Here is a 112,623-nt window from a genome sequence, read left to right as displayed (position 1 = left end):
CGCCGCGCCCCGCGATCTCGCCTTCGCCAACTTGCGCTCGGGTCGTCCGCAGGCACTGGCCACGCCGGAGCAGGCCGTCGGCTTCCCCGGCAACGACGCCGAACGCCACTTCGCCGCGCAGCGCAGGGCCGGGCAGTTGCAGGGCTCGCCGGAGACGGTGCGTGCCCAGGCGGCGCAGCTGCTCGACGCCACCTCCCCCGACGAGCTCATGCTCAACACCCTCGTCTACGACCTCGACGCCCGCATCCGCTCACTCGACCTGACGAAGAAGGCGATCGACGGCTGAGCGGTCCTGCCCGCTCAGCGCAGCCGGAATCCCCTGGCGGCCAAGGACTCCCGCAGGCGGTGACGGCCGTTGAGGGAGGCCGCCGAGGCCAAGCGGGCCAGGGTGCGCTCGGTCCAGGAGAACGGTAGGCCCTGATCGGTGTAGATCTCGCCGATCCGCTGTTCGTACTCGGCGATCGGCTCGCGCTGGGCGGCCAGGTCGTAGGTCTCGTGGTGCAGCACCGCCGCCTGCGGTAGGCGCGGCTTGACCCGGGTGCCCTCCGCCGGGTCCGGGTGGCCGACAACCAGGCCGAAGACCGCGAAGACGTGATCGGGCAGTTTCAGCTCGGCCGCCACCGCTTCCGGATCATTGCGCAACGCGCCGATGTAGACCGTGCCCAAGCCGAGGGATTCAGCGGCCACCACCGCGTTCTGCGCGGCGAGCGCGGCGTCGACGAAGCCGACGTAGCTGGATTCGAGGTAGTCGGCGCCCTCCAGCGGGGCGCCGTGATCGTCGGCGAGCTGACGCAGCCGGGCGAAGTCGGCGGTCCACACCAGCAGCACCGGCGCCTGCTCGATATGTGCCTGACCACCCGCTATCGCGGCCAGCCTGGCCCGGCGCGCCGGATCACGCACCTCGATAACGCTCCACACCTGCAGATTCGACGAGGTCGCCGCGGATTGCGCGGCCGACGCCAACAGCCGAATCGTCTCCGGCGACACGGCGTCCGGAAGATAGCGGCGCACCGACTTGTGCGCGTGCAGTACCTCGAGCACCGGATTCCACTGGGCGGGAATCTCGGTGGCCTGGTCCGCGTAACGCTGCTGGACGGGGTGGGCGGGGCTCGGTGCGGTCTGCGTCATAGGAGACATCGTCGGACACCGCGCGGTCGGCGTCTGCGGTAACCCTCACCGTGAACCGAACCGCGGTCCGGGATCGCCCGGTCGATACAGTGGACGTGGGGAGCTCACCGACTGGTGGGACGAGAGAGTGCGTCATGGGCAAGGTGTTCGATCGGATCGACGACAAGCTGCGGGCATTCATCACCGAACAGCCGATGTTCTTCATCGGCACCGCGCCGTCGGTCGGCGGCCACGTCAATGTCTCCCCCAAGGGTTATCGCGACACCTTCGCCGTGATCGACGACCACACCGTCGCCTACCTCGATCTGTTCGGCAGCGGTTCGGAAACGATCGCCCACCTGCGCGACAACGGCCGGATCACCGTGATGTTCTGCTCGTTCACCCGTACCACCCGCATCCTCCGGCTCTTCGGCACCGGCCGGGTCGTTCGCCCCGACTCCGACGAATTCGACACGCTGCGTGAGCATTTCGGCACCGGACACCCGGGTATCCGTGCGGTGGTGACGATCTCGGTGGAACGCATCGCCGACTCGTGTGGCTGGTCGGTACCCAAACTCGACCTCGTCGAGGAGCGCTTCATCCTCGACGAGGCCCACACCCGCCGCACCGACGCCGATTTCGCCCGTCGCATCGCCGGTGACAACGCCACCAGCATCGACGGGCTGCCCGCGCTGGAGCCGGACCATCCGGTGCCGTCCAGCGTTCGCCGCTGAGGTCAGGTCGCCGGTACCGAGGTCACCGCGATCGCGGGTTCGGACAGACTGCCCAGGTAGAGGGTGCCGTTGCGTTCGGCCACCGCGGTGACCAGCGCGTAGTCGGCGCCGTCGCGCTGCAGGTCGTGCACGATGGTGCCGTCGAAATCGAGCGCGAGCACCCAGACCGATCGGACGGGCGCCGGCGTCAGCCGATCCGGCAGCGCGTCGACGATTCGCCGCACGATGCCGGGGAGCGGGAAGAGCTTGTCCAGCAACGGGTTACGTGGCGAGACGATGCCGACCCAGACCAGCCCGTCGCTGCCGATCAGCATGTTGTCCGGTGAGCCGGGCAGGTTCTCGGCGATGTAGTCCGTGGTACCGGCGCGCGGACCCGTCAGCCAGTAGCGCGTGATCCGGTAGGCGCCGGTCTCGGCGACCAGCACATTGGATCGGTCCGGCGAGAGCACCAGGCCATTGGCGAACTGGAGACCGTCGACGAGCACCTCCAGGTGTCCATCCGGATCGCGGCGCACCAGCTGTCCGCTGCCGGAATGTTCCAGAATGTCGGTCATCCACTCTTCGAACGGCCACCGCTGCGACGAGATCGTGAAGTAGATCGTGCCGTCGTCGTCGCGAATCACATTGCTGGGGAACGCGATCGGGACACCGTCGAGCTCACCGACGACGACTTCCAGGTCGGCGCCCGCCTCGGCCAGGCGAAGGATGCCTCGGCCCGCGACGCAGATCAGCAGTGAGCCGTCCGCATCGGCGTGCATGCCCAGTGGCCGACCTCCGGCGTCCGCGATCCGCTCGACCGCACCGCCCGCCGGATCGACCCGCCAGATCGCGCCGTCGTCGGTCCCGGTGACGAGGTGGCCGTCGGGCAGCACCACGACGTCCTCCGGCCCACTTCCCGGCAGCGGCAGCAGTCGGGTCGGCGGCATCGGCGGATCGCTGTGGGTCTGGCGCGCACGAGCGGTGGGGCGCGGCGGAGTCCAGCGGTGAGGGCGCATCTGCATTGCCCATTGCTATCACGACGAGGGCCGCCACGGGGCCGATGCGGGAACGGCCGCGACCAGGAGCCTGCGCCACGAGCCCACCGACGGCTAAAGTGCGGCGGTGAACACCGGATCCGCCAGCTCGCTGCTCGACCGTCTCCTCGCACCCCAGCCCGCGCCCGCCTGGTGGCTGGTGCTCGCCACCGCCGTGGTGGCGCTGATCCTGGTCGGGTATCGACCGCTGTGGCGGCTGACCAGAGCCGCGGTGACAGTGGCACACGAGGGCGGCCACGCGGTGATCGCGCTGCTCACCGGACGCAGGCTGCACGCGATCACCCTGCACACCGATACATCGGGGCTGACGGTATCGAGCGGCAAACCGAGTGGGCCCGGCATGATTCTCACCGCGGCGGCCGGGTATCCGGCCCCCGCGCTGCTCGGGCTCGGCTATGCGGCGCTGCTCGGGACCGGCCGGGTCACGGTGATGTTGTGGGCGACGCTGGTGATGCTGGCGGCGGTGCTGATCAAGGTGCGCAATATGTACGGGCTGCTCACGGTGGTGGTGCTCGGTGCGCTGGTGTTCGGGGTGTCCTGGTTCGGCAGCGATCTGCTGCAGGCCGCGTTCGCGTATCTGGCGGCGTGGTTCCTGCTTGCCGCCGCGGTACGGCCGGTCTTCGAACTGCAACGGAGTCGACGGCGCCAGCCCGGTCGCACGGATTCCGATGCGGACCAGCTGGCTCGGTTGACGCACCTGCCCGCGGTGCTGTGGGTGTTGTTCTTCACCGCGGTCTGCCTGGCGGCACTGGTCTTCGGCGCGATGCTGATGCTGGCGCCGGTCGAAGAACTGCATCCGCTGCTTCAGCGGTGAGTGGCGATCCAGGCATCGACGGCTTCGGAGACGAGCGCGCTCGGCGGCTGTAGCGCGTTGAGGGTGACGCCCACTTCGTCGGATTGCAGCGGTTCGAGGGTGTCGAGCTGGGAATCGAGCAGGATCGTCGGCATGAAATGGCCGAGTCGGCCGGTCATCCGGCGCAGCAGTTCCTCGCGGGTGGCTGCCAGGTGCACGAAGTAGGTCTGCGGCGCCTTCGCGCGCAGGCGGTCACGGTAGACCCGCCGCAACGCCGAGCAGGTCGCTACCCCACCGGTTTTCTGGTGTTCGGCGAGCCAGTCCGCGACGGTGTCGAGCCAGGGCAGCCGGTCCTCGTCGGTGAGCGGAATGCCCGCGGCCATCTTCTCGATATTGGCCTGCGGATGGAAGTCGTCACCTTCGGCGTACGGGACCTCGAGCCGGTCGGCGGTCAGCGCGCCGACCGTCGTCTTCCCGCATCCCGACACCCCCATCACCACGATGACAGGTTCGACCACAGCGACCTCCTCGTCGAAAAGAACTCCGCACAGCATGCCTGCGCATCCTGCTCGATCGAGGGTAGTGGGCGGCGATTCTCCAGCGTCGATCAGGGAATCGGACGGTCGGTGGGCAGGTTGACGAAACTCGGCGCCGCGGGGTCGAGGCGAACGTGCTGGGGCTCGAGGCCGCTGGCGTTCAGCATCGGCCGGAACGGTAGTGCCTTGGGCGCGTTGCCCGCGAAGACGTCGATGCGCAGCCGGTGTCCCGGTGCCAGTATCGCCTGAGTCGGGATGACGGCGACATCGATCGCGGTGGGTGTGCCGGGTACCACAGGAAGCAGCCGGTCGACGGTGAGCGGGTTGAAGGGCGCGGTGAAGTCGCCGTTGATCGAGCGTGCGCTGCGGCGCTCGTCGACGGCCCGCATCGACGAGGTGAGCTGGCCGGTGGTGAGCACGGTCGAGGTACCGTCGGGTGCCACGTCGTTGACGGTGACGTTCCAGAATCCGTCGGTGGCGTCGTGGATCGTGTTGAGCCGCACGTTGATCGGGCCCGAGATGACCGTCGGTTCGGTCAGTGGGGCGCTGGTGAAGGTGAGGCCGTTGCGTTCGGCGATGCGGGAGTCCTTCGCGCAGGTATCGAAGGCGGCCGTCATGCCCGCCGAGCCCTGCGCCGCGTCGCGCGAGCAGACCTGATTCAAACCTGGTGCCACGGTGAGCGTTTCGACACCGGCCGGTCCGGTGGCGCTCAGCGATCCATCGTGCAGACTGTCCTCGGTGCTGCCGCTGGGCGCGGCGGACAGGTAGACGCGGCGATGCGTGACGCCGGGCTGCGGGAACTCCTCCAACGTAACCCAGCTACCGCCTTGCTGTTTCACCGTGACGGGCCCGAATCCTTCGACGCCGCTGTCGATGTCCTTGAGCCATTTGTCGAACCAGGCCCGCTGCAGCACGTCGAGGCGCGGGGGTGCGCCGGGAACACCGGTGCCCGCACCGGGATTGGCGTGATAGGTGTCGCCGACGACGAGCTGCTTGCGTCCGGCGGGCAGCGGGATCTGCTCGTAGAGCTTGGTCGCGCTGTTGGCGAAGATGTCGTGCCAGCCGCCGTAGACAAAGGTCGGCACCGTGACGTTCTCGGGGTGGCCCATGATCGCCTCGCGGAAGTCCGAGGTGTCGTCGAGCGCGCCGTCGAGCGCGGGCGGCATGTTCGACAGCGACGGCGTGAGCAGCGACTGGGCGAGCAGGTCGAAATTGGTGGTCGGATCGGCGAGGCGGTCGTTGAACCAGGTCCAGTCGAAGCTGCCGTCGACCATGGAGGCCACGTCGGGAACGAGTTTGAGCTGGTTGACCGAGTTCAGCCACAGCGGCAGGAAGGTGGTGCCAACGCCGCCACCGGGGGCGACCACGTCACGCATGAGGTCGCTGCCCGGCTCGACCGGGAAGATCGCCTGCAACGCGGGCGGTGCGTTCTCGGCGGCACGCAACTGGTTGATGCCGGAGTACGAGCCGCCACTCATCCCGATGCGGCCGTTCGACCACGGCTGCGTGGCCGCCCAGTCGATCACCTCGCGGGTGTCGAGCTGTTCGCGCGTACCGAGGGTGTCCCATTTGCCCTGGGACATCCCGGTTCCGCGTACGTCGGCCACGACGACGGTGTAGCCGGCGCTGACGAGTTTGCGGTCGACGCCGAGCATGGTCTGGATCATGCCGCCGTCCAGTGCCTGCATGAGGTCACCGAAACCACTGATCGGGGTGGCGGACAGGTTCAGCCTGCGCACGATGTCGACGGCGGTGGACTGCAGGCCCGGAATCGCGGCAGCCTGTTCGATCAGCCCGGTCATGAGTTTCGAATAGGGGGTCAGGCTCACGATTGCCGGCAGCGGCTTCTGCTCGATCACGCCGGCGGCATCGGCGGGGCGGTAGACGTCGGCCTTGAGCACCACGCCGTCGCTCATCGTGATCTGGACGCCACGCTCCACCCGAACCTCGGGATAGGCGCCCGGCCCGTCGTGCAGGGCGGTCCACTTCGCGGCCGACGCGTCCGGTGGCTGACCACCGGCGGGACCACCGCCGCAGCCGAGCACGACGACCACCGCGACGATCGTCGCCAGCATCCGGACTAACCCATGTTCCGAGCCCTTACTCACCATGAATCGCTCCCGACCGGTTCGTCTCCAACGTTGACCAAGCCACCGCACGATCGGCGCGAAAACCATAACAGCGGTATCGAGCTGGTCAGGCGATCCTCGGCCCGCTCGGGCTGTCGCTGTGAACACGCGTTGTTCCAGTTCAGCGTGGTTCCGGGTTCCTTCTTCTTGTCGGTGACCGGTGGTTGACTTGCCTCGTGCCGGTGCGATTCGGGCCGGCCTTCATCCATCGCCGAGGAGGACGTTCGACATGCCGACACGCGACGAAGCTTGGCCGCAGGGAACTCCCTGCTGGATCGACTGTCAGGTGGACGACACCACCGCCGCCCGCGATTTCTACAGCACCCTGTTCGGCTGGGAGGTCCAGGACAGTCCCGCCGAGGCCGGTGGCTATCTCATGGCCACACTCGACGGCCGACCGGCGGCGGGCATCGGCCCGAAACCGCAGGGCATGGAAGCGATGCCGTCGGTGTGGACCACCTACTTCGCCGCGCAGCGCGCCGACGAGATCGCCGAACGCGTGAGCTCCTCGGGCGGGCAGGTGTTCATGCCACCGTTCGATGTGCTCGACGTGGGACGCATGTTCATCGCCGCCGACCCGGCAGGCGGGGTGTTCGGCGTGCGGGAAGCCAAGGCGCACAACGGTTCCGGCATATTCAATCAGAACGGCGCCTATTGCTGGAACGAACTGCACACCCCTGCCTACGATCAGGCGCACGAGTTCTACAACAAGGTGTTCGGCTGGCAGTACAACGAAATCGGTGACGGGGAGACCTTCACCTATTCCACCTTCGCACTGCCCGGTGAGAGCCGCGAGGTCGGCGGCATGATGGACGCCTCAGCGCTGAGCACCCCTCCGTACTGGCTCACCTGGATCCAGGTCGACGACGCCGACGGATCCCTGGCCAGGGCCACCGAGCTGGGCGCCTCGGTGATCATGGGCCCCGACGACAGCCCGTTCGGCCGGATGGGCATCCTGGCCGCGCCACAGGGCGAGGTGTTCGGCGTGATCGATCCGGCCAAGGCGGTCGGCGAGGTACCCACCGGGTCCTGACATCGTCACGGCGTGACGATGGCGAAGTTCGGGTCCGGCTTGTCGATCAGGCCGGGCAGCTTCGCCAGGGCGGTGACGTCGCCATCGATGGCGATGTCACCGCTCGTGACGCCCTTGCGCAGGTCGGCGCCGCCGACCAGGGTGGCGATCAGGGTCCGGCGGGTGAGGGTGATCGTCGCGTCGGGCGCGGGCAGCGCGTCACCGGGGAATCGGTCGTGGTGCACGAGCACGCCGTTGCGCAGTTCCACGCGGTGAACGCGGTTGTCCTCGTCGCTGATCCGCCAGTCCGTGCTCATCCGGGCATCCCAGGCTTTCGGACCGTCGATGCGCAACGACACCGCGTCGAACACCTGCTCCACGCTCAGCGCGGCGGCCATCGCCGCGGAGTTGGCCGTGGTCGGCGTGCCGAAGGAACCATGGCGCAGTTCGTGGGCACCGCTGAGATAGAAGTTGCGCCAGGTGGCGTTCTCCGCGCCGTAGGCGAGTTGTTCGAAGGCGCCGGCCTGCAAGTCTTTTGCCGTCTTGTTGGCCGGATCGGCGAAGATCACGTAGTTCACCAGCTGCACGACCCAGCGGAAGTCGGCGGCGTCGTAGGCCTTCTGCGCGGTCCGCAGTGCCGCGTCGGCACCGCCCATCGCCTCGACGTGGCGTCGGGCGTTCTCCACCGGCGGGTGTTCCCACAGGTGTGCCGGGTTGCCGTCGAACCAGCCCATGTACCGCTGGTACACCGCCTTGACGTTGTGGCTCACCGAGCCGTAGTACCCGTGCGTCGACCACGACGCGGTGAGCGCGGGTGGCATCCGCAGCATTTCGGCGATCTCGGCGCCGACGTACCCCTGGTTCAGCAGTCGCAGCGTCTGATCGTTGAGGTAGCCGTACATGTCGCGCTGTAGCGACAGGAACTCCACGATCCGATCGGTACCCCAGACCGGCCAGTGGTGCGAGGAGAACACCAGATCGGACCGGCGCGCGTAGCGGTTGATCGAATCGGTGAGATATTTCGACCAGACATGCGGGTCGCGGACCAGCGCGCCGCGCAGGGTGACGATGTTGTGCATGGTGTGGGTGGCGTTCTCGGCCATACACAGAATGCGCCGGTCGGGGAAGTAGAAGTTCATCTCCGAGGGCGCTTCGGTGCCCGGGGTCAGCTGGAAGACCATCCGCACACCGTCGACCGTCTCTTCCTGGTCGGTGTGGGTGATGTGCACGGTGGGCGGGATCAGGCTGATCGTGCCGACCGAAGTGGTCTGTCCCAGACCGGATCCCACCTGACCTTTCGGGCCGCGGGGCAAGGCGGCGCCGTACATGTAGGCGGCACGGCGGGCCATCGCCGTGCCCGTGTAGATGTTCTCGGCGACGGCGTGTTCCATGAACCCCGAGGGCGCGATCACCGGGCAGCGTCCGGCCGCGACGTCCTGCGGGGTGATGACGCCGTAGCTGCCGCCGAAGTGGTCGACATGGGAGTGCGAGTAGATGAGGCCGGTGACCGGCCGGTCACCGCGATGTTCGCGATAGAGCCTCAGGCCGGCGGCTGCGGTCTCCGCGGAAACCAGCGGATCGATGACGACCACGCCGGTCTCGCCTTCGATCAACGTCATGTTCGACAGGTCGAGACCACGGATCTGATAGAAGCCCGGCGCGATCTCGTAGAGGCCCTGCTTGACGGTGAGCTGGGACTGGCGCCACAGGCTCGGGTTCACCGACTGCGGACAGGACCCGGCGAGGAAGTCGTAGGAGTCGTTGTCCCACACCACTTTCCCTGACTGGTCGGTGACCCTGCCCGGTTCGAGGGAGGCGATCCAGCCGCGGTCGGCATCGGCGAAGTCGGCGGTGTCGCCGAAGGGCAGCGTGTCGGCCAGCGCGCGGTTGGCATCCAGGATGGCCTCGGTCGGCTCGGTCTGGGTGCTCGACGGGGTGACTCCGCTCGGTTGGTCACCACATCCGGTCATGGTCGCGCCGACCGCGACCGCGGCGGCAGCGCCGACTCCGACACCCAGCATCCCGCGCCGCGACAGCTCGCCGCGACCCGTGTGTGCACTGTTCACCGCTACTCCTTCGTTCCACGATCGTCCGACCCGGACAACTATTGCAGACTAACTGCAATACCTGTGTTACCTCTGAGCAATCGGAATTGTCGGCAGCGCGGCCAGCTGGATATCGAGCAGCAGCCGATCCTCGGGATCGGTCAGGTCGATGCCGAGCACGGTCTCCACCCGCCGCAGCCGGTAGCGCAGCGTGTTCGGATGCACGCGTAGCGCGGCCGCGGCGGCACGCACCTCACCGTGTGCCCGAAGAAACGCCTGCACCGATACGCGCAGGTCGGCGGCGTGAGTTCGGTCGTAGGCGTCGAGGGCGGCCAGGCGGGGATCGTGCAGGCGCGGGCGCTCGCGGATCAGCTCCATGATCTCGGCCAGCAGCACCGCCGTCCTGGCGTCGGCCAGCGTGGCGACCCGGCTGCCCGCGAGATCGGCGACCGGACTGTCCAGCACCCGGTCGACCTCGGCGCGCGCACCCGCGACCGCGGTGAGATCGGCGACCGGCGCCGCGATCGCGGCCCGCACGACCAGTTCGCGCGTCTGCTCGAGCTGGGTGACCAGCTTGCGCACCCACGAGCCGACGCTGCGTTCGGAGTGGTAGGCGGGCAGCAGGACATAGACCCGCGCACCGATCGACTCGGTGACCGAATCATCACGGAAAGCACTGGCGTGCAACCGGATCAAGCCACTCGACGCGGCCAGGCCCGCGGCGGGACCCACCGGCGCGAAGCCGATCACCGCGGCGGGACCGGTCGTCGGCAGGTTCAGCGCGGCGGCGACCGAGGGCACGTCTACGCCGTCACCGTGCGCGCCGAACAACCTGCGAACCAGCAACGCCTCGGTCGAGGGCGCGTCCAGCCGCCGCGCGATGATCCTGGCCGCCACCGCCGACGCGCCACGCAACACCTGCGCCGCGTCAGGGCGCAACTCTCCCGCGCCTTGCTGCAACCAGATGGTCCCGAGCATTCTCGATTGCGCGCCTTCCCCACGCCGGATCCCGACGACGAGCCTGCGGCGAATATCGAGCTCGGGATGTTCTGGCACGTCGACGACCTCGTCACCACGCCGCACCCGGTCGAACACACCCCATTCACGCAGGATCCGCAGGTAGTCGCTCGGGCCTTCCCGGCCGAGGATGGACTGGATGCGCAGCTGGTCGGCCGACGCGTCCGAGGCCGAGTAGGCCAGGACATGCGACTGGGGGTCTTCGATCGAGACCATGCCGCCGGTTTCCCTGGCCAGCACCTGGGCCAGTCCGAACAGGTCGGTGTCGGGGGCGAGCAGGTCGTGCTCGTCGGAGGCGGCGCGCTGACCGGGTGAGCGGGCCAGCATCCGGCGGATCAGCGAGAAGACCTGGTCCCAGCGCGCCTGCCGATGGACGTGCACCAGCGCGATTCCCGCGGCATGGGCGGCGGCGCGCACCGCGGGCGAGTCGTTGGCGCTCTTGGTCATCAGCACTCGCGGCCGCTGGGCGGGGTCGCGGTCGACGACCTCGCGCAACCAGCGCGCGGTCGCGGCGGCATCGACGCCGACGAGTAGATACACCTCGGGCAACGCACCCTCGTCATCGAGGTGTTCGGGCAGGTCGGCAGGCTCGGCCAACGCCACCGTCCGCACCGCGACCTCGTGGCCCGCGGGCGCGTCGACGAGGGTGGCGACCGTGTGGTCGAGAGCGGTCAGCAACTCGCGCAGCGTTGTGGCCCCGTCAGCCATCGAGCACCTCCATGTTGGTCGATCGGACAAACGATCGCGCCGATCTTCATCCGATCAGACGATTATGACTGCTTCCGATCGGTGTTGACTACGTCACATCCCGCCATCCCTCACGACGCAGGAGCCGCACTCATGGACGCCATCGCGACCACCCCACCACCGGTCAACGAACCCGTCGGCACCTTCGCTCCGGGCAGCCCGGAACGTAGTCGCCTACAGACCGCGCTCGCCGAGTTGTCCGCCTCCCCCACCGAGATCGCCCACGTGATCGGCGGCCGCCACCTGCCCGGCGACGGCCCGGCCTTCGACGTGGTCCAACCGCATCGCCACGCCGCCGTCCTCGGCACCCTGCGTGACGCGAGCACCACCGAAACCGCCGCCGCGGTCGAGGCCGCCTGTGCCGCGGCGCCCGCCTGGCAGGCGATGTCGTTCGACGATCGAGCCGCGATCTTCCTGCGCGCCGCCGACCTGCTCTCCGGGCCGTGGCGCGCGAAGATCGCGGCCGCGACGATGCTCGGGCAATCCAAGTCCGCCTATCAGGCCGAGATCGACGCGCCGTGCGAACTGATCGACTTCTGGCGGTTCAATGTCTCGTTCGCCCGCGAGATCCTCGCCGGGCAGCCGCTCTCCTCGCCGGGTGTGTGGAATCGGATGCAGTACCGCTCGCTCGAGGGGTTCGTCTACGCGGTGACGCCGTTCAACTTCAGCGCGATCGCGGGCAACCTGCCCACCGCGCCCGCGCTGATGGGCAACACCGTGGTGTGGAAGCCCGCCAGGAGCCAGTCCGTTGCGGCCTATCTGACGATGCGGCTGCTCGAAGCCGCCGGACTGCCGCCCGGAGTGATCAACCTGGTCAACGGGGCGGGCCCGGTGATCTCCGATGTCGTACTGGCCGACCCACGGCTGGCCGGCGTGCATTTCACCGGGTCGACGGCCACGTTCCAGCACCTGTGGCGCGAGGTGGCACAGCGCCTGGGCGGGTACCGCACGTATCCACGGCTGGTCGGCGAGACCGGCGGCAAGGACTTCGTGCTCGCGCACCCGTCGGCCGATCCGGCGGTGCTCACCACCGCGCTGGTGCGTGGCGCGTTCGACTACCAGGGCCAGAAGTGTTCGGCCGCCTCCCGCGCGTTCGTCCCGCGTTCGGTGTGGGCCGCGATGTCGGAGGACCTGATCGAACGGACATCGAACCTGCGCTACGGCGATGTCACCGACTTCACGAATTTCGGTGGGGCACTGATCGATCGACCCGCCTTCGACCGCAATATCGCCGCACTCGAGCGCGCCAAGGCGACACCGGGTCTGACCGTGGTGGCAGGCGGACACAGCGATGACAGCGTCGGCTGGTTCGTCGACCCGACCATCGTGGTCGGTGACGATCCGGCCGACGAGATCTTCCGCACCGAATACTTCGGCCCGATCCTGGCGGTGCACGTCTACGACGACAGCACCCCGACCGCCTTCGCCGACGCCATGGACCTCGTCGACAGCGGCAGCCCCTACGGCCTCACCGGCTCGGTGATCGCGCAGGACCGCACCGCGATCGCCGCCGCGACCGAGCGGCTCACCTTCGCCGCGGGCAACTTCTACATCAACGACAAACCGTCCGGAGCCGTCGTCGGCCAGCAGCCGTTCGGTGGCGGACGCGCGTCCGGCACCAACGACAAGGCGGGTTCGCCCCAGAACCTGCTGCGCTGGACCTCCGCGCGCACGATCAAGGAAACCTTCGTCCCGCCGACCGAGCACGGCTACCCCCACCAGGCACCGGAGGTCGGCTGATGTCTGCTCTGCTGCGTTCGACCATGCTCGCCGCCGCGCGCTCACCCCGGCTGGAACGCACCATCACCGGCCTGCCGGTCAGCCGGGCGGTGGTGGCCCGCTTCGTCGCGGGCACCACCACGGAGCAGGCGGTGCTCGCCACCGAAACCCTTTTGCGCTCAGGGCGTTTCGTCAGCCTCGACTATCTCGGTGAGGACACCACCGACCTGGCCAGCGCGGAGGCGACCGTCGCGCAATACCGGACCTTGATCGCCGCGCTCGGCGGACTCCCCCAGTCCGAGGTGGCCGCGGGAGCTGTTCGGCCACTGGAGGTTTCGGTGAAACTGTCCGCACTCGGACAGGCCCTGCCGCGCGACGGTCACGCCATCGCCCGCGAGCACGCCCGCCAGATCTGTGCCGCCGCCGAGGCCGCGGGGATCTGGGTCACCGTCGATGCCGAAGACCACACCACCACCGATTCGACGCTGTCGATCGTGCGCGAACTCCGCGCGGACTACCCGTGGCTGGGCACGGTGTTGCAGGCGTATCTGCGCCGCACCGAGGACGACTGCCGCGCGATGGCAGGTACGGGGTCGCGAATCAGGCTGTGCAAGGGCGCCTATGACGAACCGGAATCGGTCGCCTTCCGCGACAAGGCCGAGGTCGACGCGTCGTATATGCGGTGCCTCGGCGTACTCACCGCGGGCGCGGGCTATCCGATGATCGCCTCGCACGACCCGGCGGTGATCACCGCGGCCGGGGTCGGCATGCAGTCCGCGCAGCGCAAGACCGAGGAGTACGAATACCAGATGCTGTTCGGCATACGCGCCGACGAACAGCAGCGACTCGCCGCCGCGGGCAACCATGTCCGCGTGTATGTCCCCTACGGTGACCAGTGGTACGGGTACTTCATGCGCAGGCTGGCCGAAAGGCCCGCCAACCTCGGGTTCTTCCTGCGCGCACTGGTCGGCGCACGCGGAAGATAACCGGCTCGGCCGAACAATCATCGCCGCTGAACATTATTCACTCTCGACGCCCGCGATCGCGCGTGGCGGTGTACTCGGATGAGCCCACCGTGACGCGGCGGTGTGCGCCGATGGAAGGAAACGCGAATGTCTTTCGCAGAGCTGCGCACCCAGATGTTGCGCCGCAAACCCCTGATAGAGGTCGACGACGAGATCCCCAGTGACGAGCGCCTCGCCAAATCACTCGGGCTCTGGCAGCTCACCGCCATCGGCGTCGGCGGTATCATCGGCGCGGGCATCTTCACCCTGGCCGGCTCGGTCGCGCACTCGGTCACCGGTCCCGCGGTACTGATCTCGTTCCTGATCGCCGGTGTCGCCAGTGCCGCGGCAGCGCTGTGCTACGCCGAATTCGCGGGCATGGTCCCGAAAGCCGGTTCGGCCTACACCTACGGCTATGTCTCCCTCGGTGAGCTCGCGGGCTGGTTCATCGGCTGGGACCTGCTGCTCGAATACATCGCGGTGGCGGCGGTGGTCGCGATCGGTGTGTCCGGGTACTTCGGGTTCCTGCTCGATCAGGTCGGCCTGACCCTGCCGGAGTGGATGCTCGGCGCGCCCGATACCGGCGACGGCCGGGTGATCGACCTGTTCGCGGTGCTGTTCTGTCTCGGCACCGCGTGGGTCCTCTCCCGCGGTATCGGCAGCGTCGGCCGGTTCGAGACGGTCGCGGTCGGCATCAAGGTCGCGCTGGTCGTGCTCATCGTGGTGCTCGGGGTATTCCACATCGACAGCGCCAACTACGACCCGTATTTCCCGTTCGGCACGGGCGCGGTGTGGACGGGCGCGGCGACGGTGTTCTTCGCCGTTTTCGGTTATGACGCCATGAGCACCGCGGCCGAGGAATCCATCGACGGACGCAAGCACCTGCCCAAGGCGATCATCTACTCCCTTGCCATCGCGATGGTGCTCTACGTGCTGGCCACGCTCGTGCTCACCGGCATGCAGAAGTACACCGAGATCAGCCCCACCAGTGGGTTCTCCACCGCGTTCGAGTCGGTCGGGATGCCGGGCGTCGCCAATATCATCGCGGTCGGCGCGATCGTCGGCATCATCACGGTCGTGCTCACCTTCATGCTCGGCGTCACCCGGGTGTGGTTCGCGATGAGCCGCGACGGGCTGCTGCCCATCTGGTTCGCCAAGACCCACCCCACCCGCAAGGTGCCGACCAGGGTCACCTGGATCGTCGGCTTCGGCGCGGCGATCCTGGCCGGCGTGCTGCCGATCAACACCGTCGCCGAGCTCACCAATATCGGCATCCTGATGGCCTTCATCGTGGTGTGCATCTCGGTGATCGTGTTGCGGCGCACCAGGCCCGACGCCCCGCGCTCGTTCCGGCTGCCGCTGATGCCGGTGATCCCGCTGATCGGTATCGGCTTCTCGGCCTACCTGATCTGGTCGCTGCCGTGGGAGACCTGGGTGCGGTTCGCCGGTTGGCTTGCGGTCGGCCTGATCGTGTACTTCGCCTATTCGCGCAAGCACTCGCTGATGAACCGGGCCGCGCCGGAGCCGAGCAAGTAGGTCCTCGGCCGACTGTGCTGTGATGGGCCGATGAGATCGGAGCGGGACGCCGCGGCGGCGGGCGCGAGGCAGGCGCGCGCGCCGCGGCGGCGGGATCCGGCGAAAACGCGCGAAGCCATCATCGACGGGTTGCTCGCCGCCGTCACCGCGGGCGACTTCGCGCCGACCGCGCGCGAGATCGCCGCCAGAGCGGGCACCTCCGAACGCAGCGTGTTCGTGCACTTTCCGGACCGGGAAGCGTTGCTGGTGGCCGCGACCGAACGCCAGTCCGAAATGGTCGAGGCGTGCCTGGTGACCCCCGATCCGTCGCCTCCCGTGGCCGAGCGGATCACGATCGCGGTCCGGCAGAGCACCGCGATCTTCGCCCTCCAGCGCGTGCCCCGCCTGCCCGGTCTGCAGGAATCCCGGTCGATCGCCGCGGTCGACGCGCGGATGCGGCGCACCGACGAACGCATCCGCGCCGTCCTGGCCGCGCTGTTCGCGCCCGAACTGTCCCGACCCGACGGTACGCACGACGACGTGCTCCTCGATCTGATCGACGGCGCCCTCGGCTGGCCGATGCGCCACCATCTGCAGGATCGGCGCGGACTGCCGGGCGAGCAGGCGTCGGCGACGATCGAGCGGGCGGTGGGTGCGCTACTCGCTCAGCACTGACCCCGGCACGAGCACCCGCTTGAGGATCTTGCCGGTCTCCCCGCGCGGCAGCGCGGTCAGGAACGTGACGTCGCGCGGGACCGAGAATCGACTCAGCCGGTTGCGGATATAGGTCCGCACCATGTCCGAATCCAGTCCCGCCCCTTCGCGTTTCACCACGAACGCGGCCAGCCGCTGACCGAACTCCCGGTCGGGAACGCCGACGACGGCGACTTCGCTGATCTGCGGCAGGTGGGCGAGCGCCTCCTCGACCGGTCGCGGGAAGACGTTCTCACCACCGGAGATGATCATCTCGTCGTCGCGGCCCGCCACGAACAGCCGCCCCGCGGCGTCGAGGTAACCGAGGTCGCCGGTATCGAGCATGCCGTCGGCCTCCTCCGGCGGCGCGGCGTTGACGTAGCCGTCGAAGAGCATGTGGTTGGCGACGAAGATGTGCCCGGTGGCGCCGACCGGCACCGGACGCAGGTCGGGCCCGAGCACCGCGACGCGGGTGCCCAGCGGTGGGCGGCCCGCGGTCGTCGGCGATACCCGCAGGTCGTCGGGGGTGGCGACACTGGCCCACGACACCTCGGTCGAGCCGTACACGTTGTAGAGCAGGTCGCCGTAGCTGTCCAGGAATCGCAGCACGGTGGCCCCGGCCAGCGGCGCACCACAGCTCACCACGAACCGCAGGCTCGACAGGTCCAGGCCGGCCCGGACCTCGTCGGGCACCTCGAGCAGGCGTTCCACCATCGTCGGAACCACGATCAACGTGGTGATCCGGTGCTCGGCCACCGCGCGCAGGCAGTCCATCGCATCGAAACCGTCCGACAACACCACGGTCGCGCGCAATGCCGTGCTGAGCTGCAACCCGGCCAGACCCCAGGTGTGGAACAGCGGCGCGGGAATGAGCAGGACCTCCTCCACGCGCAGCGGGATCCGCGAGAGCAGCGCGGCGATCGTGCCGAAACCCTTGGCATGCGGGCGGCGCGCGCCCTTCGGCGAACCGCTGGTGCCGGAGGTGAGCACGATCAGTCGGCCGGGATGCGCGGGGACCGGGAAGTCGTTGTGCGCCTGGGCGATCAAGTCATCGACCGTCGTGCGATCCGGGTCCGGCGGACAGTCGTCGGTGGTGTAGCGCGGGACCTCGCTGTGCAGGTAGCGGATCAGCGTTTCCAGCGCACCGTCGACGAAGACCGCGCTCAGCCGGTGCCGCTGCACGATCTCCTCGATGCGACGCCCCGACAATCCCGCGTTGAGCAATGCCACGTCGACGCCGAGTTTACCCGCGGCGACCATGGTTTCGACCATGCCCGCGTGATTGCGCGCCAGCAGACCGATGGCGTCACCCTTGCGCAGACCGATCGAGTACATCGCCGCGGCCAGCGCGGTGGATCGGGAGTCGACCTCGGCGAAGGTGCGATGCCCGCGCGCATCGATCAACGCGAGCCGATCGGGTTCGTACGCCGCGCCCGCCGCGTAACCACCGGCCAGGTTGAAACCCCACTTCGACAGGGAGCGAAGCTGTCTCACGATCGACACCGGCTCGGGCCGCATCAGCCCGGTGGCCGCGATACTGCGCGCCACCCCGGCATTACGGCGCACCATCGAACGCTCGGCATTGACCACCACCGAGGAACGGGTGCCCGCGATCGCGTCGGCGGTACGGCGCAGCCCCGCCTTCACCCAGTCGGTGACCAGAGAGTTGGCGCCCTGCTCGATCAGCGGATGGACACGCGCGGCGGCGAACAGGGTGATATCGAGCCGGGTCCGCTCCTGATCGCCACGCAAGCGGATCGCGGCGAAGCTGCCGAGCACCGGGCTACGCAGTTCGAAACTCTCGTACCAACGGCCGATGACGAGGATGAACTCGTGGGTCCTGATCCCGCCGCTCGCCGAGCCGACCCGCACCTGCCAGTGGACAGCACCGTCGGGGCGTTCCACCGGTTCACAACTGCCGATGCCGGTGAACATCCGTGGGTAACTCTGGGGATCGAGCAGCACATCCCACAACGCTTGTCGCGCGATGGTGAAATCCGCGCTCACATCGATGACGTCGTTGACCAAGCTCCGTGCTCTACTTCCCGTCGGCCTGTTCGACCCAGCTGGTCGGCGGGCAAAAATGGGCGCTGCGGCCGTTACCACCTCGCGGGTCGCCACGCTACCCGGCCGCGGCGCCCCTTCATCAAGAATCAGACAAAACCGGTGGTTCGGGACCGTTTCGGCCGGATTTTGGTTTGTGGGCTACACCTGCCGACATCGCCGATGTGAAACTATCCAATCGCTTGCACGCGCCCCGAGGATGCCGAAGTATTGCTGGCAGTACCGACCCGATCTGCAGGAGTCGCCGTGACACACGGCGCGACGAGCGAAGAGGTGTGGACATGACAGCGAGCTTTCCGAGCTCTCGGGACCCATTCGACGACATCTTCCAGCGGTTTTTCGGTTCCGGAATGTCATCCAAACCACCGGTACAACGCATCGACCTGGGCAGGTTGATGACCGACAACGCGAAGTTGCTGGTCGGCACGGCCCGTGAGGCGGCCAGGGAATGGGGCAACCCCGAAATCACTCCCGAACACCTGCTCTACGCGGCCACCGAGGCAGAACCCGGACGCAGCATCGTGGCCGAGCTCAGCCTGGATCCCGACCAGGTCGCCGAGCAGATGCAGGACTACCTCGACACCGGCGAACCCAGTGCCGACGACCTCGCCGACATCACGCTCGGCCCCGCTGCCAAGGTCGCGCTGCGCGCGGCTCAGCGGCAGGCGGCCCAGTCGGGCAGCAGCTACATCGGCCCGGAACACATCCTGCTCGGCATCGCCTCGCTCCCGGACAGCGTCGCGGCGCAGGCGCTGGTCGCCGGGATCGCGGCCACCCAGAGCGGCGGTGTGCCCGCGCCGGGAACGCCGATGGCGACCGCGCCCTCGAAACGCAGGCAGCCGGAATCCGGCACACCCACCCTCGACGAATACGGTCGCGATCTCACCGCCGAAGCCCGCGAGGGCCTGATCGACCCGGTCGTCGGCCGCGCGGAGGAGATCGAGCAGACCATCGAGATCCTGTCGCGGCGGCGCAAGAACAACCCGGTGCTGATCGGTGATCCCGGGGTCGGTAAGACCGCCATCGTGGAGGGGCTGGCCCAGCGCATCGTCAACGGTGATGTGCCGGTGACCCTCGCCGACCGCCGCGTGATCGCGCTCGATGTCGGCTCGCTGGTGGCGGGCAGTAAGTACCGCGGCGAATTCGAGGAGCGGCTCACCAAGATCCTCGACGAGGTCCGCGCGCACAAAGACGAGCTGATCGTCTTCATCGACGAGTTGCACACCATCGTCGGCGCCGGTGGCGGCGGCGAGGGCTCGATGGACGCGGGCAATCTGCTCAAGCCCGCGCTGGCCCGCGGCGACCTGCACGTCGTCGGCGCGACCACCATCGACGAGTATCGCAAGCACATCGAGAAGGACGCGGCGCTGGAACGCCGGTTCCAGCCGGTGATGGTCTCGGAGCCCTCGGTGGCGGACACCATCGAGATCCTGCGCGGTCTGGCCGATGTGTACGAAGAACACCACCAGGTGCGCTACTCCGACGAATCGCTGGTCGCGGCCGCGCAGCTGTCGGATCGCTACATCACCGACCGGTTCATGCCCGACAAGGCGATCGACCTGATCGATCAGGCGGGTGCGCGGATCCGGCTGCGTTCGGGCACCCCCGATCCCGAGGTGAGGGCGCGGGACGAGGCGATCGCGCGGCTGTATCGCGAGAAGGACGCCGCGGTCGACAACGAGGACTACGAGAAGGCCAAGGCGATCAAGGCCGACATCGCTGCCGCCGAGGAGGAGCTCGAAGAGTCCGGTGCCACCTCTTCGGAGCCGATCGTCGACGTCGTCGACATCGCCGAGGTGATCTCCAAGCGCACCGGCATTCCGGTGGCCGATCTGACCGCCGAGGAGAAGCAGCGTCTGCTCCAGCTCGAAGACGTCCTGCACAAGCGGGTGATCGGGCAGAACGAGGCGATCGTGGCGGTCGCCGAGGCGGTGCGCAGGGCAAGGGCCGGGCTCAAGGATCCGAACCGGCCGATCGGGTCGTTCCTGTTCCTCGGCCCCACCGGTGTCGGTAAGACCGAGCTGGCCAAGGCCCTCGCGGAGGCGGTCTTCGGCGACGAGGACCGGCTGATCCGGTTCGACATGAGCGAGTTCCAGGAGAAGCACACGGTCTCGCGGCTGGTCGGCGCGCCGCCCGGATACGTCGGCTACGACGATGCCGCGCAGCTCACCGACAAGGTGCGGCGGCAGCCGTATTCGGTGATCCTGTTCGACGAGGTCGAGAAGGCGCACCCCGATGTGTTCAATGTGCTGCTGCAACTGCTCGACGACGGGCGCGTCACCGATTCCAAGGGCCGCACCGTCGATTTCAAGAACACGATCGTGATCATGACGTCCAATATCGGTTCGCACGTGATCCTCGACGCACCTCCCGGCGACCTCGATGCGATCGTGCCGCAGCTCGAAGAGCTACTGCGCCAGCACTTCCGGCCCGAGTTCCTCAACCGGATCGACGAACAGATCGTGTTCCATCGCCTCGACTCCGAGCAGCTGGAGCAGATCGTCGAACTGATCCTGGATCGCACCCGGCGCATGCTCGCCGCTCAGGACATCGAACTCGAGATCAGTCAGTCCGCGGTGGACTGGTTGGGCGAACGGGGCTTTCAGCCCGAGTTCGGTGCACGGCCGTTGCGTCGCACCGTGCAGAAGGAGCTCGACAACCGGGTCTCGCGGTTGCTGCTCGACGGCGGGTTGGAGCCGGGTGGCACGGTGAAGGTCGATACCGCCGACGACGATCTGGTCGTCACAGCGGAGCACCCGGTGGGCAAGCCCGAAACCAACGGGTCGGCACCGGCGCCGAAGAAGGCGCCGAAGAAGCCTGCCAAGAAAGCCGCGGGAATGATGGTTGCGGCCAAGACGCTCGCGTCTAAATCGCGGATATAACGGGGGGGCCGGTTTCGCGCGACCCGGGCCACCGCTTTGTCGCCTGGGTCAGCCGCCGGTGACCACGCAGGATTCCCCGAAGCGGAAGCCCCGGCCGACTGTCACATTCGAGCTACTGGCGATGCCGTCCTGGACGGCGGTGAGCGCGTGGGCACCGGTGTAGGACGGCACCCAGTTGAACATGGCGACGCCGTCGGTCGGGGCGACAACGGCCAGGAGCGCGCCGTTGTCGTAGAAGGCGACAGGAACGATGCCGATGCTGAGCCTGGCCAGCAACTGATGGGTGCATCCGGTGCCGTAGTCGGTTGCCGAGCCGACGCTGAGGTTGGGTTTCACGGTCAGCTGCGAAACACCGGCCGAGGCGGCGGGAGCGCCGAGGGTCGTGGCCAGCATTGCCGTCCCGACGGCCGCGACGGCGATGGCGAATTTCCTGTCACTCATATCTCACGTCCTTGTGCTGCGGGGCCGACCGAACGCGAGGCCGGCGAGTCGGTCTCATCCTCACCCCATCGCGGGACCGATGGTGGGAGAACACACGAACCGTTTCGCCGACCTCGGTGCGCCGACTACACCCGAGACCAGAGTGCGGGAGTGTTCGGCGGTGTCCAGTTCGGGTCGTGCACCGTGTGCGCCTGCCTGCAGCGATAGGTGGCGCCCTGGTAGGTGACCTTGTCGCCGATGGCATAGGTGGCACCCTGACGCCACGGCGATCCGGAGGGGGCAGCCGTGGTCGTCGGGTGCTCGTGCCCGGGGGTGGTTGTCACCGGCGGTTTCGGGGTCGTGGCAGGGGGTTTCGTGGTCGTCGCGGGCGGAGCGGTGGTGGTCGGCCGGGAAGTGGTCGGCTTCGGGGTGGTCGTAGCCCCAGGTGTGCCGCCTACCTCGAGATCGACGCAGCTGTAGAACGCCGCCGCGGTATCACCGATATTCCATACCGCCCGCAATTTCTGCCTGCCGGAATAGTTCGACAAATCGACGGTATGGGTCACTTCCATGGACGGCTGTTCGTTTCGGCCGTCGAACACGGCAACCCTGGTATTTCCGATGAAGTATTCCCAATTCAGCGTGCGATGGTTCGCGGTGTTCTTCCACGTGAAACTCGCACGGCCGGAGACTTTCTGCGGTACCCAGCCCAGGCTGTCGTCATCGAGCTCGGTATATTTGTTCGCACTACAGTTGGTGAGCCCCTTCGGACCCTCCACACTCTGCGGTTCGTATTTCACCGCACCGCAGGGCACGAGGCCACGGGCGCATTGTTCCTGCCTGCTCGCCGGTCCGTTGATCCAGCCGTGCGCGGTGGCACTCCCGGCGGGGACCAGCGCGGTGACGATCGGCGCCAATGCCATTACTCCGGCGAAGAACAGAATTCGACTTCTCACTATCAATACTCCTTGGAAACGCACGCGGAGGACGGCAGGGGCCGGCTTGCCGTCCGGGAAACATTTCGAGCGATGACACCGAACACTTCGATATCGAACTGTGACAGGGAGATTAGGGTGGCGAAGATCAACCGTCAACCGCCCTGGTAGCGAAAAATACTGCTACCGGCCGGTATTCGCGAACCGTTCCGCAGGTGTGCGAACTCAGCGAATGAAAACGTTTCAGACCAACCGGTTCCCACTCGGAGCAAATGGCGAGTTAATTGACCAGCTATCGCGGGTGCACAGATTTGCCAGCAGCTGACGATAGGTAGCCATGTTGGCAACAAGCCGCCTTACTGTTCGAGCGCGGACGCCGCCGGAGCGGGCCTGGCGAACATTGCGCGACTCCTCCGAAATCAGCTGGCGGCGCTCGGCGAATCAGCCGAGGAACGCGAGGATTCCGGCGGTGATGAGCTCGGCGTAGCGGGCCCGCCCCGCCGGGGTCTCGATGAGGGCGGCGTCGGTCGCCGAGCGCATGTTCCCGCATTCGACCAGGGCGCTCGGCCGTTCGGCCAGATTGAGTCCGGCCAGATCCGCCCGCGGATCCAGTCCCGCCGACCCCACATAGGTCGACGGCACCGCGCCACCGGAGACCATGGCATCGCGCAGCGCGGTGGCCAGTCGTGTCCCCGCCTCGGCCTGCACCGGGTTCAGCGGGGGTTCGGCATAGGCGATGTGGAATCCGTGCGCGCCCGCGCCGGTATTGCCGTCGGCGTGGATCGAGACCACCGCGTCGGCGCCCGACTGATTCGCGATGGCGGCGCGCTGGTCGACACACGGTCCGACGCCGGTGTCGTCGGAGCGCGTGAGGATCACCCGAATACCTTGTGCGGCGAGCGCGTCGCGCACCCGCAGGGTCACATCCCAGGTGAACTCGTGCTCGGTGTAGCCACTGTCGGCCGAGGTACCGGTGGTGTTGCAGGCCTTCGTCCCACCGCGCCCGTCGGGCACCTGCGCGTTGATCTGCGCGAGATGGGTGGCGTTTCCCCCGTTGTGACCGGGATCGAGGACAACGGTGCGGTTCGCGGCGGTGGAAGTCGGCGGCACGACACTCTCCGAGGAAACGGCCGTCGCGGTCGGCATCGTCGGGTTCGCATCCGTGGACGCGCATCCGGCGAACAACGCTGTCGTCGCGAGCAGGCAGGCGGGCAGGAACAGACGGGGGCGCACTCCGACACCGTGCCACACCCCGTCCAGGTGGGGACTCCGCCCGTGCCGTGTCACACCCCGCGCCGATCGCCGCCCGACCGTGCCCTCGGGCGGACGCGGCACCGTCCCAGGAGACTTCAGCACCGCGAGGACAGGCGTCGAACCGTACTCAGGAGCGGGTAATGCGCAGGGGAAGAGTCGCGTGGCGCCTGGCGAACAGGCTGGGTACCCATCGTGGCGTTTCCGCATCGATAAGGCTGAACCGCTCGGTGCGTTCGAGCAGCAGGGTGATCGCGGCGGTGCTTCCAGTCGGGCAAGGGCGGACCCGATGCAGAAGTGGGCGCCCGCGCCGAACGCCACGTTGGCACGTCCACGCGGCCGGTTCAGGTCGACGATGTCCGGATCCGGGTAGGCGGCCGGATCGCGGTTGGCGGCTCCCCACAGCAGCAGCAAGTGGCTCCCCGCGGGCAGGTCGACGCCGTCGAGCTGGGTATCGGCCACGACGTGGCGGTGGTGGCCGCGGAAGGGCGACTCGAGACGTAACGCCTCGTCGAGGAACGAGGGAACGAGCTCAGGGCGTTCGCGCAGCCGGGTCTGTAGTTCGAGGTCGGTGGCGAGTAGTCGCGCCGCCGAGGCGATCAGGCCCGCGGTCGACTCCCCGCCCGCGCCGATCAGCTGCACCACGATCAGCACCGCCTGCTGTTCGTCGATCGTGCCCGCCGCCATGGCCGCGACGAGGACCTCGAGCAGCGTGCGCGGCGAATCCTGATCGGCCACTCGCTCTTTCGCACGGCTGATCGCCAGGTAGGCGTAGTGGGCCAGCTCGGCCGCCGAGGTGATCAGCGCAGTCATCCGGCCGTCGGCGACGACACCGCCCAGCATCTCGGTGGAGTCGTAGGCCAGGCCGAGCAGGGTCGGCACATCGGCCCGCGGCAGGCCGACAAGTTCGGCGATCAGCGCCAGCGGCAATCGATCGGCGACCCCGGTGGCCCAGTCGATCCGATCGCCGTCGAGTTCCTCCGCCCACAGCTGTTCGGTGAGTGCGGTGACGACCGGGCCCAGCGTGCGAATCCGTTTGGCCAGCGCCGGTCCGACGATGCCGCGGTGCGCGGCATGGACATCGCCGTCGGCCGTGGCGATCACGTGGACGCCCTGCCCTGTCGCGTCGAGGTCGAAGGTCGTCGGCGCCGCACCGGGCTGGGCGACGAGCACGCCGGTCAGATGCGAGGAGAAATCCGCCGGGCGGCGGGTCGCCTCGGCGACCGCCGCCCACGAGGCGACGAGGAAGAAGTCGGTGCCGGGTACCCGGTAGACGGGCGCCTCCTCGCGCAGAGTGCGATACATCGGGTAGGGATCGTCGAGCACCGCCGCGTCGAACAGGTCGATCGCTCCGAGGTCCGTGGTCATGGCCGCCGCCTTTCCTGGTCAGGCTGTCGGCGCTCACCGTGCATCGCCGAGAAGCACGCGGTCAATGTCTGTCTCAGTGTGAGACGGCGTGGCGATGGTGTCGTCGTCGGAGCGACCCACACACTTCTTCGAAAACCCCCTCTGCCTAGCTGGATTCGACTAGACAGATTTCATCGAACGTCTCACCCTGAGACAGACCCTGCTGGAGGATTCGCCGATGACCGACCATGCGGACTGGTTGACCGGCGGTGACCGACGCACCATCGCGGTCGACCGCATCGAACGCGCCGCCCTCGCGCTGTTCCTCGAACGCGGCATCGACAACGTCACCGCCGAGGACATCGCCGCGGCCGCGGGCTGCTCGCGCGCGACGCTGTATCGCTACGTCGGCGGCAAACCACAACTGGTGCGCGCGGTGATGGTCAGGGCCGCCGGGTCCGTCGTCGCGCGCGTCGAGGCGGTCGTCGACTCGGTCCCGCCCGGCCGACGACCCATCGAAGCCATCCTGGCCGCTGTCGCCGCGATTCGCGCCGACCCGGTGCTGCGCCAGTGGCTGATCCGGCACCGCTCCCCCGATACCGACGAATTCCTCGCCGGCGCACCGGAACTCGGTCACATCGCGACCGCGCTGACCAGGATCGCCCCCGACGACGAGGCCGCGGGCTGGGTCGTGCGCGTCGTCTTGTCGTTGCTCACCTGGCCGCTGCCCGACGCCGCGGCGGAACGTCACCTGGTCGAACGATTCGTCGGGCCCACCCTCCGCGCGGGCTGACTCCCCCGTTCGGTCTGCGCGACCTCGACCTGTTGCGCGCGATTCAGCCGCGGTGGTGGCGAGTCTCGTAGGCAACGCGCTCGACTTCGGCCCTACGGCGTTCGGCCTCGTTCGCCAGCTCGGGATCGAAGCCATGGCTGACCAGGCGATGCCGCCGGTACACGTAGACCAGCGCCACGGTGAAGTAGACCAGCGGCAGGTACAGCAGCGCCAGCATCGACAGCCCGATCCACAGCGGGCCCGGCACCAGCAGGAACAGGCACAGCACGGGAAGCACGGGCAGCAGGAAGCGCATCAGGTATCGGCGGGTCGCGCCGGGGCCGGTGAGGTCGGCCAGCACCCAGTCCGCCATCGAGGGCGGCAGGGTGCCGCCGGTGATGTAGCGAAAGCGCTGCCAGAGATTCGGGGTCGAGGTGCTCATTACTTCTCCCTCACGTCGGATGCGCGTCGCGCGGCCGCGTTCACCCGGCCGAGGACATCGCGCAGTTCTTCCAGATCCGCCAGGCTCACACCGAGGCGTGCCACAACGGCGGGCGGGATCCGCTCGGCCTGCTCACGCAGGTCACGGCCCACCTCGGTGAGGTCGATGTGCAGCGTGCGCTCGTCGTGCGGATCGCGACGGCGGGTAATGAGACCGGCGGATTCGAGCCGCTTGAGCAGCGGTGACAACGTCGCGGAGTCGAGCTGGATCGCCTCGGCGACGGCCTTCACCGACATCGGCGCCTCACCCCACAGGGCGAGCATCACCAGGTACTGCGGATGGGTCAGGCCGAGCGGTTCGAGCAGCGGCCGGTAGACCGCCAGCACCGATCGATTGGCCACCGCCAGGGCGAAGCACACCTGCCGGTCGAGCTGCAACGGGTCTTCGAGCTCCTGCATCGTCCACCACCTTCCTTAGCCCACACACTATTACGCCACTAATAGTTAGTGCAATAACTATTAGCGGCATCACAGATGGACGGGAGGACGGTGCGGGTCAGTCCTCGTCGACGACCAGCGGCTCACCGGCGGCGGCGCGGCGCACCTTCTCGCGGCCGTTGTCCTCCTCGGTACGGCCCTGACGCCAGTAGCCCGTGAAGGTGATCGCGCGCTTGTCGACGCCACGGTCGCGGACGAGATTGCGCCGGGTGAGCTTCACCAACTCGGCCTCACCCGAGATCCACGCGTAGGGCGCGCCAGCGGGGAGCTCGGCGGCGCGGACCGCGTCGACCACCGCGTCGCCGTGCGGGCGATCGCCGCGATGCACCCACTCGATCCGCACGTCGCCGCGGGTCTCGAACCGCTGCTCGTCGGCCGGGCCGTCGACCTCGATGAACGCTCGCACCAGCGCACCCACGTCGAGGCGCTCGATGATCGCGCCGATCGCCGGAATCGCGGTCTCGTCACCGACGAGCAGCTGCCAGCCGGGATCGCCGGACGGGGCATAGAGCGCGTGCGGCGGGCAGAGCAGGCCGATCTCGTCGCCCGGCGCCGCGGTCGAAGCCCAGTCCGAGGCGGGGCCCGCGTGCTCGGCATGCAAGGCGAAGTCGATGTCGAGCTCGCCGAGTTCGGGCCGCTGCGCGCGGATCGTGTAGGTGCGCATCGGCGGGCGGACCTCGTCAGGCATCGCGAGATACCGCTGGTACCAACTCATTACGCTGTCGGAGTCGTCCAGCGGCGGCGGCACGACGGGACGCGGCTGACCCGGGAGCGGGAAGAAGAGCTTGGTGTACTGGTCGGGCCCGGTGTCGGCGAGGGCTGCCGGGTCCTGGCAGCCGAGGGTGATCCGCACCATGCGCCGCGTCAGCCGTACCGCGCGACGAACCACCAGCGGCGCGTAGACCATGGTCGGTCGGTTCACAATCCCAGTCGTCATTAGGCAAGGCTAACCTACAAGCAAGCCGGAATACATGCCCTAATCGACGGCGAGACCGGAGATGAGCTGCTCGACCACCGCTCGGATAGCGACGATATCCCCCGGGTCCTCGGAGTTCGCCAGGTATTGCGCCGCCTCGTCCAGCGCACCGACCACCACCAGCGCCAGCGGCCGCACCGGCTGCTTCCTGATCCGACCGGCGGCCATGGCACCGGCCATCGCGTTCTCCACCAGGCCGATGGTGTGCCGAAGTTCGATCTCGCGCCACCGGCTCCACCCGAGCACCGCGGGCGCGTCGAGCAGCGCGATCCGCCGCACCTCGGTCGCGGTCGAGGCCTGCAACCACGCCAGGCAGCCCACGATCAGGCTCGCGATCGGATCCTCGGCACGCGCCTCGGCAACGGCAGTGGCGATCACCTCGACCAGGCTGCGCTCGAGATCCTCGAACACCGCCTCGAACAGATCCCGCTTCTCGCTGAACTGGTGATAGAGCGCGCCGCGACTGACCCCGGCGGCCTCGGCCACCGCGATCGTGCTCACCGCGCCATAACCGAACCGCCCGAACAGCTCTCGCCCGGCACGGATCACCGCGGCACGTGTCGAGGCCGAGCGTTCGGCTTGGGTCCGGCGATCAGGGTTCATGGCGACGTCGAAGTCTAGGGCAGGACGACGGCCGCGGCGGATTCGAGGCCCTTCGCCCCTTGACCGGCCACACCCGATTCGGGAACATACAGTCATCCTGTTTGTATATTGGAAGGGCTTGGCGACCATGTCCGATGCCACCAAGGATCTGTTCGAGCGCTATCACGCCTGCTGGGCCGAGCGCGACCCCGACCGGATCGCCGCACTGCACACGCCCGATTCGGTCTTCCACCTGCACTCCGGGGGCGCACCCGCGCACGGGCGGGCCGAGATCCGCACCGCCGCGGCGGCGAACTTCGCCCTCGTCCCCGACCTGACCTTCACCCAGGTCGACCTGCGCGTCGGCGACGACTTCTGGGTGGTGCGATGGAAGCTGTCCGGTACCTCCGTCACCGGCCGCACCGTCGATGTCGATATCGCGGACATGGTGACTGTCGAGGACGGCGCGGTCAAGGAGAAGCACACCTACGTCGACGGCGTGGCCATGCAGGCCGCGCTGAGCGTGCCCTCCGAGATCGCCTGAGCCACAGCGCGTTCGCCGGTGTCATGGCATCGGCAGCGGCGGTGTCTTCGGGAATCTCACGGGCAACGCCGCGAGCGACCGATGGAACGGGCCCGGCCGCCACACCAGGTCCTCGACGGGCACGGCCAGGGCCAATTCCGGGAGGGCATCGAGCAATTGGTCGATGGCGTCCTGCACGATCAGGTACGCCACCGGCTTGGCCGGACAGCCGTGCGGACCCGCGCTCCAGGCCAGGTGCGCCCGGTTGTCGACGACGTCGCGCCCGGCGATCGCCGGATCGTTGTTGCACGCCGACATGCTGATGACGACCGGTTCGTGCGCGGGCAGCCAGGTGTTGTCGACCAGGATCGGCTGACGAGGGTAGGTCATGCAGAAGTTGGCCAGTGGCGGGTCGGTGAACAGCACCTCGTCGAGCGCATCGCGGGTGGACAGGCTGCCGCCGAGCACATTGCCCGCGAACCGGTCGTCGGTGAGCATCAGCCGCAACGTGTTGACCACCAGGTTCAGCATGGGCTCGATGCCCGCGCCGTAGAGCACCAGCAGCTGATGCACCATTTCCTCGTCGGACAGGGCGGCATGGTGCTGGAGCAGACGGGTCGCGACATCGTCACCGGGCTCGCGCTGACGCAGCCCCACCAGATCCGCCAATGCCGAGGCGAGCAGGTTGTTGCCCGCCTCGGCGTCGTCACCTTCGAAGATCTGCGCCATCCCGGTGGCGACCTGCTGCCCGATCTCGGGGGTGCACCCGAGCATCGAGTTCAGCGCCTGGAACACCAGCGGAAACGCGTACTGGCTCAACAGGTCCGCGGATCCGGTCACACAGAAGCTGTTGATCAGCGGGATAGCGAACTGCTCGACGGTGCTGTGCATCGCGTACAGATCGACCCCGGCGATCCCGGCGACATTGGCCTGCCGGTACCGGGTGTGCTCGGCGCCGGTCGTGCGCAGCGCGGCAGGCCGGAACTGCAGCATCGGCAGCACCGGGCAGTCCAGCGGGATGTCGCGTTCCCACATGCGTGGGTCGGCCGGGAAGTGCTCCGGGTCGTTGAGGATGCGCACGGCGGTGTGATAGCCGATCACCAGCGTGGCCCGGATGCCCGGCGACAACTCCACCGGCACCACGGAGCCGAACCGGCTCCGCATCCGTTGGTAGGCCGCCTGCGGATCGGCGGCGAACTCGGGTGCCCACATCGCCACCCGCTCGTCGGCGGCGATATCGACCGTCATGACGCTGTTGCTTCCTGTCTGCGAAAGAGGTATTCCGCCAACGTGATCAGTGCGCGCAGACCCTGGTCACGGCGACGTGCGTCGAGCGCGATCACCGGGGTCTCGGGGGCGAGGTCGAGTGCCTCGCGCACCTCCTCGAGCGGGTAGCGCCGGAAACCCTCGAATTCGTTCACCGCCACCGCGTACGGCACGCCACGCTGTTCCAGCGCCGAGAGCACGTCGTCGGCCTTCTCGATGCGCCGGGTGTCGACGAGCACCAGCGCACCGAGGGCACCGCGAGCCAGTTCCTCCCACAGCGGGGCGAACCGTTCCTGACCCGGCGTGCCGAACAGATACAGCGCCAGCTGGGGATTCAGGGTGATGCGGCCGAAATCCAGTGCGACAGTGGTGGATACCTTGGTGCCAAGCCCGGCCATGTCGTCGACGCCGATGCTGGCCTCGGTGATCGTTTCTTCGGTGCGCAGTGGCCTGATCTCGGACACTCCGCACACGAAGGTGGTTTTGCCGACACCGAAATTGCCTGCGACCAGGATCTTCACCGACCGTGTCACGGTTTCCGCGACGTAGTCGACCTCATCCCGCAATGGCGCGGAGGCCATGCAGCACCTCCTTGATCAGTGCGAGTTCCGGCTTCACCTGTGCCGGGGTGGGGCAGTGCAGGTGGCCGCTGTCGAGCAGATCGGACACGATGATCTTCACGACGGAGGCGGGCAGGTCGAGATAGGCCGACAGTTCGGCGATCGACAGCGCGCCGCGGCGGCTGGTGAGTGCCAGCAGGCGGCGCTCGTCGGGGCGGTGGTCGGGACGCGCGTCGTCGGCGGACCGGACCAGCGTCACCAGATCCAGGTCATGCGCGGCACGCACCCGCCCGCCGGTGCGCACATAGGACCGCACCAGGTCGGGATCGCGCCTGCCGCGGCTCAATTCCTCCCGCCTAGGCGGGGCGCGCTACCGATCTCGTGTCCGACGCGCGAAGCCAGTTCGTTCATCCGATGCGCCACCAGCGCGACATCGACATCGGCGGTGGTCGCGACGCCGAGCAGCGCGCCCGCTCCGGCGGCGGTGATCATGATCATGCCCTCGTCGTACTCGGTCATGTTCTGGCGCACCGTATTCGACGGGCCGCCACAGAATTCACCGAGCGCCTTACCGAGCGAGCGCAGGCCCGAGGCGGCCGCGGCGAACCGTTCGGCGTCGTCTTTGACCACGCCACGGGAGTGGGCGATGCGCAGTCCGTCTTCGGACAGCAGGACCGCGAAGCGGACGCCGGGGATCTCGAGATCCTCGAGCAGCCACGCCAATCGGTTGGTGCTATCGGCTACCGGTGTGCTCATCGGCTGTTCCTTCCGTGGTTCGCTCGGCCGCAGCGGCACGACCGCTGCGGGATCCGCTGCGCCAGGCAGCGGCGAGGTCGGGACGCGCCTGCCCCGACTCGATCGTTACCCCCGCCGAATCCGGGGCAACCGGTCTGCGGCGGCGCTTGGGCAGCCCGCCGCTGGTGATCTCGTGGACATCGGCACCGGGCGATTCGATCTCGGCGACCGGTACGGGAATGTGGGCGGGCGCGGCGAGTTCGGGCTCGGGCAGGCGCGGTGCGTCCCCGCTCACCAGCAGCGCCGACGGTACATACACCATGGCCCGCATGCCACCGAAGATATTGGGACCGTCGACGTGTACGGAGAATCCGTAGCGCCGGGCCAGCGCGGCGATGCCGGGGAAGCCGACCTTCGGTGCGGGACCGAGATCGTGGATATCGACCGGGCGTTCGCCGCTGAGCACCAGGCGCGCGTCCTCGAGCTGCTCGGGGCTCATGCGCATGCCCGCGTCGTCGATGATCACGGTGACGCCGTGATGGCCCTCCTGGAAACCGATCTCGACGAACGACGACGGCGGCGAGTAGCGCAGCGCGTTGTCGAGCAGGGTCGCCATGGTGTGCACGAGCGGTTCGACCGCGCGGCTGATCACGATCCGGTCGGACTGCGACGCCCGCACGCGCAGGAATTCCCTGACCCGCCCGGTGGCGCCGCCCGCCACATCGGTGAGCGACTGTTGTGGCCATCGACGACCGGGCAGACCGCCGGAGACGATCACATAGGACTGCGCCTGCCGGATCATCTGCTGCACGGTGTGGTCGATCCGGGTGAGCGTTTCGTAGATCGCGTCGTCGCGATGTTCGCGCAGCGCCGCACTGACGACCTGGCCGAGGTCGGTGCCGAGGCTCACCACCGAGGTGCCGAACGAGCGCACCGCGGCGCTGGTAGCCGCCCGCGACGACGCCGAGAGCTCACCGCGGGTCTGCTCCTGCGCGGCCTGAATATCGCTCACGCGGCGTTGCTCGACAAAGCGTTCGACCATCGCCCTGGTTTCCTCGGTGACCACACGCAGATCTTCGGCATGGCCCGTGGCGATCCACTGCAGCGCTTGGCCGAACTGCGAATCACCGAGTTCCACCGGCAGATCCACGACGACCGACGGGATCTCGTGTCGGCGCACGGCAGTGGTGATCGCGGGCAGTGTGGTCTGCGCCAGCTGCATCAAGGCGTTCTCGCAGGCGATGCGCTCACGGATGGCGGCATCGGCCCGCTGCCGCTGTCGGCGCTCGTTCCGCATGGCAAACACACTGACCGCGATCGCGAGCAGTAACAGCGGCGCACCGATGACAAGCAACAGCACCGCGATTCCTGAGTTCATCAGATCTTTCGTCGTCCTCGACCACACGGCACTGTTGCCGGTGGCCCTCGCCGGCCGGCCCGCCGAGGCATTCGCCTTCTACCGCGGGGTGATTTCGGATACCCGATTCACACGCCCCGCTTCCAGCGACTCGCACACATTAGCAGCACGCATAACGATCGCGACACGGATCATCCTGTCAGACATCATAATTCCCGCTCGAAACAGGCCACACTACTGGACGGCTGATCTATTCTGGTTCGCTATGTCTCGAGCCGCCGCTTGTGGAACCCCGGGTACCGGATAACATCCCCGGCGTGGCGAAACTGAAGCTCTCCGTCGATGTCCCCGTCCCGCCGGACCAGTCATGGGCGCACGCGTCCGACCTTCCGCACCTCGGCGATTGGCTGTCCATTCACGAGGCGTGGCGCGGCACGCTGCCCGAGGAACTGACGCCGGGCACCGTCCTCGTCGGCATCGCCAGCGTGAAGGGCTTCCGCAACAAGGTCACCTGGACCGTGCGCGCCGCCGAGCCGCCGCGCGAGCTCGCCCTCAGCGGCAAGGGCATGGGTGGCACCAAGTTCGGCCTCAGCCTGCGCGTCGAACCGAGCAGCATCGGTTCCAAGGTGATCCTCGACATCGAACTGGGCGGCGCACCGCTGTTCGGCCCCATCGGCTCGAGCATCGCCAAGGCGTTGCGCGGCGATATCGAACGCTCGCTCGAGACGTTCGTCAAGCTCTACGGTTGAGATCGCGTTTCCCGTGTAAACAGCGTTCCGCTGAGTGGTGCGCGAAAGCCCGGACGAAACATGGCGTCGGCGTCCGGGCTTTCGGGTGGCAGGGTCAGATCATCATCGAGGCTTCGGCATCGACCGGAGCCTTGGGTTTGCTGCGGGGTAGGAAGAACGCGGGGACCAGGGTCAGCGCTGCGAGGATCACGGTGACCCAGTAGGTGTTGCTGAACGCTTTCGCTGCCAGCTCGAGTCCCTGCTCGATGACCGACGGCGGAATCTGCGCGGCGAGGTCGGGCCTGGCGGTGGCTCCGATCGCGGCCTTGGCCTCCGGATGATCGTTGAGCTGGGCGGCCAGCACGACCGACATCGTCGCCGTGCCGATCGACGCCGCGGTCTGGTTGACGATGTTCATCAGGGTCGAACCGCGTGCGACCTGTGCGTGCGAGAGCGTCTGGATGGCGGCGGTCATCACCGGCATCATGGTGGCGCCCATACCGAGACCCATCACGAACAGCGCGCCACCGATCAGCAGGTACGAGGTGTCGGCGCCCAGTTGAGTGAACCCGGCGAGGCCGATGGTGATGAACGTGATGCCGAACATGACGATCTTGCCGGGGCCGATCTTGTCGACCAGGAATCCCGCGATCGGCATCGTCAGCATGGCGCCGATACCCTGTGGCGCCATGAGCAAGCCGGAATCGAACGCCGTTTCACCCCGTACCTGTTGCAGGTAGTTCGGCAGCAGGAAACCGGCGCCGAAGAACGCCGTCGCGAACAGCGACATGGTCAGCACGGAGTAGCGCAGCGACGGGTTGGAGAACAGCCGCAGGTCGATCAGCGGATGCTCGGTGCGCAGCGCGTGGAACACGAACGCCACCAACAGCGCAGCGCCGATGATCGCCGGAATCAGCACGCGCGCGGCCATGACGGTGCCCTTCTCCGGAATGGAGGAGACACCGAACAGGAACAGCGCCAGGCCCGGCGAGGCCAGCAGCATACCGACGAAGTCGAACGACTCCGACGGCTTGGGCTTGTCTGGAGCGAACACGACATAGGCCAGGATCAGCGCGATGATGCCGAGCGGCAGATTGATCAGGAAGATCCAGTGCCAGCTGAAGGCGTCGATGAGCCAGCCACCGAGGATGGGGCCACAGATCGGGCCGAGCAGCATGGGCACGCCGAGCACCGCCATCACGCGACCGATCCGCTGCGGGCCCGCGGCGTGGGTCATGATCGTCATACCCAGTGGCATCAGCATGCCGCCGCCGATGCCCTGGATGACGCGGAACGCCACCAGCGACTCGATACTCCACGCCATCGAACACAGCACCGACCCGATGATGAAGAAGGTCAGCGCCGCCATATAGAGGCGTTTGGTGCCGAAGCGGTCAGCGGCCCACCCCGTCATCGGGATGACCGAGGCCAGCGCCAAGGTGTAGCCGGTCATGGTCCAGGCGACGACCTCGACGGAGGCGTTGAAGTCCTGCATGAAGGTCGGGATCGCCACGGTGACGACGGTGATGTCGAGAATCGACATCACCGCACCGAGGACGACGACACCCGCCACCTTCAGCACGGCGGCATCCAACTTGTCGGGAGTGCGATCGGGCGCGGCAGCACCGATATCCGGAGGTTTCGTCACCGGTTAACCCAAGCACTTTTCGGTACCGAAGACCAGTGAAATCTACTGTTCGTAATCCCGGCGCCGTCGATACCGAGACCTCGCTGTCACACCCTCGTGATCGTCGCAGCCTCGCTCGCCACGAGCGCCGCCTCGGTCGCGGCACGCGAGGCGGGCAGCATCGGCAGTCGAACGGCCGCGCTGGAGATCTGGCCACGCTCGGCGAGTACCGCCTTGATGACGGTGGGGTTGGGCTCGGCGAACAGGGCCGCGGCGAGTGCGTCGAGGCTGTTACCGATCGCGCGGGCCCGGACGACGTCACCGGCGTGCCAGGCCTCGATGAGATCGGCGTATCCGCGTGGCGCGATGTTGGCCGCAGCCGGGATGGCGCCGTGCGCGCCGAGGGCGAGCAGGGCAGAGGCGAATCGGTCGTCGCCGCTGAGCACCGTCGCCGGAGTCTGTGCGGCCATCAATTCGACACTGGCCGCGTCGATTCCGCCTACGGCGTGTTTGAAGCCGGCGATATTCGGTGTGTTCGCGAGACGAATCAGCGTGCTCCCGCTCAGCGGGCGCCCTGTGCGGTGCGGCACGTCGTAGACCATCAGCGGAGCCGGGCTGATCGCCGCCAGCTGCGTGAAGTGCGCGATCACGCCTTCTTCGCTGGGGCGCACGTAGTACGGCACCACCGCCAGCACGGCCGCGACGGGCCGCGCGAGTTCGGCGATCGCCCGGACCGATTCGGCGGTGGCGTTGCCCCCCGCACCGGCGATCAGTGGTGCGCTGCGGTCGGCGCAGACGCTCGCACAGATGTCGAGGACTCGGGCGCGCTCGGCGCCGGTGAGCGCGGAGGGTTCCCCGGTGGTGCCGAGCGCGACGAGGCCGGTCGCGCCCCCGTCGAGGACGGCGTGCGCGTGGCGTTCGAGTGCGGCGGGATCGAGTGCCCCGTCAGCGGTGAACGGCGTGATCAGCGGGACGAAGAGGCCGTGTAGCGATGTCATGGCTCCATCATCGAGCCGGACCTATCATCAGGTCTAGTTCACATTCATAACGTCGACCGTAAGCTGAACTGATGCTCGATGTCCGCAAACTTCGCCTGCTCCGTGAACTCGCCCACCGGGGCACCATCGCCGCGGTCGCCGAGTCGCTCAGTTATACGCCCTCGGCGGTGTCCCAGCAGCTCACCGCCCTCGAACGCGAAGCGGGCGTCCCGCTGCTCGAACGCTCGGGCCGCCGCGTCACTCTCACCCCCGCCGCCCATCTCCTGGTCGGCCACACCGAGACCATCCTGGCGGCTCTCGAACACGCCGACGCCGAATTGTCCTGCACCCGTGACGAACTGGCGGGAACCCTGCGCATCGGCACCTTCCCGACCGCCGCGCGTACCCTGCTGTCCCCCGCCCTGGTCACCCTGAGCACCGACCATCCGCGCCTGGAACTCACCGTCACCGAAATCGACCCCGCCGACATCCCGAACGCCTTACGCGCGGGCACGTTGGACATCGCGCTCACCCACGACTACGACCTGGTCCCCGCCGACGCCGACGCGTCCTTGCAGACCGAACCCCTGCACACCGAAACCGTCTACCTCGCCACACGAAACCCCGTGCCCACCAAGGACTCACTGGCCGCGCACCGCCGATCCGCCTGGATCGCGGGAACTCCCGGCACCCTGTGCCACACCTTGACGATCCGAGCCTGTCAGGCAACAGGATTCACCCCCCACATCCGCCACCACGCCGACGACTTCGACACCGTTCTCACCCTCGTCGCCGCGGGCGCGGGCACCGCGATAGTCCCCGCCCTTGCCCTCTACGCACCTCCCGAACACATCACCCTCACTCCCCTGCCGATCCGCCGCCACACCCAGCTCGTCTACCGAAACGGCACCGGCCTACATCCCGCCATCCACGCCGCCCGCGTCGCCCTGCACGCCGCGGGATAGCGATACCCGACTCTCGCCGACCGGTGGGACAATCGAGGTGGTCGCGTGGAGACCGGACGAGCGGCATCGAGTAGTGGGAGAAACCCATGGCACGAGTCAAGACCGGAATTGTCGATCCAGGCCTTCATTCCCGCTATGCGCCGGATTTCACCCAGCGCACCGCGAAGTTCGTCGCCGCGACGACCGGTGCCGACTCTTTGTGGGTCATCGACCATTTGATCGGGCTGTTTCCCTCGTCGGTGTGGAAGCCGAGCCATGTCGGCGGCGCGCGGATCGCCCCCGCCGCGGACGCGTTCTACGAACCGTGGACCCTGCTCGGGCGCGCGGCGGCACGGAACCGGTGGAGTCGGCTGCGGCTCGGGGTGGGCGTCACCGACGCCGGTCGCAGGCATCCGGCGGTGACCGCACAGGCCGCCGCGACCTTGCATCTACTCAGCGGCGGCCGAGCTATTCTCGGGATCGGTCCGGGGGAACGCGAGAACAATGAGCCCTACGGTGTCGATTGGCAACGCCCGGTGGCGCGCTTCGAGGAAGCTGTCGCGACGATTCGGGCATTGTGGGAATCCAACGGTGAGCCGATCTCCCGGGATTCGGAATTCTTCCCTTTGCGCGACGCGGTTTTCGCGCTGCCGCCGCACCGCGGCACCCGACCGGAGCTCTGGATGGGGGCGCACGGGCCGCGCATGCTCAGGTTGACCGGTCGATTCGCCGACGCGTGGCTGCCTGCCTTTCCGAGCAGCCCGGCCGAATACCGCGACAAGCTCGACACGATCCAGACCGCGGCCTCCGATGCGGGGCGCGACCCGGCTGCGGTCAGAGCGGCCGGATGGCATTGGATCATTACCGCGAAGTCGCAGACGATCGTCGACGAGATCCTCGACTCGGCCGTGATCCGCGCCTACGCGCTCGCCGCGTCCGCGCAGGCCTGGGCACGCCACGGTGTCGAACATCCGTTGGGCCCCACGTTCTCCGGTGCACAGGACATTCTCCCGCAGACCATCGATGAAGCCACCGCGCTGGAGTACGGTCGTCGCGCACCCCGGTCGTTGATCAGGGATGTCTTCCAGGTCGGCACACCGGAAGAGGTGCTCGACCAGTTCGCCGAACGACGCGACCACGGCCTGACCTACGCCGTGATGGTCGACCTCGGCGCGTGCCATCCGAGACTGCGGACAGGACTGGGAACCGGGTCATCGTTCGCCAAGGTCGCGCGCGGAGTCCGCCGGTTGTGACACCGATCAAGGTATTTCAGGCGCTCTTGCCGCGCTGGCGGGTGCGGGTAGCCGACACCGGGTCGATGGTGGGCATGGACCATTGCGCCGACAGGGCAAGACTGGGTTCACGACCGGAAGCCACGTGGCGATAGGCGATTTCGGCCGCCGAGTCGGGGTCGTTGGCGGCGATGGCGGCGTAGAGGGCTTCGTGTTCGTCGCATTGGGTGCCCGGGTCGCGTTCCTTCGTCAGGTGGAACAGCCAGCGGACTCGGGATTCCAAGGGGCGCAATAACGATTGCAGCAGCGGATTGCCGGAGACCTCGACGATGACCGCGTGGAATCCGGCGTTCGCGGCGGCGATCGCGGCTTGGTCGCCACGGGCGGTTGCCTGTCGGGCCGCGGTCAGTTGTGCACGGAGGGCGGCGAGGTCGGCCGGCTCGGCGCGCTCGGCGGCGAGGCGGGCCGCGAGGACCTCGAGGCTCTCGCGAACATCGAAAAGGTCGCGCACATCGGTCACCGTGAACGGGGCGACGATCGCGCCCTGCCGCGGCACGATCACCACCAGACCTTCTCGTTCGAGCATCTGCAGGGCCTCGCGCAGCGGGATCCGCGAGATGGCCAATTCGGTGGCGAGGTCGCGTTCCACCAGCCGCTGACCGGGGCTCAAGCGCAGATCGATGATCCGGTCACGCAGCTCCTCGTAGGCCTGATCCCGCAGCGACTTCTTCGCCGGTTCGTCTGCCACCGCATCATCCTTCTGCTCCTGCACGCCCACAACGGTAGCCCGCTCGCGGCATGCGACCGTTTCTTACTTTTCCGTAATCCGCCTGTCATCTACGAGCCCCAGGCTGACACTTAACGGTATACCGCTAAGTGAGCGGTTCGTTCGAACAAGGAGTACCCCGTGCACAAGTCCACTCGGCGCGCGATCGCCTTCGGCTCGGCCGCCCTCGCCGCCGCTGCTCTCCTGTCGGCCTGCGGTTCCGCCGACACCTCGGCATCGGGGGGCAAGCTGAAGGTCGGTGTGTTCTTCCCCGGCTCGCTGTCGGACACCGGCTTCATGCAGTCGGGGTATCTCGGCTACCAGCGCATCGCCGACACGCTGGGCGACAAGGTGGAACTCAGCAAGGTCGAGCAGGTCGCCGCCAGCGACTACCAGCAGGCATTGGTCCGCTTCGCCTCCACCAACGACCTGGTGATCTCGCTCGGCGGCCAGACCGACGCCGATGTGCGCAAGGTGGCGCCGCAGTTCCCGAACGTGAAGTTCGTCGAGATCGGCGGCCCGGCCGACGCGAAGCCCCTGGCCAATCTCGCCTACTACGACCCGCAGCAGGCCGAAGCCGAATTCCTCAGCGGCGCGGTATCGGCGGCGGGCTCCAAGTCCGGTGCGGTGGCCTTCGTCGGTGGTGTCGAGCTGCCCGCGATCGTCAACGCCGCCAACGCTTTCAGCAACGGCGCCCGTTTCGCCAAATCTGACGTCAAGGTACTGACCCCGCAGTATGTCGGCGATTTCAACGATCCCGCCAAGGCCAAGCAGGCCGCACTGGCCGACTACGGCGCGGGCGCGGGCACGCTCGGCCAGATCGTGAACCTGGGTAAGGCGGGCATGGAGCAGGCCGCGACCCAGTCGGGCGCCACGATGGTCGGCGGCCCGATCCCCGGTGACTGCACCAACCCCGTGTACCTGGGCTATGTGCACACCGATATCGGCGCCGAGGTCGAGTTCGCGGTGAATGCCGCGCTCGACAACTCCTGGAAGGCCGAGAACGTGCGATTCGGTCTGACCTCGCCCAACGACGGCACCGATTTCGTGTTGTGCAGCAAGGATTCCGGAGTCGTCGACGCACTCGCGAAGGCGAAAACGGCCTTGTCCACCGGCGCGGTCAAGCCGTACTGAGCACCATGAGCACTCCCGCATTGACCCTGCACGGGGTCGGTAAGCGCTTCGGTGACGTGCAGGCGCTGCACGATGTGGACGTCACCGTCGAATCCGGCACTGTCCATTGCATTCTCGGCGAGAACGGCGCGGGCAAGTCGACGGTGTGCAATCTCGTGTTCGGTGGCTACCGTCCCGATTCCGGCCGAATGCTACTGGGCGGCAACCTTTTCCGGCCCGACTCCCCCGCCGCCGCGATGGCCTCCGGTGTGGCCATGGTGCACCAGCACTTCAGCCTGGTCACCACCATGACCGTCGCGGAGAACCTGCTGCTCACCCAGCACGGACTCCGGATGCGGCGCAAGGACCTGACCGACCGGCTCGACGAGATCGCCCGGCGCTACCGCCTGCGCATCGATCTCGACCAGCAGGTCGCCACGATGCCGGTCGGCGCACGGCAGAAGGTCGAGATCGTCAAGGCATTGCTGCGCGATCCGGCGCTGATCCTGCTCGACGAACCGACGGGAGTGCTCGATCCGTCCGAGATCGACGCACTGATCGACACCTGCCGCGCCATCGCCGCCGACGGCAAGGCGGTGGTCCTGGTGACGCACAAACTCGGCGAGGTGGCCCGGGTCGCCGACGCCGCGACCGTGCTGCGACGCGGCACGATCGCCGGTGGCGGACGAATGTCGAACACGAGCATCGCCGGGCTGCTCACCGCCATGGTGGGGCGCACCGCTGCCGACCTCGACCCAACGGTCGCCGCCACTCTCGGCATCGACGCCGCGTCGGCGGCACCGAAACCTGCAGCGAAAGAGACGATTTCGCTCGACACGACCCCCGTGCTCGCAGTGGACGGACTCAGCGCGCGACGTGCCGACGGCAGTACCGTACTCGACGAGGTGCGCCTGCTGGTGCGCCCCGGTGAGATCGTCGGCATCGCCGGCGTGGAGGGCAATGGCCAGAGCGAACTCGTCGCGGTCCTTGCGGGCAGCACCCCCGCGTCCGGCGGCACCGTCACCCTCGACGGCACCGACATCACCGCCGCGCGCCCCGCCACCCGCACCGAACTCGGACTCGGTGTCGTCCCGGAGGACCGCCATCGCGACGCGATGGTCGCCGACATGACCATCGCCGAGAACCTCTTCCTCGGCCGACTCGGCCGATTCCGGCGCTTCGGCCTGCTCGACAAACGAGCCATCGGCCGCGCGGCGCAGACCGAGCTCGACAGGTTCGATGTGCGAGCGGCGGGACCGTGGGTGCGGATGGGCTCGCTCTCGGGCGGCAACCAGCAGAAGGTGGTGCTGGCCCGCGAGCTGTCCGCCGCGAACCTGCGATGCCTCGTCGCCGCCCAGCCGACGCGCGGATTGGATATCGGCGCAGTCGATTTCGTGCTGACCCAGCTGCGCCGCGCGGCCGCCGACGGCTGCGGCGTGCTGGTGGTTTCGAGCGAGGTGCCCGAGCTGCTCGCCCTGTGTGACCGGGTGTTCGTCGCCTATCGAGGTGCACTCGCGGGACCGGTGGAAACCTCCGACCCCGCAGCGGCACAACAGATCAGCGAAATGATGATGGGAGTTTCGGCATGACCGCGGCGAACGAGAACCGCCCCGCGCGGCGATCGGCCATCGCGGCCGGACTCGGCCGGATCGACCTGCGGCAGTGGGTGCGTCAGCCGATCGTCGTCGCCGCCGCGGCCATGGTCGCCGCCGGTGTGATCGGTCTGATCCTGGCCGCCGTGGCGGGCGCCGCACCGGGCGCGACGATGACCGCGCTGTGGGAGGGGATGTTCGGCAGCGACTACGCCATCGGCGCCTCGCTCAATGTCGCGGCCACGCTGATGCTGGTCGCGGTCGGTTTCACCATCGCGCACCGCGCCGGGCTGGTCAATGTCGGTGGCGAGGGGCAGATCTGCGCCGGCGGCATCGCCGCCACCGCGATCGGCACCACACTGACCGGCGCTCCGACGGCGATCACCCTGCCCGCTGTCCTGATCGGCGCCGCGGCCGCGGGCTGGCTGTGGGCCGCGATCGCGGCGTATCTGCGGGTCCGGCGCGGCACCAGCGAGATCATCACCACGCTGCTGCTCAACTTCGTCGGCCTGGCGCTGGTCCTGCTCGTCGTGCACGAGCCCGCGCTGCTGCGTCAGCCGGTGACCTCCTCGGAGACGCTCCCACAATCCGAGCAGCTCACCGCGGCAGCGCATCTTCCGCTGCTCGGCATCGAACGCTCCCCCGCGACCATCGCCTTGTGGATCGCGGTGATCGCGGCACTCGGTACCGCGATCCTGGTGCGCCACACCGCGCTCGGCACCCGTCTGCGCGCAGTCGGGCTCAATCCCGACGCTGCCGCCCGGCTCGGGCTCCCCGTCCAGCGGTTGCGTTTCCTGAGCCTGTCGAGCGCGGGTGCTTTCGCCGGTGTGGCGGGCGGATTGCTGGTGGCGACAGCGCCTTTCGTGCTCGCCGAAGGATTCTCCTCCGGCTACGGCTTCTCCGGCCTTGTGGTCGGCCTGCTCGCCCGCGGCTCGTTGTCGGCGGTCGTCGCGGTCTCGCTGTTGCTCGGCTTCCTCGTTTCCGGCGGGATCAACCTGCAACTGGCGGCCAACGTGCCCGCCTCGACCATCGCCGTCGTGGAGTCGCTGATGATCGTGTTCATCGCAGGCGCCGCCATCTGGACCAGAAGCGTCCGCAAGTCCGAACCCGCTGCACCACAACCGGTTCCCTCAGTGGACACCGCCGATCTGGCAGGAGCGCCGCGATGAGCCTCGACACGGTCACCGACATCGCCACCAGCGGAATCGGTTTCACCCTGCCCATCCTGGTGGCCGCGAGCGGCGAGTTGGTGAGCGAGCGCGCGGGCGTGCTCAATCTGAGCCTCGAGGCGATGATGCTGACCGGCGCGTTCGCGGGTGTGCTCGGCGCCGTCACCACCGGTTCGCCGGTCCTCGGTGCCGCCACTGCGGTGATCGCCGCGCTGATCTTCGGTGCGCTGCAAGCGATCTGGAGTATCGGCTTGCGCGCCGACCAGATCGTCGTCGGCATCGCCAGTAACGCGCTTGCGCTCGGCGCCACCACCTACGGTGCGCGGCTCCTTCTTGCCGACGGCAAAGGGCACAGCGTGCCGGGCTTCGACCTGCTGCAAATCCCTCTGCTGCACCGCATCCCGGTCATCGGACCAGCCCTGTTCGGGCAGACCGCACTCGGCTATCTGTGCATCGCGGTCGTCGCCGTTCTGGCGTTCGTGTTCTCCCGCCGCACCAAGCTGGGCCTGGTCATCGACGCGATCGGTGAAGACGCTGTCGCCGCCGACCGCACCGGTCTGTCCGTGCGAACCGTCCGTTACGGCTGCGTGCTGCTGGCCGCGTTCGCCGCGGGCCTCGGCGGTGCGCAACTCGCGCTCTCGGAAGTGCATTCGTTCAGCGACAACATGACCGGCGGCATCGGCTATCTCGCCGTGGTCGCGGTGATCGCGGGCCGCTGGCGCGCGCTCGGGGTGATCTGGGCATCGGTGTTCTTCGGCATCGCCCAGGCGCTGCAGTTCGCGTTGCCCGCACTCGGTGTCGACGTGCCGTTCGCCCTGCTGGTGATGCTGCCCTACCTGATCGCGATCGTCGCCGTCAGCGGCCTGGTCGGTAACAGCCGCTCGCCGCGCGACCTCACCGTCGCCTTCGCCCGAACCTCTTGACCTGCCACTACTTTCGTAGGAGCCACCGTTGACTCTGATCCTGTCGCACTCCGATGTGACCGCCGTACTCGATCGCGGCGAGGTGCTCGCCGCCGTCGAGCGCGCGCACGCCGACCTGGCACTCGGCACCGCGTTCGTGCCCGCCCCACCGGCGATGACCCTTGGCGGCGCGGCCTTCGTGCCGATGGTCGCCGCCGCCGAATCCGCCGGGGCCGCCGCCGTGAAACTGCTCGCCGACCTGCCTGCCAACCGCGAGCGCGGACTGCCGGTCCAACGGTCGGTGATCGTGGTGACCTCGGCGGCCGACGGCGCGTGCGAGGCACTGATCGACGGCCGCCTCGTCACAGCCGTCCGCACCGCCGCCGCCAGCGCCGTGGCCACGAAACATCTTTCCCGACAGGCCAGTTCGGTACTCGGCGTGATCGGCGCCGGCAATCTGGCCGTCGAGCACACCCGCGCGATCGCGACAGTGCGTGAGCTCGAGACCGTGCTGGTCTGGTCGCGCACCGCGGCCACGGTCGACCGATTCCGCCGTGCGATAGCCGATCTCGGACTCGAGGTGCGCGCGCTCGACAGCCCGGAGGCAGTCACCCGCGCCGCCGATGTGCTGTGCACCCTGACTCCGTCACGCGAACCGATCGTGCGCGGCGCCTGGTTCGGTGACGGACTGCACGTCAACGCCGTCGGCGCACCGCCGCGTGCGGATCACCGCGAGGTGGACGGCGAAGCCATGCGCCGGTCCATGGTCGTCGTAGACTCGATCGGCACCACGCTCACCAAGTCCGGGGACACCCTGCTGGCCATCGCCGAAGGCGCGATCACCCAGGACGCGGTGGGCACCGAGCTGGGCGAGGTGATCGCGGGCCGGGCACCCGGCCGTCGCGGCGATCGCGACATCACCCTGTTCAACTCGGTGGGCATCGGCCTGCAAGACCTGGCCGCGGCCCGCCTGCTCATCGACAAGGCCCGCGCCAACGGCATCGGAACGGAAGTGGATCTCACCTCATGAGCGAGCTGACCGATATCGACATCACCCACCTGCGCCGTGCCATCGACCTCGCCGGGCACGCCACCGCGCTCGGCGACCGGCCGTTCGGCGCGGTCGCTGTCGGCGACGACGGTGCTGTCCTGGCCGAGGGCGTGAACGCGGTGAACACCACCGGCGATGTCACCACCCACGCCGAGCTGGTCGCGATCACCCTCGCGACCGCGGCGGGCCGCGCCGCGCATCTGCGTGGCGCCACCGTGTACGCCAGCGGCGAACCGTGCCCGATGTGTGCCGCCGCGATGGTGTGGGCCGGGGTCGGCCGCATCGTCTTCGCGGCGGCCGCAGCCGAATTCGGGCCGATCCTGCCCCCTGGGACCAGCTTCGCGCTTACCTGCGCCGAGGTCGTCGCGAGCTCGAACGTGCCGGTCGAGATCAGCGGACCGCACCTCGGCGAGGAAGCTCTCGCCGTGTTCCACGCGGCGGCGAAGAACTAGTCCCGGACACACCGAGGGCGCGGCGCCGTCTCGACGCCGCGCCCTCAGGTGTTCGGGTCACTTCACCGCGACGACCTCTTCGGGCTCGCCCAGTTCACGCTGTTCCTCGATCGCCTCGGGAGTGCCGGGCACCTGCGTGCCGCGCAGCGATACACCCTTTGTCTCGATGAGGAAGAACGACGCGATCAGACCGACCGCACACGCACCGAACATGTAGTACGCCGGAATCATGTTGTTTCCGGTCGCGCTGATGAGCGCCTCGTTGATCACCGGCGCGGTACCACCGAACATCGAGGTGGCGACGTTGTAGCCGATCGCCACACCGGCGAAACGAACGATCGTGGGGAACATCGCGGGGAACGTGGCCGAGATCGTCGCCAACTGTGGTGCGTAGAGCAGGCCGAGGATCGCGAAGCCGACGATCGCGCCGGTGAGCGACGACCCGATCAGGTGGTAGACCGGGATCACCGCGATCATCATCGCCGCGCACGAGAACATCCACATGGGTTTGCGCCCGATCCGGTCGGAGAGAGCACCCAGGAACGGCAAGGTGCACAGCATCGCGACCTGGCCGATCAGCGGCACCAGCAACGCATCGGATTCCTCCATGCCGAGAGTGGAACCGAGGTAGGTCGGGGTGTAGCTGAGCAACGAGTAGTTGACGACGTTCAGCGCGATCACCAGGCCGAACAGGGTCAGCACCGGACGCAGGTACTTCGTCACCAGATCGCGGTAGACGCCGGAGACTTCCTCGGTCTCGTCCTTGCGCTCGACCTCGCGGAACACCGGGGTGTCCTCCACCCGGCTGCGCAGGTACATGCCGATCAGGCCGAGCGGACCGGCGATCATGAACGGGATACGCCAGCCCCACGAATTCATCGACGCGTCGTCGAGCACATTCACCAGCAGCAGGGCGACCAGATTACCGAGGGTGAAACCGGCGAGCGTACCGACCTCGAGGAAACTGCCATAGAATCCGCGCTTGCGATCGGGCGCGTATTCGGCCATGAATGTCGCGGCACCACCGTATTCGCCACCGGCGGAAAGCCCCTGGATCATGCGCAGCAGGTACAGCAGAATCGGGGCGCCGATGCCGATCATGTCGAAGCTCGGGATAAGGCCGACGGCGAGTGTCGATCCGGCCATCAGAATAATCGTGGTGGCGAGCACCCGCTTTCGCCCGATGCGGTCGCCGAGCGGACCCCAGATCATCCCGCCCACCGGCCGGATCAGGAACGATACGGCGAAACCCAGGAGCGTGTAGACCATCCCGGACTCGCCGTCACCGGGGAACAACGACTTCGCGATATATGTCGCCAGATAGGCATAGACACCGTAGTCGAACCATTCGACCGCATTACCGATCGCCGACGCACCGATAGCCCGGTGCAGCACCGATTTCGATTCCCTTGCCATCCACAACACCCTCTCGTCGTCGCCTTTCACGAATACCCGGCCTCTTTACGGGCAAACGTTACGAGCGCGCGAAGACCCGTGTTTATGGCCGCTGACCTGCGAATATGAACATTCGTCCGCGCATTCGCTTCGCTGTCGACCGAACGGAATCCAGGTCAGGCGAGGGCGGCGAGTTTGTTTGCGAGGACGGCCTTTTCGCGTTCGTTGCCGCACCGCCGGATGGCGTCGGTGAGCTCCGCGCGAGCTTCGGTGGTGCGGCCGAGCCGGGTGAGCAATTCGCCGCGCACGCTGGGCAGCAGGTGCGAGGCGGACAGGGCGCCGGATGCGGCGATCTCGTCGACGATCGGCAGGGCCGCGGCGGGCCCGTCGGCCATCGACACCGCCACCGCACGGTTGAGGTCGACCACCGGCGAGGGCGCGAGCCTGCCCAGCGCCTCGTACAGCACCACCACCCGTTCCCAATCGGTCCGCTCCACCGAGGGTGCCACCGCATGACATTCGGCGATCGCGGCCTGCAGACCGTAGGCGCCGAGTCCACGCCCGACCTCACCGGCTTTCACCAGAGCGGCACGGCCGCGCCGGATCGCCGAACGGTCCCAGCGGCTGCGATCCTGCTGTTCGAGCAATACCGGCGCACCGTCGGGACCGGTGCGGGCGGGAAACCGCGCCGCGGTCAGTTCCAGCAGCGCGAGCAGGCCGTAGACCTCAGGTTCGGCGGGCATCAGCCGTGACAGCACGCGCGCCAGCCGCTGCGCTTCCCCCGCGAGATCGAAGCGGATCAGGTCGTCGCCGGTGCTGGCCGACGATCCCTCGGTGAAGATCAGGTAGATGACGCCGAGCACCGAACCGAGTCTGCCCCGGCGCTCGGCGGCGGGCGGCACCTCGAAGGCGACCTCGGCCGCGCCGAGCGTCTTCTTCGCCCTGGTGATCCTGGCCTGCACGGTTGCGGTGGGCACCAGGCACGCCTTGGCGATCTCGTCGCTGGTCAGACCGCCGACGACGCGCAGCGTCATGGCCAACCGCGCCTCCCGCGAGAGCACCGGGTGACACGAGATGAACATCAGCGCCAGCACGTCGTCGTCGATCTGATCGGGATCCCACAGCACGTCCTGCGCCGCCCGCACGGGGTCGCCGCCGGTGAGCGCATCGCCCTCGCCGAGGTCGGCGGCGAGGGCGGTGTAGCGGTCATCGAGGGCGGCGCGGCGCCGGAACGCGTCGATCGCCCGGCGTCTGCCGACGGTGAGCAACCACCCGGCCGGCTGACGTGGCACGCCTTCGCGCGGCCACGTCACCAGCGCCTCGGCCAGGGCCTCCTGGGCGAGGTCCTCGGCCATCGCGAAGTCGCGGGTGTAGCGCGCGAGCGCGCCGACGATGCGGGCCGATTCGATCCGCCAGACGGCGGCGACGGCCTCGCGGCCGGTGTGGTCGCTCATCGTGATTCAGATCTGGCCGGTGGCCTCACGCCACGCGCGCTCCTTCACGACCCAGACATTGTCCTGCGGGAATTCATCGATGCTCGGGACTCGTCGGATCTCGGTCTTGGTGCCCGGCACGACGACCGGCATGCGCTTGGCCCACTCGATCGCCTCCTCCTTGGAGGCCACGTTGAGAATGTAGAACCCGCCGAACAGTTCCTTCGTCTCCCCGTAGGGCCCGTCGGTGACGACCGGAGTCTCCGACGAGTAGTCGACGACGACGCTCTGGGCCGCGTCGTCGAGCCCCTCGGCGGCGACCAGCACCCCGGCGCTGATCAACTCGTCGTTGAACTTGCCCATGGTCTCGAGCATCTCGTTGAAGTCGATGTCGGCCGCCGCGGCCCAGGCTTCGTCGGTGGCGCGCATGATCAGCATGTACTTCATGGTTTCTTCTCCTCGGATCGGTGTGGACCCGCCTGCCGGGCCCTGCCTTCATCCCTAGGTCGAACGGGCACCGCTGCGGATCGACACCCGGCCGAAATTTCTTTTCGCGAGTGTTCTGGCAGCCTACGACGAGTGGCGTGCGCGCGCCGGTGACGGACACGAATGCCCGATTCGGGTCTTCGAGATCGTCCGGCGTGATACAGATCGAAGAGGTTTGTCATGCGGGCAGACACAACAGAAGGAGTCACTCGTGAGCGCAGTTCTCGTCGAGCAACGCGAGCATGTGCTCGTGATCGTGCTGAATCGGCCCGAGGCCATGAACTCGGTCAACGCCGAAGTGAGCACGGGGGTCGGCGAGGCGCTCGAGCGAGCAGAGGCCGACCCGCAGATCCGCGCGGTGGTTCTCACCGGAGCAGGCGAGCGGGCGTTCTGCGCGGGCGCGGATCTGAAGGCGCTGAGTCGCGGTGAGTCGATTCTCGCCCCGGGACATGAGGATTGGAACCTGGCCGGGTATGTCCGGCACCCGATCAGCAAGCCGACCATCGCGGCGGTGAACGGTTTCGCGCTCGGCGGTGGCACCGAACTCGTCCTGGCCAGCGATCTCGCCGTCGCCGCCGAGACGGCCACCTTCGGGCTGCCCGAGGTGGCCCGCGGCCTGTTCGCCGCGGCCGGTGGCGCGTTCCGCCTGCCCGAGCAGCTGCCACGCAAGGTCGCGATGGAGATGATCCTCACCGGTGAGCCGATCACCGCGGCCCGCGCGCTGGAACTGGGCCTGATCAACCGTGTAGTCCCCGCCGCCGAGGTCCTCGACGCCGCACTGGCACTGGCAGGCCGGATCGCCGAGAACGCGCCGCTGGCGGTGCAGGCGAGCAAGCGGGTGGCGCTGGGCATGATCGACGGCAAGCTCGCCGACGACGACGCCTGGGACCAGACCAACCGCGAGATCATGGCGGTCGCCATGACCGAGGACATGCGGGAAGGCGCCATCGCTTTCGCTCAGAAGCGCAAGCCGAAGTGGCAGGCGCGCTGACACGATGCGGATCCTGATCCTCGGCGCCTCCGGTTTCGTCGGCAGCGCACTGCACGCGCAGTTCGCCGAGAATCATGAGGTCGTCGGGACCAGCCGGGGCGGGCGCGGACTCGCCCCGGTGGATCTCGCCGACACCGGCGCGGTGCGGGCACTCGTCGGGCATGGGTTCGACATGGTGGTCCATACCGCCGGTGTCGTGGATCTCGGTGCCGCGCAACGTGATCCCGCCGCGGCCTACGCGGCGAACGTCGCGCCGATGGTGCCGCTGCTCGATGCCGTCGGCGCTACGGGCGCGAAACTCGTCTACCTGTCGACCGACAATGTCTTCGACGGCACGGCCGAGAACTACGACGAAAGCGCAACGCGCACACCGATCAACGTCTACGGCGAAACCAAGGTCGCTGCCGAGGATCTGGTCCTCGAACACGACCGTCACCTGGTTGTCCGCCTCCCGCTCGTCTATGGACGCAGCCCACTGTCGAACAAATTCCTGGCCCGCTTCGCCGCACCCGAGATCCAGGCACGCACCGATATCGTCTGCAATCCGCTGTATCTGCCGAGCCTGGCACCCGCGCTCGAGCAGCTCGCCGACGAATCGGGCGTCGTGCACATAGCGGGCGCGGAAACACTCAGTCGCTACCAACTCATGACCCGTGTCCGCGACCACCTCGGCACACCGGCGCGCATCGTGGCGACCGATCGCTTCTCCACCGCCCAGGACTGCCCGCGACCATTGCGCCTGGTCATGCGCAGTAATAGGCACAGCCTCAGCGGCCCCGACGTGGACACCGCCCTCGCCGATCTCCGCTGATCCCCGGTCAGGTGTTGACGCTCCACCAAGAGTGAGTGTACAGTCACTCACATGACCAAGCGCGGTGCCACCCTCTCCACCTCGGACATCCGGCGGGACGCAGTTGTCGACGCCGCGATCATCGAGTTCGCCAAGACCGGCTACCACGGCACCCCGATCAACACGGTCGCCGCGCGTGCCGACATCTCCCCCGCCTACGTCTTCAAACTCTTCCCCGGCAAGGTCGCCCTGTTCGTGGCCGCGCTCGATCACTGCTTCGACCTCGTCGAACGCGCGATGTCGACGGGCGCGGCCAATTCCACCGCCGAGGATCCGGCCGGAATCCTGCACGACATGGGCGGCGCCTACGCCGAACTCATCGCCGACAAGAGTCTGCTGATGCTGCAAGTGCACGCCCAGTCCGCCACCGACATCCCGGAAATCGCCGACGCGCTGCGCCGGGGCCTGGCCAAGGTCACCACGTTCGCGCAGCGCCGCTCCGGTGGCACCCCCGCGCAGATCCAGTACTTCATCGCCTACGGCCAGCTCTGCCACCTCGTCACCACCCTCGGGCTCGACGGCAACGACAGCGCCTGGGCCACCGCCCTGACCACCGGAATGCGCCACCCGAAGGCCCGCTGACCCTCTCGCTCCAGCCTTGTCAGGTTGGAGCTTTCTTTTCCACCAAGAGTGATTGACCAGTCACACACCATGGAAGGCACCCTGATGAACACCACCACAGCCACCGAAATCGTCCTGCCCGGGCGAGTGGACCCCAGCGGCCTGCTCGTCACCCAACGCGAACTGCCCGCACCGGGTCCCGGTCGCGCGCTGGTCCGCGTCGACGCCTCCGGGGTGTCCTTCGCCGAGCAGCAGATGCGCCGCGGCAAGTACTACGACCAGCCGCCGTTCCCCTTCGTGCCCGGCTACGACCTGGTCGGCACGGTGATCGCGGCCGACGACGCGACGCTGATCGGGCAGCGGGTCGCCGCGTTGACCAAGACCGGCGGCTGGAGCAGCCACGTCGACCTAGACGCCGCCGACCTCATCCCGGTACCGGACTCCGTGACGGCCGCCGACGCGGAAACCTTTGTCGTGAACGGCATTACCGCGTGGCAGATGCTGCATCGGGTCGCCGGTGTCCGGCCGGGCGCGACAATCCTCGTCCACGGCGCCAACGGCGGTGTCGGGTCGACATTGGTCCAATTGGCCCGTGCCGCAGGCATTCACGTGATCGGCACCGCGTCCGCTCGCCATGCCGACGCGGTCGCCGCACTTGGCGCCACCTGGATCGACTACCGCGGCGATGTGCCCCAACAGGTTCGGGCGATCGCGCCGCACGGTGTCGACGCTGTGTTCGACCACGTCGGCGGGCCCGGCATCGCCGACTCGTTCGGCCTGCTCGCCGACGGCGGCACGCTCGTTTCCTACGGAACGGCGGCCACCAAGAACGACGAGGGCGACTCCCGGCTGCCCGTCCTGAAACTGCTCGCCCGCCTGCTGTGGTGGAACACGCTGCCCAACAAGCGAAGTGCGCACTTCTACAACCTGTGGGCGGGCAAGCGCAACCTCACCCGCTTCCGCGCTCGTATCGCCGAGGATCTCGCCCAGGTCTTCGCGCTCGCCGCCGCGGGCACCCTGACCGCCCAGGTCGCGGCCCGTATCCCCCTCACCGATGCCGCCCGGGCGATGGAGCTCGCCGAATCCGGCACCGTCACCGGCAAAGTCGTCCTCGTCAGCGCCTGACCCGCTCACACACTGGAGATCGATCATGTACGTTGCCCAGCCCGTCCGCACCGTCCTCGACAATCGGCCGATCTATCTGAGCTTCGGGCTCGCGTGGCTCGTCGGCCATGGCGCCTTCGCCCTCAGCCACGGCACGAACCCACTACTCGACCTGCCAGGTTTCGTGCCGGGCGCACTCCTCGGCGTCGGCCTGCTGGCGGCGATGATCGTGACAACCGTTGTGTCCATCAGAGCCCAGCGGGGCGCGACGGGACACGAAGCGGTCGTGGGTAATCTGCTCGGCGCCTCGTGGCTGATCGGTTTCGCGGCACTGTTCTTCCTGATCACCGCGCTCGGTTCGACGCTGAGTCCGGACATCGCCGCGACACTGTGGCCGACCGGGTCCGGGCTGATCGTCGGACTGCTCTACCTGGCGGGCGGTGCCGCCTACCGCGACGTTCTGCAGTACACGCTCGGCGCATGGCTTGCCGTAAGTTCCACGGCCGCACTGTTTCTCGACGGCGCGTATCTGTACTGGGCGCTGGCGCTGGCCGGTGGCGGCAGCTATCTACTCGCCGCCGCGATCGAGCCGCGCAGGATCGCCGCGGCGAGCTGAACGATCCCGCGGGTGCCCGTCCGGTATTTCCGGGCGGGCACGCTCGGCGTTCAACTCCCCTGCTGCGCGCCGATCGCGGATCCCATCCACCGGCGCAGGTAGCGGCGCAGTTCGTCGTCGGAGCGTGCCGGGTTGCCCGGCGACAGGAAGAACGACTGCATCGTGCGCAGGCAGTATTCGACGAGTTCACGTAGGGCGGGCTCGTCGTAGCCGTAGGCAGCCCAGTCGACATCGAAGCGACGGATCATGGTCATGCCGAAGGCTTGGGCCTCGTCGGAGGTGAGGCTGTCGGCGTGGGCGGTGGAATACGAACTCGACAGCAGAATGCCCAGATGGGGGGTGCGACGGACATCGGTGAGGGTGAAGACGACGGCCTCGGTCATCGCCTCGACGGGGTCACCGAGGCCACTGACCTGGCGGGTGAGGCGGTCGAGGAATTCGTCGACCGAGGCGATGGCCGCGGCGGTCATGAGCGCGTCGGCGCTGGGGAAATACCGGTAGACCGTCTGGCGGATGACGCCGAGCGATTCCGCCACGTCGGCGATGCTGATCTCCGCACCGGTCCGGCCGATGAGTTCGACTGCGGCAGCGACGATCCGGCGGGTCGCCTCCGCATCATCCCCCGGCGGACTACCGCCCCACCCACGTCTACGCGCCACCGGGTGGACGCTAGCACAACCCCAGGTCAGGGCGAATTCCGCGAAAGTGATCATACACGCGACCACCTATTCGTATGATTGCTTCATCAACCGAGTGGCCGACAACGAGGTAGCCCCACCGTGACCGAACTTCACGTCCGCAAAATGGATTTCGCGTTCTCCGACTACGACGTGCCGTTTCTGTGGAACCCACAGAACCCGGCGTTCTCGTCGATGGCCAATGCCGTCTCTTTCCTGGCGATCGGCTTCGAGAAGATGATCGTGCAGCTGATCACGCAGGCGAAACCGCAGATCACCGACCCCGAGGTGGCCTCGGAGGCCGATGCGTTCATGCGTCAGGAGGGCCAGCATTCCACCGCCCACCGCCAGCATGTGAAGGCGCTGATCCGCCGCTACCCGGGGCTGCAGCAGACCCTGGACGCGGTGATCGGCGAGTTCGACAAGCTCACCGCCGAGACCCCGGTGAAGTACCGCCTCGCCTACACCGCCGACCTCGAGGCAACCTTCACGCCGGTGTTCAAGCTGATGCTCGACAACGACAAGAATCTGTTCGCCCCCGGCGACGACCGCGTCGCCTCCCTGTTCATCTGGCATTTCGTCGAGGAAGTCGAGCATCGCAGCTCGGCGCTGATCATCTTCAACTCGGTGGTCGACAGTGAGCTGTACCGGATGCGGGTGGCGGCGTCGATCTTCCGGCACGTGCTGCAGGTGATCCGGGTGGCGTGCGAGGGCTTCAACGAGCATGTGCCGCTGGAGGATCGGCAGGTCGACGCGCTGTCGATGTTCGCCAACTACCGCAGGGGCCAGACGCTGCGCCGGTGGCTGCCGTTCCTGCAGCCCGCCGACAACGGGACGATGCCGCGCGCGTTCGACGATCTCGGGCTGCGCGAACAGCTCGTCGCCCTTGGCGGCATCATCCGCAGTCAGATGCCGCGGCACAATCCGGAGCACGAGAAGCTGCCCGCGCTCGCCGACGAATGGTTCCGCCGCTACGACGAGGGCTACGACGTAACCCGCTGGTACACCGCCGATTCCGTCAGCTCGTAGAAGGTAACCCCGATGGCCGACCACTGCTCAACCACTTTCGCCGAACTCGCCACCGAACTCGGCTTCTCCTGCGAGGAAGCGGGCGGACTCGTCGAGTTCCGCAGCCCGTTCGCCCTGGAGAACTGGACCCTGCCGGTCCTCGAACTCACCATCGTCGTCGGCGCGATTCTCGCGCTCTGGTACGCGATCGTGCGCCTGCGCCGCCACGGCGACCCCACCAACCTGGTGCTGTGGTTCGGCGCCACCGCCTACCTGTTCGTCATCGAACCGCCGCTCTACTTCCCGGCCGCGTTCGGCATCGAAGAACACGTCGACACGATGTTCGCGCACAATGTGTTCACCGTCGACTTCCTCTGGGGCCGACTGCCCATCTACATCATCGCGATCTATCCGCTGATGGCGACGATGGCGTTCGGCATCGTCCGGATGCTCGGCATCTTCCGGCGATACGGCGTGTTGATCGGCGCCACCTGCGTGGGCTTCGTGCACCACGCCTTCTACGAGATCTTCGACCATCTCGGACCGCAGCTGCGCTGGTGGGAATGGTCGGTGGACAACCCGATCAACCAGCCGATGTTCGATTCGGTCCCGATGGGCAGCGTCGTCGTCTTCGCGGCACTGTGGCCGATGTCGCTGGCCTTCTGCGTGCAGTATTTCGTCGGGCGCCATGTCGATGACGGCAGACACTTCTCCGGTATCGAATTGACCTGGCGCACAGTCGTGATCGGCCTGCTCGCCTCGGTCGGCACCTTCGTGCTCCCGCTCCCCGCGACCGTCATCGGCATGAGCAACACCACCGTCCGGGGCGTCGTCTACGCACTGGAACTGGCCGTCCTCGTGGTGGTCGCCGGGGTCGTGATGGTTCGCCAATGGTCCCAGCTCCGCCGAGGTACCGCGGCAGATCCGCAGTACGCAGACCCGTTCGTGCAACGATTCAGCGCCCTCTACCTCGTCGTCTTCGCCTTCCTCTGGATCGCGTCACTACCCGACTTCTTCGACGCCGTCGACGGCCGGACGAGCAACGGCGACCCCATCGGAAACCTCTGGTACACAGCGGCGTGCTTCGCCGTCGCCATCGCCTCGGTCCTGGCCACCTTCACCCTGCCACGCCCACAAACGACCCCAGACGCCCCCGCTTCGGCGGCTTCGGAGGTGTCCAGCTGACCCAGGGCCGCGCCCGGGTGGGTGCCTCGAGCACTCACCCGAGCGCGGCCCTGGCCAGGCGGTCAAAGAGGACGACTCAGCGGTACGTTGACCCAGCTCGGCGCGCTGGGATCGAGGAGCAGATGCTGTGGACGCAACTGGGTTTCGATCAGCAGCGCGGGTATCGGGAGGCCCTTGGGCATGTTCGACGCGTACACGTCGACCCTGAGCCGGTGCCCGGGTTGCAGGACAGCGTGGACGCCGGTCAGGCCGATGTCGAGGGTTGTCGCCTGGCCCGGGACGGTGGGCAGGCGAGTTTCGAGGGTCAGGTACTGATAGGGGTCGATGTAGTCGCCGGTGGCCGACTTCCGGCTTCGGCCCTCGTCGATCGCCCGTAGCGAGGCGGTCAACTGCCCGGAAGTCATGACCTTCGAATTGCCATCGGGGGCAACATCATTGAGAGTGATGCTCCAGTAGCCGTCGGTGACGTCGTGGACGGTGTTCAGATGCACCGCCACGGGCCCGGAGACCAGGGTCGGTGCGTCGACGGCCTTGCTGGTGAATGTCAGCGCCGCGACCTCGGAGATCCTGGAGTCCTTCGCACACCCGTCGATGATCGCCAGCACTCCCGCCGTCGCCTGGGCCGCATCGCGCGAACACAGCGTCGAAAGGCCGGGAGCGACCGTGAGGTCGGCCTTTTCGACCGGAACTTCCGGTGTGAGGGAGCCGTCGTGTGCGACGATCCCGGTGGTGCCGCTGGGGACCGGAGACAGGTACTGCCGGGTGTGGGTCATACCCGGCAGCGGGTAGTCGCCGCTGGTCCAGCCGCCGCCCTGCTGGAACAGCGTGGCCGGGCCGAACTCATCGATACCGTTGTCGATTCCCTTGAGCCACTTGTCGTACCAAGCGCGCTGCAACACATCCAGCCGGGGCGGCCCGCCGGGGCGGCCGGCGCCGGAGCCGACCGACACGTGGTAGCCGTCGTTCATGAAGATCCGCTTCTGCCCCGGCGGCAGCGGGATCTGCTCGTAGCTCTTCATCTGCGACTGGCCGAAGAGGTCGTGATATCCGCCGACCAGGAAGGTGGGCACCTTGATCTTGTCGGCCGACCGTTCGATGCCCGCGCGCAGATCGCTGTTCGGCGCCAGGTGCTCGGCGAGATGCGGTGGAATCGCGTCCACCGAGAACACGAAGACGGCCTGGATCAACTCCACCAGCCAGGTGGCGGGACTGGCCGCTCGATCGGCGAGCCATTTCCAGTCGAACGTGCCGTTGAAGATCGATGCGAGGTCGGGCAGCCACTTCCCGGCGTTGATCGCCGCCATCCAGGCCGGGGTGAACACCGGATTGACCGCACCGCCCGGGAGCGCGTACGAGCGCACCAGGTCACTGGCTCCCACCGCGGGGAAGATCGCCTTCAACGCGGGCGGATTCTGCTGAGCCGCTTGCAGCTGATTGATGCCCGAGTGCGAGATCCCGCTCATGCCGATATTGCCGTCCGACCACGGTTGGTTCGCGGCCCAGTCGATCATCTCGAGGGTGTCCTGAGTTTCGCGCTCGCCGAACATATCCCAGGTGCCCTGTGAGAAGCCGGTGCCCCGGATATCGGCGACGATATAGGTGTATCCGCTCTTGATCAGTTTGTCGTCGGCCGAGAACAGCCGGGCCGCCCCGCCGGAGGTCACACCGATCAGATCACCGATACCGGAGAACGGCGTTCCGGTGAGGTTGAACAGGTCGAACCGGTTCATCACTGTGGTGAACAGGTCGTAGAGGACCGGAATCGACAACGCCGAGGAGGCGAGCATCGACGCCAGTTTTGTATACGGCGTCATGTTGAGGATGGTCGGTGTCGGAGTTTCCACGATGCGACCGGAGGCATCCATCGGCCGGTAGACATTGGCCTTGATCACCGTGCCGTCGCTCATCGTGATCGGCACATCCCAATCGATATGGATGCCCGGATACAGCGGCGGGCCGTCTGCGGTCGCCGTCCATGCCACGCCCTGCGCGCCACCATCGGGTTGCGCCTGTGTAGCGGGCACTACCAGCGCCGACACGGCGATCGTGGTCGCGGCAACCACCGCCCCCGCCAACCACCTTCTGGAGAACAACCTCATCGAATCCCAACCAGCCCTTCGTTGAACGCTTCGGCTCCAAGATAGGTACGCACTCGTTCCCATCAGATCGGAACTGTAACGTACCTAACATTCGGCCGCAATGAGCGACACACGTCACAGCTCTTCGGGCGCGGGAACAGCGCATTGGGACACCGTGAGCAGGCCGACGATGGCCTCGATACGATGCGGGTATGAGTGTTGTCGCGCCGGCGTCCTCGGAACCGCTGCCACCGGGACCCAGCGCGATGAGCCGCGACGAGGTACTCGCCTCACAGCGCGGCCGAGTCGCCTGGGCGGCATTGCAGGCGGTCTCGGAACTGGGCTACGGGCCGACGACCGTGAGCGAGATCGTCAAGCGCGCGAAGGTGTCTCGCCGTACTTTCTACGTTCTGCACCGCGACAAAGAGGACTGCTATGTCGCCGCGTTCGAGATGATCGTCGAGGTCGTGGACAACGCGCTCAACGCCAAGCTCGAGACCTTTCGCGACGCCGATTGGAAGGTATTGCTCCGCAAGTCACTGGAGGAGTATCTGGCCCTGCTGTCAGCAGAACCGGATATCGCACGCGCCCTGCACGTCGAAGCACTCTCGGTGGGACCAGCACTGGCCAGACACCGCGTGGAAATGAAGAAGGTGTTCGCCAACCGGATGCTCGGCGCGCACCGCCGCGGTGTCGCACAGGGAGAGTTGCACACCACTCCGCCCGAGGGCATCATGCTCTTGCTGATCGGCGGAATCGACGACCGGATCCGCGATTGCCTCAACGAAGACGGCCCGGAAGGTCTACCCGAACTGATCCCGGACCTCTACGCGGCATCCATCGCACTCATCCAGGATTCCCCCAGCAGCTGAGGACAAGACGTGTCACAGCGGCCGGCAGGCGGAGGAATGCTCAGGGGCACGAATTGATTTTCGCGACAAACCATCTCGGGCACTTCGCGCTGGGTGCTAGCTAATCGATTGGCGATGCAGGAATTCGGTGACAGTGGTGACGTCATAGTCGGTGCGGCTGAGCAGTAGCTAGTCGCCGCCGTCGGAAAACACGCGGTATTCGGAGTCCTGGTACATGGCCCGCAGTCGGCTGGTGTGCAGGTCGGTGATGTGCGGGCAGGGATCGGTCAATTCCTCTCTGCGCCGGACTGCACGCGGTAGCGTGACTGGTCGTCGCCGCTGCCATTCTGATCGAGTTCGCCCGGAGGTAGTCCTCATGCCCAGACCCGGACCACGTCGACCAGTGCTCGCATTGCGCATGTCCGACGACCAGATCGCAGCCCTGGATGACCAGGCCATCGCTGAGGAGCTGCTCACCAAACAGGGCGAGCCGAACCGATCCGAGCTGATCCGGATCATGGTCGAGTACGCGCGCGAGAACATGCCTGCATCCTGGCGACCGGAGGGCTGGACCTACCGCGGCTGATCCAACGCCACTGCGGCACAAGAAGTTCCGGGATGTACGGCTCCGCACCGGCGGCAACGATGCCTGGAAGCAACCGAAGCGAGGACAGTGGATGTCGCGGTCGTCAGCCGAGCCGTCCTACGCCTGGATAACCTCGATCCCCACCAATGCGTTGAGTGAGTCGCAGCTGGCCCAGGACTGGTTCTGCCCGTACTGCGCGGGGCCGTACTTCCAGTAGACGAACGGGACAGGCCATGCAACGCAAGTGAGCTTCACTTGATGCCAGGTCGGCAGCTCGCAATTGGCCATCCCGCCGGTGTTGAAGATGTTGTACACGTGACAGTTGGCCTGCCACACCGGCACGTCGGCCTGGGCTACGCCGCCGACACCGACGAGCGCAGCGGAAGCAGTGGCGGTAACAACGACGGCACTCGCAGCAAGTCTCTTCGCAGAAAGCATTCGAACCTCCTGAATCGATGTTGTCTGGAAGATCGCTGGGCGATCGAAGATGTTACTCAGGCCACCCATGACGCTTGCGTCCATTCGGCCATGCGGCGATCTGCGTTCAACCGAATCGACCGTTGACCCGCGGCACGGCCGGAAGTGTCGAGAAAACCGGCGGGTGTCTATTCCGGTCGTTCCGAGTCGGCCCGCAATCCGCTGAGCAGGGTGACGATGACGGTTTCGACGTCGTCGGCGGTCCGGCCTGGGTCGTGTCCGGCAGCGATGACCAGGACCGCGTTGCAGTAGACGCTGAAGAGGATGTCAGCGGCGGCGGAGACGGGGACGGGTTTGGCTTCGCCGGTTCGCATGGCCTCGGTCAGGGTTGCCCGGATCAGTGGCAGCGACAATTCTTCGTCGAGTTCGCGCACACGGTCCCATCCGAGCACGCTGATCGCCTGCCTCAGCAGCGTCCTGGCGTCGTCATCGTCGACATAGCTCCGCAGAAAAGCGCGGGTGGCCTGTTCGACGCGTTGCCAGGCGGTGGCGTCGGACGGCATGGCAGCGACGGCGGTTTGCATGATCGACGCCTGGCTGGTGCGGAAGAGCTCGGCAAAGATCTCCTGCTTGTCCCGAAAGTGGTGGTACACGGCGCCGTTGCTGGATTGCGAGGCGCGGGCGATCTCGTCGATCGAGGTCGTCTCGAAACCCTTGCTGATGAACAGGGTCCGTGCCGCGTCCAGCACTGCCGTTCTGGTGAGGGCCGCACTGATGTCGCGGCGGCGGGGCTTGACGTCACTCATAGAGCCGACCATACTCGCAGACCATGACTCGGTAACAGAGCGCGACTCTGTCAATGATCGGACGAAGGTGTCTGGAGGCGGCATGGCATGCCTACACATTCGTCAGCGAGGACCAACCCGACACCCTCGCCCGTGAACTCATCTCGTTCATCGCCGCCACCGGCGCGGCCCGGAACCCGAACCCGAAGAAAGGCACCCTGCGATGACCCCCACTACGCGAACACCCAGTGCGTCAAACGATTTCACCGACCACGAAGTGCCCGCCGAGGCCGCCGTGCGGCTGCGTCGCGACGTCGAACAGCTCGTCGGTTTGGACAGACGCACGATTGGCCGGGGTGAACGCGAATCCGCGCATTACCTCGCCGACCGGCTAGCCGAGATCGGCGCGAAGGACATCACTACTACGACATTCCGTACTCAATCATCCTGGGCACCAGCGCATCTGGCATATCTTGCGGTCGGGGCGGAACTGGCACTGCTGTCGCATCCTGCCGCGCGGGTGGCCGGAGCAGCGGTGGCTGCGGCCTACGAGCTGGAGGTCTCCGGTCGCCTGAATGTGGTGAAGCGATTGTTGCCTGCCCGCCGCGGAACTTCCGTGTGGGCCCGGATCCCCGCCGAGGGAACGCCCCGGCGAACCTTGGTGCTCGCCGCCCACCACGACGCCGCGCACATGGGCATGGTCTGGCATCCGCATGCGGTCGCAGGCAGCCGCTTGTTGGCGAAGTCGACCGGCCGCGCGCTCCCGAGCCACGCGATGCCGTTGGCGGCGTTGGCGGCAGCAGCGATGCCTTCCCGAAAGGTTCGCGCCGCCGCCGGGGTGATCATGGCGACCAGTGCCGCATTGATGATCCAGTCGATGCGCAGCCCGACAGCGCCGGGCGCCAATGACAACGCTTCCGGTGTGGCGGCGGTCCTCGAGGTGGCACGCCGGCTGGTGCTCGACCCGCTGCCCGACACCACTGTCGTGATCGTGTTTCCTGGTGGCGAGGAAGCCGCCAACGGCGGCATCCGGGACTGGCTGCACAAGACACGACGACACCTCGACCCGGCAAACACGCTGGTCGTCAATCTCGATGCGGTCGGCAGTCACGGCCCGCTCGGCGTTGCCCGCCGCGAGGGGCTGACGAACCGCTCCCACGCCGGCGCCGTCGACCGGGCGATGCAGGCCGCGGCCGAATTGAACATTCCGATCGACGAAATCGCCATCCCTAACGCGACAGACGCCGCCGTGATGACCGTCGCCGGCCTACCGACGGTGTCGCTGCTGTCAGTCGAGAACGGATGGATCAGTAACTTGCACCAACCCTCGGACACAGTCGACAACGTCGACTGGACCACCGTGCACAACGCAGCGCGACTGACCGGACACATCGCGCAGACGTGGGCGACAGAACACGGCCGGACCCGCATCGGGGGTCGCCCCGTCCACGGTGTCTGAGCATCGAACAACAACCGTCGCGTTCACCACCATTACGTCAGAAGGAGTCATCCAATGCCTGGCTACCGCGCCAACGAGGTCGCCGTCTTCGGAGCGACCGGCTACACCGGCAGACAGATAGTTCGCGAACTACTCGGCGCGGGCCGTGACGTTGTCTGCGTCGGCCGCGACCGCGCCAAGCTCACCGCCCTCACCGCCGCGCTGGGTCGGCCCGTTCCGATCGAGGTGGTGGAATTGACCGATCGTCCTCGGCTAGAGGCCATCTGCGCCACAGTGACCACCGTCGTCAACGCCGCGGGTTCGTTCGTCGAGACGTGCGAACCGATCGCTCGCGCCGCCATCGCCACGCGAACCCACTATGTCGACATCAGCGGCGAGCAGAGCTCGATCCGCTTCGCTTTCGACAACCTGCACGAACCCGCCGTCCGCGCCGGGATCGCGGTGATTCCCTCCGCAGCGTTCTATGCGGCGCTCGCCGACATGCTCGCGTCGATCACCGCCGCCGACTTCGACCACATCGACACGGTTGACATCGCCTACGACATCACCGGCTGGATCCCCAGTGGCGCCGCCTACACCAATTTCCTGCGCGGCATCGGCGAACCCATCACCCAGTTCGATCACGGCTTCATCGACGTCGCGACACCTGCCTATGGCACGGCAGACTTCGGCCGACCGCAGGGAATACAGCCCACTTTCACCTACCCCGCACCGGAAGTCCTCACCCTCCCACGACACCTGAGCATCGACCGCATCCGGACATCGATGACGACGTCCACGTTCAAAACAAGAGTTCCGGACCGACTCGCGCCGACCTTGACCAGAGCGATCGGAAAAGGGTTGCGCAGTCCGGTCGCTCCACTTGTGAAAAAGGTTTTGAGCGCCACGACCGGCTCCTCACACGACAGGATCGATGACGATCCCACCCGCTTCCGGATCGCGATCACAATCCGAACCGACTCGATCGTGTGAACAGCAAACCTCGCCGCCGAGGGGATCTTTGACATCACCGCACCGATCACTGCCAGAATCGCCGAGCTCACCCTCCAAGACTCATTCGAGGCAACCGGTGCGTTGGCCCCCGCGCAAGTAGTCGAACCGAACACCTTTCTCAACGGGCTAGCTGCGCAGGGCCTTTCGTACCACCTAGGCCCTGCGGAAGGCGGTTTCGTCTAGCGTGACCGGCAGGTCGGTCGCCGCGGAGTGGGAAAGGCCCATTCGTGGGTTCGATGTCAGGAGGCCCACTGGTGTCGAGCGAATTTCCTGGGGCACGAGCCCGTGCCGCCGATCCCCCGACCCGTGGCGCTGCCGTCGGCTAGGTCATGTCTCCCAATAGCTTCAGCCATTCGACCGTGAGGGCCGCGTCGGTCGCGATAGCTGGATAGGGTAACGGCGTGGCTTTAGATTACGTCGTTGACCTACCGTGTCGGCCGAAGCAGACGCTTGGCACCGGAAAGATCCTCGAACTGCTCATCCTGCGAGGTGCGGCGATGTTCACGCTTGACGATAACCAGCACAACGTCGGAAGGCCTTGGCGCAGACTGACTTTCAGCAATGTAGTGACGCGCCCGACGGGCGCGGTGAAAGTCAAGTCAAGCGTCACCAAAGCACTCAAGCAAGCGGCCCAGCTCGACGCCTTCGTCGACGATTGCCTAGCCTGCCCAGCCAATAACGACGGACACAGCGGCTTTGGCTGCTACGGCCGGGTCAACTACCCCCTCGACCTCGCTACCGAAGAAATGCTGCTGTCAATGTTGCCCGATGACCTCACCGCCGCAGGCGCGGGTACCGAATTCAAAGCTGGGTGGGACTATTTCGGCTGGGACGGTAGTCAGGCGGCCGAGGTGCGGGCGGCGAGCCGGACCTTCTTCGAGTCCCCAGTGGCCCCTGTCCGGCAATGGCCGACTGGTGAAATACTTACCGGGGACCAGGTTTTCGAGATGCTGTTCATTGGCCAGGGCTTCGAATGGTCCTTGGCGAAGCTGCTCGCCATCTCCTTCCGCCTCATCATCCTCGACGAGGAAGCCGGCCCCCTCCTGGACCTCGCGATCCCCGAGAGTGAGCAGGCGAGCCAGGTCATCGCATATCTCAATTCCATCAGCTTCGCGGCCTTGAACGAACTGCCCGTCCTGCTCGACGGTTAGGGTATCGGGGCTAACGCGGCGGCGGGCCGATGACGATTCGGCTAGGTCATGCCTCCCAATCGGATTTCCAGTTCACGACCGGTAGGCCGTCGGGACGGGCATCATGTTCGCCGTGGCGGAGACTGCGGGTGATCGGCATCAGGTTCTGACGGACAACCAGTGGGAACTGCTCGAGCTGCTGTTACCGAAATCCGATGGCCGCGTGGGCCGTAACTTCTCCAACAACCGCCAGGTCGTGGAGGGAATGTTGTTTCGGTTGCGAACCGGGATGCCCTGGCGGGACCTGCCCGAGGTGTTCGGTCCGTGGCAGACGGTGTGGAAGCGTCACCGCCGTTATGCCGCCGACGGCACCTGGGATCGGGTGTTGGTCGCGTTGACCGCGTTGGCGGACGCGACCGGCAACCTCGATTGGGTAGTTTCGGTCGATTCGACGGTCGTGCGGGTGCATCAACACGGCGCCAACACCCGTCGTGGTGGTGGCGTGGTTGCTGGCCCGGATGGTGAGTTATGAGCCGGCTGATCACGGGATCGGCCGGTCTCGGGGCGGGCTGACTACCAAAGCCCATCTGGCCACCGACGGCAACGGTCGCGGTCTGGCGGTATTGATCACCGCGGGCGGGCGTTCAACAAGGCGAAGCATTGGCGTGGTGTCGCGACTCGTTACGACAAGCTGGCCTGCACATACCGGGCCGGGATCGTCATGGCCCTCGTGGTCGAATGGCTGAAGCTATTGGGAGACCTGACCTAGTCGTCAGGAGATGCGCGGCGGTTGCGTTTGGTGACGCCGCGCCGCTTCTTCGCGGAGATGCGACGCTCTTTCGCTCCACGCGAGGGCTTGGTCGCGCGGCGAACAGGTGGCGGGGCGGCCGCGGCGTCACGCAGTAACGAGGCCAGGCGTTCGCGGGCGGCCGCGCGGTTCTGCAGCTGTGCGCGTTGCTCCGATGCGGCGATCGTGAGCACCCCGTTGACCAGGCGGGTGGCCAGGCGGTCGAGCATCCGGGTGCGCAGCCACTCCGGCACCGAGGGCGAGTTGGCGAGGTCGAACGACAGCTCTACCCGGCTGTCGGTGGTGTTGACGTGCTGTCCTCCCGGACCGGACGACCGGGAGAACCGCTCGCGCAACTCGGACGCGGGTATCACCAGCACCCGAGTCACAGTCAGGTCCTCTGCCATGATCCGACGCCGCTCTTTCCCATTCGCGAGTCGACTTGGCCAGGTCGGTCCAGCTGCGACTGAATGCTGACCTTGTCGTTCATGATAGCGATGCTTGGAGACCTGTCCTAGCGGAGCTCGTCGGCAAGCTGTCGAGCCCGATCGCAGTTTTGCCCTTCGGTCAGGGTGCTGACAGTGGGGACATCGACGTACACCACCTTGTCGCCGAAACGCACCAGCACGCCGTTAGCGGGGTCGTCGTCGTCCTTGGTGACAGTGCAGAACGCTTCGTCGCCGTGCCGGATGTCGTACAAGTAGAAGGCTCTCAGCGTTTGCGCCTCGTTGGGGTCGCGGGTGAGGGATTTTGCCCGCTCACGCTGAAAAACAGCTGGCGCATCGCTTCCGGTCTGCGTCCTCGCGTACACCATGCTGTTGCCCACGCGATCGCCGTCCTTCCATCCGCTGACATATCTAGCGCAGATGTCTCCTTCCGCCAGCACGTTGCTGTCCAGGTGCGGGGCCGAATCGCCGGAAGGCGAGGGCCGGTAATTGAACCCGTCAACCGTCGTTCCTGCGTCGAACACATCGATGACGTCCGCATTCGACAGCTTCTTGCACCCATCGCTGAAGTCGGAGATCCGGGGGATGTCACACGCAGTAGCTGCCATCGCCACAGCTATCGCGACCACCACTGCCGATGTCGCTGTTCGCAGCGTCATTACGCGGCCCGTGTGTTTGGAATCCATCGGTCCCCCTTGCGGCGCTTCGTGTTCGGCTAACACCTAGAGCAAACCATCAGTTCCGGCGCCTTGCATCATCGTTCCACAGCGTTGTCAGCCACCCACCGAACGCGAGCCGTTGCTCGATACCGACCAATGGAGCCGGGACCCTGCGGGAGCGGACTCGATCGAGAGACATGACCTAGGCGAACCGGGTAGTCAGCTCGGAGGCGATCTCGTAGTGGCGCACGAGGAACGAGCGTTCGTCGAGCTTCTTGCGCCGCAGCCAGCCGGTCACCTCGGCATTGCACTTGCTGGCGTTGCATGAGCCGCACGCGGGCACGACATTGCCGAGCGTGTAGCGGCCACCGCGCGAGATGGCCTGCACGCAGTCCTTCTGCAGCGAGGTGACCGGGGCGCCGCAATACGCGCACCCGCCCCACGACGTCTTGAGCGCGTCCCACTGCGCGTCGGTGAGGTCGTGGGTGACCTGAGCCATCCGCTTCTTGCGCTTGCGCGCGGCGCGAACCTGTTTGCTACCACCAGTCGGCACGAGGGGTGACAGTACGCGTCGCGATAGTCAACGGGTCGGAGGCGAGCACAGTTGGGCTCTACCCACTGGATTCGTCAATGCCAGGTGTGGTGGGTGTCGTACCACTGATCGCCGGCCGGCTCCCCGGCGAGATTCCAACTCCAGGACTGCACGGGTGTGATTCGTAGGTAGTAACCAGGTCCCACCATGCCTGTTCGCTCGACTGGCGGTTCGGCGCGACCGTAGACGCGCAGGCCGCGGGCGATGAACGGGTCGAGCGACAGCAGGTCATCGACGACCAGTGCCACCTCGCCGTTGCCCGCCGCGACATTGCGCGCCTTGCGCGTCCTGGGGAAGGTCGCACCACCGCCAACCCAGAAGAAGGTGCCGTCGAATTCGAACGCGACCGGGACAACGTCGGGCTGTCCGTCCGCGGTGCGGGTGGCGAGGCGAGCGAGCGGTTGTGACCGGAGGTAGCCGACTTCGGCATCGGTGAAGCTCATACCATCGGATTATCCCTTACGGACCACGCAAACCGAATCAGCTGGGTTCGCCCGGGACGCTCTTTGAAGTGCAACAGGGCGCGCAGTCGCGAACGCCCGCTCATGCCGACGAGCGTCAATCAGTCTCAACCCGGTCGGGCTGATCTACGCTTTTAGGCGGATCGATTCTGCGGAGTTCACTCGAATGTCCCGCCCCCATCGTGCGAGGAGACGCTCATGACCTCGAGTTGGAGAACAGATCCCGTCCAAAGCGGCTGGTCGGTGGAGCTTTTCTGGATGCGGTATGAAACCGGCACGCTATACGGCTACGGCGTCACTGGGACTGCCCCGGCGACCGGAGATGGGAACGTCTACCAGGTCAGTTACAGGTTGAATGAACCCTTCAAGCCAGAGCCCGGCGACTCTGCCACCGACAGCTTTCCGACCATCTTCCAGTCGACAGCGAAGATTTTCTGGAGACAAGTTCAGAGATGGACACGAGGTTAAACTCGTCGACGGACGCGCTACGGTTTTCGATGGGCCCAAACGGCGGTACCGAATCGTCGCTCGCGAAATGGACCTGAAACCGCCCCGCGATCGCCTGGAGCCGATTGGGCCTGTCATCGTCGTCGGCGAGGGCGTCAGCACCGTTCACATCGGAGGAGTTCGTTGATTCAGCAGCCATCTCGTGCACTACCGCTGATCGAGTGAATTGACTCGCACGGCCCCGCCTCACCCCTGAGCAGGCGGGGTCGTGGTCGTGCAACGCACTCACATGCCGCCTATCGTGCGGTTCAGGCCGGCCGGACTGAGGCTCTGCTCAACGCACGCAAATGCCGATGAGCGATAGTCCGCTGAGAATTAGCCCGGCAGGGCATGGTTCGAGCCCTCGCTTGGTGCGCCGGTACAGTTCGGTGCGACGCTTGGCAGGAGATGCTCGAACCCAACCAGGCCGTGGCCAACAGTACCTCGGCTGCGATCAGGAGAACATGTTGAGCGCGGAACCTGTAGATCCAGCGGCTGCCAACTACGCGCCGTGGAGTCCATCGAGAGCGTATTCAACCCCGGGCACCCGCGTGTCCTACAAGAATGTGGTCTGGCAAAACTCGTACTACATCGATTCCGGCGAGAACCCTCCTGACCTCAATCCCGGTTGGGGGCTAGTCAGCAAGGCCTAGAAGTAGAACGACGGCGTCGGTCTCGGTCTGCCTCCGAGCTTCAAGCGGATCGGATCGCAACGGTGCCGACAGGACCGACGTCCGGTAATGCCGTGAACTGCGCGTTCGGCAGACGAGACCGCTGAGACCCAGGACATCCCGTAACGCCGAGTTGAGTGTGTTTGTCTGGTTCTTGACCCACCGGCCGTTGTAGCCGCCTTCGTCCGTGGGCGAGTTCACTCATTCGTTTCGAGCTCTGCTGCCCGTGGCTCACCAGTCTCGCCCGGCGATCAATTCCGCGGAATCCGCCTCCGTGAAGCCATAGGCCGCAGCGATCAAGCAGAAATCGTCGGCGATCAATTCGCGCGCGACCGTCTCGATTTCGCTACCGGCCGCCTCGAACTCCGTCTGCAGGTCGTTGAATTCCGCCGTCGCGGCTTGCGTAAGCACGTACAGGGTCGCCAGATCCGATGGTCGTTCCGCCTCGATTGTCTCGCACAGCCGCAGCAATACCGCCCTGCACTGGTCGAGCACGGCATCGGGAAAGTAGGGGTCCTCGTACATCTCTTGCAGGAACGCATGCCCTGCGGTCTGATGGTTTGTGATCGGCATGGCGCTTCTCCGTCTCTCGGTGTGACGCGTCGATCATGCATGACACCACCGACAGTTGCGCCGTCACCGATGCCCTCTGATCCGCTGTCCGAACTGACCACGAAGCGTCAGCGACGTGCACATCCGGGACCGCCCCAGGATCGGCATAGCCGCGCTGAAACTATCGTGTCCTCAATCGCACAGAGATGCCGCTGTGCGCGCAAAGCGAAGCAACCATGCCGGAGTAGCTGGTGGACCAGAGATGCCGGGCTCAGAACATCCGCATCTGCCGCGACCCACCGGTTGAGGCTAGTCTCGACCGGAGGCTATTGCTCTGCCGCGAAACCGGTAATCGCCTGTATTCGCTTTGCGAGTGCGGCGCAATCGACTGTTCGGGTGGTGTCGACCACGACGGCGGGGCCGAGCCCCAGCGGTGCGGCATGGACAGCCCAGTGGTCCCATTCCTGGTCCAAACGTTGCCGGTCTCGATGGATGGCCGCACGTTGCCGAGTGGCGTATCGGGAGCGTGCGACCTCCGCGGGAACATCGCACCATATTTCTACAGTGCGGCGGGCACCGGATCTTTCGATGCCCGCACGTGCGAACGCCAGATCCCGTGGCTTGAACCACCACGAGTCGATGACAACATCGGTCGGCGTTCGGGCGGCCAGTGCCCAGATCGTGTCCATGGCGACGCCGCCCAATTCCGGTACGTCGACAGCATTTTCGATACTGGCGGCGAGTGCTTCCTTGACCGCGTCCTTGGATAGGAACCACGCGTCCAGCGACCGTGCGAGTTGGGCGCCCAACGTCGTCTTGCCCGCCCCGGGTAGTCCGTTCACCAAGACCAGAAGTCCATCCACCCGACAGATCATCGCTCAACGTGGATCAAGTCCGCCGGAACGCACCCTTCTGCCGCCAATCGTGCGGTTCAAGCCGGCCGGACTGAGGCTCGGCCGAACGCACACAAATGCCGAATGGGGCGTCTCTCCCGGGGGTCATTGCCGAGTCGGGAGCTCGGCCAGCCGCGCGGAGATGGTGTCCTTCAGCTCACTCATCGTTTTCGAGAAGGCGGCTTCGACATCCACCTCGTACCGATGGGCCAAGATCAGAACCGACCAAAGACAGTCGGCGAGTTCATGTTCCAGCGCTTCGCGTCCGCCTGGCATGGATCGCGTACCCTCCGCTGCCATCACGAGTTTCGCGAGGTCACCTACATCGCCTACGAAACCGAGCACGAAGTCTTGCCGAGTCCATGTCCGGCCTCGTTCGACGAGGTTCAAGTCGTCGTAGAGGTCGTGCACTTCAATTGCGCGTGCTTGAAGATCCTGAATGTCCACGTGTCAGGTCTACCAAGATCTATTGTGCGACGGTGGATCTGGATATCCGCACGTGCCGCTGGGCGCGCAGCTACCCACCACGAGAACCTGCGCAGGTATAGGCCACCCACAACCGATCGTGGTTGCCTCGCCCAGCTCCGGGGCTCACACGCAGTCTGCCGCGGCGCCGAGTGTGCGAGGGTGGAGGACATGACGGTAGAACGGTTCGAGGTCCAGCGGCATGTCTCCGCGTCTCCTTCGGAGATCTTCACGCTGCTGTGCTCCCCCGAAGGGCATGTAGCCATCGACAGTTCGGGCATGTTGCAATCGGCGGAGGGAAAGCCTGTCGCGGGTGTCGGCGACGAGTTCATCGTGCACATGGACCGCGAGTCGCTGAATGACCTGCCGATGGGCAAATACGATGTGACAGTGATCATTACCGAGTTCGAGCAGGACAAGCAGCTCGAATGGACGATCTCGGGCACGATCAAGCCGCCGATCGAGCACCGGTACGGCTATCGCCTGGAGGCCGACGAGACCGGCACCCTGGTCACCTCGTACTACGACTGGAGCAAGATCGCGCCCCGCTACCGCGAGGCCGCTATCTTCCCGATCATTCCCGAGTCGGCACTACGAGCCACCCTCGGCATACTCGCCCGTACCGTCCAGAGATAGTTCATGGCTGCGTCGCGGTCCATTCGCGGATCGCGGCGACGAACTCCGCGGGCGCGTCCGATTCCACGTAGGTGCCCGCGCCTTCGACGATCACGGTCTTGTGGTCGGTGAACGTCGCTTCCAGGCGCTCGCGCTCCTGAGGACGGAAGGCGATGTCGGCGTCACCCCACACGATCAGTGTCGGCAGGTGGGCGAGGTCGGTGAGGCCGGCCTCGACTTCGGCGAAGAAGGCCCGGCTGGCGAGGACCCGACCAGGGAGTACCGCGGAGGCCTGGCGCCGCTCGGGGGTGTCCAGTGCCCGGCGGTAGTGGGTCATCTCGGCTGCTGTCGGCTTCCGCCTGCGGTGGCCGGTGGGGATGAACGTGGTGACGAGAACGTTGAATCGCCGGATCAGGAAGCGGCTCGGGAGTCCGCCGATGATGCGGGAGAAAGCCTCGAAGTGGAGGACGCCGTTGACCGGCCACGCCCAGGTGTTGGCGAGCACCAGCCGATCGAAGACGCCCGGCCGCCGCTGCGCGACCGCAAGGCCGATCAGGCCGCCCCAGTCCTGCCCGACCAGCGTGACCTCATCGAGGGCGAGCGTGTCGACGAACCCGGTGACCACGTCTGCGTGCTCCTCGGGCCGGTGACGGTAGCCCGGCTTCGGCGTCGACAGCCCGAAACCCGGGTAGTCGAGGGCGACGCACCGGAAGTCGTCGCGCAGCGCGCGGATCACGTCGCGCCAGAGGAATGACCAGGTCGGGTTGCCGTGCAGGAACAGGAGTGTGGGACCTGACCCCTCGTCGACGTAGTGCACGGTGTGCCCGTCGATATCGACGAATCTGCTCTCGAACGGGAACAGATCGTCGTCGACCCAGCCGGGCCGCACACTCTTGGTGATATCGGCCATGGTGGCCCCCTCTGGGCTCGGCATCGAAGGTATGCTTGAGCATGTCACGCGCACTTGAGAATTTCAAGCGATTGTAGGAAATGATGCGTAGCTACGGCCAGTACTGCGGGCTCGCCCGATCTCTCGAAGTCGTCGGCGACCGGTGGAACCTGCTCATCGTCCGCCAGCTCCTGATCGCCCCCGCCCGCTACCGCGACCTGCTCGACGGCCTTCCCGGTATCGCGACCAACCTGCTCGCCGACCGGCTCCGCGATCTCGAGGCCGCCGACGTGATCGAGCGGCGATTGACCGGCGAGGGAAGCATCGTCGAGTACGCCCTCACGCCGTGGGGCGCCGAGCTGCGCCAGCCGATCGACAGCCTGATCCGCTGGTCCACCCCGTTGATGGTCCGCGGCCCCGCCGACGATGATTCCTTCCGCCCCGGGTGGCTCGCCCTCGCCGTCCCCGCACTGCTCGATACCCGGGTCGAGGTCCGCCCCTCGGCGACGGTCGGGCTCGAGATCGGCGGCCCGCCCCTCCAGCTCCGCGCGACGCACTCCGGCTTCGAAGTCGGCCCACACGACGGTCGCGACCTCGACGCGACCGTCCGCGCCGACCCCGCCTACATCCTCGGCCTCGCCGCCGGCGCCCTCCCCCTCGGCGACGCCCTCGCCCTCGGACTGGTCGAGATCGACGGCGACGAGTCCGTCGTCCGCACCGTCTTCGCCGCCTGACCGGGCCGCTCCGCACGGTGGCAGCATCTGTTGTCGCCCAACGCATACCGGATCGGTCCGAGCCGGGGGGTGCCGTCCAGGCGTGCTGCGGTGTGATGATCGAAGTCGCACGGAATGGGCAGTCGCCGTAAGAGCCACGGGTTCAACAACGTTCACCGCATGGCAAGATCGGCGAATGTGGAAGGACCTGATCCGAGAACTCTATGAGGATGCGGAATTCGGACCGGAAGCTTCCGGCACGGAGATAGACCAGGTCGAGGGGCGTTTGGGGCAGGCCGTGCCGAACGAGTTGCGAGAGCTGCTGCGGCACACGAACGGTGTCCAGGCCGAGTGGGGATCAGGGCTGGTGTGGTCGGTCGAGGAGATCATCGATCAGAACACCCAGTTCCGTCGTGATGCCGAATTCGCGGAGCTGTACATGCCCTTCGACCAGCTGATGTTCTTCGGCGACAACGGCGGTGGTGACCAGTTCGCCTACGTCCGACTGCCATCGCGACACAACACCGGCGTGTATGTATGGGATCACGAAACCGATGACCGCAAGTGGGTTGCCGGTTCGTTGACCGACTACTTGCAACGGCGAGCAGCCGCCGAGGGCGACAGCTGGTACAAGTGACCGCGCCGCCACCCTCGAGCACCCACGATGCCCGACTACTCGGCGCCGCGACTGGCGAAGTCGAACGACCCGCCGTCGATGCCCCAGGAGATGATCCGTTCGGGATGAATTCGGATGATCGTGCGTTCCTGGTGCGGGAACGGTGGTTCCTCGTCATCGAGCACCTCGGCCTTCCCGCGTACCTCGATGCCGCGAATCACGTAGGGCTCCAAGGAAACCTGTTGGTCGATAACGAACGACACCCGGCTGCCCGCCTCCACATTGCGATACTTTCGACTGGCACGCATCCGCATGCCCCCGATATCGATCGTGCCGTCGGCGTTCACCCGATAGTTGGTCGGGTTGTTCTGCACAACGCCCTCTGGTGACACCGTGGCCAGTCGGCCGATCCCGGCCTCCGCGAGGAACTGCTGTTCATTGATGGTGAAGGTCATGACGATTACTCCTCGGTGAATTCGATTTCAGGTGCGCCCCGCACCGCGTGCTCGGAGATCAGAACAGGATCAGCGCGGCGCACAGGCCTGCGATGGCGATGAACTGCAGGGTGACCCGGTACTTCAGAATGCTGTCCCACTTGTCCTGCAGCGCACGGGCATCGGCCGGAATGATGCCGGTCTGGGCAGCGGCGGTCTGCTGGGTATTGATCGGTTTCGCGATGCGAACGTAGAAGGCGAGCCAGGTGAGCAGTGCCGCCACCGTGATCCCTGCCGCGACAGCGGCACCGATCCGGCCGGCCGCGATCGCGATCACCAGGGTGAGCACCGCGGTGACCACACCGCCCACCCCGAAGACCGGCATGCGTTTGTCGCCGTAGTAGTGGCCCCAGCCCGCACTCACGGTCACGGTCGCGTCATCGAGCTTGCGGTACACGGACCGCATGATCACGGCCCCGCAGACATCGGTGCCATAGACGATGGCGTTGGCGAGAACGGCGACGGCGGCGATGATCTGGCCGGTGACAATGAGCATTTCGGCTTCCCTTCCTACTATCTAGCATCGCTAGAAACTGGAGCAACGGTAACACTTGCCCATCGGCCTGTCTAGCGCTGCTAGATTTCAGATCGCTGCCGTGGCGGACCCTCAGGCCTCGCCGTAGAGCTGACGGAAGTCTTCGAGGGTGCCCGTGTAGTACTCGTAGTCGTCGACGAGGTGTGCCCGGGTGATCCTGTCGGGCTGCTCGTGCGCGAACTGTTCGCCGAGATCGGACCAGAATGCCTCGGCAGGCAGCCTGTCCGCGCCTTCGGGCAGATCCGGCCGAAGCACGACGTGAGCACGCGAAAACCTGCTTGCGGCAGGACTCAGGGGTGCCACACAATGGGCGACCGAGGCCAGGACCTGTGGAAATCCCGAATCGTCGAGACGCATGCACACGCGGCGGCGCTGGGGCGTGGCGACTGGATGGGCGAAATTGGGCGAATGGGTGGTTCATGTTCGATGTGATCATTGCCGGGTGTGGGCCGACCGGTGCGATGCTGGCCGCCGAACTACGGCTGCACGATGTGCGGGTGCTCGTTCTCGAGAAGGAACCCGAGCCAGTGGCGTCGTTCGTGCGCATCGTCAGCCTGCATATTCGCAGCCTCGAACTGATGGCGATGCGCGGACTGCTCGATCGCATTCTCGAACGCGGACGACAGCGTCCGGTCGGCGGCGTCTTCGCCGCGATCGCCAAACCCACGCCCGAGGGCTTGGATTCCGCGTACGCCTATCAGCTGGGTATCCCGCAGCCGATCATCAATCATCTGCTCGAAGAACATGCGATCGACCTGGGTGCACAGGTCCGGAGCGGTTGTGCGGTGGCCGGTTTCGAGCAGGACGACGAGGGGGTGACGGTCGAGCTCGCCGACGGGGAGCGGCTGCGCTCGCGGTACCTCGTCGGCTGTGACGGCGCGCGCAGCACGGTGCGCAAGCTGCTCGGCGTCGGCTTCCCCGGCGAGCCCTCGCGGACCGAGACGCTGATGGGCGAGATGGAAGTGGGTGTGCCGCAGGAGGAGGTCGCCGCCAAGGTGACCGAGATCGGCGACAAGCGATTCAGCCTCAGGCCCTTCGGCGAAGGGGTCTACAGCGTCGTGATCCCCGCCGCGGGAGTCAGCGAGGATCGCACGGAACCGCCCACTCTCGAGGATTTCGCACAACAGTTGCGCGCTGTCGCCGGAACCGATTTCGGCGTGCACTCCCCCCGCTGGCTGTCCCGCTTCGGCGATGCCACCCGGCTGGCCGAGCGCTATCGGGTCGGTCGGGTGCTGCTGGCAGGCGATGCGGCGCACATCCACCCGCCCGCAGGCGGTCAGGGCATGAATCTGGGCATTCAGGACGCAGTCAACCTCGGCTGGAAACTCGCCGCACAGATCCACGGCTGGGCGCCGGAAACATTGCTGGACACCTACCAAGCCGAACGTCATCCGGTCGCCGCGGACGTCCTGGACAACACTCGCGCCCAGGTGGAGCTGTCGTCCACGGAACCGGGCCCGCAGGCCGTGCGCAGGCTGCTCACCGACCTGATGGACATCGACGAGGTGAATCGCTCTCTGATCGAGAAGATCACCGCGATCGACATCCGCTACGACTTCGGCGCGGGCCCCGACCTGCTCGGCCGCCGCCTGCCCGACCTCGACCTGAAACAGGGCCGCCTCTACGACCACCTACATCAGGGCCACGGCCTGGTACTCGACCGCACCGAACGCCTGACCGTCGACGGCTGGTCCGACCGGGTCGACCTCATCACCGATCCCACTGCGGCACTCGATGTTCCAGCGCTGCTGCTGCGCCCCGACGGCCACGTCGCCTGGATCGGCGAGCACCAGCAAGACCTGAACACCCACCTCTCCCACTGGTTCGGCGAGCCCACCAACTGATTTCACCGGAGCAACGGGCGCGGACGATGACCACGCTCAGCGCATCCTCAGGCATGTCGACAATCAGCGCATGGTCGATCGCGTCGCCGACCTCGTCCAGCGCGACCGTTGTCCACGGTTGCCGGAAGCGGGAATCTCGACCCGTCCACACCGAGCACGCTGATCCTCAAGTGCGCTCAGCACCGTTCGGCCACACCACATCGACCTGAAGTCCCCGCTCACGCGCCGAAACGACGACCGTCCCGGTACCGGCGCGCCGGCCTTCCTTCCCGTCCCACACTGCGATCATCCGATCGGCCTCGCCGATGAGGACCTCGTTGGCGGCCTCGTACGCATCGGCGCCCGCGCTGTCGAAGTCCATCACCCGAACCGTCGTCGCCCGGTCGATCAGCGCGTCGAACTGCGTCAGGTGGTCCGGCGGCACCTTCGCCTCCCGGTAGTCGCGCGAGGGCAACACCACCTCGAGGTGTCCACCCGCGTCGAGGATCGCTTCGGCGAAGATGCTGTCGGCGCCGCGGGCGATACAGGAAATGCCAACCAGATTCGGTGTGTCGGCGATCAGGTCGGCGATCGCCTCGCGAACTATCGGGACCGTGTCGGCGGCGAGGTTCATGTGCCCGGTGATGCTGATTCGCATTGCGCCATGATGCCGGATCGATCAAACAGTTGAGCGGATAGCCGGGCTCTGCTCCGGTCCGGCCAGGTTCTCGACGTATTCCGCACCCCACTGGTTCAACTCGGTGACGAAGCCGCGCAGCGCTTTCCCGGTCGGTGTGAGCGAATACTCCACCCGTGGTGGGACTTCGGGGAATGCGTGTCTGCTGACGATGCCGTCTTGTTCCAGCTCGCGCAGCTGGCGGGTGAGGACCCGTGGGGTCACCTCGCCGACCTTGCGGCGCAATTCGCCGTAGCGCAGGGGCTCGTCGAGGAGGTATTTGACGATCGTCATCTTCCAGGCTCCGCCGAGCACGGCGATGCTCACTTCGACGGGGCAGCTACGCATCGCTCGCACGATCGGTGCCCGGACTTCGACCTCGGTAGTCATACGCTCGATGGTATCCAATTCGTCCATATGGACAAGATTGTGCATACTGTCGATCCTGACCGGTGGTTGATAGAAACGAGCGTAAGGACGTCGAGCAACGCGAAGGATTCCGGTGAGTATTTCCGAAGTCGATATCGAGCAGCGCGCGATCGGGCGGGCGCCCCGTTTTCATCCGGCGTGGACGATCGTGGCCGTGGCTGCTCTCGCGCTCGTCGCGGCGGGAAGCTTCGCCACGATCGCGGGCCTGATCACCGAACCGCTGGTCGAGACGAAGGGGTGGAGTCGCGCCGGGATCGGTGCCGCGGTGGCGGTGAACATGGTCCTCTACGGGGCGGTCGGGCCGTTCGCGGCGGCCATGATGGACCGCTACGGCATCCGCCGCGTCACGTCGTACGCGCTGATCACGCTGATCGCGAGTTCGGTTCTCACCGCGCTCTTCACCCCGTCGGTGTTCTGGTTCGTGCTGTGGTTCGGTTTCGCCATCGGTGTCGGAACCGGGTCGATCACCACGGTGTTCGCCGCGACTGTGGCGAACCGGTGGTTCTACCGCAAAATCGGTCTCGCCACCGGATTGCTCACCGCGGCAAGCGTATTCGGACAGTTCGCGATGCTGCCCCTGCTGTCGGTGCTACTCGGGCGGGCCGACTGGCGCGCGCCCGTTCTCGTGTGCGGCGTCCTGGCCACGGTGGCGCTACTCGCCGTCCTGCTCTTCCTGCGCGAAGGTCCCGCCGCGGTCGGCACCGTCCGGTACGGCGCGGATCCGGGCAGCGAAACGGTCGGCACGGATCGCCCGATCAACCCGTTCGCCCGCACCATCACCGCCATGCGCAGCGCCTTGCGCGATACCCGATTCTGGGTCCTGGCCTCGATGTTCGCGCTGTGCGGAGCGACCACGAACGGGCTGATGTGGAGCCACTTCACGCCCGCCGCCCACGATCACGGGATGGCCGCCACCACCGCGTCGGGCCTGCTGGCCATCATCGGTGTCGCCAACATTCTCGGCACAGTCTCGGCGGGCTGGCTCACCGACCGGATCGAACCGCGCCTGCTACTGGCCGTGTTCTTCCTCGGCCGCGGCGTGTCGCTCGCCCTCCTTCCGGTTCTGTTCACCAGCGGACGGTCCCCCGACCTCGTCGTGTTCGCCGTGGCTTTCGGCATCCTCGACGTCGCGACAGTGCCACCGACACTGACCCTGTGCCGCCACTACTTCGGCGCCGACAGTGCCCTCACCTTCGGCTGGATCAGCGTCTTCCACCAACTCGGCGCGGGCGCGATGGCCCTCACCGGCGGCCTGATCCGCGACATCAACGGCTCCTACACTCCCCTCTGGATCACCGCCGCCCTCGCCTGCCTCACCGCCGCCGCCCTCGGAACCACCGGCTCCCGAATCAGATGAGTCATGGCGTTCATGACCTCACTCGCAGCGGTCGTCGAAACCATCGGCCCCGTTCGATCAGATAAGGGCCCGGTGCTTGCTGATACGGCTGCGCACATCGCGCATCATCGCATTGGTGCCGGCGAACCTGATGAACTTCGGGATGAAGCGGTTGACGAAGCCGACGAACTGGAACAGGTGCTCGAATCGGCGCTGATCCGCCGTGCTCCATTCGATCGCCATCTGCTCACGGAAATGCGGTGGCAAAAAGCCCGCCGTCAAGTACCGCAGGAGGCTGCCGAACACCACCCGGATGGACCAGTGGATCATCCGCAGGTGCAGCAGATCGTCTATATAGGCGCGGAATCCGTCGTCGCACACCACCTGCTTGCACGCCTCCAGCCAGTACTCATCGAACTCGGCCCGCGTCTTGGGCCACATGTCGGGGTGTACCTGCAGGGTGGTGCCGAAGGTGTCCGAGCCCTGGAAGAACGCCTCGAGTTCGTCGTCGGTCATCTTGCCGCACAGCAGTTGATGGGTGTCCTCGAAACCGATGTAGATCGCCGCGGCCACGTACATCTGCAAGTTCCGGTCGAAGGCGTTGTACTTCACCTTCGAATCCGGGCGCGACCTGACCTGGCGGTGCGCGACATTGACCGCCTCACGCATCGCCGACTTGTCCTCGTCGGTGCCCAGAACAGCCACCGCGAGGTAGGCGGAGGTGGTCCGCAACCGCTTCCACGGATGCACCATGAGCGCACCGGATTCGACCGGACTCTCCATCACACCCGCCGCGACTCCCTGGTGGGCGAACTGCATCGCCACGTTCGCGGCAGCACCCGCGAACATCCAGAAGTCCAGGGCATCGGCCAATCGGGCGGGCCGTTTGCGTGGAGACCGGTGGGTGTCGGGAATATGGAGGCGAACCCGATCGAGCGTCAGCGCACGCTCGGTCGCAGCGGGTTCCACCGCCGGGGTGGCCGACCGACGCCACGCGGGTCCGGCGCCTTCGTCGACGTAGGAATCACTGTGTGGGTCGACGTAATTGGGTTCGCCAGGCCTGATTGCCGTGCTCATCGTCATCCTTTCCCGGAGATGTACCGCGCGACCGAGCAGCCGAGGCGATGCACAGCAGCCCGGCGTACCTCGCGAGCGCGGTTCGGTGCCAAGCGGACCTCGACACACTCGATATGTTACTGCTCATTCCTCACATAGAGAGATATTTTCAGGAACCAGACGATCGGTTTCACAGGTGATTGACAGCTCTACTCGCGATCACTAAGTTGATATCCATTCATCAATGGTTGCGGAGCGGGCATGCTCTGCGGCGCCGGGTGGACAAGACCGCCGCCGACAGGCGGCATTCCGGGAGTTCACTCCCGGAGCACAAGGCTCGCGGCACGGGATGTCCAGGCCCTTTGCCCCCACTGCCGCGAGTCTTGTGGCCCACCCCAGGTGGAAGGAGTCCGCCCGCGATGAAGTCCGCGGCATCCCAGACCGGATCGTCGGCAGGTCCACTCCTGCGCAGGCATCTGGGTGATCGACGTTTTCTGCTGATGCTGCCGCGAGCAGTCGGACTGCAGATCCTGCACCCGTCGATCGCACCCGCACTGGTCGAGCACGCGTCGACTCGCCTGTGGGAGCACAAGAAGCGCGCCGTTCTGCAGATGATCTACCTGGCTTGCGCCGGCCACGACACCGCATCCGCGATACGTTTCGCCCACGAACACGTCAAGGGAACCGACGACCTCGGCCATCGCTATCACGCCCTCAACCCCGACGCCTTCCTCTTCCAGCACGCCACCTACGTCGAGACCCTCATGACGGCGGCCGACGTGTTCGGACCACCGTTGTCAGAGCAGGCCCGCGTACAGCTCTATCAGCAATGTTGTGATTGGTACCGCGGCTACGGAATCAGCGATCGGCACCTACCGCCCACTTGGCCCGAGTTCACCGAGTACTTCGCCGACGCGTGCACGCGGAATCTCCGAAAGAGCCCGGCGGCAACAGAACTGGCCGATCAGGTCCTGCACCCCGACGCCTGGATCGTCCGGCGCCTGCCCACCGCGGCGGTACGGGCAATGCAGCACGAGCGTGCCGCGCACCTTCTCGGTGTGCGACAGCGCGATTCGGATGGCGCCGCATTGCGTGCCGTTGCCGCGATGACCCGAGCAGGGTTCGCGACGGTTCCGCGTCGAGTCCGCTTCGTGAGCCAGGCCGGGCTCTGACACTCGATCTGCGACACACCGCGACGACCCCGCCCGCCGACCTCATGTCGTGTCCGGCGGGCGGGGCGTCCACCGACGCGTTCTCAGAGACGTTCGATGATCGTGGCGTTGGCCAGTCCACCTGCCTCGCACATGGTCTGGAGCCCGTAACGACCGCCGGTCTGTTCGAGATGGTTGACCATCGTCGCGAGCAACCGGGTTCCGGAGCCCCCGAGCGGGTGCCCGAGCGCGATCGCGCCGCCACGCGGATTCACCTTGGCCGGGTCGGCGCCGAGCTCGTGTTGCCAGACGAGCGGAACCGGGGCGAACGCCTCGTTCACCTCGAAGGTATCGATGTCGTCCACAGTCAGGGAGACCCGGTCGAGCGCCTTGCGCGTCGCCGGGACCACGGCGGTGAGCATGAGCGTCGGATCGTCGCCGACAACAGCGAAGGAGTGGAAGCGGGCGCGGGGGGTCAACCCCAGCTTCGCCGCCATCGCCTCGCTCATGATGAGCGCCGCCGACGCACCGTCGGTGAGCGGCGAGGAGTTGCCCGCGGTCACCGACCAGTTGATCTCCGGAAACCGGTCGAGGAGAGCGGGATCGGTGAAGGCAGGGCGCAGGCCTGCCAAACCTTCAACAGTAGTGCCGGTGCGGATCGTCTCGTCGGCATCGAGGTCTCCAGCGGCAACGAGCTCGGCATCGAACCCGCCAGATGCCGCGGTGGCAGCGGCCAGTCGATGCGAGCGGGCCGCGAACTCGTCGAGGACCGCGCGGTCCAGTTTCCAGCGGGCAGCGATGATCTCGGCCGCGATCCCCTGTCCGATCAGGCCGGCCGGATAGCGAGCGGCGAGTGGGCCACGCAGCGAGTCTTTGCCCTGGGTATTGGAGAACATCGGCGTGCGGCTCATCGACTCGACGCCGCAGGCAATCGCCACGTCGTACGCACCGGCGAGCACACCCTGGGCGGCGAAATGCACGGCTTGCTGGCTCGAACCACACTGTCGATCAACCGTGGTGGCAGGTACCGACTCCGGGAAGCCCGCCGCCAGCACCGCGGTCCTGGTGATGTTGTTGGCCTGTTCACCGCTCTGGGTGACACAGCCGCCGATCACGTCGTCGACGAGGACCGGATCGATACCGGTGCGCGCGACCAACTCTGCCAGCACACCGGCCAGCAGGGTGGCCGGATGCACCGACGACAGCCCTCCGCCGGACTTACCTCGACCCGACGGTGTACGAACCACATCGATGATGACAGCTGACATCATGAACCTCCTGCACGGTCGCCGGCCACGCGGCGACATCCCTCACGTAAGTTAATGCCCATTCTTATCATTTGCCATCAGATGGTAGCCAACTAAACGTTTTCCATGGTCCCGCATTGCCGATTTATGTTACTGTCGATTCCGCAGCATCACGAGTTGGGGGCATGATGCGCGGGCCGCATCGGCACCGGCACGCACCCCTCAGCGGCGTCCGGTGCCGTTGCGATGACCCCTCCCCTCGCAACAGCCCGCGCCGACTCGCAGGCGGGCGACCGGCGAGAAGGGCGCCGCGGGCGCGACCTGCGACGGCACTCGATTCGGCGCCCTATAGGCAATCCCGAATCTATGAGATATGTTACCGGTAATTCTCATCACAGTGATGAGAATGAGTAGTAACTTGATCTTCGATGTAGGCCTCTCGATCAGCAGAAGTCTCAGCACTTCTCGCACGACTCAGGGGAACTCGCTCGCTCTTCGGGACCACTCCCAGAAGAACGATCGACAACAACATCGCTCCGCCAACGACGGCGGCCAGCAGGCCTGACGTCGTCCAAGGTCCCGAGGAAGGACACCGGTACCACCATGTTGCGACGGCTGGACAGGTTTCTCAGCTATGAGATGAAGGTGTCCGAATTTCTCGGCACTCTCATCATCATCGGCATCCCCTACGGACTGGTGGGGGTCATCTGGACATTCACCCACACCAGCCACCTGCGTGACCTCCACGGGGCCGACCTGATCATCTCGTTCCTCGGATCGATCGTGTGCTGGCCCGTACTCGTCTTCGCGAATGTGACGATGACCTGATGATGGCGCTGGTATGGGTCATCGACATCATCGTGATCATCGTCAAGATCCTCGGCGGGCGGACACAGGTCAATCCTGTTCTCCGAGTGGGCATGTGGATCGCGCTGCTCTGCGTCATCGCCCTGTGTCTGGCGGTCGTCGGCGCACTCGTCGTCCTCCTCGAACACTGGCTGAGCTCGCTCTGAGCAGCCGGGAACACATTCCCCCGCAGCAAGAAAGGATCGGTGCAGCGTGACGCCGCAACCGGCCACCGAACCGTCCGAGATCGGACGACTCGTCGACAGTGCCACCGGGCTATGGCGACGGCATCCCCAACAGTCGATCGAGACCCTCGGCAGGCAGGTCCTACTCGGTCGGGCAACGATCGCGCAGTTGTTCCTTTCTCTGGTGCAACGGCGGTTTCCGTTCCAGGAGTTCATCAAACAGTGCGCGTTCATGGCCAACGTCTCCGCGTTGCCCACCGTGTTCGTCGCGATTCCGGTCGCGGTGGTGGTCTCGATCCAGGTCGGCGCGCTGGTCAACCAAGTCGGCGCCACCACCTTCATCGGCGCGGTCGCCGGGCTCGGCATCATCCGCCAGGGCGCACCACTGGTCACCTCGCTGATGATCGCCGGCGCGGTCGGCTCGGCCATCTGCGCCGATCTGGGCTCCCGCACGATCAGGGAGGAGATCGACGCGATGAAGGTGATGGGCGTCGACCCGGTGCGCCGACTGGTCGCCCCACGACTGGCCGCCGCGGTACTGGTGAGCATGCTGCTGTGCGGGTTCATCGTGTTCGTCGGCTTCGCGACCGCCTACTTGTTCAACGTCTACGCCCAGCAGGGCACGCCGGGATCGTTCATCAGCTCGTTCGCCTCGTTCGCGGTGGCAAACGACCTGATGGTCGCGCTGTTCAAGGCGGCGATCTTCGGTGCACTCACCGCGATCATCGCCTGCGACGTCGGACTGCACACCAAAGGCGGTCCCGGCGGCGTCGCGAACTCGGTGAACTCGGCGGTGGTCACCTCGGCCCTGATGCTGTTCGCCACCAACATCATCGTCACCCAGCTGTACAACAGCTTCTTCCCCGCGAAGGTGGTGTGAGATGGCCGCCGAGTACATCCCGCCCGCACTGCGGCCGGTCCGCGCGATCAGCGCGACGGCCAAGATTCCCGTCCACGCCAATCAGCGCCTCGGCCACCAGGCCATCGTGTTCTTCCAGGCCCTGCTCGCCATCCCGTTCACGCTGCGTCACTACCGCAAGGAAGTCGCCCGTCTGGTCGCCGACGTCGGCTGGGGCAACGGCTCGGTCATCGTCGGCGGCGGCACGGTGGGCGTGGTCGTCGTGCTGTGCGCGTTCGGCGGCATCACCGTCGGAGTCGAGTCCTACACCGCGTTGAACCTGCTCACCATGGGACCGCTGACCGGCGCTATCTCCGGCTTCGCCACCACCCGTGAGATCGCGCCGATCCTGGGCACGCTCGCCTTCGCCATCCAGTCCGGTTGCCGATTCACCGCGCAGCTCGGCTCGATGCGGATCTCCGAGGAGATCGACGCGCTGGAGTCGATCGCGATCCGCCCGCTGCCCTACCTGGTGACCACCCGGATGATCGCGGCCACGATCACCATCATTCCCCTCTACACACTCGGCCTCGCAGTCGCCTACATAGCGACCAAGCTGTCGGTGCTGTTCCTGGGCGGAACGACCGCAGGCACCTACGACCACTACTTCTTCCAGTTCCTGATCGGCGGGGACGTGTTCTTCTCGATCTTCAAAGTGGTGGTGTTCGTCCTCATCGCGGCGTTCATCCAGTGCTACTACGGCTTCGTCGCCTCCGGCGGACCCGAAGGCGTCGGCGTCGCGGCGGGCCGGGCCATCAAGATGGTCATCGTCGTCATGGTCTTCACCAATCTGTTTCTCACGCTTGCGATCTGGGGCATCGACCCCGGATTCCGGATCTCGGGATAGGTCGATCGAATGATTCTCGATCTCAGCGGCCGCGGCCCCAAACCCCTGCAGCTCACGCTCGCGGGACTGGCGGTGATCACCGCGTTCGCGGTCGCGCTGTATCTGCTCGCACTGCGCTACAACGGCGAGTTCGAGGACACGGTGGTGGTCGGTGCCGACCTCACCAGCACCGGCGACGGGCTACCCCAGCGCGCCGACGTGAAGTACCGCGGCATGCTCGTCGGCGCGGTCGGCTCGGTGGAGATGGTCGCCAAGGGCGAACGCCAGCACGCCACCTTGGAACTGAAGCCGGGTCTGGCACAGACGATTCCCAACACGGTCACCGTGCGCGTCATCCCCGACAACATCTTCGGCGTCTCCTCGCTCCAGCTCGTGGACAACGGGGGGACCGCCGAGGGGCTGCGCGAGGGTGCGACCATCCGCGAGGACACCAGCGAGGCCACGATCCAGCTGCAGACCACGCTCAACACCCTGCGCGACGTGCTCGACACCATCCAGCCCGAGAAGCTCGGCCGAGTGCTGGCCACCCTGTCCGCAGCGCTCGATCCGAGCAGCCGCGTACCGGGTTCCACGGTGGAGCGCCTCGACACCTGGCTGACCACCATCCACCAGATCCCCGAAATCGGCCACCTGCTCGGCAACTTCGGTCAGGCGGCGACAGCATTGAGCCAGTCGGCACCGGAACTGGTCGGGGTACTGGCCGATTCGGTGACCTCTGCGCGCACGCTCAACGAGCACCGCACCCAAATGGTGGAGCTGCTCACACAGGGCAACTCCACCATCGAATCGGTCAATGCCCTGTTCGCCGCGAATCCCGATTCGGGCAAGGAATTGGCCTCGGGCCTGGACCAGCTGCTCGGTGGCATCGCCAAGGATCCCGGCGCGCTGCAGTCGACGGCGGCTAACCTCAACAACTCGTTCCGCAAGTTGCAGCAGGTGTTCAACTTCGGCCCGCGCAACCAGATGACCTGGCGCATGGACGTGACGTTCACACCGTTCCAGCAGTACACCGCGAAGGACTGCCCACACTACGGCGACATGGCCGGTCCCCGGTGCGGTGGGCCGACCGTGCCCGAAGTCGCACCGCCGCAAGAGTATCCGGCCCAGATGCTGCCGAAGCGGCTCGAGTCCGCCGGACCCGCACCGGTGCTGACGATTCCCGGCCTGCCCGCGCTGCCGAGCATCACCGTGCCGACTGTTCCCGGTCTGCCGACGATCCCGGGTCTGCCCGCCATTCCGGGATTGCCCGCCATTCCGGGGATCACGGCACCCGCCGCATCCCACGATCCCGCGCCCGCCGCCACCCCGGCGGCGCAGCCTCGGCTGAGCGGCATCGCCGCGGTGTCGGCACTGGTCGGCGGCAAACCGACGTTCAGTCAGTTGCTGCTGCTCGGGTCGATCCTGGGCAACATTGCCATCGTCCCTGACACCGAAGGTGGTGTCCAACAGTGAAATCCACCAAAGCACTCCTCGGGTTCAGCTTCTTCGCCGTCTTGGCGACGTTGCTCACCTACACGATCTGGTCGACCCTGCAACGCAGCGTCCCCGGCAACACCACGAGCTACTCGGCGGTCTTCACCGATGTTCTCGGATTGCGCATCGGCGACGACGTCCGGATGGCCGGTGTGCGGGTCGGCCGGATCGACAAGATCGATTTCACGGACAACTACATCGCCAGGGTCGACTTCCAGATCGAGGCGCGCCAGCACCTGACCGATACCACCAAAGCCCTGGTGCGATACCAGAATCTGATCGGTCAGCGCTATCTGGCGCTGGCGCCGGGCACCGGCGAGGGCACCGTTGTCCCCGCAGGCTCGCAGATCCCGCTCGAGCGGACCGAGCCGTCGTTCGATGTCTCGGCGCTGCTGTCCGGATTCGAGCCACTGTTCAGTGTGCTCCAGCCCGACCAGATCAATTCGCTGTCGGAAACTCTCATCCAGGCACTGCAAGGCAACGAGGTGTCGTTGGCTGCGCTGATCACCCAGGCCGCCCAGTTGGCCAGCACCTTCGGTGAACGCGATCAGATCATCGGCGATGTGCTGAGCAATCTCAGCTCGGTGATGGCCGGTCTGGCCAACCGCAGCGATGAGCTGGAGACCCTGATCACGCAGACTCGCAGTTTGATGGACGGGCTCTACACCGAGGGCGAATCGTTGAAGAGTTCGGTCGAACGGGTGGCGGGAGCGACGAACGGTTTGGTCTCGCTCATCGAACAGGTCAAGCCCGGCCTGGCCGACGCGCAACGCAACGCGACGACAGGCGTGATGATGCTGCTCTACAACGGCGCCGCCCTCGATCGCGCTGCGGTCGAATTCCCGGACTTCCTCAACGGCGTCGCCCGGTTCACCCAATACGGGACATACGGCAATGCCTACATCTGCCGCCTGGACGTCTCCCTGTGGGGCGTTCTCCTGCCCGAAGGCTTGTTCTCCCAGGTCGGCGGCACCTCACAATCGGAAGTGTGCCGATGATCAAACCACGCGTCCCAGCATTCCTGCGGCACAACCAGCACCTGCGGCTCGGCCTGATCGCGGCCCTCGCGGTGCTGGTATTGCTCGGCGGTTCGAATCTGCTCAACCAGGTCCGACTCGGCGACAAGACCATTCACGCCGAATTCGCCCAGGCCGCCGGACTACGGCCGGGCGCGACAGTCGATGTCTCCGGCATCGAAGTCGGTGAGGTCAAGGCGGTGAAGCTGATCAACGACCGGGTGGAGGTCGCGCTGCGGATCCGCAAGGACATTCGCCTCGGCGCCAACGCCCACGCGGCGATCAAGATGTCGACCATCCTCGGCAGGCTGCACATCGTGCTGCGCCCCGGTGACGGAAAAGAGCTCCCCGACAACCGGATCCGGCTCGACAACACCGAGGTGCCGTACAACCTGAGCAAGGTCATCCAGGACCCGAAGTACACCTCCTCGTTCGAGCGGATCGAACGGATCGACCCGGCGAAACTGCGCACCGCGCTCGATGTGTTCAGCGCCCAGCTGGGCGATTCACCCGCCATGGCGGTGCAGGCCCTCGACAGCATCGGCTCGCTCGCCCAGGTGATCAACAGCAGGCGAGACGAGGTCGACACTCTGCTCGAGAGCATGGATCAGGTCTCCCAGCTGGTCTCGGACAACCGCAACAGTGTGTTGGTGCTGCTCACCAGAGGCGAAGCGATCGGGGCGGCCGTGCAGAAGCGCCAGACCCTGCTCACCCAGCTGCTCGACAACGTCGCCGACATGTCGAGGCTGCTGCAGGACATGGGCATCGAGAACAACGGTGAACTCGGACCGCTGATCGCCAACCTCAACACGATGGCCGACGGCCTGACCAAGAACAAGGAGAACCTGGACCGGATCTACGAGTACGCCCCGGTCACGTTGCGTCAGTTCAACAATCTGCTCGGCAACGGTCCCTACGGCGAGATCTGGGCACCGTGGATCCTTCCGGACAACTGGCTGTGCTTCGCACAGGCCGTACAGGGGTGCAACTGATGAGGACGAAACGCACGAGCAAGCTGGCGGCGGTCTGCTTCGCCGCAACGCTCGCCTCGGGCTGCGCCCTGCTGCCCGACAGCCTGACCGGCCTCGGTAATCAGGTGCTGGGCGAGCAGAAGCGCATCAGCGCCGACTTCGAAAATGTGGCCGGGCTGTATGCGGGCAACGAGGTCTCGGTGCTCGGCGTGCCGGTCGGTGTCGTCGATTCGGTGACACCGCGCGGCAGCTACGTCGAAGTGGTGATGTCGGTCGACCGCGACGTGCGTATCCCCGCGGATGCGATGGCGGCGCTGGTGTCGCCACAGCTGATCACCAACCGCCATGTCGAGCTCGCCCCGGCCTATACCGGCTCAGGGCCCGAGCTCGCCGACGGTGCCCATCTTCCGCTGACTCGCACCAGGACACCGGTCGAGCTGGACCGGATCCTGGCCAACTTCGATCAGCTGGGCGAGGCGCTGAAGGGCGACAGCCAGAGCGGTCCCATGGCGAGCCGGGTGCTCTTCCCCCTGCTCGACGGCAACGGTGACCGGTTGCGCGAGACGCTCGACGAACTGTCGGCCGCCTTCGAGCTGACTTTCGCCAACAAGGATCAGATCGCCAATACCATCATCGAACTCGGCGAGATCACCCAGATCGTCGCCGACAACGATCAGACCGTCCGTGATTTCAGCGGTCGCATCACCGAGTTGGTGGCGTTGTTCGGGCAGCAGTCCCCCGGTCTGCAGGCGGTACTGACCCAGCTCGACGACTTCATCACCAATACCTCCTCGGTGGTCGGCCAGAACCAGGATCAGCTCGCGGGCGCGCTCACCAAGTTCGTCGCGATCGCCGCCCAGATGCGGGCCAATGCCCGCAATCTGACCGAGATCATCGACGTCGGCCCGCTGATGTTCCAGAACTTCGACAATGCGATCAGCCGAGAGCACCAGGCTCTGCGCCTGCACGGTCTGCTCGACAAGATCGTGCTCGACAGCGAGGTGGTCTCGCTGTTCTGCGAGCGCGTCCAGATGCGTCTGGACGGCTGCCGCACCGGCAAGATCTCCGATATGGGCCCGGACTTCGGGCTGACCGCCGCGCTGTTGGGACTGACGAAATGACTCTGCGCACAACGTTGGCCGCGGCCTTCTGCGCCGCCGCCGTGGCCGCATCGAGCAGCGGCTGCTCGATGACCGTGGCCGAGCTGCCGATGCCCGAACCGGGCATCGGTGGGCCCGGCTATACCTTGCACGCCACTTTCCGGGACGCGCTCAATCTGCCCGATCGCGCCCACGTCAAGATCGGCGGCACCGACATCGGTGTCGTCACCGGAATTTCGACGACCTCGTTCCTCGCCGATGTCGAGATGCTGATCCGCACCGACATCCAACTGCCGCAGGGCACCACCGTGGAGCTGCGCCAGGCGACCCCGCTCGGTGACATCTTCGTGGCCATGACTCTGCCGAGTGCCGAGGCCGCCGGGCCGCCGCTGCGTGAGGGCGCGACCATCGGCGCCGAGCACACCGCATCGGCCGCCTCGGTCGAGCAGTTGATGATGTCGGTGTCGATGCTGATCAACGGCGGCGGACTCAATCAGGCAGCCGAAGTCACCTCCGAACTCAATTCCATCTTCGCGGGCAAGGCGCCTCAACTGCAGCACCTGATCGGGGAAATGACCTCGGTCATCGCCGCGCTCAACGCACGCACCGGCGACCTCGACGCGACGCTCACCGGGTTGTCGGTGCTGACCGGCGAATTGGCTCGGCGCAAAACCGAACTCGGCGCCGCGGCCGACAGCTTCCCGCAACTGATCGGGCTGTTCGCCGAGAACAACCAGGCCATCGTCGACCTGATCAACAAGGTGGCGGTGACCATGGACGCACTCGGCGACTTCAGCGCCACGAACGGGCCGCAGTTCGTCAGCCTGTTCCAGAGCATCCAGAATCTGATGTCCGGGTTCGCGCAGATGGGCGATGACCTCACCGGCACGCTCGAGGGCTTCCACCAGGTCTACCCCTCGGTCATGGACAGTATGCAGGGGCCGACCCTGGCCGTCGGAGCGATCCTGTCCTACCTCGATATCGGTGCGATCACCGATCCGGCAGGCAGTCGCTGGCCCGACGGCACCGATGTGCCTGCGTTCATCGGCAGCATCACCGACGTGATCGCCAAGGTGACCGGCCGCCTCAACAGCACGCCGCAGCAGCCGACCCAAGAGGGGCCCAGATGAATTCACCGTTGTGGGAGTGGCTGGTTCGCCGTCGCGTGGCGGTCGCCAATGCCGGTTTGGTCGTCGTCCTGCTGCTGGGCAGCCTGTATCTGGGCGGCGCGGTCCTGCGGATCGACCCGACGAGTACGCGCTACGTCGTCACCGTCGAACTGGCCATCTCGGGTGGACTCACCGCGGGCAGCGATGTGACCTTCCGTGGCGTTCGGGTGGGGCGGGTCGATGACGTGCGAGTCGCCGGTGACGGGGTCGCGGCCGTGGCCGAGATCGAGGAGGGCACCCGGATTCCGGTCGGCGGCACGGTCGCTGTCGCCCGCTTGTCGGCCGCGGGTGAGCAGTACCTGGATTTCCGCCCCGAGACCGATAGCGGACCGTATCTGCGCGACGGCTCCGTCGTCGCCCGGGCGGACACCGCCGTGCCCGTGCAGGTGCAGTCAGTGCTGGCGAACATGTCAGGCCTGGTCAGCGGTTTGAACCCCGACCGCCTCAATGTCATCGTCAACGAGCTCGACAAAGCGCTCGCGGGCGGACCGGACGGCTTGCGCAACATGATCTCCGGGATCAGTCGCGCGATGGCGGGTCTCACCGATCTGCTGCCACAGACCGAGCATTTGCTGCGCAATCTCGAGGTCATCGCCGCGACGACCGCGCACGCGCAACCCGACCTCGGCACCCTCACCAACGCGGGTAGCGCCCTGTTCCAGCAGTTCTCCGCCGCCGATGCCGAATTGCGGCACCTGCTCCAGGAGGGGCCGGGCCAGCTGGCCACTCTCGGGGGCTTCATCTCCCGCACCCACGACCCGATCACGGACCTGGTGACGAACTTCGTCGCGATCACCCGGGCGGCCAAATTGCGTCAACCCGCGATCGAGCTGCTGTTTCCCACGTTGAGCCGCTTCTCCGAGGCGGTCGGGGTCCCCGCCCACGACAATGCCTTCTTCACGCTCGTCGATCCGTGGCCGCGACCGACCTGCGACTACGACACTGTTCCGATTCTGCCCACCCAGGCCACCGCCGATACCAGGGTGCGGCTCTACAACTACTGCGTCACCGACAATCCCGCGCTGCAGGTCCGTGGGTCGGCGAACGCACCACGACCCGCAGGACCCGACAACGGTGCGGGACCGCCGCCTGGTGTGACCGGTGACGAACTGTCCCAGCCCTCGGTGCCCGCACCAAGATAAGGAGCACGAAAAGCGATGACCAACGACGAAACACCCACCAGCACAACACCATCAGAAGGATCGGCGGACATGGTCGCTGCGACGACCTCCGCCGAGTCCAGGTGGTGGGCGATGGATCGCAAGACCCTCGGCCTGCGCGGCGCCACCGCGATCGTCCTCGGTATCTCGGTGGCGACCTCGGTGTTCCTGTTCGTGGAGAACAAGAACAGCACCGAGCTCCTCGAGGCCCAACAGCAGGCCCGCGAGGCCGCGTGCCACTACGCGCCGGCACTGGCCGAATACGACAGCAAGAGCCTCGACACCTACTTCAAGGCTGTCCTCGCGGGTGCGACGGGTGACTGGAAGAAGCAGTTCGAATCCACCAGCACCGAGCTGCGCGACGCCCTCACCCAGGGTGAGGTCGTCTCGAAGGTCACCGACACCCAGTGCGCGTTGCGCTCCGGCGACGAGAATTCCGCCGAGGCGATCGTGGTGATCGGGACGACCATCTCCAGCCTGGGCACCGAGCACAAGGCCAAGCCGAGTCAGCTGTCGATGGTGTTCAACTTGCACAATGACGACGGCCGCTGGCTCGTCGAGAAGGTGAACTCCCCGTTGACCTCGCCTCCCGCCCAATGACCCCGGTCCGGCGGATCGACCTCGCGCCACCAGGCGATAGCATGACAGGCAAGATCATCGGGAACTCACTGTCCCCGCGCGGAACAAAGGGTAAGACGACGAGCAGCCAGGCAGACGAATCCCCCGCGGATGCGCCGACTCGCCAAGTCAGGCGCAGGCCGAAGAATCGTCGTGCCCAGATCGCGGCAGAATCGGCCGCCGCCTTCGGCGCGCACGGATACCACGGTGTCAGCATGGACGACATCGCGCGACGCCTCGATATCAGTTCCACCGCGCTGTATCGGCACTTTCCGAGCAAATACGCGCTGTTCCGGGAGGAACTTCTGCGGTTGTCCGGGATTGCGGTAGGCGCGGTCGAGCTACCCGGCGAGGCCGTCGACTGGACGCCACGCCAGCGCGTCGATCATGTGCTCGACGCTGTCATCGGCTTGACCATTGCCAATCGGCCGACCGTGGCGCTGGCCCGCTGGGAGCGCCGCTATCTCGAGCCGGTCGATCTCGAGGAGTTCACCGATCAATTCGCCGCGGCCATCACCACGCTGCGCAAGCTGATCGGCGAGGTAAGACCCGAGTTGAACGGTCGAGACCGGGCGGTGCGCGCAGTCTCGATCTTCGCTGTGGTCAGCAGCATCGGCGACCACCACGCCACCGTACCGGCGAAGGCTCTCGCCCGGCTGCTCCATACGACCAGCTGGACGTTGATCGACGCTGATCTCAGCGGACCGGACCGCACGAAGCCTGCCGGTTCGAAGGGCGCGCAACCGCAGCCGTTCAAGCATGATCTGCTGCTGGGCAAGGCCGTCGAGCTGTTCCACGAACGCGGCTATCCGAATGTCAGCATGGAGGATATCGCCGCCGCCGCGGATCTGTCGGCCGCATCGGCGGTGTACCGCTACTACCGCAGCAAGAGCGATCTGTTGGTAGCCGCGTTCCGGCGCGCCGCCGACCGGGTATCGGGAGCGATCGCGCCCGCGATGGCCGCCGCGGACACTCCTGCCGAAGCGCTCGGCACACTGATCCAGCTCTATGTCTCCGGTTCGTTCGCCGAGCGCGCGCTGACCTTCGTCTACTACGCCGAGTTCAGCCATGTCGACCAACCCGATCAGGTGACCCTGCGCCATCTACAGCAGTTGATCATCACCGAATGGGCGAAGTTGGTGGTGGAGGCGAGGCCGGAGCTGTCCATCGGCGAGGCCCGAATCCTCGTGCACGCGGCCTTCAGCCTCGTGGTCGACCTCGGGCGCACCTTCGGCGACCATGGAATCAGTCCGCAGGAGACTGTGATCCGTTTGCTGGAGACTATTCTGCTCGGTCAGCCCCTGCCGCGGTAGGCACCGAACCACCTGCGCCGTCAATAAAGGGGGCGTCCGACCGAAACCGGTCGGACGCCCCCTTTCCCCTCCGTGTCAGAGACCGAACGTCTTACCGATGATGTCGCGCTGGATCTCGCTCGTTCCGCCGAAGATCGTGGAGACCAGGGCCCCACGGACATGCTTTTCCATGTCGAACTCCCGGGCGTAGCCGTACCCGCCCATCATCTGCATACCGGCCAGTGCGACCTGTTTGGACGTCTCGGTGGCCTTGAGCTTGGCCATCGATGCTTCGCGCGCGAAGGTCTTGGCCGGGTCGGCGTCGACCGCGGCGGCCACGCTGTAGACCAGCAGTTTGGTGCACTCGATCTCGGTCGCGAGGTCGGCTACCCGGTGCCGGAGCGCCTGGAAGGAACCGATCGGCCTACCGAACTGCTTGCGCTCACTGATGAACTGCAGCGTGTCCTCGAAGGCGCGCTCGGCAGCGCCGAGGCTCATCGCGGCCAGAATGAGCCGTTCGAAGTTCAACCCGGTCATCAGCTGACGCCAGCCGTTGCCCACCTCGCCGACCACTGCGTCCGCGGGGAGCAGACAGTCGGTGAAGTACAGGTCGTTGGTCTCCTTCTGGTTGCCCATCAGCTCGATCGGGCTGATCTTGAGCCCCGGCGTGTCGGCGGGCACATGGAACATGGTGAGTCCCTCGTGCTTGCCGCCACTGCGATCGGTGCGCACGACCAGCAGGATGTTCTCCGAGATGTGCGCGTTGGAGCACCAGGTCTTCTGACCGTTGATCAGCCAGCCGTCGTTGGTCTTCTCCGCTTTGGCGGTGATGTTGCCGACGTCGGAGCCCGCCTCCGGTTCCGACATCGAAATCGACTGCGACGCACCACGAACGATGCCGCGCAACACCGTGTCCTTCTGGGCATCGGTACCGAACTTGGCGTAGGCACCACCGGTGATGAGGGTCGGCCCGATCGCACCGATCGGCAGCATGCCGCGCAGGCTCTCTTCGAGCAGGATGCACATGTCGACCATCGTGGCGTCGGAGCCGCCGTACTCCTCGGGCACGGTCAGGCCGAGCCAGCCCAGTTCGGCCATCTTGCCGTAGACACCCGCGTTGTGCTGTTCGGCATCGTGGTCGGTGAGCGCGTCACGCTTCTCCCGGGTGCCCGCCTCACGCTTGGCGAACGCTGCGACCGCTGCCGCGAAATCCTGCTGTTCCGGGCTGAATTCGACGCCCATAGTGGTTTTTCTCCCTTGTTTCGTTGGATTGAGGATCAGCTACCGGCGCGGTAACGCATCGTGGTGACGCGGCGGATGAGCCGCATCGTCGACGCTGTCCGTGCGAATGACTGCAGTGCGACAGAATTGATGGCGAACCGCTGACGAGCGATCGAATGCGTTCGAGTGAACTCGCGCAGCCCCTGCGCACCGTGGATGCGCCCGATGCCGGATTCGCCGACGCCGCCGAACGGCAGCGCGGGAATGGCGGCGTAGGCAGCGGGTGCGTTCACCGAGGTCGCGCCGGCGCGCAGTTGCCGCGCGATCTCCATGCCGCGCTTACGCGAGTAGACCGAGGAGGCCAGCCCGTACCGCGAGGCGTTGGTCAGCGCGATCGCCTCCGCGACATCGGCGACCCCGCGCACCGTCAAGGTCGGCCCGAAGGTCTCCTCACGGACCGCGGCCGAATCCTCCGGCGCGTCGAGCAACACCACCGGTGAGACGAATGGCGCGCGTACCGAATCGCGACCACCGAACACAGCCGTCGCACCGCGCTCGAGCGCGTCGTCGATGTGCGCGGAGACCACGTCGATCTGGGCGGGCATGGTCATCGGACCGTAGGAGGACGACTCGTCGGATCCCGGCACCAGCGTACTGACGATCTTGCGAACCTCCGCCAGGAACTCGTCGAGCACCGAAGCCACGACATAGCACCGCTCGGTTCCGACGCAGGTCTGGCCGGCGTTCGCCATCGCGTTCCACACGACGCCGTCGGCCGCGGCGGCGACGTCGGCATCCTCGGCCACGATTGCCGCGTCCTTGCCGCCGCATTCGAGCAATACCGGGGTCAGCGTCGGCGCTGCGGCGGCCATGATCCGCGCGCCGGTAGCCGTGGAGCCGGTGAACGCGATCTTATCCACCCCAGAGGTCACCAGCGCAGCTCCGGTCGCCCCGTAGCCGGTGAGCACGCTCAGAATGCCTTCGGGCAGTTCAGGATTGGCAGCGGCGAAGGCTTCGACGTACCAGCGTCCCACTCCGGCGGTGAACTCGCTCGGCTTGAAGATCACGGTGTTGCCCGCGGCCAGTGCGTAGGCGATCGAACCGTTGGGGGTGTACACCGGGTAATTCCAGGGGCCGATCACGCCGACCACACCGAGCGGTCGATACTCGATCACCGCCTCGTGGTTGGCCATCATCAGGCCGGGGAACACGCGCTGGGGTGCCAGCAGCTTGCCCGCGTTGCCCGCAGCCCATTCGAGGTGTTCGACGGCGGTGATCACCTCGAGGAACGCGTCGTCGAGCGGCTTGCCGTTCTCCCGGTGGATCAGGGCGCAGAACTCGTCGATGTTGACGATCAGATGTTTCGCCCAGCGCCGCAGCGCGGCCTTTCTGTCCTTGGCTCCCAGTCCCGCCCAGCCCGGTGCGGCCGCGCGAGCGCGTGCGACGGCGTCGGCCACGGCGGCCTCGTCGTCGATCGGCCAGCGGCCGAGAACCGCACCGGTCACAGGATGGTGGGTCTCGAGAAACTGCTTGTCGACGGCCTCTGCGACCAGGGATTCAGTCATCGGCGACTTCTTTCGAAAGGAATCGGATCGGTCCCGTCTCCGCACACCCGATCACTGGATCGATCAGGGCGGACCCAGCGGTTTTCGCGCTCGGCCCGAGTTCGTTGACAGGAATGCTCCAGCTCGGTTAAGTTAACACCCATTCTCAATAAGTTAATCACGATTCTCGCCGGATGCAAAGAGGCCATGGGTTTCCTGCCACCGGCGCAGAACTCCCGAGCGGAGAGAGGCTCAATGCTGCGCACCCGATTCACCGAGGCATTCGGTGTCGAGCACCCCATCGTGCAGGGCGGGATGATGTGGGTCGGCCGTGCCGAACTCGCGGCCGCGGTCTCAGAGGCAGGCGGTCTCGGCATCATCACCGGTCTGACCCAGCCGACTCCCCAGGCACTGCGCGAGGAAATCGCTCGGACCAGGGATCTCACCGACAAACCGTTCGGCGTGAATCTGACGATCCTGCCTTCGATCACACCGCCGCCCTACGCGGAGTACCGCCAGGCGATCATCGACGGCGGCGTCCCGATCGTCGAGATCGCCGGCGGCAACCCGGCGACCCACCTGCCCTACCTCAAAGACGCGGGCATCAAGGTGCTGCACAAGTGCACCAGCGTCAAGCACGCGCTCAAGGCTCAGCAGGTCGGCGTCGACGCCGTCAGTATCGACGGCTTCGAATGCGCCGGTCATCCCGGCGAGAACGACACACCGGGCTTGGTCCTGATTCCCGCCGCCGCTCGCGAGATCGAGATCCCGATGATCGCCTCCGGCGGCATCGCCGATGCTCGCGGGCTGGTCGCCGCGATGGCGCTCGGCGCGGACGGCGTCAACATGGGCACCAGGTTCCTGTGCACGGTCGAGTCGCCCATCGCGCACGTGGTCAAGGAACAGATCGTCGCCAACACCGAACTCGACACCAAGCTGATCTTCCGGACCTTGAACAACACTGCCAGAGTCGCCGACAACGCCGTCAGCCGCCAGGTCGTCGAGATCGAGCGCGGTGGCGGCACATTCGACGATGTGCGCGAACTCGTAGCAGGCGCTCGCGGCCGCAAGGTCTACGAGGACGGCGACCTCGACGCGGGCATCTGGAGTGTCGGCCAGTGCCAAGGCTTGATCCACGACATTCCCACCTGCGCGGACCTGGTGGCGCGGATCGTGCGCGAGGCCGAGACGCTCATCGCAGGTCGCCTGGCCGAGTCGATCGTCGAAACGGTGGCCCGATGAGCGAGAGCATTCTGGTCAAGGAAGAAAGTGGCGTCCTGCGCCTGACGATCGACCGGCAAGCACGGCTGAACGCGATCGATCTCGAAGCGATGACCGAACTGGGCGATCTCATCAGCGCTGCCGCGGCCCGGCCTTCCGTTCGGGTGATCGTGCTGACCGGTGCGGGCAAAGCGTTCTGCACCGGCGCCGACCTGGCCGCGGCCGCCGCCGCGGGCGGCAACGAGGCCTCACCACAGGTCGTGATGGACACCGCCAACGCCCTGATCCGCGCGATCATCGCTGCACCGACTCCGGTGATCGCGCGGGTCAACGGGCCCGCCGCCGGCGTCGGCGCCTCGATCGCGCTGGCCGCCGATCTCGTCTACGCCGCCGACAGCGCGTACCTGCTGCTGCCGTTCACCTCCATCGGCCTGATGCCCGACGGCGGCGCAACGGCGGTCGTCGCCGCCGCCATGGGTCGTGCCAGGGCCGCGGAAATGGCGCTGCTGGGTGCTCGATTGCCCGCCGCCGACGCCGCTGCGGCGGGCTTGATCACCCGATGCGTACCCGCCGCCGCACTCGACGATCAGATCGACGCCGTCGCCGCCCAACTCGCGGCGGGTCCCCGTCGCGCGCTGCAACTGACGAAAGCTGCCATCAACGCGGCGACGCTGACCGAACTCGACGCAGCACTCGCGCGTGAGAAGGACGGACAGATCGAGCTGCTGACCTCCGCGGACTTCCTCGAAGGAATGACCGCGATGCTGACCCGTCGCGCGCCGAACTTCACCGGCGCCGTGCATCCGATCGCCGAACCGGCCTAACCCTTTCCGCGCCTTCGAGGAGACGACGATGTCCACAGAACCCCTGCGCTCGCGCCGCAATCACTGGATGAACCAGATCGCGATCCATGCCACCACCATCCCGGACGCTCCCGCCTTGCGTTACCTCGGCAAAACCACCAGCTGGGGTGAACTGCACTGGCGGGTGGGCCGGTTGTCCGACGCGCTCGATCGCCGCGGCGTCAAGCCCGGCGACCGCGTGATGATCCTGATGCTCAACAACACCGAGTACCTCGAATCGGTGTTCGCGATCAACACGCTGGGCGCTATCGCGGTGCCGGTGAACTTCCGGCTGACTCCGCCCGAGATCGCCTTCCTGGTCGCCGACAGCGGCGCCACGGTGATCATCACCGACGCGGTGCTCGCCCCCCTCGCCGCAGCGGTAGCCGTCCAGTCCCCTGACCTGAGTACTCGGATCGTGGTCGGCGCACCGAGCGGCGACGGCGCTGTCGGCTACGAGGATCTCATCGCCGAGACCGGCGAACCGCACGAGCCACGCGATATCGCCGAAGACACCGCCGCACTGATCATGTACACCTCCGGTACCACCGGAAACCCCAAGGGCGCGGTCCTGACCCACCTGAACATGAGTTCGCAGGCGCTCACCTGCATCCGCGCCATGCGCTACAGCGCCGACGACATCGCCTTCTGCGCGTCGCCGCTGTTCCACATCGCCGGTTTGGGCAGCGTCGCGTCGTGTTTCGTCCTCGGTGCGTTGACGGTGATCCATCCGCTCAAAGCCTTCGACGCAGGTGAAGTGCTCGATGCCTGGGAGAGCGAGCGGGCGACTTCGGTGTTCCTCGTGCCCGCCCAGTGGCAGGTGGTGTGCGCCGATCCGACTGTCGCACAGCGTGATCTGCGGCTGCGGGTGATCAGCTGGGGCGCTGCCCCGGCCTCCGACACCGTGCTGCGCGCCATGGCGGAGACCTTCCCGAACGCGCTCAACGTGGCGGTCTTCGGGCAGACCGAGATGTCGCCGATCACCTGTGTCCTCGACGGCGAGGACGCGATCCGCAAGCTCGGCTCTGTCGGCAAGCCGATCCCCACCATCGCCACCCGAGTCGTCGACGACGAGATGAACGACGTCGCCCAGGGCGAGATCGGCGAAATCGTCTACCGCGGACCGACTTTGATGCGCGAGTACTGGAACAACCCGCGCGCGACCGCCGACGCGTTCGCGGGCGGCTGGTTCCACTCCGGTGATCTCGTCCGCCTCGACGAGGAAGGCTTCGTCTACGTCGTCGACCGCAAGAAGGACATGATCATCTCCGGCGGCGAGAACATCTACTGCGCCGAGGTGGAGAACGTGCTGTTCGCGCACCCGCGGATCAGAGAGGCAGCGGTGATCGGCCGTGTCGACGACAAATGGGGCGAAATCCCGGTCGCGATCGTGGCCGTGGAGGACGCCGATGACATCGGTCTCGCCGACCTCGAACCGCACCTCAACGCCCATCTCGCCCGCTACAAGCACCCGAAGGACCTCGTGGTGGTCGACGCCCTGCCGCGCAACGCGGGCGGCAAGGTCGTCAAGCACGAACTGCGCAAACTGCACGGCTCGACGGGCTTGACACCCGCAGCCACCAGCTGAGTCAACCCGATTCCGCTGCGAATTCCGGCGGTGGTCTCCTCGGCAGCCGAGTCGTGGAGACCACCGCCGATTTGTATGAACTCCCACACCGTCACTGATTCGATCACAATAGATTGCCGGTTATTTGTGTCGATTAATCGCTGAATTCGACTGCGCATTCTCACCTTGGAGTCATCGCATCGAATGATGTTACTGTTCATTCCGCATCGAGAATTGGAACATGATGCACCCGCACGAGCGGCCGCCGACGTAGCCGGTTCGCTCGTGCGGACCCACCTCCCCCACCGCGCCCGATAATTCGCCACAGCTCCACCCATCGCTTTGCTCTAGAGCAGCCAGCCGCTCCGGCGTCTGGTCGGCGCGGAAAGGGATACCATCGATGACAATCCCCTCCGACAATGCCGAATGGCGGCCATCGCTGCACGATGTGGCATCGTTGACCGATCAACTCGTCACCCATTTCATCGACGATGTGGCGCAGTGCGATGTTTCGCCCGGCACGCCGATGGCATCGAGAATCGTAGCGATCACCCGGATATCCCTCGAGATCGCGCAAGGAATGCTGGAGGGACGCGATGTCACACACGAACTCGGAGAACTCGCCATAATCGCCGCGGGATTGGCGTGCGACAGCGTACCCATCGACCTCGTCCTGCACGGTTTCCATGAAGGCGTGCGGATCGTTGTCGGCCAGTTGTTCGTCCAGTACCTGGATTGCACCCGCGAGACTGTGATCGATGGATTCCAGATCGCCATGGCCATCAACGATCAACTCTGCATGACAGTTACGCACGCGTACATCGGCGAGCACGGCGGAGCGACATGCGGACAGGACGCCGAGCGGACCCTCACTTCCGCTCTGCTGGCCGAACAATGGGCACCCGCCACAGCCCGCACATGCGGCATACCTATCGCTGACACGTACTCGGTGCTCGCTATCGCGATGCGCGCGAACCCGGACGCGGGGATTGCCTTGCACTACCTGCACAGGTTGCGGAAAGCTCTGACACAACACAGCGACGGGCAGGGTCTGGCACGGCTGTCGATCGACGGCGGGACCGTTCTCATCCCGACCGAGGCGGTCGCCGAGCACGAACTCGACGCGCTGGTCGCAGCGCTGGCGGAGGCGGCGCGCGTCGATCTCGTCGCAGCGGTGGTGACCGCGCCCGCCGCCGACGTCGCGTCAGCCGCGAAAACCGCACACGAAATACTCGATGTCGTCGAGCGACTCGAATGCACACCGGGCCTCTATCGTTTCGGTCAACTCGCCTTGGAGTACCAGCTTTCCCGGCCAGGTCTTGGTCTTTCCCTGCTCGGTGAGTTACTGGCGCCGCTGGATGAGTATCCCGAATTGTGGAAGACCTTGCGGGTGCACATCGCCAACAACCTGAACCGGGTGCAGACCGCGCGGATCTTGAATATCCACACCAATACCGTCGACTACCGACTTCGCCGAATTGCCCGGCTCACCGGGCTCAACCCGGCGCGGGCATCGGATCTGTGGCAGTTGCGGTCGGCGATGGTCGCACGAGAATGCCGCGATGACAACCCCAGATAATGATGGAGCCTACGGAGATGTTCAGCAGCATCGGGTGGAGCGAGACGATCATTCTGGTCGTCGCCGCCCTCATCATCATCGGCCCGGAGCGGCTGCCGGGCGCACTGCGCTGGACAGTCACCAGCGTGCGCCGACTGCGCGACTTCGCCGGTGACGCGACAACACACTTGAAACAGGAAATCGGCCCGGAGTTCGAGGAATTACGCAAACCTCTCGCCGAGCTCGACAAGATGCGCGGCATGTCCCCACGATCGCTCGTCACCCAGCATCTTTTCGATGGCGATGATTCGATACTGCGTGACATCGAGAACGCACTACCCACCACCGAAGATCTCAACGTTGCCGACGGGCCCGCTCCCGGTCCCGCGGCGATCGAACCACCTGCCTCGTCGGCGCCGCCCGGGTGGCAGACCACCGACTACACCTGAAAGGCTCGCCACTCATCCGGGTACCGAGTCGAGAGGCAGCAGGGTCATTCGGGAGACTGTTCATTACTCGGACGGTGGCGAGATCGGCTCAGCGGGGATCAGCGGATCGGGCGCACTCAGGTCCGAAGCCGTCTCGTCGTCGAGCAGACCATCGCCGTCGGCCACGTCGCGCCTGCGGCGGCGCTTGTCATTGATTCGAGCGAACTGCACCGCGATTTCGAACAGCACAGTCAACGCGACAGCCAGAACCAGCATCGAAATCGGATCCTGCGGCGTGACAACCGCGGCGAAGACGAAGAGACCGAAGATCATTCCGCGCCGCCATGCCCGCAGCCGCGCGTAGGTGAGCACGCCGATCACGTTCAATCCGATGATGATCACCGGCGTCTCGAAGCTGACACCGAAGATGATCAGCAACTGGATGATCAGGCCGAAGTACTCCGACCCGCTCAACGCGGTGATCTGCGCCTCGTTGCCGATTTCGAGCAGGAAGCTCAACGCGTGTGCGACAACGAAATACGCGAGTACCGCGCCTGCCGTACGGCCCGAGCAACACATCACCCAGGCTCTGGATTCCGAGAACTGCATGCGCGTACCAATAGACGCCGAGCGCAGTCGTGACCGCGACAGCGGCCATCGAGATCAGCAGCCTGGCACGCAACTCTTGGAGATGTTGGACCAGTGACATCGTGCCGTCAGGATTGGCCCGGCGCTTGGCGCGGAGCGAGTCGATCGACATTCGCATGGTGGTAGGGCCTTTTGCGTTCTCGGCTCGGTCGACGACAGCGGGGTACCGAAGTGAGCAGTCGCCCACTTCGGTACCGGCACAACGCTCAGAGCGTCTTCGTCGGGCGAACTACCGGTTCGGCGAAGGGCGTCGCCGGTGCTTGCGCCGTTGCGGGCAGCCCTACGTTCTCGCGGGCCGACCGCTCGTTCGCCGCGTCTGCGTCGTCGGACTGCATTCGACTCACCTCGCTCTTGAAGATCCGTAGCGAACGCCCCAGCCCGCGAGCGGCATCCGGCATACGCTTCGCACCGAAGAACAGCACGAAGACAGCTGCGACTATCAACCAATGCCAGGCGCTGAACTGACCCATCATTACCTCCTATATCGACATACTGGACTGGGAACCGACGCAAAACTGCCGACTCACATCGCATTCCACGCGAGCGCAGGAATCTGGCCAGGCGTTGCCGTGCCGAACTCGATGCCTGTCGCACGATGACAGTGCGGCCTGCACTATTTCTCCTGGTAGTTCGCCTTACGCACGACCAGCGCCGATTGCAGATACCAGAGCCCATCGGCCGATGAAGGATCGAAGCCCGTCAGTTTGCGGATACTTTTCAGCCGGTAATCGATGGTGTTCATATGAACACTGAGCTGTCGCGCGGTTCGGCGACGGTTCAGATTGTTTTCGAGGTGCGTGCACAAGGTTTCCATCAGGATCGGATGATCGTCGAGTGGGTTCAGAATCGCATCGAGATGCCTGCGCACGGCAGATGGCCTGGTCAGCTGATATTCGACCGCCAGATCAGCGAAACGGAACAGGCCAGGTGGGCGCTGAATTCTCTGGACGAGATCCAAGAGTTCGCACAGCTGATCAACGGTTTCCGGAACTTTCGCAGGCGGCGCCTCCGCGCAGGTCGCGGTCACATCGACGCCTGCCGCCGCGGAGAGCACAGCCAACAACGTGTCGAGGTCCCGCGTTTCAGCCGACGGAATGAGTATGACACCACCGCGCACATCGAGCCGCGACAACGCACGCACCGAACCATGGCGATCCAGGGCCGCCCGGATATTTCGGATCATCCGCCGGACATCCATCTGCGTAACAAATGTGTCGGACCTGTCGTCAGGTCCGGATGGAAAATGTACCGCCAGCACGGAATAGCTCGCGGCGACCTCGAAACCACTGCACCGCGTCACCGTCGACGTTTCCCGCCCTGCGAGCAACGCAACCGCCAAGGCGTTCCGCACCCGTTGATCCTCGACGACCTCGGCCTCGAGATGGTCGGTGTACGCGAGTGATATCGCCGCCGTCACGCTGTCGAGCATTTCGTTCGCCAGTTGGCGCACGACCGTGAGCTTCTGCTCTTCGGTGCCGACCACGCCCGACGCGATCCGCTCCAGACTCGTGGTGAATCCCTGATCGATCGCCTGATCGATCACTTCGCCGGGCACCTCGGCACGCGCCCGTGTCGACCCAGCGATGCGATGTCGAACGGTATCGCCGCGTCCACGGGCCGGAAGTGTGGCCAGGACACCGCCGTTGACGCCACCGGGGCGCGTAGCCATGCTCTCGAGCATTCGGGAGACCAACTCGTCGGCGAGTGCCCGGACTCTGATGGAGGACTCCGCCGTGGCCACACGGGGCCGCGCAGAATCGATTCGGGGTGAAAAGTCGGTAGTCATCTTTGACTTCCTCACTGCGTTCAACGTCGCCTCTCGGCGGCGATGGCTGGCAAGCAGTCTCCCATGCCTGAGACACCAACACAAGGTTATGTTAATGCCTATTCCAACAAATTGAGGCCGATGTTTGTCGACAATCGTCCACCGTGCGCACCCCCCTCGCGCACCCCGACGCTGGTGGCGGCCTCAACTCAGCCAACTGAACTGCGTATAGCCAGGCCAAAGTCAGGCAAACTGCAACGCGAGGCTCTCCGAACAAACTGCTTCAAACCCGAGACAGGCCGGCTCATCGGAAATAAGTTACTGCCAATTCATAGCAGCCGGGTGCCTCCGGCAACTGTCACCGACCACCTTTAGGTGACGTTCGCGAAACGAGGACTCCCACCATGGACGAACCGGATCGACGCAGCACGTCTGCATCCGACAACGATGCCGATGCATCGCGTGAAAGCCCGCCGCTCTACGAGCGGATCGGCGGTCACGATGCCGTGGAGACGGTCGTCGACGACCTCTACCGACGCGTCCTCGCCGATGAGCTGTTGTCGCCGTTCTTCGCCGGCACCGACCTCACCCGCATGAAGGGTCGGCAGGTCGAATTCTTCGCTGCGCTACTCGGCGGACCCGTGCCCTACGTCGGCGCATCCATGCGAACCGTTCATCGAGGCCGCGGCATCACCGTAGGCCATTTCAGCCTGGTCGCAGGCCATCTCACCGATGCGCTCATCGCAGCCGGGCTCGATCGAGAACTGACAGACCACGTGATCAGTGCGGTCGCACCGCTGGTCGGTGACATCGCCACGTCTCGGCAGTCACCCACCCCGCCGTGAACCACGGGTGGACGCACACAGAGGAAGACGCGGCCCGGATCTCACTGCGGATCGATGCTCTCGAGCTTGCGACGAAGCAGTTTGCCAGTGGCATTGCGTGGCAACTCGTCTACGAACACCACATCCCGCGGGACCTTGTGTCGCGCGAGGGTCGCTTTCACGTAATCCTTTACCTGCTGTGCGTCGCACGACGCACCGGGTGCGGGCACGACGAACGCGCGCAGGCGTTTTCCGAAGTCGCGATCGTCTACCCCCACAACCGCCGCCTCGAGGATGTCCGGTCGTTCTACGAGCAGGTTTTCGACCTCGAGTGGAAAGACGTTCTCCCCGCCGGAGACGATCATGTCGTCGTCGCGACCATCGATGAACAGTCTTCCCGCCGAATCGAAATGGCCGACATCGCCACTGGACTGCATTCCGTCGACGATCTCCTTACCGGTGCCGTCGGTATAGCCGCCGAAACTCAGTGCGCTGGCAACGAAGATGGTGCCGACCACGCCCGGTTCGGTGATCCGACGGCGGTCGTCATCGTAGATCGCGACCCGACAGCCCACGGGTGGACGGCCCACGGTGCCAGGCGCTTCCCGCATATCGCCGGGCGTGGCGACGGCTGCCACCGCGACCTCCGTCGAGGCATACAGGTTGTAGAGCACCTCACCGAACGCCAGCGCGGTGCGCCTGCTCAGGTCGGGCGAAATGGCGGATCCGGCCGCGAAGATCACCTTCAGCGAGGAGGTGTCGTATTCGGCCAGCACGGACTCGCCCAGATCGACGATGCGCTGCAACATCGTCGGTACCAGGACCAGTGTGCTCGCGCGATGGCGTTCGATATCGGCCAGCGTGCGGCGTGGGTCGAATTTGCGCTGCTGCAAGATGATCGTGCTTCCGAGCGCCCAACCGAGAATCAGCTGCGAGAGACCGGCGCCGTGGAACGCCGGTGCCGCGAGCACAGTCATACCCGCCTTCGGCAAGGGGATCCGGTCGAGGAACTGCGCCGATTGCAAGGGCGACACTTTGCCTCGCGGTGCACCTTTCGGCGTTCCGGTCGTACCGCTGGTGAGTACCACGATCCCGCCGGGCTGTGTGGGACTCGTCGGCGGTCGGGTGGGCCGGCCCGCTCGGACATCGTCCAGCGTGGGCTGCCCGTGGTTCACCCAGCCGTCATCCACGGTCAGAATCATTGGTAACTTATTGGGAAGATCCTCGAAGCGGTGGAGGAACTCGGCGTCGAGCAGGATCGCACCCACGTTTTCGCGCTCGGCCACCGACACCAACTGCGGGCCTGCCATTCCCGTATTGAGCAACACGATTCGCGCACCCAGCTTGCCCGCGGCGAGAAGCGACAAGACCATCCCCCGATGGTCCCGACACAGTGCGCCCAGCACGGTGCCACTCGTGATCCCCCGCGCGGCAAGGCCGTTGGCCACCGCGTTCGACATGCGATCGAGCTCCGCGAAGGTCAGTGGCCCCTGCCCGTCGACAATGGCCGTGGCGGCACCGTCGCGGCGAGCCGCGTGCGCGAACGCGGTGGCGACAGGACCGAGCACTGTCGCATCCCTGACGGTTCGCAGCAGCTCCACCGGGTGCTGCAGTTCGATCGCACCCCTTCTGCGCAGGACTCCGACGGCGGACAAGCCGTCAGCCATCGTTCTGACCAGGGCCGCAGGCATGCTCGGGATCGCCGGCATGGACACCTCCGAAGGGTTCGAGTACTCGGGACAAGCGATCGGAATCCAGGCACCGACGGCCGATGACGATCGTAGACCGTCCAGGAACCATTAGTAACTTAATCCGACCGAAAGTGCCGAAAAGCATTGTGGAGGTCCAACCTCTGGTGAGAACATGAGTGCATGAATCTCTCATTCTTTCGAACCGGAGGTCGGTCATGACCCGTTCAGCAAGAGCTGGTCGGCCGCACGATGTCTCCGACGACATCGCGCGCCGACACCGCTACCTCAACGGTGTCGGCGCGTTGCTGGGCGGCCCGGCGAACGTGATCATGCAGCTGAGCCTGCCGCCGGTGGGGCGCGGCGTAGTGGAAAGCGTCGTCGAATCGGGCAGCTACGCGACACGGCCGGCCAAGCGCGGCCGGACCACGCTCACCTACCTCGCTGTGGCGATGATCGGAACCGACGAGGATCAGGCGGCATACCGTGCCGCGGTGGGCACCGCGCACCGTCAGGTGCGCTCGGGACCGCACAGTCCTGTTCGGTACAACGCCTTCGACCCCCAGCTGCAACTGTGGGTAGCCGCCTGCCTGTATCGAGGCGTCCTGGATACGGTGAACCTGCTCTTCGGCGGGATGAACGAGCAGGATGCCGACGAGATGTATCGCGATGCCGCCAGGTTCGGGACAACGCTGCAGATGCCGGCCGAACTGTGGCCGGCCGACCGCGCGGCCTTCGACCGGTACTGGGACTCGATGCTCGGCGATCTGTCCTTCGACGACGAAGTCCGCACCTACCTGCTCAACTACGTGGTCGAGTTGGCGGCATGGCGTCGGGGCGTCCGCGTGGCGTTCGGTCGGGCGAATCGCTTCTTCACCACTGGGTTTCTGCCACAGCGGTTCCGCGACGAGTTGGGCCTGCCATGGAGCCCACGCAGGCAGCGCGTGTTCGAAATCGTGATGCGCACGCTCGGCCGGCTGCTCGAGGTGCTGCCGGACGCTTGGCGAGCTCAGCCCTTCGAGCGCTACCTGGACGACATGCGTGAGCGTCGATCTCAGGGCAAGAATCTGATCTGAGCAGAGGCAAACGTTGCATCGGGCCAGATCCTCGGTCGCTTTCCCTCATCGCTGCGGCGATTTCGTTGTCACTCTGCCCGAGGCATTCCAAGCGACGGTATCGCTGGGAGGGGATGCCACAGCGTTGCGGAGTCACGACCGAACAGCTCAGTTCTCCTGGCGGCAATATGGAGACGCTGTGCGTGACATCGCGTGCGGCCTGCTCGAACTGTCGGTCGAGAAGGGTGAGACGATCGGCCTGCTGTTGGCGAACAGGCCGGAATTCCACTTGGTCGACGCGGCCGCTCTGCATGTGGGCGCCACGCCGTTCTCGATCTACAAAACGATGGCTCCCCAGCAGATCGCCGAAGTGTGTGCCAATGCCGAAAACCGGATCATCGTCACCGAGAGCCGGTTCCTGCCCGCGCTCCGGCGAGCAGGGGTGACATTCGAGGTCATCGTCTGCGTCGACAGCCCGATACGCGGAACGCTGTCGCTGGAACGACTCGCCGGAATGACAGCGAAGGCGCATATTTTCGAGTCGGTCTGGCGCGACGTCCGACCTGACGACCTCGCGACGATCAGCTACACCTCCGGTACGACCGGCTCACCGAAAGGTGTGGAGTTGACGCATGCCAACGTACTTGCCCAACTGACAGGGCTCGCCGGACATCTGCCCGTAGGTCCTCAGGATCGGATCCTGTCGTACCTGCCGGCCGCCCATATCTCGGACCGGGTCACCGCTCACTACGGCGCGATGGTCCGTGGTGTTCAGGTCACGACCCTCGATGACCCCACACGCTTGGCAGAGGCGATGTCCGACACGCGACCTACGATCGTGTTCGGGGTTCCGCAGGTGTGGCAGAAGACCAAATCCGCGATAGAGGGTGGAATCGACGCTCATCCGAGCGCGACAGTCCGAAAGATCAGCCGTTGGGCGCTGACTGTTGGGCAGCGGTCAGCGACCTCGCGCATCGAAGGAAGCCGACCCGGTCCAGGGCTGCGAATTCGGTCCCGATTGGCCGATCGGTTCGTGCTGCGTCCGGTTCGACGGGCAGCGGGCATGGATGCCGTCCGTTTCGCGGTTTCGGGTGCCGCGCCGTTGTCCCGGGACACGATCCAGTTCTTTCACGCGCTCGGAATCCCCTTGACCCAGGTCTGGGGGCTCACCGAGGCCACCGGTGTCTGCACCACGACTTCGTCGGCCACTCTGCCGGCAAGCTCGGTCGGGACACCGTTGCCCGGCATCGAAATGCGACTCGGTACCGATGGCGAGATATTCGTGCGCGGACCGACCGTCATGGGCGGATACCATCAGGACCTGGCGAACACCCACCGAGCCATCGATGCCGGGGGCTGGTTGCGCACGGGGGACCTCGGAGAGATCGATGCCGAGGGCGGATTGCGCATCGTCGGGCGCAAGAGCGAGATGATCATCACCGATGAGGGCGACAATATTTCTCCGGCCATCATCGAAAATGCCATCGCCGCCGCGTCTTTCCTGATCGGCCATGTGATGGTGATCGGTGAGCAGCGGCCATATCTGACAGCGCTGATCACGCTGGACGAAGAGGCTATCGCCGCCGATGCCCGACTGGCGCAGGTCGAGCCGGCAACGCTTGATGTTCTCTGCGAGAGACCCGGAGTTCGCGAAGCGGTATCCGAGGCCGTTCGCGCTGCGAATTCCACAGTATCGGGGCCCGAGCAAGTCCGGCGATTCGTATTGCTGGACCATGTCTGGCGGACCGGTAGTGCGGAGGTTACTCCCAAATCGAGCCTTCGCCGTCGCGCGATCGAGCAGAACTACGCCACGGAAATCGAGTCGCTCTACCATTCCTTGCTACCGAGCAAGGCCATAGAGGTAGCACCACCGCCATGAGTCCGAACCGCGCTCGTTCCCTCGGACCCAACAGGCGATGGGCGGTCGATCATGCTCGCCACAGCTGGCTCCCGGACCGGGATACGACGATATTGGGGACGACGGCGTTCGCGGAGAGCCGAGTGATGGCCAGCACCAGTTCAGCGATATCGCCGGTGGTGAGCATCGCCGCGCGGTCGAGTTCCGCGCGTTTCCACGCAGTCATATCGGTGTCGACATAGCCGGGTGAGATCGCTGTCGCGCTGACGCCGTTCGCGGATTCCTCCAGCGAGATGGTTTCGCAGAGTGACACCAACGCGGCTTTCGACGCCCCGTAGGCGGCCAAGCCCGGCTCGCCCGCGACACCGGTGATCGACGCCAGCGCAACAATTTTCGCACCTGCGCCGGGGTTGTCCTTCGCCGTCTTGCGCAGCAATGGCAGGCAGTGCTGCACAAGGGTCAGGGGGCCGCGAACGTTGATGTCGAACATGCGGTGGTAGCCGGCGGTGCTCATCGTCGCTACCGGACCGGCGGTGCCGGTGCCGGCGCAGTGCACCAAGACGTCCAGACGACCGAACCGGTCGGCGTGAGTATCGGCGAGCTGCAGCAACTGGTCGGGATCGTTCATGTTCGCGATCACCGTCTCCACGTCGACACCGTGGTCGAGGCGCAGCTCTCCGGCAATGCTGTCCAGGACCGCCTTGTCGCGAGCAGCGAGCGTGAGGTCGTAGCCGAGTTCGGCCAGGCGCCGTGCGACCTCCGCACCGATTCCTCGCGAACCACCGGTGATCAGGGCACAACGCCGATCCGTCATCGCTGCGGACATTTGTGACTCCTCACTCGCTGCCGCCGACGGTCGGCGACAAGTCTCACAAGTTAATCATGATTCTCGTACATCCGGCCGGGACGCCCGAGATTCGAAATGCGCGGCGTATCGTTGCACTTTTGCCACTAAGTTAGTCGTAATTCCTGATAGTTTCCTTCGTCGCCTCGCGCTCTCCGGCGGATCGGCCATACAGGGAACCAACCCAGGACCCAACCTGTCACAAGTACACACCCCTATACAGTGCTGTTTCTCTTCAGCATCGGCCCGAGACAACAGGACTCGACACCCGCCGACCGGAGTCAGCGGCCCGGCTCCACGCCACACTGTCTATCCAAGTTACTCACTATCCCTGCAACATCGACCCTTTGGCCGGTGACCGGCCCGACCGTACCCGAGCCCGGTATACGCCCAGCGAGATCGGAAGAGTCCACAGGTCAGAGGCTCCTACTCAATACTTCACACCGCGCCTCACCCCTCGAGCCCGAACCGCAATCAAGCGCCGATCCGCATAACGTGGACACAGCGCTCCCCCCCTGTTAAGTTACTCACTATTCTAGGCTGTTCCAGTGAGCGAATCGAGTGCTCGCGCTGCTGCCTGGGAGTCTGATCGTGCTCAATGAGGAGTAATGTCATGGATGGACTCAATAGGCGTAATGCGCTGAAGGCCGGCGGAATGCTCGGCGTTGTCGGCACCATCGGATTGGGTGCGACCGCACGGGCAGCCCCGTGGACGTGGTCGCCAGAAGGATCGGTGGCCGGATCCGGATCCGGTGCCGACCCGTTGACGGTATGGGATCCCGAAGCCGACGAGCTCGTCGCCGGACTCATCGATCGCGGCGAAGTCCCCAAGATCAACGAACAGTTGCGGACCTGGACCAAGAACGGTCAGGCACTGCCCGCCGGCTTGCCCTCGGAGTTGCGCGACTTCATGGAGTACGCGCGCCGACTGCCGCAGTGGACCGACCAAGGCAAGTTGGATACCGCGATCGCGTTCAACAAGAAGCGCGGACTGTATCTCGGTGTCCTGTACGGATTCGCCAGCGGCATGATGAGCACCGTCATCCCGAAAGAGGCGCGCGCGGTCTATTACTCCAAGGGCGGCCACGATCTCAAAGACCGCATCACAAAAACAGCGAAACTCGGTTATGACATCGGTAGCGCGAATGCCTATGCCGCCGACGGGGAAATGATCGTCACCTGCGTCAAAACCCGACTGGTGCACGCGGCGGTGCGTCACCTGTTGCCGCAGTCCCCGCACTGGGTGCACTCCGCGGAGGAGGACATCCCGATCAGTCAGAACGACATCATGGTCACCTGGCACAGCCTGCCGACGACCGTGATGAAGCACCTCAATTCTTGGAAAGTGCCGATTCCGGCACACGAATCGGAGGCTTTCCTGCACTCCTGGCAGGTCGCCGGGCACCTGCTGGGCGTACGCGACGAATACATCCCCAAGTCATGGCCCGACGCCAATTCCCAAGCGGCGCAGATCCTCGATCCCATCATCGCGCCGACGCCGGAGGGCGCCAAGCTGGCGGATCGGCTCCTCAGCCTGGGCGCCAACATCGATCTGTCGATTCTGAGTAAGCCGGTACTCGGCGCATTCACTCGTTTCCTGCTCGGCGACAAGATCGCTGACGGGCTCTCGATTCCGCGGGAACCGGTCTGGGATCCCCTGCTCCAAGTCGCTTGGGGTCCGTTCATCGCCGTGCGTGAAGGACTGCTCACCGTGGTCCCGCCGCTCGAGGACCCCTACTGGCTCCTCGACGAATTCCTGCGCAAGGCCGCCCTGATCTATCTGGCCGAACTGCGCCTGCCGATCAGCATCGAACTCCCGACGATGAACCGCGATATGAGCAAGCCACCGCGCTGATCTGTCGGCGAATTCCGCACCAACCCAACTTCAGGGAGTTCCCACTCCCCAGCAAGGAGCACGAAATGCGCAACACCCTTCGTATCGCCGCAGCCTCGGTCGCGGTAGCAAGCCTCGTCGGAGCCGCGGCGGGCACGGCGGTAGCCGAGACAGGCTCATCGGCAGCCGACGCGGGCTCTGCCGCGGCGAACTCGGCCGCGCTACTGGCCGGGCAAGGTGACATCATCGGATTGATCGTCCTGCTCGGCGTCACTCCGTTTCAAATCCTGACCGGTGGCGTCTGCGATCTGGCGACAGCGACAGGTTCGGCGAGCCCGTGCACGCCGGGAGCCAAGCACTACTGAAAAGCTCCTTTCTCGAGAACCGACAATGCGAGACAGTTCAGTCGCACGCGCAGAAGCACCGCCATGGATGCCGAAACCGGTCTCGGCGTCCGGGATTCGCGAGGTGCTCGACTACTTCGGGAAGTGCCCGTCTTGCGGCTATCCGGCGCGGGCCAGCACGCACACCGTCTACTACAGCGACGGATCGACCACCGCGATGGTGACCGGCATGTGCGAGTCACCCTGCGGTTGGACCGGGCCGGTCGAACTGACCACGATGACCGACCGGCGCCGGTTCGATCAGCCGGATTGACGACACCGACATGATGCCGCAGACATAGGTTCGGCGCATCGGGCGCGAGC

112 protein-coding genes and 3 pseudogenes (1 of these 115 only partly in view) are annotated in these 112,623 nt (G+C 66.2%); 63 read left to right on the top strand and 52 right to left on the bottom strand.

Annotated elements, in window-relative coordinates; genetic code table 11:
- Window positions 1-286, top strand: the end of a protein-coding gene (locus ACFWPK_RS10990; protein ID WP_378914435.1) for an LLM class flavin-dependent oxidoreductase. The gene continues 707 nt to the left of window position 1, outside the view; only the last 286 of its 993 coding nucleotides appear in the window; the start codon falls outside the window, past its left edge; it ends in the stop codon at window positions 284-286.
- A gap of 14 nt (window positions 287-300) precedes the next feature.
- On the opposite strand, the gene ACFWPK_RS10985 is transcribed toward ACFWPK_RS10990, so the two are convergent.
- Entirely contained in the window at window positions 301-1,128 is an 828-nt protein-coding gene (locus tag ACFWPK_RS10985) for an NADPH-dependent oxidoreductase (protein ID WP_378914434.1), read from the bottom strand.
- Window positions 1,129-1,262: 134 nt separating this feature from the next.
- On the opposite strand from ACFWPK_RS10985, the gene ACFWPK_RS10980 reads away from it, so the two are divergent.
- Window positions 1,263-1,841 carry a pyridoxamine 5'-phosphate oxidase family protein gene (locus ACFWPK_RS10980; RefSeq protein WP_378914433.1) on the top strand — a complete coding sequence of 193 codons (579 nt, stop codon included), beginning with the start codon at window positions 1,263-1,265 and terminating at the stop codon, window positions 1,839-1,841.
- Window positions 1,842-1,843: 2 nt separating this feature from the next.
- Here ACFWPK_RS10980 and ACFWPK_RS10975 read toward each other — a convergent pair whose 3' ends face one another.
- Window positions 1,844-2,842, bottom strand: a complete 999-nt coding sequence (locus ACFWPK_RS10975) for an SMP-30/gluconolactonase/LRE family protein (protein WP_378914432.1) — start codon at window positions 2,840-2,842, stop codon at window positions 1,844-1,846.
- 100 nt (window positions 2,843-2,942) lie between these two features.
- Between ACFWPK_RS10975 and ACFWPK_RS10970 the strand changes: the two genes are divergently transcribed.
- The gene (locus tag ACFWPK_RS10970) at window positions 2,943-3,689 is read left to right on the top strand and encodes a M50 family metallopeptidase (RefSeq protein ID WP_378914431.1); all 747 of its coding nucleotides are present in this window, start codon (window positions 2,943-2,945) and stop codon (window positions 3,687-3,689) included.
- Here the strand turns inward: ACFWPK_RS10970 and ACFWPK_RS10965 are convergent.
- Complete coding sequence (locus ACFWPK_RS10965) at window positions 3,680-4,222, bottom strand: gluconokinase (protein WP_378914430.1); 543 nt, start codon at window positions 4,220-4,222, stop codon at window positions 3,680-3,682. The genes ACFWPK_RS10970 and ACFWPK_RS10965 overlap by 10 nt on opposite strands.
- 53 nt (window positions 4,223-4,275) lie before the next feature.
- A complete protein-coding gene (locus ACFWPK_RS10960) occupies window positions 4,276-6,279 on the bottom strand; it encodes a CocE/NonD family hydrolase (protein WP_378914429.1) in 2,004 nt (667 codons plus the stop codon).
- Window positions 6,280-6,562: 283 nt separating this feature from the next.
- On the opposite strand from ACFWPK_RS10960, the gene ACFWPK_RS10955 reads away from it, so the two are divergent.
- The gene (locus ACFWPK_RS10955; protein ID WP_378914428.1) at window positions 6,563-7,366 is read left to right on the top strand and encodes a VOC family protein; all 804 of its coding nucleotides are present in this window, start codon (window positions 6,563-6,565) and stop codon (window positions 7,364-7,366) included.
- Window positions 7,367-7,371: 5 nt separating this feature from the next.
- Here the strand turns inward: ACFWPK_RS10955 and ACFWPK_RS10950 are convergent, their stop codons facing one another.
- The gene (locus tag ACFWPK_RS10950; protein ID WP_378914547.1) at window positions 7,372-9,315 is read right to left on the bottom strand and encodes an alkyl/aryl-sulfatase; all 1,944 of its coding nucleotides are present in this window, start codon (window positions 9,313-9,315) and stop codon (window positions 7,372-7,374) included.
- Between the two features lie 162 nt (window positions 9,316-9,477).
- Entirely contained in the window at window positions 9,478-11,115 is a 1,638-nt protein-coding gene (locus tag ACFWPK_RS10945; RefSeq protein WP_378914427.1) for a PucR family transcriptional regulator, read from the bottom strand.
- A gap of 132 nt (window positions 11,116-11,247) precedes the next feature.
- On the opposite strand from ACFWPK_RS10945, the gene pruA reads away from it, so the two are divergent.
- From pruA to ACFWPK_RS10925, 4 genes are all read left to right on the top strand, one after another.
- Window positions 11,248-12,894 carry an L-glutamate gamma-semialdehyde dehydrogenase gene (pruA, locus tag ACFWPK_RS10940; protein ID WP_378914426.1) on the top strand — a complete coding sequence of 549 codons (1,647 nt, stop codon included), beginning with the start codon at window positions 11,248-11,250 and terminating at the stop codon, window positions 12,892-12,894.
- A complete protein-coding gene (locus tag ACFWPK_RS10935; protein WP_378914425.1) occupies window positions 12,894-13,859 on the top strand; it encodes a proline dehydrogenase family protein in 966 nt (321 codons plus the stop codon). Before pruA ends, ACFWPK_RS10935 begins: the two co-directional genes overlap by 1 nt.
- 126 nt (window positions 13,860-13,985) lie before the next feature.
- Complete coding sequence (locus ACFWPK_RS10930) at window positions 13,986-15,413, top strand: amino acid permease (protein ID WP_378914424.1); 1,428 nt, start codon at window positions 13,986-13,988, stop codon at window positions 15,411-15,413.
- Window positions 15,414-15,443: 30 nt separating this feature from the next.
- Window positions 15,444-16,067 carry a TetR/AcrR family transcriptional regulator gene (locus tag ACFWPK_RS10925; RefSeq protein WP_378914423.1) on the top strand — a complete coding sequence of 208 codons (624 nt, stop codon included), beginning with the start codon at window positions 15,444-15,446 and terminating at the stop codon, window positions 16,065-16,067.
- On the opposite strand, the gene ACFWPK_RS10920 is transcribed toward ACFWPK_RS10925, so the two are convergent.
- A complete protein-coding gene (locus ACFWPK_RS10920) occupies window positions 16,050-18,113 on the bottom strand; it encodes an AMP-binding protein (protein WP_378914422.1) in 2,064 nt (687 codons plus the stop codon). The genes ACFWPK_RS10925 and ACFWPK_RS10920 overlap by 18 nt on opposite strands.
- Window positions 18,114-18,430: 317 nt before the next feature.
- Here ACFWPK_RS10920 and ACFWPK_RS10915 point away from each other — a divergent pair, with 317 nt between their 5' ends.
- On the top strand, window positions 18,431-21,031 hold the full coding sequence (locus ACFWPK_RS10915; protein WP_378914421.1) for an ATP-dependent Clp protease ATP-binding subunit: 2,601 nt from the start codon (window positions 18,431-18,433) through the stop codon (window positions 21,029-21,031).
- A gap of 48 nt (window positions 21,032-21,079) precedes the next feature.
- Here the strand turns inward: ACFWPK_RS10915 and ACFWPK_RS10910 are convergent, their stop codons facing one another.
- The 4 genes and pseudogenes from ACFWPK_RS10910 to ACFWPK_RS10895 form a co-directional block, all read right to left on the bottom strand.
- Window positions 21,080-21,472, bottom strand: coding sequence for a hypothetical protein (locus tag ACFWPK_RS10910; protein ID WP_378914420.1), 393 nt, complete (start codon window positions 21,470-21,472; stop codon window positions 21,080-21,082).
- A 125-nt stretch (window positions 21,473-21,597) separates the two neighbouring features.
- Window positions 21,598-22,407 carry a carbohydrate-binding protein gene (locus ACFWPK_RS10905; protein ID WP_378914419.1) on the bottom strand — a complete coding sequence of 270 codons (810 nt, stop codon included), beginning with the start codon at window positions 22,405-22,407 and terminating at the stop codon, window positions 21,598-21,600.
- Between the two features lie 420 nt (window positions 22,408-22,827).
- Window positions 22,828-23,451, bottom strand: a pseudogene (locus tag ACFWPK_RS10900) (N-acetylmuramoyl-L-alanine amidase); the annotation flags it as partial.
- Window positions 23,452-23,767: 316 nt separating this feature from the next.
- A pseudogene (locus tag ACFWPK_RS10895) lies at window positions 23,768-25,005 on the bottom strand (cytochrome P450).
- Between the two features lie 217 nt (window positions 25,006-25,222).
- Here ACFWPK_RS10895 and ACFWPK_RS10890 point away from each other — a divergent pair.
- Window positions 25,223-25,777, top strand: a complete 555-nt coding sequence (locus ACFWPK_RS10890) for a TetR/AcrR family transcriptional regulator (protein WP_378914418.1) — start codon at window positions 25,223-25,225, stop codon at window positions 25,775-25,777.
- A gap of 43 nt (window positions 25,778-25,820) precedes the next feature.
- On the opposite strand, the gene ACFWPK_RS10885 is transcribed toward ACFWPK_RS10890, so the two are convergent.
- The 4 genes from ACFWPK_RS10885 to ACFWPK_RS10870 all read right to left on the bottom strand — a co-directional run bounded on the left by ACFWPK_RS10885 (window position 25,821) and on the right by ACFWPK_RS10870 (window position 28,274).
- Entirely contained in the window at window positions 25,821-26,198 is a 378-nt protein-coding gene (locus ACFWPK_RS10885; RefSeq protein WP_378914417.1) for a DUF5313 family protein, read from the bottom strand.
- Window positions 26,198-26,656: a MarR family winged helix-turn-helix transcriptional regulator gene (locus ACFWPK_RS10880; RefSeq protein ID WP_378914416.1), complete on the bottom strand. Its 459-nt coding sequence runs from the start codon at window positions 26,654-26,656 to the stop codon at window positions 26,198-26,200. Before ACFWPK_RS10880 ends, ACFWPK_RS10885 begins: the two co-directional genes overlap by 1 nt.
- 97 nt (window positions 26,657-26,753) lie before the next feature.
- Window positions 26,754-27,632 carry a siderophore-interacting protein gene (locus tag ACFWPK_RS10875; protein ID WP_378914415.1) on the bottom strand — a complete coding sequence of 293 codons (879 nt, stop codon included), beginning with the start codon at window positions 27,630-27,632 and terminating at the stop codon, window positions 26,754-26,756.
- A 39-nt stretch (window positions 27,633-27,671) separates the two neighbouring features.
- Window positions 27,672-28,274: a TetR/AcrR family transcriptional regulator gene (locus tag ACFWPK_RS10870; protein WP_378914414.1), complete on the bottom strand. Its 603-nt coding sequence runs from the start codon at window positions 28,272-28,274 to the stop codon at window positions 27,672-27,674.
- Between the two features lie 127 nt (window positions 28,275-28,401).
- On the opposite strand from ACFWPK_RS10870, the gene ACFWPK_RS10865 reads away from it, so the two are divergent.
- Complete coding sequence (locus ACFWPK_RS10865; protein WP_378914546.1) at window positions 28,402-28,797, top strand: nuclear transport factor 2 family protein; 396 nt, start codon at window positions 28,402-28,404, stop codon at window positions 28,795-28,797.
- Between the two features lie 21 nt (window positions 28,798-28,818).
- Here the strand turns inward: ACFWPK_RS10865 and ACFWPK_RS10860 are convergent, their stop codons facing one another.
- Genes ACFWPK_RS10860 through ACFWPK_RS10840 form a run of 5 tightly spaced genes read right to left on the bottom strand, consistent with a single transcriptional unit; the run spans window position 28,819 to window position 32,715 of the window.
- Window positions 28,819-30,024 carry a cytochrome P450 gene (locus ACFWPK_RS10860; RefSeq protein ID WP_378914413.1) on the bottom strand — a complete coding sequence of 402 codons (1,206 nt, stop codon included), beginning with the start codon at window positions 30,022-30,024 and terminating at the stop codon, window positions 28,819-28,821.
- Window positions 30,021-30,623, bottom strand: a complete 603-nt coding sequence (locus ACFWPK_RS10855) for an ATP/GTP-binding protein (RefSeq protein WP_378914412.1) — start codon at window positions 30,621-30,623, stop codon at window positions 30,021-30,023. The genes ACFWPK_RS10860 and ACFWPK_RS10855 overlap by 4 nt, the downstream gene beginning before the upstream one ends.
- Complete coding sequence (locus ACFWPK_RS10850) at window positions 30,598-30,948, bottom strand: DUF742 domain-containing protein (RefSeq protein WP_378914411.1); 351 nt, start codon at window positions 30,946-30,948, stop codon at window positions 30,598-30,600. The genes ACFWPK_RS10855 and ACFWPK_RS10850 overlap by 26 nt, the downstream gene beginning before the upstream one ends.
- The gene (locus tag ACFWPK_RS10845; RefSeq protein ID WP_378906014.1) at window positions 30,945-31,358 is read right to left on the bottom strand and encodes a roadblock/LC7 domain-containing protein; all 414 of its coding nucleotides are present in this window, start codon (window positions 31,356-31,358) and stop codon (window positions 30,945-30,947) included. The genes ACFWPK_RS10850 and ACFWPK_RS10845 overlap by 4 nt, the downstream gene beginning before the upstream one ends.
- Window positions 31,336-32,715: a sensor histidine kinase gene (locus ACFWPK_RS10840; RefSeq protein ID WP_378914410.1), complete on the bottom strand. Its 1,380-nt coding sequence runs from the start codon at window positions 32,713-32,715 to the stop codon at window positions 31,336-31,338. Before ACFWPK_RS10840 ends, ACFWPK_RS10845 begins: the two co-directional genes overlap by 23 nt.
- 296 nt (window positions 32,716-33,011) lie before the next feature.
- Between ACFWPK_RS10840 and ACFWPK_RS10835 the strand changes: the two genes are divergently transcribed.
- Window positions 33,012-33,443 carry an SRPBCC family protein gene (locus tag ACFWPK_RS10835; protein ID WP_378914409.1) on the top strand — a complete coding sequence of 144 codons (432 nt, stop codon included), beginning with the start codon at window positions 33,012-33,014 and terminating at the stop codon, window positions 33,441-33,443.
- 94 nt (window positions 33,444-33,537) lie between these two features.
- Here the strand turns inward: ACFWPK_RS10835 and ACFWPK_RS10830 are convergent, their stop codons facing one another.
- Complete coding sequence (locus tag ACFWPK_RS10830; RefSeq protein WP_378914408.1) at window positions 33,538-35,070, bottom strand: DHA2 family efflux MFS transporter permease subunit; 1,533 nt, start codon at window positions 35,068-35,070, stop codon at window positions 33,538-33,540.
- An 86-nt stretch (window positions 35,071-35,156) separates the two neighbouring features.
- Complete coding sequence (dapA, locus tag ACFWPK_RS10825; protein ID WP_378914407.1) at window positions 35,157-36,047, bottom strand: 4-hydroxy-tetrahydrodipicolinate synthase; 891 nt, start codon at window positions 36,045-36,047, stop codon at window positions 35,157-35,159.
- A 71-nt stretch (window positions 36,048-36,118) separates the two neighbouring features.
- Between dapA and ACFWPK_RS10820 the strand changes: the two genes are divergently transcribed.
- Window positions 36,119-36,991, top strand: a complete 873-nt coding sequence (locus ACFWPK_RS10820) for a LysR family transcriptional regulator (RefSeq protein ID WP_378914406.1) — start codon at window positions 36,119-36,121, stop codon at window positions 36,989-36,991.
- Window positions 36,992-37,077: 86 nt separating this feature from the next.
- Window positions 37,078-38,223, top strand: coding sequence for an LLM class flavin-dependent oxidoreductase (locus ACFWPK_RS10815; RefSeq protein WP_378914405.1), 1,146 nt, complete (start codon window positions 37,078-37,080; stop codon window positions 38,221-38,223).
- A 16-nt stretch (window positions 38,224-38,239) separates the two neighbouring features.
- Here the strand turns inward: ACFWPK_RS10815 and ACFWPK_RS10810 are convergent, their stop codons facing one another.
- A complete protein-coding gene (locus ACFWPK_RS10810) occupies window positions 38,240-38,950 on the bottom strand; it encodes a GntR family transcriptional regulator (RefSeq protein WP_378914404.1) in 711 nt (236 codons plus the stop codon).
- Window positions 38,951-39,109: 159 nt separating this feature from the next.
- Between ACFWPK_RS10810 and ACFWPK_RS10805 the strand changes: the two genes are divergently transcribed.
- The 6 genes from ACFWPK_RS10805 (at window position 39,110) to ACFWPK_RS10780 (ending at window position 45,247) form a co-directional block, all read left to right on the top strand.
- On the top strand, window positions 39,110-40,102 hold the full coding sequence (locus ACFWPK_RS10805) for a BMP family protein (RefSeq protein WP_378914403.1): 993 nt from the start codon (window positions 39,110-39,112) through the stop codon (window positions 40,100-40,102).
- Between the two features lie 5 nt (window positions 40,103-40,107).
- Window positions 40,108-41,670 (top strand): ABC transporter ATP-binding protein, encoded by a 1,563-nt coding sequence (locus ACFWPK_RS10800; protein WP_378914402.1) that lies wholly within the window; start codon window positions 40,108-40,110, stop codon window positions 41,668-41,670.
- 110 nt (window positions 41,671-41,780) lie between these two features.
- Entirely contained in the window at window positions 41,781-42,842 is a 1,062-nt protein-coding gene (locus tag ACFWPK_RS10795; RefSeq protein ID WP_378914545.1) for an ABC transporter permease, read from the top strand.
- Entirely contained in the window at window positions 42,839-43,765 is a 927-nt protein-coding gene (locus ACFWPK_RS10790; RefSeq protein ID WP_378914401.1) for an ABC transporter permease, read from the top strand. The genes ACFWPK_RS10795 and ACFWPK_RS10790 overlap by 4 nt, the downstream gene beginning before the upstream one ends.
- A 28-nt stretch (window positions 43,766-43,793) precedes the next feature.
- Complete coding sequence (locus tag ACFWPK_RS10785; RefSeq protein ID WP_378914400.1) at window positions 43,794-44,774, top strand: ornithine cyclodeaminase family protein; 981 nt, start codon at window positions 43,794-43,796, stop codon at window positions 44,772-44,774.
- Entirely contained in the window at window positions 44,771-45,247 is a 477-nt protein-coding gene (locus ACFWPK_RS10780) for a nucleoside deaminase (protein WP_378914399.1), read from the top strand. Before ACFWPK_RS10785 ends, ACFWPK_RS10780 begins: the two co-directional genes overlap by 4 nt.
- Window positions 45,248-45,304: 57 nt before the next feature.
- Here ACFWPK_RS10780 and ACFWPK_RS10775 read toward each other — a convergent pair whose 3' ends face one another.
- The 3 genes from ACFWPK_RS10775 to ACFWPK_RS10765 form a co-directional block, all read right to left on the bottom strand.
- Window positions 45,305-46,663: an MFS transporter gene (locus ACFWPK_RS10775; RefSeq protein ID WP_378914398.1), complete on the bottom strand. Its 1,359-nt coding sequence runs from the start codon at window positions 46,661-46,663 to the stop codon at window positions 45,305-45,307.
- A 155-nt stretch (window positions 46,664-46,818) separates the two neighbouring features.
- Window positions 46,819-48,096 (bottom strand): RNA polymerase sigma factor, encoded by a 1,278-nt coding sequence (locus ACFWPK_RS10770; protein ID WP_378914397.1) that lies wholly within the window; start codon window positions 48,094-48,096, stop codon window positions 46,819-46,821.
- Window positions 48,097-48,102: 6 nt separating this feature from the next.
- Window positions 48,103-48,522, bottom strand: a complete 420-nt coding sequence (locus ACFWPK_RS10765; protein WP_378914396.1) for a YciI family protein — start codon at window positions 48,520-48,522, stop codon at window positions 48,103-48,105.
- 250 nt (window positions 48,523-48,772) lie between these two features.
- On the opposite strand from ACFWPK_RS10765, the gene ACFWPK_RS10760 reads away from it, so the two are divergent.
- The 5 genes from ACFWPK_RS10760 (at window position 48,773) to ACFWPK_RS10740 (ending at window position 52,683) form a co-directional block, all read left to right on the top strand.
- Window positions 48,773-49,552, top strand: coding sequence for a crotonase/enoyl-CoA hydratase family protein (locus tag ACFWPK_RS10760; protein WP_378914395.1), 780 nt, complete (start codon window positions 48,773-48,775; stop codon window positions 49,550-49,552).
- Between the two features lie 4 nt (window positions 49,553-49,556).
- Entirely contained in the window at window positions 49,557-50,363 is an 807-nt protein-coding gene (locus tag ACFWPK_RS10755; protein ID WP_378914394.1) for an SDR family oxidoreductase, read from the top strand.
- A gap of 51 nt (window positions 50,364-50,414) precedes the next feature.
- Window positions 50,415-50,984 carry a TetR/AcrR family transcriptional regulator gene (locus tag ACFWPK_RS10750; RefSeq protein ID WP_378914393.1) on the top strand — a complete coding sequence of 190 codons (570 nt, stop codon included), beginning with the start codon at window positions 50,415-50,417 and terminating at the stop codon, window positions 50,982-50,984.
- Between the two features lie 84 nt (window positions 50,985-51,068).
- Window positions 51,069-52,088 carry a medium chain dehydrogenase/reductase family protein gene (locus ACFWPK_RS10745; protein ID WP_378914392.1) on the top strand — a complete coding sequence of 340 codons (1,020 nt, stop codon included), beginning with the start codon at window positions 51,069-51,071 and terminating at the stop codon, window positions 52,086-52,088.
- Window positions 52,089-52,113: 25 nt separating this feature from the next.
- A complete protein-coding gene (locus ACFWPK_RS10740; protein ID WP_378914391.1) occupies window positions 52,114-52,683 on the top strand; it encodes an ABC transporter permease in 570 nt (189 codons plus the stop codon).
- A 50-nt stretch (window positions 52,684-52,733) separates the two neighbouring features.
- Here the strand turns inward: ACFWPK_RS10740 and ACFWPK_RS10735 are convergent, their stop codons facing one another.
- The gene (locus ACFWPK_RS10735; RefSeq protein WP_378914390.1) at window positions 52,734-53,342 is read right to left on the bottom strand and encodes a TetR/AcrR family transcriptional regulator; all 609 of its coding nucleotides are present in this window, start codon (window positions 53,340-53,342) and stop codon (window positions 52,734-52,736) included.
- 120 nt (window positions 53,343-53,462) lie between these two features.
- On the opposite strand from ACFWPK_RS10735, the gene ACFWPK_RS10730 reads away from it, so the two are divergent.
- Both ACFWPK_RS10730 and ACFWPK_RS10725 read left to right on the top strand, forming a co-directional pair.
- The gene (locus ACFWPK_RS10730; RefSeq protein WP_378914389.1) at window positions 53,463-54,389 is read left to right on the top strand and encodes a metal-dependent hydrolase; all 927 of its coding nucleotides are present in this window, start codon (window positions 53,463-53,465) and stop codon (window positions 54,387-54,389) included.
- Between the two features lie 12 nt (window positions 54,390-54,401).
- Window positions 54,402-55,553: a hypothetical protein gene (locus ACFWPK_RS10725; protein ID WP_378914388.1), complete on the top strand. Its 1,152-nt coding sequence runs from the start codon at window positions 54,402-54,404 to the stop codon at window positions 55,551-55,553.
- Window positions 55,554-55,615: 62 nt separating this feature from the next.
- Here ACFWPK_RS10725 and ACFWPK_RS10720 read toward each other — a convergent pair whose 3' ends face one another.
- Window positions 55,616-57,715, bottom strand: coding sequence for a CocE/NonD family hydrolase (locus ACFWPK_RS10720; protein ID WP_378914387.1), 2,100 nt, complete (start codon window positions 57,713-57,715; stop codon window positions 55,616-55,618).
- Between the two features lie 128 nt (window positions 57,716-57,843).
- Here ACFWPK_RS10720 and ACFWPK_RS10715 point away from each other — a divergent pair, with 128 nt between their 5' ends.
- Both ACFWPK_RS10715 and ACFWPK_RS10710 read left to right on the top strand, forming a co-directional pair.
- Window positions 57,844-58,503 (top strand): TetR/AcrR family transcriptional regulator, encoded by a 660-nt coding sequence (locus tag ACFWPK_RS10715; RefSeq protein WP_378914386.1) that lies wholly within the window; start codon window positions 57,844-57,846, stop codon window positions 58,501-58,503.
- Window positions 58,504-58,858: 355 nt separating this feature from the next.
- Complete coding sequence (locus ACFWPK_RS10710; RefSeq protein ID WP_378914385.1) at window positions 58,859-59,068, top strand: hypothetical protein; 210 nt, start codon at window positions 58,859-58,861, stop codon at window positions 59,066-59,068.
- Between the two features lie 117 nt (window positions 59,069-59,185).
- Here the strand turns inward: ACFWPK_RS10710 and ACFWPK_RS10705 are convergent, their stop codons facing one another.
- Both ACFWPK_RS10705 and ACFWPK_RS10700 read right to left on the bottom strand, forming a co-directional pair.
- Window positions 59,186-59,590, bottom strand: coding sequence for a hypothetical protein (locus ACFWPK_RS10705; protein ID WP_378914384.1), 405 nt, complete (start codon window positions 59,588-59,590; stop codon window positions 59,186-59,188).
- Between the two features lie 83 nt (window positions 59,591-59,673).
- The gene (locus tag ACFWPK_RS10700; RefSeq protein WP_378914383.1) at window positions 59,674-60,291 is read right to left on the bottom strand and encodes a TetR/AcrR family transcriptional regulator; all 618 of its coding nucleotides are present in this window, start codon (window positions 60,289-60,291) and stop codon (window positions 59,674-59,676) included.
- A 53-nt stretch (window positions 60,292-60,344) separates the two neighbouring features.
- Here ACFWPK_RS10700 and ACFWPK_RS10695 point away from each other — a divergent pair, with 53 nt between their 5' ends.
- The 5 genes from ACFWPK_RS10695 to ACFWPK_RS10675 all read left to right on the top strand — a co-directional run bounded on the left by ACFWPK_RS10695 (window position 60,345) and on the right by ACFWPK_RS10675 (window position 64,384).
- Complete coding sequence (locus tag ACFWPK_RS10695) at window positions 60,345-60,497, top strand: hypothetical protein (RefSeq protein ID WP_378914382.1); 153 nt, start codon at window positions 60,345-60,347, stop codon at window positions 60,495-60,497.
- Window positions 60,494-61,729: a M20/M25/M40 family metallo-hydrolase gene (locus ACFWPK_RS10690; protein ID WP_378914381.1), complete on the top strand. Its 1,236-nt coding sequence runs from the start codon at window positions 60,494-60,496 to the stop codon at window positions 61,727-61,729. The genes ACFWPK_RS10695 and ACFWPK_RS10690 overlap by 4 nt, the downstream gene beginning before the upstream one ends.
- A gap of 54 nt (window positions 61,730-61,783) precedes the next feature.
- Complete coding sequence (locus ACFWPK_RS10685; RefSeq protein WP_378914380.1) at window positions 61,784-62,701, top strand: saccharopine dehydrogenase NADP-binding domain-containing protein; 918 nt, start codon at window positions 61,784-61,786, stop codon at window positions 62,699-62,701.
- Between the two features lie 422 nt (window positions 62,702-63,123).
- Window positions 63,124-63,873, top strand: coding sequence for a hypothetical protein (locus ACFWPK_RS10680; protein ID WP_378914379.1), 750 nt, complete (start codon window positions 63,124-63,126; stop codon window positions 63,871-63,873).
- 103 nt (window positions 63,874-63,976) lie between these two features.
- Window positions 63,977-64,384: an IS5 family transposase gene (locus tag ACFWPK_RS10675; protein WP_378914378.1), complete on the top strand. Its 408-nt coding sequence runs from the start codon at window positions 63,977-63,979 to the stop codon at window positions 64,382-64,384.
- A 233-nt stretch (window positions 64,385-64,617) separates the two neighbouring features.
- Here the strand turns inward: ACFWPK_RS10675 and arfB are convergent, their stop codons facing one another.
- The 7 genes from arfB to ACFWPK_RS10640 form a co-directional block, all read right to left on the bottom strand.
- Window positions 64,618-65,046 (bottom strand): alternative ribosome rescue aminoacyl-tRNA hydrolase ArfB, encoded by a 429-nt coding sequence (gene arfB / locus ACFWPK_RS10670; RefSeq protein ID WP_328402264.1) that lies wholly within the window; start codon window positions 65,044-65,046, stop codon window positions 64,618-64,620.
- 107 nt (window positions 65,047-65,153) lie between these two features.
- Entirely contained in the window at window positions 65,154-65,771 is a 618-nt protein-coding gene (locus ACFWPK_RS10665; RefSeq protein WP_378914377.1) for a hypothetical protein, read from the bottom strand.
- Between the two features lie 175 nt (window positions 65,772-65,946).
- On the bottom strand, window positions 65,947-66,297 hold the full coding sequence (locus ACFWPK_RS10660) for an HNH endonuclease (RefSeq protein WP_378914376.1): 351 nt from the start codon (window positions 66,295-66,297) through the stop codon (window positions 65,947-65,949).
- A 74-nt stretch (window positions 66,298-66,371) separates the two neighbouring features.
- Window positions 66,372-66,779 carry a PPOX class F420-dependent oxidoreductase gene (locus ACFWPK_RS10655; protein ID WP_378914375.1) on the bottom strand — a complete coding sequence of 136 codons (408 nt, stop codon included), beginning with the start codon at window positions 66,777-66,779 and terminating at the stop codon, window positions 66,372-66,374.
- Window positions 66,780-68,185: 1,406 nt separating this feature from the next.
- On the bottom strand, window positions 68,186-68,527 hold the full coding sequence (locus ACFWPK_RS10650) for a DUF5713 family protein (protein ID WP_378914374.1): 342 nt from the start codon (window positions 68,525-68,527) through the stop codon (window positions 68,186-68,188).
- Window positions 68,528-68,832: 305 nt separating this feature from the next.
- On the bottom strand, window positions 68,833-69,369 hold the full coding sequence (locus ACFWPK_RS10645; protein WP_378914373.1) for an AAA family ATPase: 537 nt from the start codon (window positions 69,367-69,369) through the stop codon (window positions 68,833-68,835).
- 135 nt (window positions 69,370-69,504) lie between these two features.
- Complete coding sequence (locus tag ACFWPK_RS10640; protein WP_378914372.1) at window positions 69,505-69,846, bottom strand: nucleotide pyrophosphohydrolase; 342 nt, start codon at window positions 69,844-69,846, stop codon at window positions 69,505-69,507.
- A 189-nt stretch (window positions 69,847-70,035) separates the two neighbouring features.
- On the opposite strand from ACFWPK_RS10640, the gene ACFWPK_RS10635 reads away from it, so the two are divergent.
- Entirely contained in the window at window positions 70,036-70,500 is a 465-nt protein-coding gene (locus ACFWPK_RS10635; RefSeq protein WP_378914371.1) for a polyketide cyclase, read from the top strand.
- 1 nt (window position 70,501) lies between these two features.
- Here the strand turns inward: ACFWPK_RS10635 and ACFWPK_RS10630 are convergent, their stop codons facing one another.
- On the bottom strand, window positions 70,502-71,413 hold the full coding sequence (locus ACFWPK_RS10630) for an alpha/beta fold hydrolase (RefSeq protein WP_378914370.1): 912 nt from the start codon (window positions 71,411-71,413) through the stop codon (window positions 70,502-70,504).
- A 59-nt stretch (window positions 71,414-71,472) separates the two neighbouring features.
- Between ACFWPK_RS10630 and ACFWPK_RS10625 the strand changes: the two genes are divergently transcribed.
- Window positions 71,473-72,102, top strand: a complete 630-nt coding sequence (locus ACFWPK_RS10625; RefSeq protein WP_378914544.1) for a winged helix-turn-helix transcriptional regulator — start codon at window positions 71,473-71,475, stop codon at window positions 72,100-72,102.
- A gap of 175 nt (window positions 72,103-72,277) precedes the next feature.
- Window positions 72,278-72,718 carry an SMI1/KNR4 family protein gene (locus tag ACFWPK_RS10620; RefSeq protein ID WP_378914369.1) on the top strand — a complete coding sequence of 147 codons (441 nt, stop codon included), beginning with the start codon at window positions 72,278-72,280 and terminating at the stop codon, window positions 72,716-72,718.
- Window positions 72,719-72,753: 35 nt separating this feature from the next.
- Here ACFWPK_RS10620 and ACFWPK_RS10615 read toward each other — a convergent pair whose 3' ends face one another.
- The 3 genes from ACFWPK_RS10615 to ACFWPK_RS10605 all read right to left on the bottom strand — a co-directional run bounded on the left by ACFWPK_RS10615 (window position 72,754) and on the right by ACFWPK_RS10605 (window position 73,981).
- A complete protein-coding gene (locus ACFWPK_RS10615; protein WP_378914368.1) occupies window positions 72,754-73,152 on the bottom strand; it encodes a PPOX class F420-dependent oxidoreductase in 399 nt (132 codons plus the stop codon).
- A 58-nt stretch (window positions 73,153-73,210) separates the two neighbouring features.
- Complete coding sequence (locus ACFWPK_RS10610) at window positions 73,211-73,687, bottom strand: DUF1772 domain-containing protein (protein ID WP_378914367.1); 477 nt, start codon at window positions 73,685-73,687, stop codon at window positions 73,211-73,213.
- Between the two features lie 111 nt (window positions 73,688-73,798).
- Window positions 73,799-73,981: a hypothetical protein gene (locus ACFWPK_RS10605; RefSeq protein ID WP_378914366.1), complete on the bottom strand. Its 183-nt coding sequence runs from the start codon at window positions 73,979-73,981 to the stop codon at window positions 73,799-73,801.
- A 164-nt stretch (window positions 73,982-74,145) separates the two neighbouring features.
- Between ACFWPK_RS10605 and rox the strand changes: the two genes are divergently transcribed.
- Window positions 74,146-75,570, top strand: a complete 1,425-nt coding sequence (gene rox / locus ACFWPK_RS10600; protein ID WP_378914365.1) for a rifampin monooxygenase — start codon at window positions 74,146-74,148, stop codon at window positions 75,568-75,570.
- A gap of 166 nt (window positions 75,571-75,736) precedes the next feature.
- On the opposite strand, the gene ACFWPK_RS10595 is transcribed toward rox, so the two are convergent.
- Both ACFWPK_RS10595 and ACFWPK_RS10590 read right to left on the bottom strand, forming a co-directional pair.
- Entirely contained in the window at window positions 75,737-76,207 is a 471-nt protein-coding gene (locus ACFWPK_RS10595; RefSeq protein ID WP_378914364.1) for a hypothetical protein, read from the bottom strand.
- Window positions 76,208-76,228: 21 nt separating this feature from the next.
- Complete coding sequence (locus tag ACFWPK_RS10590) at window positions 76,229-76,615, bottom strand: winged helix-turn-helix transcriptional regulator (RefSeq protein ID WP_378914363.1); 387 nt, start codon at window positions 76,613-76,615, stop codon at window positions 76,229-76,231.
- A gap of 112 nt (window positions 76,616-76,727) precedes the next feature.
- On the opposite strand from ACFWPK_RS10590, the gene ACFWPK_RS10585 reads away from it, so the two are divergent.
- Window positions 76,728-78,011, top strand: a complete 1,284-nt coding sequence (locus ACFWPK_RS10585) for an MFS transporter (RefSeq protein ID WP_378914362.1) — start codon at window positions 76,728-76,730, stop codon at window positions 78,009-78,011.
- 57 nt (window positions 78,012-78,068) lie between these two features.
- On the opposite strand, the gene ACFWPK_RS10580 is transcribed toward ACFWPK_RS10585, so the two are convergent.
- Entirely contained in the window at window positions 78,069-79,067 is a 999-nt protein-coding gene (locus tag ACFWPK_RS10580; protein WP_378914361.1) for an oxygenase MpaB family protein, read from the bottom strand.
- Window positions 79,068-79,465: 398 nt separating this feature from the next.
- On the opposite strand from ACFWPK_RS10580, the gene ACFWPK_RS10575 reads away from it, so the two are divergent.
- Window positions 79,466-80,218, top strand: coding sequence for an oxygenase MpaB family protein (locus tag ACFWPK_RS10575; protein ID WP_378914360.1), 753 nt, complete (start codon window positions 79,466-79,468; stop codon window positions 80,216-80,218).
- An 83-nt stretch (window positions 80,219-80,301) separates the two neighbouring features.
- On the opposite strand, the gene ACFWPK_RS10570 is transcribed toward ACFWPK_RS10575, so the two are convergent.
- Complete coding sequence (locus tag ACFWPK_RS10570; protein ID WP_378914359.1) at window positions 80,302-81,468, bottom strand: thiolase family protein; 1,167 nt, start codon at window positions 81,466-81,468, stop codon at window positions 80,302-80,304.
- 579 nt (window positions 81,469-82,047) lie between these two features.
- On the opposite strand from ACFWPK_RS10570, the gene ACFWPK_RS10565 reads away from it, so the two are divergent.
- The 12 genes from ACFWPK_RS10565 (at window position 82,048) to ACFWPK_RS10510 (ending at window position 93,040) form a co-directional block, all read left to right on the top strand.
- Window positions 82,048-82,272, top strand: coding sequence for a hypothetical protein (locus tag ACFWPK_RS10565; RefSeq protein ID WP_378914358.1), 225 nt, complete (start codon window positions 82,048-82,050; stop codon window positions 82,270-82,272).
- Complete coding sequence (locus tag ACFWPK_RS10560) at window positions 82,272-82,457, top strand: hypothetical protein (protein ID WP_378914357.1); 186 nt, start codon at window positions 82,272-82,274, stop codon at window positions 82,455-82,457. Before ACFWPK_RS10565 ends, ACFWPK_RS10560 begins: the two co-directional genes overlap by 1 nt.
- A gap of 46 nt (window positions 82,458-82,503) precedes the next feature.
- Window positions 82,504-83,355 (top strand): MlaE family ABC transporter permease, encoded by an 852-nt coding sequence (locus tag ACFWPK_RS10555; RefSeq protein ID WP_378914356.1) that lies wholly within the window; start codon window positions 82,504-82,506, stop codon window positions 83,353-83,355.
- 1 nt (window position 83,356) lies between these two features.
- Window positions 83,357-84,220, top strand: a complete 864-nt coding sequence (locus ACFWPK_RS10550; protein WP_378914355.1) for an ABC transporter permease — start codon at window positions 83,357-83,359, stop codon at window positions 84,218-84,220.
- 9 nt (window positions 84,221-84,229) lie between these two features.
- A complete protein-coding gene (locus tag ACFWPK_RS10545) occupies window positions 84,230-85,672 on the top strand; it encodes an MCE family protein (protein WP_378914354.1) in 1,443 nt (480 codons plus the stop codon).
- Window positions 85,669-86,691 carry an MCE family protein gene (locus tag ACFWPK_RS10540; protein WP_378914353.1) on the top strand — a complete coding sequence of 341 codons (1,023 nt, stop codon included), beginning with the start codon at window positions 85,669-85,671 and terminating at the stop codon, window positions 86,689-86,691. Before ACFWPK_RS10545 ends, ACFWPK_RS10540 begins: the two co-directional genes overlap by 4 nt.
- A complete protein-coding gene (locus tag ACFWPK_RS10535; RefSeq protein ID WP_378914352.1) occupies window positions 86,688-87,701 on the top strand; it encodes an MlaD family protein in 1,014 nt (337 codons plus the stop codon). The genes ACFWPK_RS10540 and ACFWPK_RS10535 overlap by 4 nt, the downstream gene beginning before the upstream one ends.
- The gene (locus tag ACFWPK_RS10530) at window positions 87,701-88,801 is read left to right on the top strand and encodes an MCE family protein (RefSeq protein ID WP_378914351.1); all 1,101 of its coding nucleotides are present in this window, start codon (window positions 87,701-87,703) and stop codon (window positions 88,799-88,801) included. Before ACFWPK_RS10535 ends, ACFWPK_RS10530 begins: the two co-directional genes overlap by 1 nt.
- Complete coding sequence (locus ACFWPK_RS10525) at window positions 88,798-89,910, top strand: MCE family protein (RefSeq protein WP_378914350.1); 1,113 nt, start codon at window positions 88,798-88,800, stop codon at window positions 89,908-89,910. The genes ACFWPK_RS10530 and ACFWPK_RS10525 overlap by 4 nt, the downstream gene beginning before the upstream one ends.
- Window positions 89,907-91,091 (top strand): MCE family protein, encoded by a 1,185-nt coding sequence (locus ACFWPK_RS10520; protein WP_378914349.1) that lies wholly within the window; start codon window positions 89,907-89,909, stop codon window positions 91,089-91,091. Before ACFWPK_RS10525 ends, ACFWPK_RS10520 begins: the two co-directional genes overlap by 4 nt.
- Before the next feature lie 69 nt (window positions 91,092-91,160).
- Window positions 91,161-91,709: a hypothetical protein gene (locus ACFWPK_RS10515; RefSeq protein ID WP_378914348.1), complete on the top strand. Its 549-nt coding sequence runs from the start codon at window positions 91,161-91,163 to the stop codon at window positions 91,707-91,709.
- Window positions 91,710-91,750: 41 nt separating this feature from the next.
- On the top strand, window positions 91,751-93,040 hold the full coding sequence (locus tag ACFWPK_RS10510; protein WP_378914347.1) for a TetR/AcrR family transcriptional regulator: 1,290 nt from the start codon (window positions 91,751-91,753) through the stop codon (window positions 93,038-93,040).
- Between the two features lie 75 nt (window positions 93,041-93,115).
- Here ACFWPK_RS10510 and ACFWPK_RS10505 read toward each other — a convergent pair whose 3' ends face one another.
- Window positions 93,116-94,261: an acyl-CoA dehydrogenase family protein gene (locus ACFWPK_RS10505; protein WP_378914346.1), complete on the bottom strand. Its 1,146-nt coding sequence runs from the start codon at window positions 94,259-94,261 to the stop codon at window positions 93,116-93,118.
- Between the two features lie 35 nt (window positions 94,262-94,296).
- Window positions 94,297-95,805, bottom strand: coding sequence for an aldehyde dehydrogenase family protein (locus ACFWPK_RS10500; protein WP_378914345.1), 1,509 nt, complete (start codon window positions 95,803-95,805; stop codon window positions 94,297-94,299).
- A 234-nt stretch (window positions 95,806-96,039) separates the two neighbouring features.
- On the opposite strand from ACFWPK_RS10500, the gene ACFWPK_RS10495 reads away from it, so the two are divergent.
- From ACFWPK_RS10495 to tatB, 5 genes are all read left to right on the top strand, one after another.
- Entirely contained in the window at window positions 96,040-97,026 is a 987-nt protein-coding gene (locus ACFWPK_RS10495; protein ID WP_378914344.1) for an NAD(P)H-dependent flavin oxidoreductase, read from the top strand.
- Window positions 97,023-97,829, top strand: a complete 807-nt coding sequence (locus ACFWPK_RS10490) for an enoyl-CoA hydratase-related protein (RefSeq protein WP_378914343.1) — start codon at window positions 97,023-97,025, stop codon at window positions 97,827-97,829. The genes ACFWPK_RS10495 and ACFWPK_RS10490 overlap by 4 nt, the downstream gene beginning before the upstream one ends.
- Before the next feature lie 28 nt (window positions 97,830-97,857).
- A complete protein-coding gene (gene fadD5 / locus ACFWPK_RS10485) occupies window positions 97,858-99,435 on the top strand; it encodes a fatty-acid--CoA ligase FadD5 (RefSeq protein WP_378914342.1) in 1,578 nt (525 codons plus the stop codon).
- 379 nt (window positions 99,436-99,814) lie between these two features.
- Window positions 99,815-100,993: a PucR family transcriptional regulator gene (locus ACFWPK_RS10480; RefSeq protein WP_378914341.1), complete on the top strand. Its 1,179-nt coding sequence runs from the start codon at window positions 99,815-99,817 to the stop codon at window positions 100,991-100,993.
- A 17-nt stretch (window positions 100,994-101,010) separates the two neighbouring features.
- Window positions 101,011-101,421 carry a Sec-independent protein translocase protein TatB gene (tatB, locus tag ACFWPK_RS10475; protein WP_378914340.1) on the top strand — a complete coding sequence of 137 codons (411 nt, stop codon included), beginning with the start codon at window positions 101,011-101,013 and terminating at the stop codon, window positions 101,419-101,421.
- A gap of 63 nt (window positions 101,422-101,484) precedes the next feature.
- On the opposite strand, the pseudogene ACFWPK_RS10470 reads toward tatB, so the two are convergent.
- From ACFWPK_RS10470 to ACFWPK_RS10460, 3 genes and pseudogenes are all read right to left on the bottom strand, one after another.
- A pseudogene (locus ACFWPK_RS10470) lies at window positions 101,485-102,166 on the bottom strand (twin-arginine translocase subunit TatC).
- Window positions 102,167-102,254: 88 nt separating this feature from the next.
- Window positions 102,255-102,518: a Sec-independent protein translocase subunit TatA gene (gene tatA, locus ACFWPK_RS10465; protein ID WP_378914339.1), complete on the bottom strand. Its 264-nt coding sequence runs from the start codon at window positions 102,516-102,518 to the stop codon at window positions 102,255-102,257.
- Between the two features lie 143 nt (window positions 102,519-102,661).
- Window positions 102,662-103,717, bottom strand: coding sequence for a PucR family transcriptional regulator (locus ACFWPK_RS10460; RefSeq protein WP_378914338.1), 1,056 nt, complete (start codon window positions 103,715-103,717; stop codon window positions 102,662-102,664).
- 500 nt (window positions 103,718-104,217) lie between these two features.
- Between ACFWPK_RS10460 and ACFWPK_RS10455 the strand changes: the two genes are divergently transcribed.
- Window positions 104,218-104,658 carry a group 1 truncated hemoglobin gene (locus tag ACFWPK_RS10455; RefSeq protein WP_378914337.1) on the top strand — a complete coding sequence of 147 codons (441 nt, stop codon included), beginning with the start codon at window positions 104,218-104,220 and terminating at the stop codon, window positions 104,656-104,658.
- A 41-nt stretch (window positions 104,659-104,699) separates the two neighbouring features.
- Here the strand turns inward: ACFWPK_RS10455 and ACFWPK_RS10450 are convergent, their stop codons facing one another.
- A complete protein-coding gene (locus ACFWPK_RS10450; protein WP_378914336.1) occupies window positions 104,700-106,346 on the bottom strand; it encodes an acyl-CoA synthetase in 1,647 nt (548 codons plus the stop codon).
- A gap of 197 nt (window positions 106,347-106,543) precedes the next feature.
- Here ACFWPK_RS10450 and ACFWPK_RS10445 point away from each other — a divergent pair, with 197 nt between their 5' ends.
- Window positions 106,544-107,401, top strand: a complete 858-nt coding sequence (locus ACFWPK_RS10445) for an oxygenase MpaB family protein (RefSeq protein ID WP_378914335.1) — start codon at window positions 106,544-106,546, stop codon at window positions 107,399-107,401.
- Window positions 107,402-107,414: 13 nt separating this feature from the next.
- Window positions 107,415-109,259, top strand: a complete 1,845-nt coding sequence (locus ACFWPK_RS10440) for an AMP-dependent synthetase/ligase (protein ID WP_378914334.1) — start codon at window positions 107,415-107,417, stop codon at window positions 109,257-109,259.
- Between the two features lie 49 nt (window positions 109,260-109,308).
- Here ACFWPK_RS10440 and ACFWPK_RS10435 read toward each other — a convergent pair whose 3' ends face one another.
- Window positions 109,309-110,064 (bottom strand): SDR family NAD(P)-dependent oxidoreductase, encoded by a 756-nt coding sequence (locus tag ACFWPK_RS10435; RefSeq protein ID WP_378914333.1) that lies wholly within the window; start codon window positions 110,062-110,064, stop codon window positions 109,309-109,311.
- Window positions 110,065-110,695: 631 nt separating this feature from the next.
- Between ACFWPK_RS10435 and ACFWPK_RS10430 the strand changes: the two genes are divergently transcribed.
- From ACFWPK_RS10430 to ACFWPK_RS10420, 3 genes are all read left to right on the top strand, one after another.
- Window positions 110,696-111,937, top strand: coding sequence for an oxygenase MpaB family protein (locus ACFWPK_RS10430; protein ID WP_378914332.1), 1,242 nt, complete (start codon window positions 110,696-110,698; stop codon window positions 111,935-111,937).
- Window positions 111,938-112,002: 65 nt separating this feature from the next.
- On the top strand, window positions 112,003-112,281 hold the full coding sequence (locus ACFWPK_RS10425) for a hypothetical protein (protein WP_378914331.1): 279 nt from the start codon (window positions 112,003-112,005) through the stop codon (window positions 112,279-112,281).
- A 67-nt stretch (window positions 112,282-112,348) separates the two neighbouring features.
- Window positions 112,349-112,573 carry a hypothetical protein gene (locus tag ACFWPK_RS10420; RefSeq protein ID WP_378914330.1) on the top strand — a complete coding sequence of 75 codons (225 nt, stop codon included), beginning with the start codon at window positions 112,349-112,351 and terminating at the stop codon, window positions 112,571-112,573.
- Window positions 112,574-112,623 lie beyond the last annotated feature (50 nt).

This window comes from Nocardia sp. NPDC058519 (assembly GCF_042719755.1).
In the GTDB taxonomy this organism is placed as follows: domain Bacteria; phylum Actinomycetota; class Actinomycetes; order Mycobacteriales; family Mycobacteriaceae; genus Nocardia.
This window is presented reverse-complemented; position numbering and strand designations above follow the sequence as displayed.

Coding starts and splice junctions, on each gene's coding strand:
- ACFWPK_RS10545 (WP_378914354.1), top strand. CDS start 84,230: ATGATTCTCGATCTCAGCGGCCGCGGCCCCAAACCCCTGCAGCTCACG.
- ACFWPK_RS10715 (WP_378914386.1), top strand. CDS start 57,844: ATGAGTGTTGTCGCGCCGGCGTCCTCGGAACCGCTGCCACCGGGACCC.
- ACFWPK_RS10445 (WP_378914335.1), top strand. CDS start 106,544: ATGACCCGTTCAGCAAGAGCTGGTCGGCCGCACGATGTCTCCGACGAC.
- ACFWPK_RS10975 (WP_378914432.1), bottom strand. CDS start 2,842: ATGCAGATGCGCCCTCACCGCTGGACTCCGCCGCGCCCCACCGCTCGT.
- ACFWPK_RS10550 (WP_378914355.1), top strand. CDS start 83,357: ATGGCCGCCGAGTACATCCCGCCCGCACTGCGGCCGGTCCGCGCGATC.
- ACFWPK_RS10495 (WP_378914344.1), top strand. CDS start 96,040: ATGCTGCGCACCCGATTCACCGAGGCATTCGGTGTCGAGCACCCCATC.
- ACFWPK_RS10490 (WP_378914343.1), top strand. CDS start 97,023: ATGAGCGAGAGCATTCTGGTCAAGGAAGAAAGTGGCGTCCTGCGCCTG.
- ACFWPK_RS10910 (WP_378914420.1), bottom strand. CDS start 21,472: ATGAGTGACAGGAAATTCGCCATCGCCGTCGCGGCCGTCGGGACGGCA.
- ACFWPK_RS10425 (WP_378914331.1), top strand. CDS start 112,003: ATGCGCAACACCCTTCGTATCGCCGCAGCCTCGGTCGCGGTAGCAAGC.
- ACFWPK_RS10610 (WP_378914367.1), bottom strand. CDS start 73,687: ATGCTCATTGTCACCGGCCAGATCATCGCCGCCGTCGCCGTTCTCGCC.
- ACFWPK_RS10580 (WP_378914361.1), bottom strand. CDS start 79,067: ATGAGCACGGCAATCAGGCCTGGCGAACCCAATTACGTCGACCCACAC.
- ACFWPK_RS10710 (WP_378914385.1), top strand. CDS start 58,859: ATGCCCAGACCCGGACCACGTCGACCAGTGCTCGCATTGCGCATGTCC.
- ACFWPK_RS10590 (WP_378914363.1), bottom strand. CDS start 76,615: ATGACTACCGAGGTCGAAGTCCGGGCACCGATCGTGCGAGCGATGCGT.
- ACFWPK_RS10595 (WP_378914364.1), bottom strand. CDS start 76,207: ATGCGAATCAGCATCACCGGGCACATGAACCTCGCCGCCGACACGGTC.
- ACFWPK_RS10460 (WP_378914338.1), bottom strand. CDS start 103,717: ATGGCTACGCGCCCCGGTGGCGTCAACGGCGGTGTCCTGGCCACACTT.
- ACFWPK_RS10530 (WP_378914351.1), top strand. CDS start 87,701: ATGAGGACGAAACGCACGAGCAAGCTGGCGGCGGTCTGCTTCGCCGCA.
- ACFWPK_RS10880 (WP_378914416.1), bottom strand. CDS start 26,656: ATGCAGGAGCTCGAAGACCCGTTGCAGCTCGACCGGCAGGTGTGCTTC.
- ACFWPK_RS10665 (WP_378914377.1), bottom strand. CDS start 65,771: ATGGATTCCAAACACACGGGCCGCGTAATGACGCTGCGAACAGCGACA.
- ACFWPK_RS10915 (WP_378914421.1), top strand. CDS start 18,431: ATGACAGCGAGCTTTCCGAGCTCTCGGGACCCATTCGACGACATCTTC.
- ACFWPK_RS10980 (WP_378914433.1), top strand. CDS start 1,263: ATGGGCAAGGTGTTCGATCGGATCGACGACAAGCTGCGGGCATTCATC.
- ACFWPK_RS10750 (WP_378914393.1), top strand. CDS start 50,415: ATGACCAAGCGCGGTGCCACCCTCTCCACCTCGGACATCCGGCGGGAC.
- ACFWPK_RS10855 (WP_378914412.1), bottom strand. CDS start 30,623: ATGGCCTCCGCGCCATTGCGGGATGAGGTCGACTACGTCGCGGAAACC.
- ACFWPK_RS10820 (WP_378914406.1), top strand. CDS start 36,119: ATGCTCGATGTCCGCAAACTTCGCCTGCTCCGTGAACTCGCCCACCGG.
- ACFWPK_RS10775 (WP_378914398.1), bottom strand. CDS start 46,663: ATGGCAAGGGAATCGAAATCGGTGCTGCACCGGGCTATCGGTGCGTCG.
- ACFWPK_RS10615 (WP_378914368.1), bottom strand. CDS start 73,152: ATGACCTTCACCATCAATGAACAGCAGTTCCTCGCGGAGGCCGGGATC.
- ACFWPK_RS10570 (WP_378914359.1), bottom strand. CDS start 81,468: ATGATGTCAGCTGTCATCATCGATGTGGTTCGTACACCGTCGGGTCGA.
- ACFWPK_RS10890 (WP_378914418.1), top strand. CDS start 25,223: ATGACCGACCATGCGGACTGGTTGACCGGCGGTGACCGACGCACCATC.
- fadD5 (WP_378914342.1), top strand. CDS start 97,858: ATGTCCACAGAACCCCTGCGCTCGCGCCGCAATCACTGGATGAACCAG.
- ACFWPK_RS10790 (WP_378914401.1), top strand. CDS start 42,839: ATGAGCCTCGACACGGTCACCGACATCGCCACCAGCGGAATCGGTTTC.
- ACFWPK_RS10745 (WP_378914392.1), top strand. CDS start 51,069: ATGAACACCACCACAGCCACCGAAATCGTCCTGCCCGGGCGAGTGGAC.
- ACFWPK_RS10655 (WP_378914375.1), bottom strand. CDS start 66,779: ATGAGCTTCACCGATGCCGAAGTCGGCTACCTCCGGTCACAACCGCTC.
- ACFWPK_RS10945 (WP_378914427.1), bottom strand. CDS start 11,115: ATGGCTGACGGGGCCACAACGCTGCGCGAGTTGCTGACCGCTCTCGAC.
- ACFWPK_RS10725 (WP_378914388.1), top strand. CDS start 54,402: ATGGCCGACCACTGCTCAACCACTTTCGCCGAACTCGCCACCGAACTC.
- ACFWPK_RS10950 (WP_378914547.1), bottom strand. CDS start 9,315: ATGACCGGATGTGGTGACCAACCGAGCGGAGTCACCCCGTCGAGCACC.
- ACFWPK_RS10420 (WP_378914330.1), top strand. CDS start 112,349: ATGCCGAAACCGGTCTCGGCGTCCGGGATTCGCGAGGTGCTCGACTAC.
- ACFWPK_RS10625 (WP_378914544.1), top strand. CDS start 71,473: ATGCGTAGCTACGGCCAGTACTGCGGGCTCGCCCGATCTCTCGAAGTC.
- ACFWPK_RS10845 (WP_378906014.1), bottom strand. CDS start 31,358: ATGAGCACACCGGTAGCCGATAGCACCAACCGATTGGCGTGGCTGCTC.
- ACFWPK_RS10510 (WP_378914347.1), top strand. CDS start 91,751: ATGACAGGCAAGATCATCGGGAACTCACTGTCCCCGCGCGGAACAAAG.
- ACFWPK_RS10965 (WP_378914430.1), bottom strand. CDS start 4,222: ATGCTGTGCGGAGTTCTTTTCGACGAGGAGGTCGCTGTGGTCGAACCT.
- ACFWPK_RS10535 (WP_378914352.1), top strand. CDS start 86,688: ATGATCAAACCACGCGTCCCAGCATTCCTGCGGCACAACCAGCACCTG.
- tatB (WP_378914340.1), top strand. CDS start 101,011: ATGTTCAGCAGCATCGGGTGGAGCGAGACGATCATTCTGGTCGTCGCC.
- ACFWPK_RS10565 (WP_378914358.1), top strand. CDS start 82,048: ATGTTGCGACGGCTGGACAGGTTTCTCAGCTATGAGATGAAGGTGTCC.
- ACFWPK_RS10650 (WP_378914374.1), bottom strand. CDS start 68,527: ATGCCGATCACAAACCATCAGACCGCAGGGCATGCGTTCCTGCAAGAG.
- ACFWPK_RS10635 (WP_378914371.1), top strand. CDS start 70,036: ATGACGGTAGAACGGTTCGAGGTCCAGCGGCATGTCTCCGCGTCTCCT.
- ACFWPK_RS10740 (WP_378914391.1), top strand. CDS start 52,114: ATGTACGTTGCCCAGCCCGTCCGCACCGTCCTCGACAATCGGCCGATC.
- ACFWPK_RS10575 (WP_378914360.1), top strand. CDS start 79,466: ATGAAGTCCGCGGCATCCCAGACCGGATCGTCGGCAGGTCCACTCCTG.
- ACFWPK_RS10450 (WP_378914336.1), bottom strand. CDS start 106,346: ATGCCGGCGATCCCGAGCATGCCTGCGGCCCTGGTCAGAACGATGGCT.
- ACFWPK_RS10430 (WP_378914332.1), top strand. CDS start 110,696: ATGGATGGACTCAATAGGCGTAATGCGCTGAAGGCCGGCGGAATGCTC.
- ACFWPK_RS10870 (WP_378914414.1), bottom strand. CDS start 28,274: ATGAACCCTGATCGCCGGACCCAAGCCGAACGCTCGGCCTCGACACGT.
- ACFWPK_RS10780 (WP_378914399.1), top strand. CDS start 44,771: ATGAGCGAGCTGACCGATATCGACATCACCCACCTGCGCCGTGCCATC.
- ACFWPK_RS10875 (WP_378914415.1), bottom strand. CDS start 27,632: ATGACGACTGGGATTGTGAACCGACCGACCATGGTCTACGCGCCGCTG.
- ACFWPK_RS10705 (WP_378914384.1), bottom strand. CDS start 59,590: ATGGACGCAAGCGTCATGGGTGGCCTGAGTAACATCTTCGATCGCCCA.
- ACFWPK_RS10525 (WP_378914350.1), top strand. CDS start 88,798: ATGACTCTGCGCACAACGTTGGCCGCGGCCTTCTGCGCCGCCGCCGTG.
- ACFWPK_RS10480 (WP_378914341.1), top strand. CDS start 99,815: ATGACAATCCCCTCCGACAATGCCGAATGGCGGCCATCGCTGCACGAT.
- ACFWPK_RS10955 (WP_378914428.1), top strand. CDS start 6,563: ATGCCGACACGCGACGAAGCTTGGCCGCAGGGAACTCCCTGCTGGATC.
- ACFWPK_RS10860 (WP_378914413.1), bottom strand. CDS start 30,024: ATGACGGTCGATATCGCCGCCGACGAGCGGGTGGCGATGTGGGCACCC.
- ACFWPK_RS10520 (WP_378914349.1), top strand. CDS start 89,907: ATGAATTCACCGTTGTGGGAGTGGCTGGTTCGCCGTCGCGTGGCGGTC.
- tatA (WP_378914339.1), bottom strand. CDS start 102,518: ATGGGTCAGTTCAGCGCCTGGCATTGGTTGATAGTCGCAGCTGTCTTC.
- ACFWPK_RS10620 (WP_378914369.1), top strand. CDS start 72,278: ATGTGGAAGGACCTGATCCGAGAACTCTATGAGGATGCGGAATTCGGA.
- ACFWPK_RS10815 (WP_378914405.1), top strand. CDS start 37,078: ATGGCACGAGTCAAGACCGGAATTGTCGATCCAGGCCTTCATTCCCGC.
- arfB (WP_328402264.1), bottom strand. CDS start 65,046: ATGGCAGAGGACCTGACTGTGACTCGGGTGCTGGTGATACCCGCGTCC.
- ACFWPK_RS10800 (WP_378914402.1), top strand. CDS start 40,108: ATGAGCACTCCCGCATTGACCCTGCACGGGGTCGGTAAGCGCTTCGGT.
- ACFWPK_RS10685 (WP_378914380.1), top strand. CDS start 61,784: ATGCCTGGCTACCGCGCCAACGAGGTCGCCGTCTTCGGAGCGACCGGC.
- ACFWPK_RS10700 (WP_378914383.1), bottom strand. CDS start 60,291: ATGAGTGACGTCAAGCCCCGCCGCCGCGACATCAGTGCGGCCCTCACC.
- ACFWPK_RS10865 (WP_378914546.1), top strand. CDS start 28,402: ATGTCCGATGCCACCAAGGATCTGTTCGAGCGCTATCACGCCTGCTGG.
- ACFWPK_RS10755 (WP_378914394.1), top strand. CDS start 49,557: ATGCGGATCCTGATCCTCGGCGCCTCCGGTTTCGTCGGCAGCGCACTG.
- ACFWPK_RS10720 (WP_378914387.1), bottom strand. CDS start 57,715: ATGGGAACGAGTGCGTACCTATCTTGGAGCCGAAGCGTTCAACGAAGG.
- ACFWPK_RS10985 (WP_378914434.1), bottom strand. CDS start 1,128: ATGACGCAGACCGCACCGAGCCCCGCCCACCCCGTCCAGCAGCGTTAC.
- ACFWPK_RS10695 (WP_378914382.1), top strand. CDS start 60,345: ATGATCGGACGAAGGTGTCTGGAGGCGGCATGGCATGCCTACACATTC.
- ACFWPK_RS10885 (WP_378914417.1), bottom strand. CDS start 26,198: ATGAGCACCTCGACCCCGAATCTCTGGCAGCGCTTTCGCTACATCACC.
- ACFWPK_RS10795 (WP_378914545.1), top strand. CDS start 41,781: ATGGTCGCCGCCGGTGTGATCGGTCTGATCCTGGCCGCCGTGGCGGGC.
- pruA (WP_378914426.1), top strand. CDS start 11,248: ATGGACGCCATCGCGACCACCCCACCACCGGTCAACGAACCCGTCGGC.
- ACFWPK_RS10960 (WP_378914429.1), bottom strand. CDS start 6,279: ATGCTGGCGACGATCGTCGCGGTGGTCGTCGTGCTCGGCTGCGGCGGT.
- ACFWPK_RS10690 (WP_378914381.1), top strand. CDS start 60,494: ATGACCCCCACTACGCGAACACCCAGTGCGTCAAACGATTTCACCGAC.
- ACFWPK_RS10455 (WP_378914337.1), top strand. CDS start 104,218: ATGGACGAACCGGATCGACGCAGCACGTCTGCATCCGACAACGATGCC.
- ACFWPK_RS10505 (WP_378914346.1), bottom strand. CDS start 94,261: ATGGGCGTCGAATTCAGCCCGGAACAGCAGGATTTCGCGGCAGCGGTC.
- ACFWPK_RS10675 (WP_378914378.1), top strand. CDS start 63,977: ATGTTCGCCGTGGCGGAGACTGCGGGTGATCGGCATCAGGTTCTGACG.
- ACFWPK_RS10515 (WP_378914348.1), top strand. CDS start 91,161: ATGGTCGCTGCGACGACCTCCGCCGAGTCCAGGTGGTGGGCGATGGAT.
- dapA (WP_378914407.1), bottom strand. CDS start 36,047: ATGACATCGCTACACGGCCTCTTCGTCCCGCTGATCACGCCGTTCACC.
- ACFWPK_RS10560 (WP_378914357.1), top strand. CDS start 82,272: ATGATGGCGCTGGTATGGGTCATCGACATCATCGTGATCATCGTCAAG.
- ACFWPK_RS10435 (WP_378914333.1), bottom strand. CDS start 110,064: ATGTCCGCAGCGATGACGGATCGGCGTTGTGCCCTGATCACCGGTGGT.
- ACFWPK_RS10840 (WP_378914410.1), bottom strand. CDS start 32,715: ATGAACTCAGGAATCGCGGTGCTGTTGCTTGTCATCGGTGCGCCGCTG.
- ACFWPK_RS10930 (WP_378914424.1), top strand. CDS start 13,986: ATGTCTTTCGCAGAGCTGCGCACCCAGATGTTGCGCCGCAAACCCCTG.
- ACFWPK_RS10500 (WP_378914345.1), bottom strand. CDS start 95,805: ATGACTGAATCCCTGGTCGCAGAGGCCGTCGACAAGCAGTTTCTCGAG.
- ACFWPK_RS10770 (WP_378914397.1), bottom strand. CDS start 48,096: ATGAGCGACCACACCGGCCGCGAGGCCGTCGCCGCCGTCTGGCGGATC.
- rox (WP_378914365.1), top strand. CDS start 74,146: ATGTTCGATGTGATCATTGCCGGGTGTGGGCCGACCGGTGCGATGCTG.
- ACFWPK_RS10925 (WP_378914423.1), top strand. CDS start 15,444: ATGAGATCGGAGCGGGACGCCGCGGCGGCGGGCGCGAGGCAGGCGCGC.
- ACFWPK_RS10935 (WP_378914425.1), top strand. CDS start 12,894: ATGTCTGCTCTGCTGCGTTCGACCATGCTCGCCGCCGCGCGCTCACCC.
- ACFWPK_RS10765 (WP_378914396.1), bottom strand. CDS start 48,522: ATGAAGTACATGCTGATCATGCGCGCCACCGACGAAGCCTGGGCCGCG.
- ACFWPK_RS10630 (WP_378914370.1), bottom strand. CDS start 71,413: ATGCCGAGCCCAGAGGGGGCCACCATGGCCGATATCACCAAGAGTGTG.